This window comes from Cupriavidus sp., assembly GCF_057315035.1.
Window position 1 is genome coordinate 57253 of the sequence record NZ_DBHKYV010000001.1, and the last position, 114293, is coordinate 171545.

At 64.3% G+C, this 114293-nt stretch carries 109 protein-coding genes, 1 tRNA gene and 1 other RNA gene (2 of these 111 only partly in view); 58 read left to right on the forward strand and 53 right to left on the reverse strand.

The features are described 5' to 3' along the window. Both ACO550_RS00255 and ACO550_RS00260 read right to left on the reverse strand, forming a co-directional pair. A protein-coding gene (locus ACO550_RS00255) for a hypothetical protein (RefSeq protein ID WP_315596942.1) crosses the window boundary here: on the reverse strand, positions 1-1552 show its 5' portion. Its footprint begins 74 nt before the window's first position; the window shows 1552 of its 1626 coding nt (coding positions 1-1552); the start codon lies at positions 1550-1552; its stop codon lies off the left edge, out of view. 76 nt (positions 1553-1628) lie between these two features. Continuing rightward, positions 1629-2528, reverse strand: coding sequence for a LysR family transcriptional regulator (locus ACO550_RS00260; RefSeq protein ID WP_315596941.1), 900 nt, complete (start codon positions 2526-2528; stop codon positions 1629-1631). 212 nt (positions 2529-2740) lie between these two features. Here ACO550_RS00260 and ACO550_RS00265 point away from each other — a divergent pair, with 212 nt between their 5' ends. Then, a complete protein-coding gene (locus ACO550_RS00265; RefSeq protein ID WP_315596940.1) occupies positions 2741-3181 on the forward strand; it encodes a PACE efflux transporter in 441 nt (146 codons plus the stop codon). Between the two features lie 32 nt (positions 3182-3213). Beyond that, positions 3214-4773 (forward strand): D-alanyl-D-alanine carboxypeptidase, encoded by a 1560-nt coding sequence (locus ACO550_RS00270; protein WP_315596939.1) that lies wholly within the window; start codon positions 3214-3216, stop codon positions 4771-4773. A 67-nt stretch (positions 4774-4840) separates the two neighbouring features. On the opposite strand, the gene ACO550_RS00275 is transcribed toward ACO550_RS00270, so the two are convergent. The 7 genes from ACO550_RS00275 to ACO550_RS00305 all read right to left on the reverse strand — a co-directional run bounded on the left by ACO550_RS00275 (position 4841) and on the right by ACO550_RS00305 (position 12567). Beyond that, positions 4841-5833: an L-threonylcarbamoyladenylate synthase gene (locus ACO550_RS00275; RefSeq protein ID WP_315596938.1), complete on the reverse strand. Its 993-nt coding sequence runs from the start codon at positions 5831-5833 to the stop codon at positions 4841-4843. A 14-nt stretch (positions 5834-5847) separates the two neighbouring features. Then, the gene (locus ACO550_RS00280) at positions 5848-7092 is read right to left on the reverse strand and encodes a 5-(carboxyamino)imidazole ribonucleotide synthase (RefSeq protein ID WP_315596937.1); all 1245 of its coding nucleotides are present in this window, start codon (positions 7090-7092) and stop codon (positions 5848-5850) included. 29 nt (positions 7093-7121) lie between these two features. Further along, positions 7122-7619 carry a 5-(carboxyamino)imidazole ribonucleotide mutase gene (gene purE / locus ACO550_RS00285; RefSeq protein ID WP_315596936.1) on the reverse strand — a complete coding sequence of 166 codons (498 nt, stop codon included), beginning with the start codon at positions 7617-7619 and terminating at the stop codon, positions 7122-7124. Positions 7620-7637: 18 nt separating this feature from the next. Next, positions 7638-8546 (reverse strand): phosphoribosylaminoimidazolesuccinocarboxamide synthase, encoded by a 909-nt coding sequence (locus ACO550_RS00290; RefSeq protein ID WP_315596935.1) that lies wholly within the window; start codon positions 8544-8546, stop codon positions 7638-7640. A gap of 110 nt (positions 8547-8656) precedes the next feature. After that, on the reverse strand, positions 8657-9721 hold the full coding sequence (fba, locus tag ACO550_RS00295) for a class II fructose-bisphosphate aldolase (protein WP_130390988.1): 1065 nt from the start codon (positions 9719-9721) through the stop codon (positions 8657-8659). Between the two features lie 117 nt (positions 9722-9838). Beyond that, positions 9839-11278, reverse strand: a complete 1440-nt coding sequence (gene pyk / locus ACO550_RS00300) for a pyruvate kinase (protein WP_315596934.1) — start codon at positions 11276-11278, stop codon at positions 9839-9841. A 92-nt stretch (positions 11279-11370) separates the two neighbouring features. Continuing rightward, a complete protein-coding gene (locus ACO550_RS00305) occupies positions 11371-12567 on the reverse strand; it encodes a phosphoglycerate kinase (RefSeq protein WP_315596933.1) in 1197 nt (398 codons plus the stop codon). A gap of 374 nt (positions 12568-12941) precedes the next feature. Between ACO550_RS00305 and ACO550_RS00310 the strand changes: the two genes are divergently transcribed. Then, on the forward strand, positions 12942-14048 hold the full coding sequence (locus tag ACO550_RS00310; protein WP_315596932.1) for a helix-turn-helix transcriptional regulator: 1107 nt from the start codon (positions 12942-12944) through the stop codon (positions 14046-14048). Positions 14049-14195: 147 nt separating this feature from the next. Next, entirely contained in the window at positions 14196-15365 is a 1170-nt protein-coding gene (locus ACO550_RS00315; protein WP_315596931.1) for a helix-turn-helix transcriptional regulator, read from the forward strand. On the opposite strand, the gene ACO550_RS00320 is transcribed toward ACO550_RS00315, so the two are convergent. The 5 genes from ACO550_RS00320 to ACO550_RS00340 form a co-directional block, all read right to left on the reverse strand. Next, on the reverse strand, positions 15362-15685 hold the full coding sequence (locus tag ACO550_RS00320; protein ID WP_315596930.1) for an AzlD domain-containing protein: 324 nt from the start codon (positions 15683-15685) through the stop codon (positions 15362-15364). The two genes, ACO550_RS00315 and ACO550_RS00320, sit on opposite strands and share 4 nt — an antisense overlap. Continuing rightward, on the reverse strand, positions 15682-16482 hold the full coding sequence (locus ACO550_RS00325) for an AzlC family ABC transporter permease (RefSeq protein WP_315596929.1): 801 nt from the start codon (positions 16480-16482) through the stop codon (positions 15682-15684). The genes ACO550_RS00320 and ACO550_RS00325 overlap by 4 nt, the downstream gene beginning before the upstream one ends. Before the next feature lie 167 nt (positions 16483-16649). Beyond that, a complete protein-coding gene (locus ACO550_RS00330) occupies positions 16650-17990 on the reverse strand; it encodes an MFS transporter (RefSeq protein WP_315596928.1) in 1341 nt (446 codons plus the stop codon). 51 nt (positions 17991-18041) lie between these two features. Then, a complete protein-coding gene (locus ACO550_RS00335) occupies positions 18042-19481 on the reverse strand; it encodes an amidase (RefSeq protein ID WP_315596927.1) in 1440 nt (479 codons plus the stop codon). Between the two features lie 318 nt (positions 19482-19799). Then, the gene (locus ACO550_RS00340; protein WP_315596950.1) at positions 19800-22727 is read right to left on the reverse strand and encodes an SNF2-related protein; all 2928 of its coding nucleotides are present in this window, start codon (positions 22725-22727) and stop codon (positions 19800-19802) included. A 146-nt stretch (positions 22728-22873) separates the two neighbouring features. Here ACO550_RS00340 and ACO550_RS00345 point away from each other — a divergent pair, with 146 nt between their 5' ends. The 6 genes from ACO550_RS00345 to ACO550_RS00370 all read left to right on the forward strand — a co-directional run bounded on the left by ACO550_RS00345 (position 22874) and on the right by ACO550_RS00370 (position 27249). Further along, entirely contained in the window at positions 22874-23794 is a 921-nt protein-coding gene (locus ACO550_RS00345) for a branched-chain amino acid transaminase (protein ID WP_315596926.1), read from the forward strand. Between the two features lie 52 nt (positions 23795-23846). Then, positions 23847-24041, forward strand: coding sequence for a zinc-finger domain-containing protein (locus tag ACO550_RS00350; protein ID WP_029051276.1), 195 nt, complete (start codon positions 23847-23849; stop codon positions 24039-24041). A 116-nt stretch (positions 24042-24157) separates the two neighbouring features. After that, positions 24158-25180, forward strand: coding sequence for a lipopolysaccharide heptosyltransferase II (gene waaF, locus ACO550_RS00355; protein WP_315596925.1), 1023 nt, complete (start codon positions 24158-24160; stop codon positions 25178-25180). 10 nt (positions 25181-25190) lie between these two features. Further along, on the forward strand, positions 25191-25631 hold the full coding sequence (locus ACO550_RS00360) for a YybH family protein (protein ID WP_315596924.1): 441 nt from the start codon (positions 25191-25193) through the stop codon (positions 25629-25631). A gap of 17 nt (positions 25632-25648) precedes the next feature. Continuing rightward, positions 25649-26665, forward strand: a complete 1017-nt coding sequence (locus tag ACO550_RS00365) for a hydrolase (RefSeq protein WP_315596949.1) — start codon at positions 25649-25651, stop codon at positions 26663-26665. Positions 26666-26679: 14 nt separating this feature from the next. Beyond that, positions 26680-27249, forward strand: coding sequence for a DUF2946 family protein (locus tag ACO550_RS00370; RefSeq protein WP_315596923.1), 570 nt, complete (start codon positions 26680-26682; stop codon positions 27247-27249). A 46-nt stretch (positions 27250-27295) separates the two neighbouring features. On the opposite strand, the gene ACO550_RS00375 is transcribed toward ACO550_RS00370, so the two are convergent. Then, complete coding sequence (locus ACO550_RS00375) at positions 27296-29008, reverse strand: beta-barrel assembly-enhancing protease (protein WP_315596922.1); 1713 nt, start codon at positions 29006-29008, stop codon at positions 27296-27298. Between the two features lie 182 nt (positions 29009-29190). Between ACO550_RS00375 and moaC the strand changes: the two genes are divergently transcribed. Together moaC and ACO550_RS00385 are read left to right on the forward strand one after the other, a co-directional pair. After that, complete coding sequence (gene moaC, locus ACO550_RS00380) at positions 29191-29670, forward strand: cyclic pyranopterin monophosphate synthase MoaC (RefSeq protein ID WP_315596921.1); 480 nt, start codon at positions 29191-29193, stop codon at positions 29668-29670. A gap of 250 nt (positions 29671-29920) precedes the next feature. Beyond that, positions 29921-30520 carry a TetR family transcriptional regulator gene (locus ACO550_RS00385; RefSeq protein ID WP_315596920.1) on the forward strand — a complete coding sequence of 200 codons (600 nt, stop codon included), beginning with the start codon at positions 29921-29923 and terminating at the stop codon, positions 30518-30520. Between the two features lie 203 nt (positions 30521-30723). Here ACO550_RS00385 and ACO550_RS00390 read toward each other — a convergent pair whose 3' ends face one another. Next, positions 30724-31614, reverse strand: a complete 891-nt coding sequence (locus tag ACO550_RS00390; protein WP_315596919.1) for an SDR family oxidoreductase — start codon at positions 31612-31614, stop codon at positions 30724-30726. Between the two features lie 787 nt (positions 31615-32401). On the opposite strand from ACO550_RS00390, the gene ACO550_RS00395 reads away from it, so the two are divergent. Both ACO550_RS00395 and ACO550_RS00400 read left to right on the forward strand, forming a co-directional pair. Next, the gene (locus tag ACO550_RS00395) at positions 32402-32848 is read left to right on the forward strand and encodes a hypothetical protein (protein WP_315596918.1); all 447 of its coding nucleotides are present in this window, start codon (positions 32402-32404) and stop codon (positions 32846-32848) included. Then, the gene (locus ACO550_RS00400) at positions 32845-33369 is read left to right on the forward strand and encodes a hypothetical protein (protein ID WP_315596917.1); all 525 of its coding nucleotides are present in this window, start codon (positions 32845-32847) and stop codon (positions 33367-33369) included. The genes ACO550_RS00395 and ACO550_RS00400 overlap by 4 nt, the downstream gene beginning before the upstream one ends. Before the next feature lie 36 nt (positions 33370-33405). Here the strand turns inward: ACO550_RS00400 and ACO550_RS00405 are convergent, their stop codons facing one another. The 9 genes from ACO550_RS00405 to recA all read right to left on the reverse strand — a co-directional run bounded on the left by ACO550_RS00405 (position 33406) and on the right by recA (position 42834). Next, positions 33406-35220 carry a PglL family O-oligosaccharyltransferase gene (locus tag ACO550_RS00405; protein ID WP_315596916.1) on the reverse strand — a complete coding sequence of 605 codons (1815 nt, stop codon included), beginning with the start codon at positions 35218-35220 and terminating at the stop codon, positions 33406-33408. Between the two features lie 138 nt (positions 35221-35358). Next, positions 35359-35811, reverse strand: a complete 453-nt coding sequence (locus ACO550_RS00410; protein ID WP_485994159.1) for a pilin — start codon at positions 35809-35811, stop codon at positions 35359-35361. Positions 35812-36188: 377 nt separating this feature from the next. Further along, positions 36189-36728: a pilin gene (locus ACO550_RS00415; RefSeq protein WP_315596914.1), complete on the reverse strand. Its 540-nt coding sequence runs from the start codon at positions 36726-36728 to the stop codon at positions 36189-36191. Positions 36729-36990: 262 nt separating this feature from the next. Then, complete coding sequence (locus ACO550_RS00420; RefSeq protein WP_315596913.1) at positions 36991-37686, reverse strand: TerC family protein; 696 nt, start codon at positions 37684-37686, stop codon at positions 36991-36993. Positions 37687-38000: 314 nt separating this feature from the next. After that, positions 38001-38882 carry a succinate--CoA ligase subunit alpha gene (gene sucD, locus ACO550_RS00425; RefSeq protein WP_315596912.1) on the reverse strand — a complete coding sequence of 294 codons (882 nt, stop codon included), beginning with the start codon at positions 38880-38882 and terminating at the stop codon, positions 38001-38003. 58 nt (positions 38883-38940) lie between these two features. Further along, complete coding sequence (sucC, locus tag ACO550_RS00430; RefSeq protein WP_315596911.1) at positions 38941-40107, reverse strand: ADP-forming succinate--CoA ligase subunit beta; 1167 nt, start codon at positions 40105-40107, stop codon at positions 38941-38943. A gap of 89 nt (positions 40108-40196) precedes the next feature. Further along, the gene (locus ACO550_RS00435) at positions 40197-40868 is read right to left on the reverse strand and encodes a DUF2889 domain-containing protein (protein WP_315596910.1); all 672 of its coding nucleotides are present in this window, start codon (positions 40866-40868) and stop codon (positions 40197-40199) included. A 355-nt stretch (positions 40869-41223) separates the two neighbouring features. Then, complete coding sequence (gene recX / locus ACO550_RS00440) at positions 41224-41694, reverse strand: recombination regulator RecX (RefSeq protein WP_485993920.1); 471 nt, start codon at positions 41692-41694, stop codon at positions 41224-41226. A gap of 78 nt (positions 41695-41772) precedes the next feature. Beyond that, complete coding sequence (recA, locus tag ACO550_RS00445) at positions 41773-42834, reverse strand: recombinase RecA (RefSeq protein ID WP_315596803.1); 1062 nt, start codon at positions 42832-42834, stop codon at positions 41773-41775. 236 nt (positions 42835-43070) lie between these two features. On the opposite strand from recA, the gene ACO550_RS00450 reads away from it, so the two are divergent. The 5 genes from ACO550_RS00450 to ACO550_RS00470 all read left to right on the forward strand — a co-directional run bounded on the left by ACO550_RS00450 (position 43071) and on the right by ACO550_RS00470 (position 48025). Further along, complete coding sequence (locus ACO550_RS00450; RefSeq protein ID WP_315596802.1) at positions 43071-43760, forward strand: response regulator; 690 nt, start codon at positions 43071-43073, stop codon at positions 43758-43760. 12 nt (positions 43761-43772) lie between these two features. Next, a complete protein-coding gene (locus tag ACO550_RS00455; protein ID WP_315596801.1) occupies positions 43773-45347 on the forward strand; it encodes a sensor histidine kinase in 1575 nt (524 codons plus the stop codon). Beyond that, positions 45344-45694, forward strand: coding sequence for a sodium/substrate symporter small subunit (locus ACO550_RS00460; protein ID WP_315596800.1), 351 nt, complete (start codon positions 45344-45346; stop codon positions 45692-45694). Before ACO550_RS00455 ends, ACO550_RS00460 begins: the two co-directional genes overlap by 4 nt. A gap of 345 nt (positions 45695-46039) precedes the next feature. Then, positions 46040-47737, forward strand: coding sequence for an MFS transporter (locus ACO550_RS00465; RefSeq protein ID WP_315596799.1), 1698 nt, complete (start codon positions 46040-46042; stop codon positions 47735-47737). A 211-nt stretch (positions 47738-47948) separates the two neighbouring features. Next, positions 47949-48025, forward strand: a tRNA-Met gene (locus tag ACO550_RS00470). Positions 48026-48148: 123 nt separating this feature from the next. On the opposite strand, the gene panP is transcribed toward ACO550_RS00470, so the two are convergent. From panP to ACO550_RS00485, 3 genes are all read right to left on the reverse strand, one after another. Then, complete coding sequence (gene panP / locus ACO550_RS00475; protein WP_485993923.1) at positions 48149-49843, reverse strand: pyridoxal-dependent aspartate 1-decarboxylase PanP; 1695 nt, start codon at positions 49841-49843, stop codon at positions 48149-48151. Between the two features lie 85 nt (positions 49844-49928). Beyond that, complete coding sequence (locus ACO550_RS00480; protein ID WP_315596797.1) at positions 49929-51362, reverse strand: D-aminoacylase; 1434 nt, start codon at positions 51360-51362, stop codon at positions 49929-49931. Positions 51363-51376: 14 nt separating this feature from the next. Continuing rightward, positions 51377-52378, reverse strand: coding sequence for a tripartite tricarboxylate transporter substrate-binding protein (locus ACO550_RS00485; RefSeq protein ID WP_315596796.1), 1002 nt, complete (start codon positions 52376-52378; stop codon positions 51377-51379). Between the two features lie 115 nt (positions 52379-52493). On the opposite strand from ACO550_RS00485, the gene ACO550_RS00490 reads away from it, so the two are divergent. Beyond that, positions 52494-53423, forward strand: a complete 930-nt coding sequence (locus tag ACO550_RS00490; protein WP_315596795.1) for a LysR substrate-binding domain-containing protein — start codon at positions 52494-52496, stop codon at positions 53421-53423. Here ACO550_RS00490 and ACO550_RS00495 read toward each other — a convergent pair. Further along, positions 53408-54028 (reverse strand): response regulator, encoded by a 621-nt coding sequence (locus ACO550_RS00495; RefSeq protein ID WP_315596794.1) that lies wholly within the window; start codon positions 54026-54028, stop codon positions 53408-53410. The genes ACO550_RS00490 and ACO550_RS00495 overlap by 16 nt on opposite strands. On the opposite strand from ACO550_RS00495, the gene ACO550_RS00500 reads away from it, so the two are divergent. Both ACO550_RS00500 and ACO550_RS00505 read left to right on the forward strand, forming a co-directional pair. After that, on the forward strand, positions 54027-54254 hold the full coding sequence (locus ACO550_RS00500; RefSeq protein WP_315596793.1) for a hypothetical protein: 228 nt from the start codon (positions 54027-54029) through the stop codon (positions 54252-54254). The genes ACO550_RS00495 and ACO550_RS00500 overlap by 2 nt on opposite strands. 94 nt (positions 54255-54348) lie before the next feature. Then, positions 54349-54795 (forward strand): universal stress protein, encoded by a 447-nt coding sequence (locus ACO550_RS00505; RefSeq protein ID WP_315596792.1) that lies wholly within the window; start codon positions 54349-54351, stop codon positions 54793-54795. A 62-nt stretch (positions 54796-54857) separates the two neighbouring features. Here the strand turns inward: ACO550_RS00505 and ACO550_RS00510 are convergent, their stop codons facing one another. Next, positions 54858-55907, reverse strand: coding sequence for a serine/threonine protein kinase (locus ACO550_RS00510; protein WP_315596791.1), 1050 nt, complete (start codon positions 55905-55907; stop codon positions 54858-54860). Between the two features lie 11 nt (positions 55908-55918). Beyond that, a complete protein-coding gene (locus tag ACO550_RS00515) occupies positions 55919-57532 on the reverse strand; it encodes a DEAD/DEAH box helicase (RefSeq protein WP_315596790.1) in 1614 nt (537 codons plus the stop codon). Between the two features lie 237 nt (positions 57533-57769). Between ACO550_RS00515 and ACO550_RS00520 the strand changes: the two genes are divergently transcribed. From ACO550_RS00520 to ACO550_RS00590, 15 genes are all read left to right on the forward strand, one after another. Further along, complete coding sequence (locus tag ACO550_RS00520; protein ID WP_315596806.1) at positions 57770-59458, forward strand: ClcB-like voltage-gated chloride channel protein; 1689 nt, start codon at positions 57770-57772, stop codon at positions 59456-59458. Between the two features lie 191 nt (positions 59459-59649). Beyond that, positions 59650-60045 carry a hypothetical protein gene (locus tag ACO550_RS00525; RefSeq protein WP_315596789.1) on the forward strand — a complete coding sequence of 132 codons (396 nt, stop codon included), beginning with the start codon at positions 59650-59652 and terminating at the stop codon, positions 60043-60045. A gap of 87 nt (positions 60046-60132) precedes the next feature. After that, positions 60133-61485 (forward strand): tRNA (N6-isopentenyl adenosine(37)-C2)-methylthiotransferase MiaB, encoded by a 1353-nt coding sequence (miaB, locus tag ACO550_RS00530; RefSeq protein WP_315596788.1) that lies wholly within the window; start codon positions 60133-60135, stop codon positions 61483-61485. Positions 61486-61491: 6 nt separating this feature from the next. Next, complete coding sequence (locus ACO550_RS00535; protein ID WP_315596787.1) at positions 61492-62487, forward strand: PhoH family protein; 996 nt, start codon at positions 61492-61494, stop codon at positions 62485-62487. Positions 62488-62489: 2 nt separating this feature from the next. Next, entirely contained in the window at positions 62490-63242 is a 753-nt protein-coding gene (ybeY, locus tag ACO550_RS00540; RefSeq protein WP_315596786.1) for an rRNA maturation RNase YbeY, read from the forward strand. 136 nt (positions 63243-63378) lie between these two features. Further along, positions 63379-64266, forward strand: coding sequence for a CorC family transporter (locus ACO550_RS00545; protein WP_315596785.1), 888 nt, complete (start codon positions 63379-63381; stop codon positions 64264-64266). Further along, on the forward strand, positions 64263-65903 hold the full coding sequence (gene lnt / locus ACO550_RS00550; RefSeq protein ID WP_315596784.1) for an apolipoprotein N-acyltransferase: 1641 nt from the start codon (positions 64263-64265) through the stop codon (positions 65901-65903). The genes ACO550_RS00545 and lnt overlap by 4 nt, the downstream gene beginning before the upstream one ends. Before the next feature lie 466 nt (positions 65904-66369). Continuing rightward, entirely contained in the window at positions 66370-67323 is a 954-nt protein-coding gene (glyQ, locus tag ACO550_RS00555; protein ID WP_315596783.1) for a glycine--tRNA ligase subunit alpha, read from the forward strand. Positions 67324-67331: 8 nt separating this feature from the next. Beyond that, positions 67332-67937 carry a hypothetical protein gene (locus ACO550_RS00560; RefSeq protein ID WP_485993929.1) on the forward strand — a complete coding sequence of 202 codons (606 nt, stop codon included), beginning with the start codon at positions 67332-67334 and terminating at the stop codon, positions 67935-67937. 30 nt (positions 67938-67967) lie between these two features. Beyond that, positions 67968-70091 (forward strand): glycine--tRNA ligase subunit beta, encoded by a 2124-nt coding sequence (gene glyS / locus ACO550_RS00565; protein WP_315596781.1) that lies wholly within the window; start codon positions 67968-67970, stop codon positions 70089-70091. 38 nt (positions 70092-70129) lie between these two features. Beyond that, entirely contained in the window at positions 70130-70723 is a 594-nt protein-coding gene (gene gmhB / locus ACO550_RS00570; RefSeq protein WP_315596780.1) for a D-glycero-beta-D-manno-heptose 1,7-bisphosphate 7-phosphatase, read from the forward strand. Between the two features lie 16 nt (positions 70724-70739). After that, positions 70740-71501 (forward strand): 1-acyl-sn-glycerol-3-phosphate acyltransferase, encoded by a 762-nt coding sequence (locus ACO550_RS00575; RefSeq protein ID WP_315596779.1) that lies wholly within the window; start codon positions 70740-70742, stop codon positions 71499-71501. Beyond that, the gene (locus ACO550_RS00580) at positions 71498-72382 is read left to right on the forward strand and encodes a YgjP-like metallopeptidase domain-containing protein (RefSeq protein WP_315596778.1); all 885 of its coding nucleotides are present in this window, start codon (positions 71498-71500) and stop codon (positions 72380-72382) included. The genes ACO550_RS00575 and ACO550_RS00580 overlap by 4 nt, the downstream gene beginning before the upstream one ends. A 102-nt stretch (positions 72383-72484) precedes the next feature. Continuing rightward, on the forward strand, positions 72485-72892 hold the full coding sequence (gloA, locus tag ACO550_RS00585) for a lactoylglutathione lyase (protein WP_315596777.1): 408 nt from the start codon (positions 72485-72487) through the stop codon (positions 72890-72892). A gap of 11 nt (positions 72893-72903) precedes the next feature. Further along, positions 72904-73809 (forward strand): DMT family transporter, encoded by a 906-nt coding sequence (locus tag ACO550_RS00590; protein WP_315596776.1) that lies wholly within the window; start codon positions 72904-72906, stop codon positions 73807-73809. Between the two features lie 59 nt (positions 73810-73868). Here ACO550_RS00590 and trpS read toward each other — a convergent pair whose 3' ends face one another. The 5 genes from trpS to ACO550_RS00615 are packed head-to-tail and all read right to left on the reverse strand — an operon-like array spanning position 73869 to position 80875. Then, a complete protein-coding gene (gene trpS / locus ACO550_RS00595; protein ID WP_315596775.1) occupies positions 73869-74897 on the reverse strand; it encodes a tryptophan--tRNA ligase in 1029 nt (342 codons plus the stop codon). A gap of 40 nt (positions 74898-74937) precedes the next feature. Further along, complete coding sequence (rsmA, locus tag ACO550_RS00600; RefSeq protein WP_315596774.1) at positions 74938-75780, reverse strand: 16S rRNA (adenine(1518)-N(6)/adenine(1519)-N(6))-dimethyltransferase RsmA; 843 nt, start codon at positions 75778-75780, stop codon at positions 74938-74940. A gap of 3 nt (positions 75781-75783) precedes the next feature. Next, entirely contained in the window at positions 75784-76869 is a 1086-nt protein-coding gene (gene pdxA, locus ACO550_RS00605) for a 4-hydroxythreonine-4-phosphate dehydrogenase PdxA (RefSeq protein ID WP_315596773.1), read from the reverse strand. Between the two features lie 16 nt (positions 76870-76885). After that, positions 76886-78385 carry a peptidylprolyl isomerase gene (locus tag ACO550_RS00610; protein ID WP_315596772.1) on the reverse strand — a complete coding sequence of 500 codons (1500 nt, stop codon included), beginning with the start codon at positions 78383-78385 and terminating at the stop codon, positions 76886-76888. A gap of 9 nt (positions 78386-78394) precedes the next feature. Further along, the gene (locus ACO550_RS00615) at positions 78395-80875 is read right to left on the reverse strand and encodes an LPS-assembly protein LptD (RefSeq protein WP_315596771.1); all 2481 of its coding nucleotides are present in this window, start codon (positions 80873-80875) and stop codon (positions 78395-78397) included. A 183-nt stretch (positions 80876-81058) separates the two neighbouring features. Between ACO550_RS00615 and ACO550_RS00620 the strand changes: the two genes are divergently transcribed. From ACO550_RS00620 to ACO550_RS00700, 17 genes are all read left to right on the forward strand, one after another. Then, complete coding sequence (locus ACO550_RS00620) at positions 81059-82117, forward strand: aminoglycoside phosphotransferase family protein (RefSeq protein ID WP_315596770.1); 1059 nt, start codon at positions 81059-81061, stop codon at positions 82115-82117. A 92-nt stretch (positions 82118-82209) separates the two neighbouring features. After that, complete coding sequence (locus ACO550_RS00625) at positions 82210-82899, forward strand: AzlC family ABC transporter permease (protein ID WP_315596805.1); 690 nt, start codon at positions 82210-82212, stop codon at positions 82897-82899. Next, positions 82896-83219, forward strand: a complete 324-nt coding sequence (locus ACO550_RS00630; RefSeq protein ID WP_315596769.1) for an AzlD domain-containing protein — start codon at positions 82896-82898, stop codon at positions 83217-83219. Before ACO550_RS00625 ends, ACO550_RS00630 begins: the two co-directional genes overlap by 4 nt. Further along, positions 83216-83923 carry an N-acetylmuramate alpha-1-phosphate uridylyltransferase MurU gene (gene murU, locus ACO550_RS00635; protein ID WP_315596768.1) on the forward strand — a complete coding sequence of 236 codons (708 nt, stop codon included), beginning with the start codon at positions 83216-83218 and terminating at the stop codon, positions 83921-83923. The genes ACO550_RS00630 and murU overlap by 4 nt, the downstream gene beginning before the upstream one ends. Before the next feature lie 115 nt (positions 83924-84038). Next, positions 84039-85439, forward strand: coding sequence for an aminopeptidase P N-terminal domain-containing protein (locus ACO550_RS00640; protein WP_315596767.1), 1401 nt, complete (start codon positions 84039-84041; stop codon positions 85437-85439). Next, positions 85436-85912 (forward strand): hypothetical protein, encoded by a 477-nt coding sequence (locus ACO550_RS00645; protein WP_315596766.1) that lies wholly within the window; start codon positions 85436-85438, stop codon positions 85910-85912. Before ACO550_RS00640 ends, ACO550_RS00645 begins: the two co-directional genes overlap by 4 nt. Next, a complete protein-coding gene (locus tag ACO550_RS00650) occupies positions 85890-87155 on the forward strand; it encodes a UbiH/UbiF/VisC/COQ6 family ubiquinone biosynthesis hydroxylase (protein ID WP_315596765.1) in 1266 nt (421 codons plus the stop codon). The genes ACO550_RS00645 and ACO550_RS00650 overlap by 23 nt, the downstream gene beginning before the upstream one ends. 343 nt (positions 87156-87498) lie before the next feature. Next, entirely contained in the window at positions 87499-88569 is a 1071-nt protein-coding gene (gene dusB, locus ACO550_RS00655) for a tRNA dihydrouridine synthase DusB (protein WP_315596804.1), read from the forward strand. Further along, positions 88566-88799: a Fis family transcriptional regulator gene (locus tag ACO550_RS00660; RefSeq protein ID WP_019447044.1), complete on the forward strand. Its 234-nt coding sequence runs from the start codon at positions 88566-88568 to the stop codon at positions 88797-88799. The genes dusB and ACO550_RS00660 overlap by 4 nt, the downstream gene beginning before the upstream one ends. 16 nt (positions 88800-88815) lie before the next feature. Continuing rightward, complete coding sequence (gene purH, locus ACO550_RS00665) at positions 88816-90390, forward strand: bifunctional phosphoribosylaminoimidazolecarboxamide formyltransferase/IMP cyclohydrolase (RefSeq protein ID WP_315596764.1); 1575 nt, start codon at positions 88816-88818, stop codon at positions 90388-90390. Between the two features lie 89 nt (positions 90391-90479). Continuing rightward, on the forward strand, positions 90480-91025 hold the full coding sequence (gene ruvC / locus ACO550_RS00670; protein ID WP_315596763.1) for a crossover junction endodeoxyribonuclease RuvC: 546 nt from the start codon (positions 90480-90482) through the stop codon (positions 91023-91025). A gap of 17 nt (positions 91026-91042) precedes the next feature. After that, the gene (locus ACO550_RS00675) at positions 91043-92197 is read left to right on the forward strand and encodes a glycerophosphodiester phosphodiesterase family protein (protein ID WP_315596762.1); all 1155 of its coding nucleotides are present in this window, start codon (positions 91043-91045) and stop codon (positions 92195-92197) included. Between the two features lie 65 nt (positions 92198-92262). After that, the gene (gene ruvA, locus ACO550_RS00680; RefSeq protein WP_315596761.1) at positions 92263-92844 is read left to right on the forward strand and encodes a Holliday junction branch migration protein RuvA; all 582 of its coding nucleotides are present in this window, start codon (positions 92263-92265) and stop codon (positions 92842-92844) included. A gap of 61 nt (positions 92845-92905) precedes the next feature. After that, positions 92906-93970 (forward strand): Holliday junction branch migration DNA helicase RuvB, encoded by a 1065-nt coding sequence (gene ruvB / locus ACO550_RS00685; RefSeq protein ID WP_315596760.1) that lies wholly within the window; start codon positions 92906-92908, stop codon positions 93968-93970. Between the two features lie 216 nt (positions 93971-94186). Next, positions 94187-94786, forward strand: coding sequence for a hypothetical protein (locus tag ACO550_RS00690; protein WP_315596759.1), 600 nt, complete (start codon positions 94187-94189; stop codon positions 94784-94786). Positions 94787-94873: 87 nt separating this feature from the next. Beyond that, complete coding sequence (locus tag ACO550_RS00695) at positions 94874-95458, forward strand: BPSL1445 family SYLF domain-containing lipoprotein (protein WP_315596758.1); 585 nt, start codon at positions 94874-94876, stop codon at positions 95456-95458. Positions 95459-95589: 131 nt separating this feature from the next. After that, on the forward strand, positions 95590-96324 hold the full coding sequence (locus ACO550_RS00700; protein ID WP_315596757.1) for a queuosine precursor transporter: 735 nt from the start codon (positions 95590-95592) through the stop codon (positions 96322-96324). Between the two features lie 33 nt (positions 96325-96357). Here ACO550_RS00700 and ACO550_RS00705 read toward each other — a convergent pair whose 3' ends face one another. The 4 genes from ACO550_RS00705 to tyrS are packed head-to-tail and all read right to left on the reverse strand — an operon-like array spanning position 96358 to position 99455. Next, positions 96358-97032, reverse strand: coding sequence for a histidine phosphatase family protein (locus tag ACO550_RS00705; protein WP_315596756.1), 675 nt, complete (start codon positions 97030-97032; stop codon positions 96358-96360). Positions 97033-97064: 32 nt separating this feature from the next. After that, a complete protein-coding gene (locus tag ACO550_RS00710; protein WP_315596755.1) occupies positions 97065-97712 on the reverse strand; it encodes a YbhB/YbcL family Raf kinase inhibitor-like protein in 648 nt (215 codons plus the stop codon). Between the two features lie 19 nt (positions 97713-97731). Beyond that, on the reverse strand, positions 97732-98202 hold the full coding sequence (gene dtd / locus ACO550_RS00715) for a D-aminoacyl-tRNA deacylase (protein WP_315596754.1): 471 nt from the start codon (positions 98200-98202) through the stop codon (positions 97732-97734). A gap of 11 nt (positions 98203-98213) precedes the next feature. Further along, positions 98214-99455, reverse strand: a complete 1242-nt coding sequence (tyrS, locus tag ACO550_RS00720) for a tyrosine--tRNA ligase (RefSeq protein ID WP_315596753.1) — start codon at positions 99453-99455, stop codon at positions 98214-98216. Positions 99456-99699: 244 nt separating this feature from the next. Here tyrS and ACO550_RS00725 point away from each other — a divergent pair, with 244 nt between their 5' ends. Then, the gene (locus tag ACO550_RS00725; RefSeq protein WP_485993941.1) at positions 99700-101094 is read left to right on the forward strand and encodes a peptidoglycan DD-metalloendopeptidase family protein; all 1395 of its coding nucleotides are present in this window, start codon (positions 99700-99702) and stop codon (positions 101092-101094) included. Positions 101095-101098: 4 nt separating this feature from the next. Further along, positions 101099-102238 carry an anhydro-N-acetylmuramic acid kinase gene (locus ACO550_RS00730; RefSeq protein ID WP_315594341.1) on the forward strand — a complete coding sequence of 380 codons (1140 nt, stop codon included), beginning with the start codon at positions 101099-101101 and terminating at the stop codon, positions 102236-102238. 85 nt (positions 102239-102323) lie between these two features. Here the strand turns inward: ACO550_RS00730 and erpA are convergent, their stop codons facing one another. From erpA to rplM, 5 genes are all read right to left on the reverse strand, one after another. Then, positions 102324-102692, reverse strand: a complete 369-nt coding sequence (gene erpA, locus ACO550_RS00735; protein ID WP_315594340.1) for an iron-sulfur cluster insertion protein ErpA — start codon at positions 102690-102692, stop codon at positions 102324-102326. A gap of 103 nt (positions 102693-102795) precedes the next feature. Beyond that, a complete protein-coding gene (locus ACO550_RS00740; protein ID WP_315594339.1) occupies positions 102796-103341 on the reverse strand; it encodes a polymer-forming cytoskeletal protein in 546 nt (181 codons plus the stop codon). A gap of 23 nt (positions 103342-103364) precedes the next feature. Continuing rightward, positions 103365-104123 carry a DUF6776 family protein gene (locus ACO550_RS00745; RefSeq protein ID WP_315594338.1) on the reverse strand — a complete coding sequence of 253 codons (759 nt, stop codon included), beginning with the start codon at positions 104121-104123 and terminating at the stop codon, positions 103365-103367. A gap of 232 nt (positions 104124-104355) precedes the next feature. Beyond that, positions 104356-104748 (reverse strand): 30S ribosomal protein S9, encoded by a 393-nt coding sequence (gene rpsI, locus ACO550_RS00750; protein ID WP_315594337.1) that lies wholly within the window; start codon positions 104746-104748, stop codon positions 104356-104358. 11 nt (positions 104749-104759) lie between these two features. After that, a complete protein-coding gene (rplM, locus tag ACO550_RS00755) occupies positions 104760-105188 on the reverse strand; it encodes a 50S ribosomal protein L13 (RefSeq protein WP_238261078.1) in 429 nt (142 codons plus the stop codon). Between the two features lie 769 nt (positions 105189-105957). On the opposite strand from rplM, the gene ACO550_RS00760 reads away from it, so the two are divergent. Continuing rightward, the gene (locus tag ACO550_RS00760) at positions 105958-106380 is read left to right on the forward strand and encodes an OsmC family protein (protein WP_315594336.1); all 423 of its coding nucleotides are present in this window, start codon (positions 105958-105960) and stop codon (positions 106378-106380) included. Positions 106381-106442: 62 nt separating this feature from the next. On the opposite strand, the gene rnpB is transcribed toward ACO550_RS00760, so the two are convergent. From rnpB to ACO550_RS00785, 5 genes are all read right to left on the reverse strand, one after another. Next, positions 106443-106785, reverse strand: an RNA gene (gene rnpB / locus ACO550_RS00765) — RNase P RNA component class A. Positions 106786-106819: 34 nt separating this feature from the next. Beyond that, complete coding sequence (locus ACO550_RS00770; RefSeq protein ID WP_315594335.1) at positions 106820-107596, reverse strand: DUF3025 domain-containing protein; 777 nt, start codon at positions 107594-107596, stop codon at positions 106820-106822. Between the two features lie 5 nt (positions 107597-107601). Next, positions 107602-108636 (reverse strand): dihydroorotase, encoded by a 1035-nt coding sequence (gene pyrC / locus ACO550_RS00775; RefSeq protein ID WP_315594334.1) that lies wholly within the window; start codon positions 108634-108636, stop codon positions 107602-107604. Between the two features lie 16 nt (positions 108637-108652). Then, on the reverse strand, positions 108653-109957 hold the full coding sequence (locus tag ACO550_RS00780) for a glycerate kinase (protein ID WP_315594333.1): 1305 nt from the start codon (positions 109955-109957) through the stop codon (positions 108653-108655). Between the two features lies 1 nt (position 109958). Continuing rightward, complete coding sequence (locus ACO550_RS00785; RefSeq protein WP_315594332.1) at positions 109959-111032, reverse strand: tartrate dehydrogenase; 1074 nt, start codon at positions 111030-111032, stop codon at positions 109959-109961. Between the two features lie 120 nt (positions 111033-111152). Here ACO550_RS00785 and ACO550_RS00790 point away from each other — a divergent pair, with 120 nt between their 5' ends. Next, positions 111153-111983: a class II glutamine amidotransferase gene (locus ACO550_RS00790; protein WP_315594331.1), complete on the forward strand. Its 831-nt coding sequence runs from the start codon at positions 111153-111155 to the stop codon at positions 111981-111983. A gap of 240 nt (positions 111984-112223) precedes the next feature. Here the strand turns inward: ACO550_RS00790 and ACO550_RS00795 are convergent, their stop codons facing one another. The 3 genes in view from ACO550_RS00795 to ACO550_RS00805 are tightly spaced (at most 11 nt apart) and all read right to left on the reverse strand, a layout consistent with a single transcriptional unit that may run on beyond the window. Next, positions 112224-112958: an ATP-binding cassette domain-containing protein gene (locus ACO550_RS00795; protein WP_315594330.1), complete on the reverse strand. Its 735-nt coding sequence runs from the start codon at positions 112956-112958 to the stop codon at positions 112224-112226. Beyond that, entirely contained in the window at positions 112955-113638 is a 684-nt protein-coding gene (gltK, locus tag ACO550_RS00800) for a glutamate/aspartate ABC transporter permease GltK (RefSeq protein ID WP_153946549.1), read from the reverse strand. The genes ACO550_RS00795 and gltK overlap by 4 nt, the downstream gene beginning before the upstream one ends. 11 nt (positions 113639-113649) lie before the next feature. After that, positions 113650-114293 carry the 3' portion of an amino acid ABC transporter permease gene (locus ACO550_RS00805; RefSeq protein ID WP_315594329.1) on the reverse strand. Its footprint extends 85 nt past the window's final position, so only the last 644 of its 729 coding nucleotides appear in the window; the start codon falls outside the window, past its right edge; its stop codon occupies positions 113650-113652.

Genomic DNA, 114293 nt, shown 5'->3' on the forward strand with positions numbered 1-114293 from the left:
AGGATGACCGGAGCTGGAAATACACCCGCGGGCTTGCGGTGTCATGGGCTGCGGAATAGATGCTTCCGATCAGCCCCCGCCGGTTGCGTGGCAGCGTTTGCCAGACGGATGGCGCAGGCTTGTTGCAGGCGCGGATGCTGGAGATCCTGCTGCTCATGCCCAAACCGTTCAGCTTCGCCACGCCCGTGCTGCCCTTGAGAATCACGCAACTTCCCTTGAAGTCCTCATGTTCGCAAACCTGGTAGCGCTGGTCTTCTGCGGCGGAGATGGCGCGCACCAGATCGTTGACCGACGCATGTAAGCGTGGTGCCGAGACGCTCGATGCAAAGCAGGCCAGTGGGGCGGGATTCCGTGGTTCTCCATACAGGCAGATATTGGATGCCGAGCCGGGCAATGCCGGATACACCGGCATGACGGTAACATTCGACCACCAGCTCGAGTCGTTCCCGCCAAATACCGCGGCGGTGGTGTATCCGTAGTCGCGCAGCGTGTAGCGCGTACCTGTCACGGGGATGGCCGCAGGCGCACGTCCCCATGCTGTCGCAACCTCGCCATCGTCAAAACGTGAGTTGACCCAGGTGAAGCGACTTCCTCCCGCCCCGATCTGGACACTGAACCGGTTCGCGCCCTTGAGCCGGCTACAGTTGATCGCCAGGACATCGAGGCGTCGTGTGCCCGGCACGATGTTGCAGTCCAATGGCAGTTCCATGGCCGCGTAGTAATTGGTCTGTCGTGTAGTCTTCCATGGCACGTAACGCCGTACCTTTGCGCCACTGAGAGGATCTATCACCTGCGCGGGCCGGCTGTCCGCCGACACCGCAAAGGTGTCGCACCAACCCTCCCCGGCCTTGCCACCGGCGACATCGCGCGACACACGTTCGGCCGAACCGATACACACGAAGCATGCCGAGGTTGCCGAGAACGAAGGGGTCAGATGGCGCGTACGATCGCGCCCGGTCCCGGAAATTACCAGCGTGGCCGTGTTGCCTCGCGAATCGGCGTCGACGAAGTCGCTGTTGTGAGCCTCCGCAAGCAGCTCGATGGCATCGGTTGCCGGATTGCGGCGGTAGGAAAATGCCGCCTGCACATGGGTGTTCGGCACACCGCGATGCGCAAGCCACTCTTGCTGATGCCGCGTCTGCGCGGCCATGACGGCGAGCTGCGGCAACACGGACCGATAGCGCTTGTCACTGAGCGATGCGTCGACACCATAGAACTTCCCGTCCGCGCGGATCCGGAAGACATGGACGACTGCCCGTGGATTGGCCACAAGGAAGTACAACGCCCGTTCGTGCGCGAAGGTTTCCGATGCCGTGACGGACACGAAGCCCGTACTGGCGCTTACGCATGTCTGGCCATTGACGTGCGCGACGACATCGTCGTCGGTACCCGGCGCGGGAATGCCGCGTGCAAACACTTCGGCGGGCGACAGTCTGTCGCTGGTCAGGTACACATACGCCGGCGGTGCCGCATGCGCCGACGCGCATGCGGCCAGTATCAACGCGCCATTCAGTATCCACAAAGGCGAACCACAAGACGATTCCCGCATCATGATCTCCGGACGTTGCCCTGTCCTGAGTTGTAGTGATGCGATCGGTTGTTGTCTCTCGTATCCTGTTGAAAGCGCGCTATCGTTGTGGCGGCACTGGCAACGGCTGCCTGCTGACCTGTTCACGCAGCCAGGTGGCCGCCTTGCCCAGCGGCCGCTGCTTGTGCCAGACCAGTTCCATCGCCACGGGCCAGTCATGGTCCTGGAAAGCAAGCTGCGGCGACACCAGGCCCGTCGCGGCCGGTGAATTCGCCGCTACGTGCCATGGCACGAAGGCCCAGCCCAATTTGCGCTTGACCAGTTCAACGATCACCCATTGGCTCTCGACCCACCACACCTCTGCAGCCACGCGTAGCCGTTTCTTTTCTTCGCTATCGCTACGGGTAGCCACCATCAACTGTCGATAGCGCTTGAGTTCCTCGAAATCGACGCGCGGCTGCGCTGCCAACGGGTGATCTGGAGCGCAGATGATCGGCATCGGCACCCAGCCCAATGCGTGAAAGCCCAGTTCCGGCGGCAGTACTTCCTGGCGCCACATGATGCCGAGGTCCGCGCACTGGCTCAGCACCAGGCGGCTCACATCCTCCATCAACGGAAACAGCAATTCCAGTTCGACCGATGGAAAGCGCTGCGAGAACTCGACCAGCAGCTCGCCGAGCGTCTCCTCGGGGTAGAGCTCATCGACCGCCAACGTCAGGCGCGACTCGACCCCTTCGCCGAGACTCTTGGCCACGCCGCGAAAATGTTCGCAACGCTCCAGGATCACGCGCGCTTCCACCAACAGCCGTTCACCGGCAGGTGTCAGCACCGGATACCGTGCACTGCGGTCGAACAAAGCGTTGCCCAGATCGATTTCAAGATTGGCCACCGCAGTGCTGACCACCGATTGCGCCTTGCCAAGCTGGCGTGCGGCGGCGGAAAACGACCCGGTCTCGGCGGCGGCGGCAAAGGCTTGCAGTTGGTCGATGGAAAGGCTCATGGCTGGGATCCCGCGTTGGAGTTGCTTGAGGTTCAGTTGTGACCTGGCTCGACTTGATGCGCTGGCCATCTCCCCCGCCCTCTCCCGCGCGCGGGAGAGAAAGCACGTGGTGATCGAGCGCGCTCATCCATCTGTTTTCACGATGGTATCTAACTTGCCCCCAGCTGTCTCGCCGATAGAATGCAGCCTATCGTCAGTTATGGAGTATTCCCATGCGCACCACCGGAGACCGGATCCGTCACACCGTAGGCTTCGAGCTGATCGGGCTGATGGCGTTCGCGCCGCTGGCAAGTCTGGTATTTGGCTATGAACTGCACCAGATGGGCATCGTCGGTGCGGTGGCCTCGCTGATCGCGGCGACCTGGAACTACGTCTACAACATCCTGTTCGACCGTGCGATGTTGCGTTTTACCGGCCAGCTCAGGAAATCCACCATGGTTCGCGTGTTGCACGCGATCCTGTTCGAAGGTGGCCTGCTGATCGTGTTCCTGCCATCGGTGGCGTGGTACCTGAATATCAGCCTGCTCGATGCCTTCATCATGGACATCGCCGTGGCCGGCTTCTACATGGTCTATGCGTTCTTCTACAACTGGGCCTATGACCTGATCTTCCCGATCCCGAACGCGAAATTGAGGCCTGAAACGCCTGCATGACGTCATCCGGCGAGCATGGGCCATGCGTTAACATGCTCGCCATGCCTATTCGCCCCCTGCACCAACACCGCCGCCTGTCCGCCGCCCTCGTGGCGGCCACGCTGCTCGTCCTAGGCCCGTCAGTAGCACAGGCCAAGCCCGTCAAGAATCTCAAGGCCACCAAGGCGGCCAGCGTGCAGCGCGTGAATGCCGCGCCGGCAGACCCGGCGGCGGCGCGCTCCGGACTGCCCGCGACCGTCACGGCCGCGCTGCGCCACGCCCATGTGCCGCTGTCCGCCGCGAGCTTCTATGTGGTCAAGGTCGGTGCGCCGCAGGCCCGCGTCAGCTGGAATGCGGAAACGCCGATGAACCCGGCCTCGACGATGAAAGTCGTGACCACGTTCGCCGGACTGCAGATGCTTGGTCCCCAGTTTCGCTGGCAGACGTCGCTTTATAGCGACAGCCAGCCCGGCCCCGATGGCGTGATCAACGGCAACGTCTATCTGCGCGGCCGCGGCGATCCGAAGCTCGTACCAGAGGAAATGGCCAAACTGGTGGCCACGGCGCGCTCGACCGGCGCCACCACCATCAATGGCGATGTGGTGCTGGACCGCAGTTTCTTTGCCGATGGACTGAACAGCAACTACACGATCGACGGCGAATCGCAGCGCGCCTATAACGTCAATCCCGATGCGTTGCTTTACGCGTTCAAGACCCTGTCGTTCACGATTACGCCGGATGCCGGTAACCGTAGCGTCGACGTAACCGTAACGCCGGCGCTGGCGCAGTTGCGCGTGGAAAATCGCCTCACGCTGGCCAATGGCCGATGTGGCGACTGGCGCACGGGGGCCACACCCAACATCACGCCGCAGCCTGACGGCACCATCGTCGCGTCGTTCGATGGCAGTTATTCGTCCGACTGTGGCGAGCACATCGTCAATCTGGCGACGCTGTCGCACAGCGACTTTATCTGGGGCGGCTTTGTCGCCGAATGGCAAACCGCCGGAGGCCGCTTCATGCGCCCGCCGGGCTTGCGCAGCGGCCCGGTACCACGTGGCGCATTCCTGCTGGCGCGCCACTATGGCCAGCCGCTGGCCGATATCGTGCGCGATATCAACAAGTTCTCGAACAATGTCATGGCGCGTCAGCTGTTCCTGACAATCGGCGCCGAGATCGATCGCGCCGGCCCGGCCAGCACCGACAAATCGGCGCGCGTGATCAAGCGCTGGCTGAGCCGCCAGGGACTCGACATGCCGGGACTGGTGCTGGAAAACGGCTCGGGACTGTCACGCGATGAGCGGATCAGCGCCTACGATATGGCCCGCCTGTTGCAACAGGCATTGGCCAGCGACGTCGGCCCGGTGCTGCTCGATTCCCTGCCGATCCTTGGCGTCGACGGCACGCTGCGCAACCGCCTGACGCGCGCCAATGCTGCCGGGAATGCCTATCTGAAGACGGGTACGCTGGCCGACGTACGTGCGCTGGCCGGCTATGTCGATGCGCTCAATGGCGAGCGCTATGTGGTGGTGGCCTATATCAACCACCCGAACGCATCGGGCGCGCAGGAAGCGCATGACGCGTTGATGCAATGGGTGTACAAGGGCGCGCCTTGACCGAGTATGGTCTCCCCTCTCCCGCCCGGCGGGAGAGGGGCCGGGGGAGAGGGCTAGCGCGTCAAGCTCAGCTATCCTCGAACGCGGCCGCCGCGCGGCCGAGCCGATCGCGCACGCCGTCCCACTCATGCGTTTCCGGCACCGGCGCGAACACCAGCCGCTGATAGCCTTCCTTATCCAGCCGACGCAGCAAGCCATACAGGGCCTGCGCATAGGCATCGGGCGTGGCCGGTGCCTCAACGAACTCGCAGCGCGGATCCGTACTGGCCGCGGCCTTGCCGACAAAAGCCAGGCGACCGCCAGCCGGCAAGCCATGCAGCAACTTCGGCAGCGCATCGGCCTGAGCCAGTGTCAGCGTGGTACGCGGCGCATAGTGAGCCTTGAGCGTGCCCGATGCGCGAGGCGCCGTGGCATCGGGCGCCAACGGCGTGACGCCAAGCACATCAGCCATCATCGCCGCAGTGATCGCACCCGGTCGCAACAGCACCGGTCCAACGCTGTCCAGGCGCGAGAGGTCAATGATCGACGACTCGATGCCCACGTCCACGGCGTCGCCTTCCAGTACGTAAACCGCGCCACCAAACTCGTCACGAACATGTTCGGCCGTGGTCGGGCTGACCTGGCCGAACTTGTTCGCGGATGGCGCGGCGATGCCGCCCCGGCCACGCTTGAAGCGCGCCAGCAGCGCCTGGGCCACCGGATGCGACGGGCAGCGCAAGCCAATGCTGTCCTGTCCACCGGCAACGGCGGCGGGAATATGCGCGGCACGCTTCAGGATGATGGTCAACGGGCCGGGCCAGAATGCGTCGATCAGCTTGCGCGCGGCCTCGGGGACGTCGTCGGTCCAGTAGCCGACATCGGCACCGTCCACCACGTGCACGATCACCGGATGGTTCGACGGGCGGCCCTTGGCGGCGAAGATGCGCGCCACGGCTTCGATATTCTCTGCGTCCGCGCCAAGGCCATAGACGGTCTCGGTTGGAAAGGCCACGAGCTGGCCGTCTTCCAGCAGGCGGACCGCCTCGTCCAGCTCGGCGGCCGTGGGCATGCGTGATGACATTGCAGCGGTTCCGATCAGAGCGCGATATGCAGCGCCTTCGCGGCAACATCGAACGCGTTGGCAGCGCTTTCGGCATGCTCGCCAACGCAGTTCACGTGGCCCATCTTACGCGACGGGCGCGCATCGCTCTTGCCATACAGATGCAGCTTGGCACCGGGCTGGGCCATCACCTCGTCCCAGGCAGGGGTGCGCTCCAGGCCAAACTCGAACCAGCAATCGCCCAGCAGGTTCAACATCTTGCCGGCCGAATGCTGGCGCGTGCTACCCAGCGGCAGGCGTGCCATGGCACGCACCTGTTGCTCGAACTGGCTGGTCTCGCAGGCATCCATCGTGATGTGGCCCGAGTTGTGCGGACGCGGCGCCATCTCGTTGGCAACCAGCGTGCCATCGATCAGTACGAAGAACTCGATGCACAGCACGCCCACGTAGCCCATTTCAGAGGTGATCGTGGCTGCGGCGGAACGGGCACGCGTGGCGATGTCGTCGGATACGCTCGTCGACGGCATGGTGGTCGAAAACAGGATGCCGTCGCGGTGCACATTCTCGGCCAGCGGCCACGTGGCCGTGGTGCCATCGGCGGCACGCGCGGCCAGCACCGACACTTCATAGGCCAGCGGCAACATCTGCTCGAGCACGCAAGGCACATGCTGCATGGCCTTCCATGCGGCACGCACGTCTTCACGCGTCTTCACGCGGGCCTGGCCCTTGCCGTCATAGCCCATGCGTGCGGTCTTCAGGATGCCGGGCAGCACGTTGTCCGGCACGTTGTCGACGTCGGCATCGTGCTGGATCACCCAGTGCGGAGCCGGCGGCACGCCGGTGCGTTCGGCACAGGCAGCAAAGAACTTCTTCTCGCCGATCCGGTTCTGCGCAATCGACACGCAATAACCACGCGGTGCCACGAACACCCCAGCCTGCTCGAGCCGGTCCAGCGAGATCGACGGTACGTTCTCGAACTCGGTACTCACCGCCTCGCAGAGGTTCGACAGTTCTGCCAGCGCCGCCTCGTCGGTATAGGACGCGCAGATATGGCGATCGGCCACGTTGCCGGCCGGGCTGTCCTGGTCCGGATCGAGCACGCAGACACGATAGCCCATCGACTGCGCCGCGTGCGTGAACATGCGGCCGAGCTGGCCGCCGCCAAGCATGCCGAGCCATGCACCGGGCAGGATCGGGGAGCTGGGGCTGTCCACGCCGAATTCGGCGCGCGACTCGGGCGTATGCGCCTCGCGCAAGTAGGGATGGATATCGGTCGGCATGGTCAGGCTTCAGTAAAACGGTGCGGTATTTATACAGGCAGCGTCATCGCGCGCGCGGCATCGGTCTGCTTGGCGCGGAATGCTTCCAGCGCGCTGGCCAGCGCGTCATCGGTGGTGGCCAGCGTGGCGATCGCGTGCAAGGCGGCATTGGCGGCGCCGGCTTCGCCGATCGCAAACGTGGCAACCGGCACGCCCTTGGGCATTTGCACGATCGACAGCAACGAATCCTCGCCGCGCAGGTATTTCGACGGCACCGGCACGCCGAACACCGGCACGATGGTCTTGGCGGCGATCATGCCCGGCAGATGCGCGGCACCGCCGGCACCGGCGATGATCGCGCGGATGCCACGGCCGCGGGCCGTCTCGGCATAGCGGAACATGTCGTCGGCCATGCGGTGCGCCGAAACCACCTGCGCCTCGAACGGTACGTTGAAATCCTTGAGCATGGCCACGGCGTGCTGCATGACGTCCCAGTCGGAACTGCTGCCCATCACCACGCCCACCACCGGCTTTGCTGCGTTACTCATGTTCTTGATCCTTCCGCCTTACAGCAGCTGCTCGCCGGTCAGGCGCGTCAGTGCTTCCTTGTACTTGTCGGCGGTCTTCTGCACGACGTCCTCGGGCAGCTTCGGCGCCGGCGCGGTCTTCGGCCACGGCTTGCCGTCGATGCGCACGGCTTCGAGCCAGTCGCGCACGAACTGCTTGTCGAACGACGGCGGGTTGGTGCCCACCTGGTACGAATCGGCCGGCCAGAAGCGCGACGAATCGGCGGTCAGCACTTCGTCCATCAGCGTCAGCGTACCGTCCTCGTCAAGGCCGAATTCGAACTTGGTATCGGCAATGATGATGCCGCGCGTGGCAGCGTAGTCGGCGGCTTCCTTGTACAGGCGGATCGAGATCTCGCGCATCTTGCCAGCCAGTTCGGCACCAATGCGCTGCTCCACTTCCTCGAACGAGATGTTCTCGTCGTGCTCGCCCATCTCGGCCTTGGCCGCCGGCGTGAAGATCGGCTCGGGCAGCTTCTGCGCGTTCTGCAGGCCAGCCGGCAGCGCGATACCGCACACCTTGCCGGTCGCCTGGTAATCCTTCCAGCCACTACCCGCCAGATAGCCACGTACCACCGCTTCCACCAGGATCGGCTTCAGGCGCTTGACCACCACGGCGCGGCCCTTGACCTGCGCCACTTCATCCGGTGCCACCACGCTTTCGGCGGTCACGTCGGTCTCGTGGTTCGGCACGATGTGCGCGAGCTTCCTGAACCAGAAATTGGCCATCTGGTTCAGCACGCGGCCCTTGGCCGGAATCGGCTCGCCCAGGATCACGTCGAACGCCGACAGGCGATCGGTCGTCACGATCAGCAGCTTGTCGTCGCCGACGGCGTAGTTGTCGCGGACCTTGCCCTTGCCGAGCAGCGGCAGGGACTGGATGGAGGATTCGTAGAGGGCGTCAGACATGGTGTGAAAGCGGCAGCGGCTGAAAACAAGCGGGGCTTCGTGCGCGATGCGAAGCCCCATGAAGTACGAACGCCCCGTGCGCAAACCTGCGGACGGGGCGGCATTGCAATTTACTGCACGACCTGGGCGAGCTTGCCGGCCTTGTACTGGCCTGCGATATCGACCAGCGACACGGACTTGATCTTGCTGGCCTGGCCTTCGCAACCGAATGCGATGTAGCGGGCCTTGCAAACCTGCTTGGCGGCTTCGCGAGCCGGCTTCAGGTATTCACGCGGGTCGAACTTGCTCGGGTTCTCGGCAAAGAAGCGGCGGATCGCACCGGTCATGGCCAGACGGATATCGGTATCGATATTGATCTTGCGCACGCCGAACTTGATGGCTTCCTGGATTTCCTCGACGGGCACGCCGTACGTTTCCTTCATGTCGCCACCGAACTTGCGGATCTCTTCCAGCAGTTCCTGCGGCACCGACGACGAACCGTGCATCACCAGGTGCGTGTTCGGGATGCGCGCGTGGATTTCCTTGATGCGGCTGATCGCCAGGATATCGCCGGTCGGCTTGCGCGTGAACTTGTAAGCGCCGTGCGACGTGCCAATGGCGATGGCCAGTGCGTCGAGCTGGGTGGCCTTGACGAAGTCGGCGGCCTGCTCCGGATCGGTCAGCAGCATCGAGTGGTCGAGTACGCCTTCGGCGCCGATGCCGTCTTCCTCGCCCGCTTCACCGGTTTCCAGCGAGCCCAGGCAGCCCAGTTCGCCTTCCACGGTCACGCCCACCGCGTGTGCCAGTTGCACCACCTTGCGGGTCACGTCGACGTTGTAGTCGTATTCGGCCGGCGTCTTGCCGTCTTCGCGCAGCGAACCGTCCATCATCACCGACGAGAAGCCCAGGTCGATGGCGCCCTGGCAGATTGCCGGCGACTGGCCATGATCCTGGTGCATCACCACCGGGATATGCGGATAGGCTTCCACCGCGGCTTCGATCAGGTGGCGCAGGAAATGCTCACCGGCATATTTGCGGGCGCCGGCGGAGGCTTGCATGATCACCGGGGCATTGACCTCGTCGGCGGCCTGCATGATGGCCTGCACCTGCTCGAGGTTGTTCACGTTGAAGGCCGGCAGGCCGTAGCTGTTCTCGGCGGCATGGTCCAGCAGCTGGCGCATGGATACGAGTGGCATGTCTAACTCCTGAATGTAAAAAGCTGGGGTATCTCTGAATTCTTGTCGATGCTGCGCCGGGCAGGTTCGCGCATCCGTGGCGCGCCGTCCGTGCAGCGCCCCACATGGGAAGTCGTCTTACTTGCTGCCCACCCTCACAATCTTGAGGGTGTTGGTGCCGCCGGGCTGGCCCATCGGCTCGCCAATCGTCAGCACGATGAAATCGCCATGCTGCACCGCACCTTGCGCCAGCAACAGCTCCTCGGCCTGTTCCAGCGCCACGTCGCGGTCGGTGCTCGACTGCAATGGCAGCGGCACCACGTTGCGGTAGAGCTGCATCTTGCGCTGCGATGCCAGGTTCGGCGTCATCGCATAGATCGGCACATGAATACGGTGACGGCTCATCCACAATGCCGTGGCGCCCGAATCGGTCAGCGCGGCAATGGCCTTCACGCCTAGATGATAGGCGGTGAACAACGCACCCATGGCGATCGACTGGTCGATGCGCGAAAACGTCTGGTTCAGGAAGTCGGTGTCGAGCTGGACCACCTCGGACTTCTCGGCTTCGAGGCAGATCGCGGCCATGGCCTCCACGGTTTCCACCGGGTACCGGCCGGCGGCGGTCTCGGCCGACGTCATCACCGCGTCGGTGCCGTCCAGCACGGCATTGGCCACGTCGGACACCTCGGCGCGCGTAGGCACCGGGTTGACGATCATGCTTTCCATCATCTGGGTGGCGGTGATCGTCAGCTTGTTCGCTTCACGGGCCAGCCTGATCATGCGCTTCTGCAGCGCCGGCACGGCTGCGTTGCCCACTTCGACGGCCAGGTCGCCGCGGGCCACCATGATGCCGTCCGATGCCTGCAGGATCTCTTCGAGCACACCGGGACGGATGGCTTCGGCGCGCTCGATCTTGGCGATCATGCGTGCCTTGTGGTTGTGCGGCTGGCCGGCCACGTTGGCCAGCTGGCGCGCCATTTCCATATCGGTGGCGTTTTTCGGGAAGCTCACGGCCACATAGTCCGCGCCCAGCGCCATGGCGGTCTTGATGTCCTCCATGTCCTTGGCGGTCAGCGCCGGTGCCGACAGGCCACCGCCCTGGCGGTTGATACCCTTGTTGTTCGACAGCTCACCACCAATGCGTACCGTGGTGAAGATCTCGTTGCCGATCACGCGGTCCACCACCAGCACGATCAGGCCGTCGTTGAGCAACAGCACGTCGCCCGGGCCCACGTCGCGCGGCAGGTCCTTGTAGTCCAGCCCCGCGCGTTCCTGGTTGCCGGTCTGGCAGGTGGAATCGAGCACGAACGGATCACCGGGCTTCAGCGTGATCTTGCCGTTCTCGAACTTGCCCACGCGGATCTTGGGACCCTGCAGGTCGGCCATGATGGCCACCTCGCGGCCACATGCGGCAGCCGCTTCGCGCACCATGGCGGCGCGGTCGATATGGTCCTGCGCGGTGCCGTGCGAGAAATTCAGGCGCACCACGTCGACACCGGCCCCGATCATGCGGGTCAGCACTTCCAGCGTGCTGGAGGCAGGGCCAATGGTGGCAACGATCTTGGTGGAACGGGTCATGCGGGCGATTTCCTGTTTCGGGGGCATCAGGGACGACTCTGGTTACGGGCCGGCCGGGACACGCCACCGGCCCGATACTGCATCAGCATCAATCAGCCAGCGGCACGCTGCTCCAGCACCTCGAACGCCGGCAGCTTCTTGCCTTCCAGGAATTCCAGGAACGCGCCGCCACCGGTCGAGATATAGCCGATGCGATCGGCAATACCGTACTTGGCAATCGCGGCCAGCGTGTCGCCGCCGCCAGCAATCGAGAAGCCGTTCGATGCGGCGATTGCCTCGGCCAGCACCTTGGTGCCATTGCCGAACTGGTCGAATTCGAACACGCCAACCGGGCCATTCCAGACAATGGTGCCGGCGGACTTGAGCTGCTCGGCCAGCAACGCGGCCGTCTTCGGTCCGATGTCGAGGATCATGTCGTCGTCGGCTACGTCCTTGACGTCCTTGACCGTGGCGGCCGCGGTGGCGCTGAATTCCTTGGCGCACACCACATCGACCGGGATCGGCACCGAGGCGCCGCGCGCGGCCATCATGTCGATGATGGCCTTGGCATCGCCAGCGAGGTCTGCTTCAGCCAGCGACTTGCCGATCTTCAGGCCGGCAGCCAGCATGAACGTGTTGGCAATGCCACCGCCCACGATCAGGTTGTCCACCTTGTCGGCCAGCGACTTCAGGATGGTCAGCTTGGTGGAAACCTTCGAACCGGCCACGATGGCCACCAGCGGGCGGGCCGGCTGGCCCAGCGCGCGGCCCAGCGCATCGATTTCGGCGGCCAGCAGCGGGCCGGCGCAAGCGACCGGCGCAAACTTTGCAATGCCGTGGGTGGTGGCTTCGGCGCGGTGCGCCGTGCCGAAGGCGTCGTTCACATACACGTCGCAGAGCTTGGCCATCTTCTGGGCCAGCTCGTCGCTGTTCTTCTTCTCGCCCTTGTTGACGCGGCAGTTTTCCAGCAGCACCACCTGGCCAGGCACCACGTCGACACCGTCGACCCAGTTCTGTACCAGTTGCACCGGCTTGCCAAGCAGTTCCGACAGGCGCGTGGCGATCGGGGCCAGCGAGTCTTCCGGCTTGAATTCACCTTCGGTCGGACGACCCAGATGCGACGTCACCATCACTGCGGCGCCGGCTTCGAGGCAGGCCTGGATGGCCGGCACCGAGGCACGGATGCGCGTGTCTTCGGTGATATTGCCTGCGTCGTCTTGTGGCACGTTCAGGTCGGCACGGATAAACACACGTTTGCCGGAGATTTTGCCTTGGGAAATGAGATCGGTAAGACGCAGGACAGAGGTCATGGCGATAAGAGCGGGGACCGGGACGGCACAAACCGCCCGCGGAAGTCGGGAAAACCGCCATTTTACCTGATCGCCGCTACGGATTATCGCCTTCCCGCCCCCACCAGCCCAATGCATCACACCATGATTAAATAATACCCCCACTAAAGAGGGGGATAGGCGCCGAACGCACGCTTTCCGGCTTCAGGTAATGTATCCCCCAATGTACCAAACGTATGCATTGTCAGACACTTGAACAATTTCTAATAGTTTTGGTACATGATTGCGAATTCCGACGGAGATCGGAAATACAACTCAGAACCATTCTCGCGGCCAGGGGCTGACCCGGCACCACGGGAAGGATTGCAGTTCGGTGAATGCAAGGGGGTAGTCAGATGGAACAAGCGACCATCCACGGCGCCATCCGTGGGCTATACGAAGGCATCCTCGATCCCGGCGCCTGGCAGCAGAGCCTGCGCTCGCTGACGCAGCTCGCGAACTCCGCGCATGCGTCGATGATGGTCTGGGACACGGTCAGCGACCAGGTCACCGTCAACGAGATCGTGAATCCGGTCGAGGAACTGTTCGCCGCCTATGAGAACGATTTCCAGGCCATCGATCCGGCCAAGGCCTTCGCGCCGCGCCTGGTACCGGGCGCCTGGTATATCGATGCGCGCGACCTGGGCCCGCAGGCCATGGCGCGCCATCCGTTCTACTGCGACTTCTTCAACAAGTTCGCGCTGCGCTCCTATGTGGCCTGCCTGGTCGAAAGACAGCCCCACTACGAGGTCTATTTCTCGATGCAGCGCGGGCTGTCGCAGGACGCGTTTTCCACCGAGGATACGGACAAGCTCGCCTGGATCATTCCCCACATGCGCAGTGCGATCGCCATGCGTGACCGTACCCTGGCGCTGTCGACCATGGCCTCGCTGTCGGCCCGGCTGATCGAACGGCTGTCCTTCGCCGTGGCCGTCTACACGCCTGAGCGGCGCATGTTGCTGGCGAATACGGCCGGCGAGCGCTGGGCCCGGCGGCTCGACCCGTCCGGCAAGACTTCGGACTGGCAGTTGTCGCGCCACTTCACCGACATGCTGCAGGCCGCCTGCGACCCCGCAAACCCGCTTGGCGCGCAGGCGGCACGGGCCATCGACAACCGTGGCAACCAGGCCGAAATCCTGGTCCTGCCATTGCCCGCCACGCATGCGTTTGCCTCGCAATGGCAAAAGCCTGCCGCAATGGTGGTGGTGCATGAAGCCGGCGCGCCATCGGTCCTGCTCGATACGGTCCTGCGCAACCTGTACGGCCTGACGCCAGCCGAAACGCGGCTGGCCTCACGCATGGCCACCGGCGAAGGCTTGCCCGAGGCCGCGCGCCAGATGCGCATCCGCCACGAAACCGCTCGTACCCAGCTCAAATCGATCTTCCTCAAGACCGGCTGCACCAGCCAGCCGCAACTGTCGCACCTGCTGACAAGACTGGCCGCCACGCTGGACGGCGGCTAACGGCCGCGCCCCGGTCACTGCATTTCCCTTCGCAAAGCCTGCCCGCCCCGCAACCCATCACCACACGCAGGCAAGCGGCACGCGTCGGCTAACCCGGCACGTGTGTACGCCACTACAAAGAAAACAAGAAAGCAAGAAAGGAAGCACATGAACGAAGGTGAGATGCACGAGACCATCCGTGGTCTCTACCAGGGCGTGCTCGAACCGCATGCGTGGCAGCGCAGCCTCCATGCGCTATGCGACCTCAGCGGCAGCATCCAGGCCTCGCTGCTGGTGCTGGATACCAGCCAGCAAACCGTGCATGTGCGACACATGGTCAATCGCGCGTCCGACAACCTGGCCTTTCGGCCACCGCCCTACCGCATACACGGTGGCTTGCCATTTGCCGCGGGCCTGCCGGTGGGCGGCTGGCATATCGACCAGCGCAATACGGTGAACGTTGCAGCCGTCAATCTGGCGTTCCGCGGCGATTCGTTCGACGACGTGGCGCTGACTTCCGTGATGGCCTGCCTGGTCGACCGAAGCGCGTCGCACGAGACTTACCTGGCGCTCCAGCGCCAGGCCAGCGACGAAAACTATTCGGAAGACGACGCGCGTGCACTGGACTGGGCCATTCCGCATTTGCGCGAAGCCATGGTCCTGCGCGAACGGACCCATGCCGTGGCCACCCATGGCCATGTCTCGGCCGACCTGTTGAACCGGCTGCCATTTGGCGTGATCGTGTTCGCCCAGTCGGGCAGGCCGTTGCTGGCCAACACGGCCGGTGCACTGTGGGTATCGAGGCTGCTGCCATCCCCTGCCAACGAGGCTGCCGGAAGCACATCGGGCAACGCTAACGGCCATGGCAACGGCAATGGCTGGCGCCTGTCACGCCCGTTTGTCGACCTGATGCGATCGCTGTGCGATCCCGGCACGCTGCAGCCGGCACAGGCCATCCTGGCCATCGGCGCCGATGGCCGCGCGGCGCAGATCGTGGCAGTGACCCTGACGCCCGCGCTATACCTGTCATCGGAATGGGAAGGCCAGCCCGTGCTGGTGGCCATCCACGAGAACCGTGGTCAACCACGTGCGGTGCCGGCCGTGCTGCGCGACCTGTATGGCCTGACCCCGGCGGAAAACCGGCTGGCCCTGCTGCTGACGACCGGCATCGGCCTGCCCGATGCCTGCATCCAGCTTGGCATCAAGCGCGAAACCAGCCGTTCGCAGCTCAAGTCGATCTTCACCAAGACCAACACCAGCACCCAGGCGCAACTGTCGCATCTGCTGACGCGCCTCGGCAGCGTGCTGGCCGAGCCCGCCTCGTACCGCGAGAACTAGCCCAGCAGCCGCAGCGCGGTGTAGACCGCCATGCCCGCCACGATCATGCCGACCATGCGCTTGGTCAGCACATAGCAGACGGTGGCGGCAATCCCGGCCATCAGCTTGTCGTTGCCGGGCGAGATCGCGAGATGTCCTTCGAATGTCAGCAGGTCCGGCAGGATGATCGCCGCCAGCGCCGCGGCCGGCGCATAGCGCAAGGCGCGCTGGATGCGGTCCGGCACGGTCACGCGCTCGCCCGCCATCAGGAACAGTGCACGCGAGAGCACCGTGACAACGGTCATACCGAGAATGGCGATCCACGTCTCGAGTTGAGTCATGCCTGGTCTCCGGTACGCGGCTGGCCTGACTTGCGTGTGCGAATGCCGCGTAACGTGGCGCGCGCGGCCATTTCGTCGCTGGCCATGCCGGCGGCAATCGCGGCCACCACGGCCAGCACCAGTGCCAGCCGGTAAGGCAGGTCGAAGCACAGCAGCGCCACCACCGCCGACACCACCACGGCCATCAGCGTCGAGCGCGAGTTGATCGTGGACACCATCACCGGAATCAGCGCCAGCGTACCCGCCAGCGCCAGGCCCCAGCTATCGGGGAACATGCTGGCCAGCAGGATGCCGATGAGCGACGAAACCTGCCATGTTGCGCAATTGATCAGTGCCATGCCCCAGAAATAGCCTTCCTTGCCCGGCGCATAGCCCGGTTCGGCATAGCGCTGCATGAAGTAGACGAAATGGAGATCGCCATTGAAGAAGCCCAGCAGCGTGCGCCGTGCCGCCGGCAGATAACTGAAATGCGGCTGCAGCGCGGCACTGAAGATCAGGAAGCGCAGGTTGACCACGGCAGCCGTAAGCCAGACGGTCCAGATCGGCATGCCCGCCGCAAACAACGGCAGCACGGCCAGCTGGGCGGAGCCCGCGTAGACCAGCAGCGACATGCCGATGGCCTGTGGCACGGTCAGCGCCGATTTGCTCATGGCCACCCCGGTGACCAGGCCCCACGAGAAGATCGCAGGCAGGGAGGGCGCAAAGTATCGCGCGCCGTCAAGAAAGGCGTTGCGTTCCACCTCGGCAAAACGATGCCAGAGGCGCAACCACACCGGAGACGACTGTCGGGGTGTCATGGCGAAATGAGATGAGACGGTACGGCAGGCCGTCTTGCGCGGCATGGCCGTCAGGAAGGACTATCGGCCACGCAACGCGTGGCCGACAGCGGAGCAGCCATTATAGGCCCGGTATCGCCGCTGGTAAGCAGTAGCTTAAAAGTGATCCGGGCAGTGTTGTTTTGATATCAAACCGGCTTGCCCGCGGCTGGCACCAGCGTGGCGTGGGTTTCGGCGGACTGCATCGCCGGGTCGCGATCGTGGCTGTGGTCGTGGTCATCGCCACCGGCCTGCCCGAGGTCGATACCCGAGGTTTCGGGCAGCAGTGCGGCTGACACCATGACCAGCGCATAGCCCACCCCGGCGGCAATCGCGATGGCCAGCGGCAGCGAGGTGCGCCCGCTGTTGAGCCAGCCCACTGCCATCGGAAAGAACGAACCGATCACCCGGCCCAGGTTGTACGACACGCCGTAGCCGGTGGCGCGGATGGCGCTCGGGTAGGACTCGGAGATCGTGGCGCCAATGCCCGAGAACACACCCTGCATCAGAATGCCCAGCGGGAAACCCAGGAACAGCATCGAGGTGTTCGAAACCGGAATCACCATATAGATCATCGCCATCACGAACGCACCGGCCGCGAACGCGATATAGGTCAGGCGGCGGCCCCAGCGGTCGGTGGCATAGGCGCCCGCCACATAGCCAACCAGCGATCCCAGGATCGTGACGGCCAGGTAAGAGCTGGTGCCGAAGACCGACAGCCCACGCTCGGTCTTCAGGAACGTCGGCAACCACGTGGCGATGGCGTAGTACGCGCCGAGCATGCCGCCGGACAGCAGGCTGCACAGCAAGGTCTTGCGCAACAGCGGCTTGCGGAACACGCGCGCCAGGTCGGCGCCGGCCGATGCGCCAACGCGTTCGGCGCGGCTTTTCAGGAACACCTCGGGCTCTTGCAGGTTGCGGCGCAGGTAGACCACCACCAGCGCGGGCAGGATGCCCAGGAAGAAGCAGACGCGCCACGCCACTTCGGGCTCGAACAGGTTGAATGTGATCGCGTAGGCAATGGCCGCGCCACCCCAGCCAAATGAATAGCTGCTGGCCGTAAAACCCGAGTACTTGCCGCGATGTGCGGGGTTACGGATCAGCTCGGTCACCAGCACCATGCACAGCGACGATTCCCCGCCAAAGCCCAGGCCCTGCAGCATGCGGAACACCATCAGCTGTTCGGGCGAATTGGCAATGCCGCACAGGAAACACGACACCGCGAAGACCAGGATCGTCCAGCGCAGCACCCGCACCCGGCCATAGCGGTCGGCCAGCAGTCCGGCGCCGATGGCGCCTACCAGCGAAGACACCAGCGTCCACGTGACGATGGCACCCGCCATCGACTTGCTCATGCCCCACTGCGCCAGCAACGTCGAAATCAGGAACGAATAGATCATGAAGTCGAACACATCGACCGCATGCCCCAGGAACGCGCCATAAAAGCCCTTGCGCTCCGTACGTGACAACTCCCTGAACCAGTCCAGCATGATCACCCTCCCCTTGTTGCGCGTTTTAGATATGTGTCGGATGTGCGCCGGCTAGCGCAGGCCGGCCGGTGGTCGGAACCGATGGCCCGCGTCTTCCAGCAACTGGGCAAAGCGCAGCGACGTGAGATCGCCGAAGCGGCGTGCCACGATCTGCACACCCACAGGCAGGCCATCGGCCGCGGGACCGATCGGCGTCACCGTCGATGGCAGCCCGCAGAGCCCCGAGTGCCCGGCCCAGAACAACTGCGATGTCAGTGGCCACGCACGGCCGTTGACCGTGATCGTGCGCTGCCAGGGTTCGCCAGCTTCGTCGAGCGGGAAGGCCGTGGTGGACGCCGCCGGACACAGCAACACGTCGTAGTCGCCAAAGAAGCGACTCCAGGCGCGCGCGAAATCCTCGCGTGCCTGCTGCATCAGCAGCCAGTGCCGATGTGTGAGCGTGGCGCCGGTGAACTGCAGCGATGCATAGTCGTTGTCGCCAGCGTCAACCTGGCCGGCGCGAGCCAGCGCATCGGCAAACGCGGCGTCATCCATATGCAGCGAGGTGGTGGCGCGCAGCAGCAGCACATAGATGCGCCACAGCGCGGCGGCATCGAAATCGGGGCGGACGTTCCAGCTGACCGGCACGTGCTGCGCTTCAAGCCAGTGTCCAAGCTTCTCGATGGCGCCGCTGACATTGGCGTCGGTCTCGGCAAGCGGATGCGTCGGCAGCACCGCCACGCGAAAATCGGCCAGCCGTGCGTGATCGCATGCTGGCAGGTCGAGTTGCCATGCGGGCGCCTCGGCGGCATCGGCGCCGGCAATCGCGCGCAGCACCAGTTCCAGGTCGCGCGCGCTGCGCGCCACGGGGCCGGCAACATTGATGTCCTGGTCCCCGAATCCGGCCCGCGCATTGCCGTGCCCTCGCAACGGCACGATGCCATGGCTGCTTTTGTGCGAAAACACGCCGCAGTAGTGCGCCGGATTGCGCAAGGACGAACCAATGTCCGAGCCGATATCGAAGAAGCTCATGCCGGCGCAAACAGCTGCGGCGCTGCCGCCCGACGAGCCTCCCGGCGTGCGCGTGAGATCGTGCGGATTGCGCGTGGTGCCATAGACCGCGTTGTAGCTCTGCCAGTCGCGCAGGCCCAGCGGCACATTGGTCTTGCCAAGCAGGATCGCGCCGTGCGCACGCAGGCGTTCCACCACCACCGCGTCAGCCGCCGCACGGTGGTCGGCGCGCGCGGGCGCGCCGCAGGTGGTGGGCCACCCCGCCACATCGAACGATTCCTTGATCGAAAACGGAATGCCATCGAGCGGCCCGCGTGTGCGCCCGGCCTGGCGACGCGCATCGCTTTGTGCGGCAGCCTCGCGCGCGGCCTCGAAGTCCGCCAGCACGATGGCATTGACCTTGCCGTTGTGCGCCATCCAGGCAGCCTGACACGCCTGCACCAGTTCCAGCGCCGTGGTCTCTCCGCGCGCCAACCGCGCGGCGGCAACGTGGGCGGGCATCTGGCAAACATCCGGCCAGTCCGGGACGTCCAAAACGTCCGGCTTCGGGTCAGGCAGCGTCACGGGGGCTCCGATATTGTCGGTGTCGTCGGTATACTATATTCAGATTTACGCGAATCACAAGGCAGTATTTGTGCCAGCCGAGGATGCACCGCAGCAAGGATTTAATGGGGTTGTAGCGGGAGACTCGAAAGAGTTGGCACCAGAATCGGGCGATTCTTGGTATACCGTTTGGTGCAGGCGCGGTGGATTTTGACAGCTCTGCCCTCTCCCCCGGCCCCTCTCCCGCAGTGCGGGCGAGGGGAGAAAACATGCAACTTACCGGCGCAGCAGGCCGACGAGTTCGTCGATGTCGGGTAGCACGGCGTCGCGTCCTGCGGCCTCGTCGTCAGTGGCCTCCAGCACGCCTTCGGCCAAGGCTCGCTTGCCGTGGTGCAGGTCGACAATGCGCTCCTCGATCGTGCCCGCCGCGATCAGCCGGTATACCGTGACGGGCCGTTGCTGGCCAATGCGGTGCGCGCGGCCCATTGCCTGGTCTTCGGCGGCCGGGTTCCACCAAGGGTCGGCAATCACTACGTAGTCGGCGGCGGTCAGGTTCAGGCCGAAGCCGCCTGCCTTGAGGCTGATCAGGAACGCATCGCCGTCGCCAGCCTGGAACGCGGCCACCCGGCGCGTACGTTCGCCGGCAGGCGTGGCGCCATCGAGGTACTGGTAAGCCAGGCCGGCATCGTCCAGCGACTGACGCAGCAGTTGCAGGAAGTCGACGAACTGGCTGAATACCAGGGTCTTGTGGCCATTCGCCGCCAGCGTAGCCAACAGTTCGGCAAACGCGCGCACCTTGGCGCCAGGCTGGTCCATCTCGGGGGTCACCAGCCGCGGATCGCAGGCGGCCCGGCGCATTCGCATCAATTGCGCCAGCACGTGGATGCGCACCTCGGGCTCGGGCAGTGTGGCGCGCGCCTTCTTGTCCTTCTTCGGCCGCAGCAGTGCGCGTTCGGCCTCAGACAGCGCCTGGCGGCGCAGCGCTTCGTAGTGCGCGGCCTCGGTCGGATCCTGCGCGACCCGGATCACGAGCTCGGTGCGCGGCGGCAGTTCGTCGAGCACCTGCGCCTTGGTACGACGCAGCACGAATGGGGCAATCATGCGCCGCAGGCGCAGGCGCGGATCGCGCGCGCCATTGCGCTCGATCGGATTCGCAAAATGTTCATTGAAGCGTGCCAGCGAACCAAGTAGCCCGGGATTGCAGAAGCGCATCACGGCCCAGAGCTCGGCCAGGCGGTTTTCCACCGGCGTACCCGACAGCGCGATGCGGCAATCGCCCGCCAACGCGAACATGGCCTGCGCGCGCCGCGACGCCGGATTCTTGAACGACTGGGCCTCGTCCGCCACCACCGTATGCCAGTGGCGCTCACAGAACAGCTTGCGCGCCTGCTGCAGGAGGTTATACGAAACAATCACCAGGTCGTACGCCGCCGCCTGCCCGACGATGGCCGCGCGATCGCCTTCGGCATAGACGTGGATGCGCAGTGACGGCGCAAATCGTTGCGCCTCGGCAGCCCAGTTGCCGCACACCGACGTGGGGGCCACTACCAGCGCCGGACCATCGGCGGCACGGGCCAGCAGCACGGCCAGTGCCTGCAGGGTCTTGCCCAGTCCCATGTCGTCGGCCAGGCACGCACCAAACCCGGCCGCGGCCAGTGACATCATCCAGCGATAGCCTTCCGCCTGGTACGGGCGCAGCTCGGTAGCCAGCGTGGCCGGCACCGGCACATCGGTCGCGCGCGCAGCACGCAACCGCTGCACGCGCGTACGGAAATGCGCATCGGGGTCGATATTGGCGCCAGCCAGTACATCATCGAGCCACGGCGTGGCAACCAGCGGCACACGGATGCCATCGCGCACCCCATCCCCCACACCGGCCAGATCGCGCAAGCGGTCGCGCAACTGGCGCGTCAGCGCGACATAGACGCCATGCTCCATCGGGATAAAGCGACCCGCGTGGCCGTGGGCCCACGCCACCAGTTTTTCAAGCGACAGCACCAGGCCCTCGGCCACCTGAAGCTCGCCCACCAGCTTGAACCATTCGCTGCCGGTCTCCACGCTGACCGCCAGTTGCGGCAGGTCGGCCGGCAACACCCGAAGCTCACGGCCGCGCGGCCATTCGAGATCGATCACGCCAGACAGTCCCGGCAGGGTCTCGACCACGGTCAGCGCGTCCTCGGGATCGTCGAGCGTCCAGCTGTGCTCGCCGCTGGCCGGCGCCTGCCTGACCAGTTCCGGCAGCGCCTCGAAGACCTCGGCCACGTGTCCCTGCTCCGCTTCGAGATCGCGATGCGTGACCAGCGTAGTGCCGCCAATGGTCGCCATCAACTGCGCGCGCCCATGCGCAGGTGCCAGGCGCGGCCCCGCCGCACCCAGCGGCGTCACCACCAGCCGCAGGCTGATGCCGCGCCCCACCGGCGCCACTTCGGCGCGCAGCCGCGATTCGGGATCGCGCTCGCGCGCTTCGCCCGAGCTGTCAGCGTGGATCTGGAAATGCCCGGCCAATGCGCGCAGCGTGCTGTCGAGCCGTGCCTGCGCGTTGGCGGGCACGGCCAGGCCGCCCGCAATCAGTTTGGCGGCCGACTGCTGGGCTTCGGTAAAGCGGATCACCCGCAACCGGCGCGTACCGTCCTGCAGAACAGTGATCTGGCGCAAGGCTTCGGCTTCCTGCTTCGCGGCGGCGGGCAGGAAGTCTTCCATGGCAAGCGCTTCGCGCAGCGGCGGCACGATGCGCAATACGTAGCGGTCGCCCTCGCGCATGGCCTCCAGCGCGGGAGCCGCTTCCTGCACTTCAAGCGGAATAGTCGGGGCATGCGCCAGTACCACGGCCGGATGACCTACCAGCGCCATTACCGCGGCCGAGCGGTCCAGCACGTGGCGGCGGTTGCGCGAGCCATCGCGCCGGATCGCCCGCGCAACCCGAGCATCCCACGGTGGGAGGGTATCGTCGTCGGCCAAGCGGGCCAGCGGCAGCGGGCGCGGCCGGGTCCAGCCGCGCGGGCCATGGGTCTGCTCCAGCGGCTCGATCGTGCCCACCGCGCCATCGGCGTCCAGCGTCAGCGCCCAGAGCAGCCGGCGGCGGGCGCCGGAACCGCCCGCATCCGCCTCGCCACCTGCCAGTGCCTCCAGCGCGCCCAGTGCATCCTGCCAGCGGGTGTCATCGGCGGATTCGGCGGGTTCATCGCACAGGTCGGGTACAGGGATCGGTTCGGTCTGGGCCACGCTCGCGGAAGAGTCGATGAGGAATGGTGCGATTGTAGAACGGGCGTAAGCCGCACCGCGTTGGCACACAAGGCCCTGCGGCTTACAATGGCGCCTTTACGACTTCGTTGGTGCACAGGGAGACAACCATGTCGATGGCGGATCGCGACGGCAAGATCTGGATGGATGGCAAGCTCATTGAGTGGCGCGATGCCAAGATTCACGTGCTGACGCACACCCTGCACTACGGCATGGGCGTATTCGAAGGCGTGCGCGCCTACAAGACCCCGGAAGGCACCGCGATTTTCCGCCTGAAAGAGCACACGCGCCGGCTGTTCAATTCGGCCAAGATCTTCCAGATGGCCATGCCGTTCGATGAAGCCACGCTGGAAGCCGCGCAACGCGAAGTGGTGCGCGCCAATAAGCTGGAATCGTGCTACATCCGCCCGCTGGTCTGGATCGGCTCGGAAAAGCTCGGCGTCTCGGCCAAGGGCAACACGATCCATGTGGCCATTGCCGCGTGGCCGTGGGGCGCCTACCTGGGCGAGGAAGGCCTGGAGCGCGGCATCCGCGTGAAGACCTCGTCGTTCACGCGCCATCACGTCAATGTCTCGCTGGTGCGCGCCAAGGCCAGCGGCTACTACATCAACTCGATCCTGGCCAACCAGGAAGCCACCGGCCTGGGCTATGACGAGGCGCTGCTGCTCGATACCGACGGCTACGTGAGCGAAGGCTCGGGCGAAAACGTGTTCATCGTGCGCAATGGCGTGATCTACACGCCGGACCTGGCCTCGTGCCTGGACGGCATCACGCGCGACGCCACGCTGACGATTGCGCGCGACCTCGGCATCGAGGTGCGCGAAAAGCGCATCACGCGCGACGAGATGTACTGTGCCGACGAAGCATTCTTTACCGGCACGGCCGCCGAAGTGACGCCGATCCGGGAACTGGACGACCGCGTGATTGGCGAAGGCCGCCGCGGACCGGTGACCAAGCGCATCCAGGACGCGTTCTTCGCGGCCGTGGGTGGCACCGACGAGAAGTACAAGAAGTGGCTGACGCTGGTCTGATCCCGCGAACGCCCGCCAGCAATCTCATCCCTGCAAGAAAAAACGTAACACCATGACGCAAACCGCAACCGTCGTCGAAATCGGCGCAGAAGACATTCCGCTGCATTGCCCCACCGGCAACACGCCGGCCTGGAACTACCATCCCCGCGTCTTCCTGGACGTGGTGGATACCGGCGAAGTGAAATGCCCGTACTGCGGCACCGTGTACAAGCTCAAGCCGGGCACCGTGCTGAAGGGCCACCACTGAGCCGCGCGGGCCACATCACATCCTGCCGCTTCGACATGACGCCCCGGGCCGCCCAGCGCCCCGGGGCGTTGACATGCCCGGGCAACGCAAAATAGGGCCACGCAATACCCACTTTCATGAGAAAAGCCCTCGTTATCGCCCCCAACTGGATTGGCGACGCCCTGATGGCGCAGCCACTCTTCGCGCTGCTCAAGGCACGCCATCCGCGCCTGGTCATCGATGCCCTGGCACCCAAATGGGTTGCCCCGGTACTCGCGCGCATGCCCGAGATCAGCAAGGTGTTCCCGAGCGATCTCGCGCACGGCAAGCTGCAGCTGAGCGCGCGGCTGATGTTCGCGCAGCAGCTCAAGCATGAGGGCTACGACGTGGCCTATGTGCTGCCGAACTCGCTGAAATCGTCGCTGATCCCGTTCCTGGCCGGTATCCCGCTGCGCATCGGCTATCGCGGCGAAGCGCGCTTCGGCATGCTCAATATCCGCCACGCCAATCCGCCGCGCGACAATCGCCCGCCGATGGTGGAGCACTACGCGCGGCTGGCGCTCAAGCCCGGCGCCCGCCTGCCCGAGTCGATTCCCGATCCGCAGCTCAAGGTAGATCCGGTGCGCATGGCCGCCACGGCACAGCGGTTCGATATCGCCCCTGGCGCGCGCGTGATCGCGTTCTGCCCCGGTGCCGAATTTGGCCCGGCCAAGCGCTGGCCCGCCGCGCACTTCGCGGCACTGGCGCAGATGCTGCGCCGCTCGTATCCGTACGCGCAGATCGTGACGCTGGGTTCAGGCAAGGATGCGGAGATTGCCGCCGAGATCGTCAAGGACGCGCCGTTCGTGCGCAACCTGTGCGGCCAGACCTCGCTGGACGATGCCGTGGACCTGCTGGCGCTGTCCGAGGCCGCGGTCTGCAACGATTCCGGCCTGATGCACGTAACCGCCGCCCTGAACCGGCCCCAGGTGGCCGTCTACGGATCGAGCGACCCGCGCCACACCCCCCCGCTGTCACAGGCAGCGAGTATCATGTGGCTTCAACTCGAGTGCAGCCCTTGCTTCAAGCGCGAGTGCCCGCTCGGCCACCTGCGCTGCCTGAAGGAGATCGAACCCGAAATGGTGTTCGTCGAGTTGCGCAAACTCCTGCACCGTCCCTGATCACACCAACATGCCTCGTTTCGCCCGCCTGTTCGATTCCGCCGAAGACATCGTCGATGCCTTCCGTGAAGCCATGAAGTTGCGCGATGCCGATGGTGCGTTGCGCCTTTGGCTGGACGAAGATTCGGTCACCTGTGTGATGCCCGATGGCCAGCGCCTGATCGGCCATGAAAGCCTGCGCCAGGCCTTCGCCCGGCTGCTGGAAGAGCAGCCGGTGCTGATCGATGCCATCGAGACCAGCAGCCACGCCTCGCTCGGGGTGTCGATCTTCGACGTCACCGAGGCACTTCGCTTTGGCGAGGGCCGCGTGGAAGCCGACCTGTTCGTGCACACCACCTATGTGTTGATGCAGAACCACGAAGGCTGGCGCCTGGCCCATATCCACTGCAGCCCGGCCAATGCGGTGCAGGTGGCGGCCGTGGCCGCCGCACCCGGGCAGGCCCTGCACTGAAGGCTGCGCGCGTGTCCATGCTGTTCGGCGATACGTTCCACACGCCGTGGTGGCTGCGCGGCGGCCATGCCCAGACCATCCTGCCGGCGCGCTTCACACGCCATCAGCGCATTACGTTCCGGCGCGAACGCTGGGATACCCCTGACGGCGACTTCATCGACCTCGACTGGACCACGCACGCGGCCGCGCCCGGCACGCCGCTGGTGGTGATGTTCCATGGGCTCGAAGGCGATTCCGCCAGCCACTATGCGCAGACCCTGATGGTGGCGCTGCGCGCGCGCGGCTGGCAAGGCGTGGTCCCGCATTTCCGTGGTTGCTCGGGCGAGTTGAACCGCGCGCCGCGCTTCTATCATTCGGGCGATTCGGCCGAGATTCGCTGGGTGCTGCAGCGCCTGCGCGACCACGTGCATCGCGTTGAACCGGACCGGCCGATGCTGGCCGTCGGCATCTCGCTGGGCGGCAATGCACTGCTGCGCTACCTCGGCGAGGACGGCCACGCCGCCGGCTTCCTGGCCGCGGCCGCGTCCGTCTCGGCCCCGCTCGATCTCGCGGCGGGCGGGGCGGCACTGTCGAGCGGGTTCAACATGGTCTACACGCGCATGTTCCTGCAGACGCTCAAGCGCAAGTCGCTGTCCAAGCTCGACCAGTTTCCGGGCCTGTTCGATCGCGACACCATGCTGGCCAGCCGCGACCTGTATGCCTTCGACAATGTCGTCACGGCCCCGCTGCATGGCTTTCGCGATACCGACGACTACTGGGCACGCGCCTCCAGCAAGCCGATACTTGGCGAGATCCGCATTCCAACGCTGGTGCTGAATGCCCGCAACGATCCATTCCTGCCCGCCCGCCACCTGCCAGGGCTCGCCGATGTCAGCGACCACGTGCTGCTCGAGCAGCCGGCGCACGGCGGCCATGTGGGATTCATGACGCCACGCGGCGGCCTGCTGGGGCAACTGCCACTGCTGCCGGCGGCGGGCCATATCGAATGGCTGCCCGGGCGCATACTTGGCTTCTTCGACAGCGTCGGCAGATAAAGGAGACAGACACCATGGACGAGGTAGTCAAGCAAGCCATGTCCCGCTGGCCGAACGTGCCGAACTGCTTCGGCTGGCTGGCGCTGGACCGGCGCGGCCAATGGCGCATGCGCAATGAGTTTGCGCAACAGCACGGCCTGTCAGGCGACCCGATCCGCCACGAGGCACTGGTCGGTTTTATCGAACGCAACTACACGCACGACGGGCGTGGTGCCTGGTATTTCCAGAACGGGCCGCAGCGCGTGTTTGTTTCGCTGATGTATGCGCCGTGGATCGCGCGCCTGCACAACGGCGTGTTCACGACCTCGTCCGGACAGCCGTTCACCCCAGCATCATGCTTTGCCGATGAGCACGGCAACGTGCTGCTGGCCGGTGCCGTGGATGGTGTGCAAGGCGAGCAGGCCGCACTGCTGCACGACCATGATCTCGATACGTTCAGCGTAGCCTGCGACTGGCATGGCGACGCGTGTGGCGCCGTGCTTGGCGTGTTCCACTTCAACGGGCGCAATATCGATATCGAGCCGATCGTCGAGGCCGAGGTGCCGAAGCGCTTCGGCTTCGTGCGCACACCGGTGGCCGAGTAGGCCCCTGCCCTCTTCCGCACGCGGGCCAGGGGAGCAAGCCAACGCCTCAGTTCGGCATGCCCTTGTTGTCCTGCCGGTCTTCCTTGTACTGCAGCTGCAACTGGTGCAGCCGCGCGTCGACTTCCGACAGCGTATAGAAATCGCCATCACCGGCCTTGCGCGCGATCTGCAATTGTTCGATGGCCGCCTGGTACGACCCGTCCATTGCATATTTCTCGGCCAGCGCCTGGTGTTGCTGCAGGCGTTTGCCCTGCGCCGCATAAGCGCGCGCCAGCAATTCCCACCATTCGGAGCGGCCTGGCTCCTCACGCGTGCGCGAACGCAGGAACGACACCGCGTCAGGTAGCCGGTTCGCAGCCACCAGCGTATCGGCATAGGCCAGGGCCGCCGCATGCGACAGCGGGAACGCCTTCAGCGTGGCCGCTGCCTGGGTCTGTGCATCCTGCATCCGGCCTTCGCTGCGCGCGAGCTCGATCGCCATCACGTCGAGCATCGGCGTGCCCGAGGTTGCTCCGGGGATCGTGCCGTAGAGCCGCCGTGCCTCGGACAATGCCTTCTCGGCATCGGCAAATCGGCCGAGTTTCTGGTTGGCGAATGCCATGCCGTAGTAGATCGCGGGCAACCGCACCGGCGACGCATTGGCAAGCTGGGCCTGGAACGACGACAGCGCATTGCGCAGGTCATTGGGCGACGGTTCCTGCAGCACACGGGCGCGCACGCGTGCGAACTCGTAGTCGGGCGTATTGCCAACCTTGCGCGCGGCCACGTGGCGCACGCGATCCTGCATGTCGGCGATACGCTCCGACGTCAACGGGTGCGTACGTACATAGGCGGGCACCGAGTTGTCCGAGATCCCCATCACGCGTTGCAGGCGCTGGAAGAAGTCGGGCATGCCCTGTGGGTCGAAACCGGCCGCGGTCATGATCTGGAAACCCACGCGGTCGGCCTCGCGTTCAGCGCCGCGCGAAAACGACAACTGGTTGGCGATTGCCGCGCCCTGCCCGCCCATCGCCAGCGCGGCGGCCGCATCGCCGCTCTTGGTGGCAGCCAGGCCGGCCAGCACCATCGACGCCAGCGCGATCCACATCGACTGGTCCTGGCTGGTGATGCCCCGCGCAATATGCCGCTGCATCACGTGGCCAATTTCGTGGCCCAGCACCGAGGCCAGTTCGGATTCGGTGTCCGATTGCACCAGCAGGCCCGTATGCACGCCGATATAGCCGCCTGGCATCGCGAACGCGTTGATCGACCGGTCCCGCACGCCAAACAGTTCAAACCCCGTGGCAAACGTGCCTGAGCCGTTGGACCCTGCAATGTTCTGGCGACGGGCAGCCTGCACGAGCCGATAGCCAAGCGCGTTCAGGTAGTCGTTCAGCAACGCATCGGATACATAGTCCGGATCGCGCCGGATGCTGCGCATGATGCGGTCGCCCAGGCGCTTTTCCATATCGGGCGACAGCGCTGCCGTGGACGGATCGCCAAGGTCAGGCAACTGGATGCCGGCGCTTTCGACCACCGTGTTACCGCTGCGCAAGCCGAAGTCGGACTTCTGTCCGGCCCGCACGCTGCGGTTCAGGTTGTCGTAGACCTGGTCACTGACATCGCCAGTCAGTCCGGGGGTGGACAGCACCGCCGAAGTCTGCGTCTGCGTCTGGGCCGGTGCCGGCCTGGCCGGTGACCCTGCCTGCGGCCACACCGGCGCAGCCATCGTCATGACGAGCACGGCCGCCAGCACGCGCGTCAGATGTGACGCACGCATGACAGGCTCGGCAGAGTCGGTAGCGCGGGAGCTCGACCGGTCGGGCAGGCGGCGAGGCCATGATGTCTTGGGCATGTTGCTATGATAGCGGCCTCCGGATGGCGTTCCCATCGGGCAAGCCCCAGCGTGGCTTGCCGCCATCGTCTGCCCGCCTGGCGGGCCCGTTACCTTCTCTTGCGCCCATGAGCCAGCTCACCCATTTCGATACCGCCGGACAGGCCCATATGGTCGACGTCGGCAACAAGGCCAGCACCCATCGCGTTGCCATAGCCACCGGCACCATCACCATGGAGCCGGCAACCTTTGCGCTGGTACGCGACGGCAATGCCAAGAAAGGCGACGTACTCGGCATCGCGCGCGTGGCCGCCATCATGGCCACCAAGCGCACCTCGGACCTGATTCCGCTGTGCCACCCAATCGGCCTGACCAAGGTGGCGGTGGATTTTGCGCTCGACGAACCGAGTTCGACGATTGCCTGCGTGGTGCGCACCGAAACCCACGGCCAGACCGGCGTGGAAATGGAGGCGCTGACCGGCGTGCAAGTCGCCCTGTTGACCATCTATGACATGTGCAAGGCCGTGGACCGGGGCATGGTGATGGGCAATGTGAAGTTGCTGGAGAAGCATGGCGGGAAGTCGGGGGATTGGGTGGCTAACCCTTAATTCACAAGGGTTTCCAGACAATCACTGTTGGGCGCACTGTGCAGCCCCTGCTGGACTGGTAGCCGGCATCGTCGAACACGTCGGCACCCTTGCCATGCACCAACGCATGACCACTTTTACTTGTTCTGGGTCAGTTAGGTTGTGCTGCACAGGCCATGTCGCGGCTTGTCTGTCGCTCCATCTGGTGTCAATCGCATTTACGCGGTAACCTCCTTTGCGGTATCAAAAAGTAAAATAGCGGCAGATCGGCATGAACGCAAAATCTGTAAAAAAATTACCAAAGATGATGAGGCGTGAGCAGTTGATTTCAACTGCTCTCGAAATTATTCGTGAAGAGGGGACCGATGTTCTTACATTGGGCTACTTGGCTGAACGTGCAGGCGTCAGCAAGCCAGTAGCCTACGGACACTTTGGCACACGGTCTGGGTTACTTATTGCCTTATACCTCTCTATCGACCAAGCACAACTGACAGTATTTCTCGAATCACTTGCCAAGACTCCCAAGACAATAGAGGGAGTAGCGCACACATTGAGTTGCGCTTACGTTGAATGCTATCGATCATTTGGCCAAGAATGGCAATCTCTCTCTGCTGCCCTGAAGGCAGACGATGAGATGCAATCTTTTCTGCAAGAACAGCTCGACAACCATGTAAAGCTTATTTGCGAAACCTTGCGCCCATTTACGCGAATTCCGCAAAAAAAATTAAAAATACGTTGCCTGGGGATCGTTGGAGCGGCGGAAATGCTGGCCCGTGGAATGCTCCGTAACCAGTTTTCCGACTTAGAGGCAGCAACATCCCTTTGCTCTCTTATCGTTGCTTGGGTGATTGAAGCCCCCTCGAAAAGCTGAGCTAGTCGGGAGTAGAGAATTCCATGAAACGGAGTCTCTACGTGAAGAAATCGAAATTCAGTGAAAGCCAGATCGTCGGAATCTTGAAAGAGGTCGAACTGGGCGCCGATCTTGACTTGCTTTGCGCTTATGAGGGGGGCTTCTAAACTCGTGAAAGAAGCCGCCCCCTCAGATTTCAGTTAATACAATACATCGTGGACAGTTTAAAATAACTCGCGATTGAGGTGAATATATTCCCTCAATGACATCGGTTCACGTCCTAGCAGTTCCTTGGCTGTATTGGTTAGTGGTGCATTGTCCCACCCCTTCTGCTCATGTTGAAAGTAGGTAACCAAAGTGTCTCCGAACGGCCCCATCAACTCGTGGAGCTTATCAGGAGTATCGATCCACTTTACTTCCGCTCCAACTTCATCGCTCAACATTCTTGCGACATCATTAAACCGATACTTGTGGGCGCCGGTAATTACGTAATTCTGACCAGCATGTTGAGTGGGACCTTCGACAAGAATTTTGGCAAATATTTCAGCAACGTCTTGTTCAGCCAACCAAGACCTTGGCGCATCTGCATAAAATGGCATCCTCCGGTGTAGCTTTACATCTTCGGCAACCATCAAGGCCAGATTAAATCCAATCCAACTTACTACATTGACGTAGGTTACTGGAAGGCCGCTCGCGTCCAAGATGGGTTTAGCAACATAACTCAGTGCGCTACCTCCACGTGTTGCTAGCCACTCCTTAGTCATCTTGCTGATGCAGAAATCGGGATTAATTGCGATAAGGCGCACCAACAGTTCCAAGGAGGGGGTACTCCTCGCGGCAGCAACAATGGTCGGGGTGACAACTGTTTCATCAGTAAGGAAGTCAGGGACGTTAACCATCACCCGGTGCACTCCTTGGAATGCAGCCTTCAAACTGTCGACATCGTGCCAATCAGCTTGGACAACCTCGCATTGGGGGTATTGTTCCCTGAGCTTCGCAAGCCCCTCCGCTCTACTGCTGGTCAATCTCAATGAAATTTCTGCATTTTCGGATAAAAGCTTTGCGGCAATGCCAGCGATGTTTCCCGTCGCTCCTAGTATCAATACCTTTTTCACTTGTCCGTCCTCATGAAGTTACCAATCGTAACTTACTAAGAGTAGCATGTCTCCATGAAACTAACAAAGGTTGTTGCGCGTTGCGTAACGCCTCTTCAGACACTTCTGTGGACCGGTAGTACGCTGTCGCGCACGTTCAGCAAGGAGGCCATGCGATGGACACGTGGAAGTCCATGTCGGACACGCGTCTGGACAGCGGTTTGCCTGCCCGGAATGTGGGCGCGAACTGGGCGTCTAGCACGCCGACCGACGGTGGGCTTGCATCAGGACCTTGGAAGCCTGCAAGACTGGACTTTGCATGCCACCTTCGAGATCGAGGCTTGCGACGTACCATGCAGGGAGGTTTCTCGACACACTGAGGACCTTCCGACCATAAAGAACATCCTCCGGACTAAGCCTGCTCGCCACTTTGTTGTCCTTTACACCGCAGCCCACGACAGGGCATGGGACAAACGAAAAACGGATCGTGCACCCGCTGACATTGAAAAAAGGCGATGGCGGGCGCGGGAAAGTGGGGCCATGCTGGAACAGGATTGGGTGGCGCCGTAAGCTCCCGCAAACGTTCCTGCGTTTCGGATCGTCGCGCGCCGGTGGCGGCACCTGTACTTCACCTATGCCCCGGTTGTCCTGCCCGTAATAAAGGTAACGTCACATTTCCGATTCGCGCACGGCACCCCTGCCTGAGGCAAATTCGTATTCAATACGACGTAACAATGGCAACAACCGGTTGGGTAAGCGCGGCCGGGGGTTCAAGCGTTGGAACAGGCAGTAACTCGGGGTGAACATCATGAACGGGCGCAAGCTCTGCCAGATTGCTCTGGCGCTGGCCGCCGTGACGGCGGCGGGGTACAGCACAACCGTGCTGGCCCATGGGTATTACCACACCCGCGCACGTGTGGGCGTGGGCGTCTATGTGGGCCCGGGCTGGGGTCCCGGTTGGGGCCCTGGCTGGGGACCCGGCTGGTATCCGTATGGACCGTACTATGCGCCCGGCTACTATCCGGCACCTGCCGTGGTAGCCGTACCGCCGCCGGATCCGCCGCAGTACATCGAACAGGGCAGCGACGGCAATCCGGCCGCGACGGACGGGTCTTCGCCCAATGCATGGTGGTACCACTGCGCACAGCCGGAGGGCTACTACCCCTACATCAAGGAATGCCCCGGTGGCTGGCAGCGTGAACAGCCCCGCGCACCGTCGTCGTCCGTACCGGCCACGCCTGGAGTGACATCATGAGATTGCGTTCGCTGTTCCTGCTGATGGCGGCCTCGCTGGGCCTGGGCGCCTGCGCCGTAATGCCGTCGGGGCCGAGCGTGATGGCGCTGCCGGGCACCGGCAAGACCTTCGACCAGTTCCGTGGCGACGACTACAACTGCCGGCAGTTTGCGTTTGCGCAGGTTGGCGGCACGACGCCGCAACAGAACGCCAACGCGGCCGCGGTGGGTAGCGCGGCGGTCGGCACGGCGCTTGGTGCCGCGGCGGGTGCCGCGTTCGACGGCGGCGCGGGTGCGGCGGTCGGGGCCGGTGTCGGCCTGCTTACCGGCGCGGCGGTCGGCGCCGGCAATTCGTATAACGCGGGCTATGGCTCGCAACGCCAGTACGATGCCGCCTACGTCCAGTGCATGTACGCAAGCGGCAACCGTGTGCCCGTCTACGGCCAGATGATGGCATCGCCGGCACCGGCACGCGCAGCCGTGCCGCCGGCCAACTATCAGCCCTACTACCCGCCGCCTCCGCCGCCCGGCTACATGCGCTGACGAGCAGGACCGGTCTGTCACCGGTTCATGCAGCGATCACTCGCCAGTCGCGGCGCCTTCGTGGCCGCGGCCGGCGCGCATGCGGGCCCAGGCGCAGAATTCCCGCGGCCGGCGGTCAGCCGCCACGGCTTCGCAATCGCGCGCCAGCGCGTTGAACTGCGCTGGTTCGTCACCCTGGAAGTAGTAACGCAGGCGCTCCATCCATAGCTGCGCACGGGCCTGCTCGCCAGTCAGCGCGAGCAGCCAGGCACTGCGGCGGATCAGCGTCGGCGTGGGCAGCAAATGCAGCGCCGAAATATGTGCGGGCAGCAGCCCGGCGGCATTGTCAGGCGTGATTGCCGTGCGTTCGGTCACTTCGGAAGCCGCGTGCAGGCGGAACCAGAGTCGTGGCATCGGCAGGCTGTCGCGATGCTCGTCGCTGGCATATTCGCGCGCCTCGACACGCCGGTAGTCTTGCCACATGGTGGCCAGCAAGAACGCCGCCACGGCGACGGACACCAGGACGCCAAGCCTGACCACAGCACGCGGCCAGACCCTGCCGAACCCGGCCGGTTCGAGCAAGCCCAGCAGGAAGCAGAACGGCAGGAAGAAATACAGGTAGTGCAGCGGGTACTCGAGCATCGAGTGCGCACCCAGCATCGCCAGCCATGCCAGCGCCGGCATCGTCATGGCCCGCTCCTCCGCCGTTGCATGCCAGACCCGGGTGCGAACCACGCGCCAGAACCATGCAACCAGCACCAGCCCCACGCCCACTGTTCCCACTGCACCGGTCTTGGCCATCAGGTCGAGCACGGCATTGTGGGCATGCAGGGACATCTCCGCCACCACACGGACTTGCGACATTTCCTGGAACTGGGCCCAGCCAAATTCGCCGTAGCCCACGCCGAACAGCGGGTGCGCGCGGAACATGGCCAGCGCCTGGGCCCACAATGCGCCGCGTGGCGCCATCGGGCTGGCGGCCTGCAGCTGTGCAACGGTGTCGAACAGTCGCCAGTCGAATGCCCTGCCTGCGAACCGGATACCGGGCTGGAGCAGCAAGATCCCCGCGACCAGAATCACCGCCGCGGCAATCAGGCCTGGTGCCCGATGCATCGGGCTTGCCCCTCGCGGCGTGCCACGTGCCATGGCCGCCGCGATCAATGCGTAGATCGCGGCCAGCGCGATATAGACCAGCCCGGTTCTGGAACCCGACAACACGATGCCGCTTTCCAGCAGCAAGGTTGCGCCAAGCCAGCTCGGAAATTGCAACCAGCTACGTGTTGCCAGCCATACCGCCGCTACCAGTGCCAGCCCGTTGATGGTGGCCTGGTGGTTGGGCTGGTTCAGGTTGCCCCACAGCCGACGGTTGGTATCGTAAAAATACTCCGATACCAGCCCGAACATCTGGTCCTCCATGTGAAAGACCTGGACCCACTGCGCCAGCGTACCGAGCAGACCCGCCACCAGGAAGGCAATGGCAAGCGTATCGACGATGCTGGCGCGGCGCTCGACGGAACTCGACTGCGCGCTGTGCCATGCAGCGAGCATTACCGCCGCGCCGAGCATCAGCACGAGCTGTGTCGTCAACCGCGTGCCGGTGATATCGCTCATGCCCGTGGCGGCCTGCAGCACCGTAACCAGCAGCAGCCACGCCGGCAGCCCTATCACCCACGGCAATGCCTTCTTCGCGCGCACGCCTGCCGCACGGTCCTGTCCGAAAGACAGCACGGCGACAAGCATCACGCCAAGTATCGCGGCAGTCCATTCGCCATAGAAGGTAGCCAATGGCAGCGTGTGTTTCGAGACCAGCAACGGAATGGTGAAAGCGGCGACGAGCATCGTCGCCGGAAGCGTGGCTTTCTGTGCCGGCATGCGGACAATTCTGGGGGCAAAACGCCAATGATAGCTTGGCGGGCGGTCAATGAATCCGCGTATGCCAGAAATCGACCGCCAGGCAGGTTCACATCATGCCTTGTTGTCACCGCCCCCACCGGCGCCACCCCCACTGTCTTAGTCCTCGTCAGCACTGCACGACTGCGGCACGTAGCGATCCAGTGCGGTTGATGAGCAATTCCATTTAATGGGGCCCTTGTCGATATGCCTCATGGTTACCGTAACAATCTTGCCCTCAAGCCCCTTGGAAATACCCTTCGGCCGGAAGCTTGCAATCATCGCGCAGGATGGCGACGGATCCGGATCCTTTCCTCCGGTCGACGCGGCAGCGACGACAATCTCCACTTTCTCCACATACCTGCCCGAGATGTCTACTGCCATCGGAATGCCACCGACCGACTGTCCCGTGTTGAGCGGGCACTCGCCCTTCTCCGAATAATATTCAGCCAGCGGCGCCTTTTGCCCGGTAGTAAGGCTCAGCGCTTCCGTGAACTGCGCCCGCGCCACGTAATCCTGGTATTGCGGGATGGCAATTGCCGCCAATACGCCAACGATTGCCACCACGATCATCAGCTCGATCAACGTGAAGCCACCACGCCGCAACCGGGTGTAGCTGGTGCCCTTCGTCAATGTGGTCGATGTCGTCCATTTCGCGTCTCTAGTGCATCCAGTGCATCTCGCGTTTCGCATGTTTGTGTCCCCTGATGAATCGAATGAAGTTGTAGTGCACTGCATTGCCGGATGGCGTTTCGGGCCATCGGCTCGGCGGAAATCTTCACGGGGTCACGGCAAGTCAGTTTTGATGTAACGCAATACGCCAAGAAATGTCGCAATTGAAAACGGATGCAATGCAATTGGTGCAAGACGCTTGCCCACAGATATTTCCGAGAAACGAACCGGACGGCGCAACACATGCGATTCGTTTCTCGTGGTGACTTGCTACGTGATTACTTGTCGCCCTCCGTCACCAGTTGCACGCAGGACTTCGGCAGGAATTTCTTGTCCGCCGAGGACTGGCACAGCCATGTCACCGAGCCCTTGTCGGCATTGCCCATCGTCAGCTTGATGTACTTGCCGACCAGTCCCTTGGCAATGCCGTCATCCTTGAAGTTGGCGGTAATGGTGCAGCCGCCTGCTTCGGTTGCGGTACCGCCAACCTGGACACTCTTGATGTAGCTGCCGGCGATCGATGCCGCCGCGGGAATGCCGTCGGTCGGCCCGCTCGCATTGTCCGGACAGACGCCCGTATGCGAGAACGATTCGGTGACCGATGCCTTCTGCCCCGCCGCCAGGTTGATACCTTCCGATAGCTGCGAACGTGCCACGTAGTCCTGGTATTGCGGGATGGCGATGCCTGCCAGGATGCCGATGATGGCCACCACGATCATCAGTTCGATCAGCGTGAAACCACGTTCGGCCTTGCTGAAGGCATGAGGATGGGTAGAACCCTGCGAAGCACTGCCGATGGCTTTGAGTCTGCGTTGCATATTGACCCCTTTCAATGATGTGTTGAATGGAAAGTTGCGTGCCGCACCGCGCTTGAGGAATGCGTGCGGTGCGGCACGGGGTCATGATCGGCAGTACGTGGGAGGTGCTCCAATGACCTCGGACAAGTCCGAACCGGTAGTCGGAAAAGTTAAAAAATCCGCAGGAGTCCGTGGCGTAAACGCCGCGCTCCGGTGTTGCAAAAACAAAACGGGCGACCCGCAGTGGGTCGCCCGTTTCAGGCTCGCGATATCAGCGTCGTGCTCAGGCGGTCTGTGCGCTGCGTCGTTGCAGCAGCTTGCCGAGTAGCACCACCAGCACCGCACCAGCGATGCCGAACACCAGATGGGCGTGCGGCACGTTCACCTGGAACCATGCGGCATCCACCGGATCGCTGACCAGCATTTCTCCGGCCAGGTAGCCCAGCAGCGCGGCGCCCAGCACGATGATGATCGGGAAACGTTCCATGACCTTGAGCAGCAGCGTGCTGCCGAACACGATCAGCGGAATCGACAGGCCCAGGCCAATGATCAGCAGCATCAGCTGGCTGCCTTCGGGACCCTTCTGCGCGGCGGCGGCCACGGCCACCACGTTGTCCAGCGACATGACCAGGTCGGCGATCAGGATCGTGCGGATGGCCGCCCAGATGTTGTCCTTCGCGTCGTGTCCGTCTTCGCCGTCGTCGCCGGTCAGCAGTTGCACGCCGATGTAGACCAGCAGGACCGCGCCCACGATCTTCAGGTACGGCAGGCTCAGCAGCTTGACTGCGGCCACGGTCAGTACCACCCGCATGATGATGGCGGCGGCGCTGCCCCAGAAAATGGCCTTCTTCTGCTGGGCAGGGGGCAGGTTGCGCGATGCGAGCGCGATCACCACGGCGTTATCGCCCGACAGGACGATATTGGTCAGGATGATCGATCCCAGCGCAAGCCAGAACGAGCTGCTGGACAACAATTCCACGGCAAGACTCCTCGTATTACAAAGTTATGTTCCGTGCCCACAAGCAATGACAACTGCGGACTTTCGGATGTCTGAACTTCCAGACATGAAGATTTATCGTACGAACCTTTCGATTCGATTTCAACCCGGCGTCAAACGGCTCGGGACTTACCCTAGCATCTTCGTCCCGCCAGAACGACATTGCCCCCGCGTCTGAGGCGGGGGCAATGTTTCGTGGCCAACGCACCGTCATGTGAACGATGCGCGCCACCGGTAAAGCTACCTGCCGCATGGACCACACAGGCCCCATGCGGCACGGCTTCCGCCTTGATGGCTTACAGCTTTGCCTTCAGCAGGCGCGCCATTTCCGACGGGTTCTTGGTAACCGTGATACCGCAGGCTTCCATGATTTCCAGCTTGGCCTGGGCCGTATCGGCACCACCCGAGATCAGCGCGCCAGCATGGCCCATGCGCTTGCCCGGAGGCGCGGTCACGCCGGCGATGAAGCCAACCACCGGCTTCTTCATGTTTTCCTTGATCCAGTAAGCCGCATTGGCTTCGTCCGGACCACCGATTTCACCGATCATGACCACGGCGTCCGTATCCGGATCGTCGTTGAACATCTTCATCACGTCGATGTGCTTCAGACCGTTGATCGGGTCGCCACCGATACCGACGGCCGACGACTGGCCCAGGCCCAGCGCGGTCAGCTGGCCCACGGCTTCGTACGTCAGCGTGCCCGAGCGCGACACCACGCCGATGCGGCCCTTGCGGTGGATGTGACCCGGCATGATGCCGATCTTGATTTCGTCAGGCGTGATCAGGCCCGGGCAGTTCGGTCCCAGCAGCAGCGTCTTCTTGTTCTGCTTGCGCATCTTGTCCTTGACTTCCATCATGTCGCGGACGGGAATGCCTTCGGTAATGCAGACCACCAGGTCCAGGTCGGCGTCAACGGCTTCCCAGATTGCGGCAGCGGCGCCGGCGGGCGGCACGTAGATCACCGACACGGTGGCGCCGGTCTGTTCCTTGGCATCCTTGACGCTGGCGTAGATAGGAATGCCTTCGAAATCTTCACCGGCCTTCTTCGGGTTCACGCCGGCAACGAACGCGTTCTTGCCGTTGGCATAGTCGCGGCAGCCACGGGTGTGGAACTGGCCGGTCTTGCCGGTGATGCCCTGGGTGATGACCTTGGTGTCCTTATTGATCAGAATGCTCATTTGCTAGTCCTTTTTGTCGTCCCGCCGGGCTGTGGCCCAGGCGGCAACGAGGTTGTCCTTACTTGCCAGCGGCAGCGGCTACGACCTTCTGGGCAGCTTCTTCCATGGTGTCGGCCGAGATGATCGGCAGACCGGATTCAGCCAGCATCTTCTTGCCCAGGTCTTCGTTCGTGCCCTTCATGCGGACGACCAGCGGCACGCCCAGTTGCACGGCCTTCGAAGCCGAGATCACGCCTTCGGCGATCACGTCGCAGCGCATGATGCCGCCGAAGATGTTGACCAGGATGGCTTCAACGTTCGGGTTGCTCAGCATCAGCTTGAACGCCTCGGTCACCTTCTCGGTGGTGGCACCGCCGCCCACGTCCAGGAAGTTGGCCGGCTCGCCGCCGAACAGCTTGATCGTGTCCATCGTGGCCATGGCCAGGCCGGCACCGTTCACCAGGCAGCCGATGTTGCCGTCCAGCGAGATGTAGGCCAGGTCGAACTTCGAGGCTTCGATTTCGTTGGCGTCTTCTTCGTCCAGGTCACGGTACGCAACGATTTCCGGGTGACGGAACAGTGCGTTCGAGTCGAAGTTGAACTTGGCGTCCAGCGCGATGACCTTGCCGTCGCCGGTCAGGATCAGCGGGTTGATTTCGGCCAGCGAAGCGTCGGTTTCCCAGAACGCCTTGTACAGGCCTTGCAGTGCCTGGCGCGCTTGCGGCACGCTGGCGTCGGGCACGCCGATCTTGCGGGCGATGTCGTCGGCGTCCGAATCCTTCAGGCCTTCGGCCGGATCGACCAGCAGCGTGTGAATCTTTTCCGGGGAATGGGCAGCGACTTCCTCGATGTCCATGCCGCCTTCGCTCGAGGCCATCAGGGCCACCTTCTGCGACACGCGGTCAACCACCAGCGAAACGTACAGTTCCTTCTTGATGTCGGCGCCTTCCTCGATCAGCAGGCGATTGACCTTCTTGCCTTCCGGACCGGTCTGGTGCGTCACCAGGGTCATGCCCAGGATGTTGCTGGCGTAGGTCTTGACCTCGTCGATGCTCTTGGCCACCTTCACGCCGCCGCCCTTGCCGCGGCCACCTGCGTGGATCTGTGCCTTGACAACCCACACCGGGCCGCCGAGCTGCTCAGCGGCCTTCAGAGCCTCTTCGAGCGAGAAAGCCGGGATGCCGCGCGGAACCGGCACATTGTATTTGCGCAGGATTTCCTTGCCTTGATACTCATGGATATTCATGCGTGTTTCCTTTCGGGTAGGCGTAAAGGGATGGGAAAAATAGTTGGAGACGAAGGGCTTGCGCCTGTTTCCTGAGCCGACCGTGACGGTCAGCCCGACGTACCGTTGGGCCGGTGGGCCAGGGTGTCTTCGCCACCTGATGCCGGGGCATCGGCGCGTGACGCGGTCTGGGGGGACGACGCCGCAGCGCCGGCTTTCGGTTTCGGCTGGTGACCATACCAGCGCGGGTAAAACTGGCGAACCACCTCGCCCTCGAAATGGAGCGCATGGCAGCCATGGAGTTGCATCGGTGGTTCGGGATTCGTATCTTCAAGGCCATCGCGGATCTTGAACACATCGCCCGCGAAGGCCTGGATGGCGGTGGTCGGCAAGACGCCGGCCAGTTCGGTGAGATGGGTGCAGCCGTCGATACTGCCCAGGCGCTCGCGCACCGCCTTGCGGAACCCCTTCATCAGGTTCAGGCCGATCAACTGACGGTAGGCCGGGCCAATCGTGTCGCAATGAGTCGGATATGGCACCCAGTCGGAACAGGCTTCGGCGTCCACGATGTTCAATCGCAGGTCGATCGTCACGCGCAACCACAAGTCGTGCAACGGCTGGCCTTCAGGCCTGACCCGATTGCCCGCCAGCGCGATGTCGCGTGGCTTGGTATCGGTCAGGCGTGCCTCGATGTCCCACAGGCCGTCATCCCGCAAATACGCCTCGGCCGTGATGGCACGGCGGTGACGCAAGGCTCGGGTGACAGGCGGGGAAAGCGGCATGACAGCAGGGGCTGAAGCGGCAGGCTCTTGTGGCGAAAAATCGGGGGCAACCGGGCAAAAACCGGCTAAACATCGCGGCAGACGGCCCGGCACCAGCCGGACGGCCGCCTTGGCCGGGAGAACTCGTGGAGTTTAACATGCCGCGCCGCTTTGACCGGGAACATCCTGCGCACCCGCTTGTATGGCACCGATTGTTGCGGCGGCAAACCCGGCAAACCCGCGCCACACAACGGATCCCGGCCGATGAGGAGCGTGGCCGCTGCGTTGCACCAGTGGTACGACAACTGCCTTGACGCGCGCTTGAATACCCCTTATGCGTACGCAGGTATGCAGATGGCTACCCGCCCTGCTCTCCTTACTCGCCCAACTCTTCTTGCGCGTCTTCTTCAGCGCCGCGGATGATCTTGCCGATCACCGCGCGCGAGAAACCGCGCGCCATCATGAAACGGATCTGCTTTGCACGTGCCTCGGGTGAATCGGGTGGCACGCCGAAGCGTTTGCGCCAGACCTCGGCCGCACGCTCCACCTCGCTGTCGCGCAGGCGTTCCTGCAGATCGCGCAACTGATCGTTGCCCAGCTGGTGGGTCTTGGCTTCCTGCATCACGCGCGCGGCGCCGTACCGGCTGGCGCGGCGATGCACGAGGCTGTCGACGAAACGGTCGTTGGACAGCCAGTTTTCGCGCTCCAATGCATCGAGCAAGGCCTCCACCTCTTCCGCCGATTCGGCATGCGGAGCCAGCTTGCGGGACAGTTCGGCACGGCTGTGCTCGCGACGGGACAGGTAGCCCACTGCGCGGGCTTTCAAGGAGAGGGGTGGGCGGGGCATCCGGGAGTTCTGCCAGCTTCAAAACAAAAAAGCCGCCGCACAACCATGCGACGGCCTTCCTTTACAACAACGTCAACCTCAGCCGTCGATCTCGGCCGGTGCGCCAACCGCGGCATTGGTCGGGGCCACGCCGAGTGCTGCACGGACCTTGTTCTCGATCTCCGCCGCAATATCGGGGTTCTCGCGCAGGTATTCGCGCGCATTGTCCTTGCCCTGGCCGATCTTGTCGCCGTTGTAGCTGTACCACGCGCCCGACTTCTCGACGATCTTGGCGTCCACGCCGAGATCGATGATCTCGCCCTGGCGCGAGATGCCCTGGCCATAGAGGATGTCGAAGAATGCCTCGCGGAACGGCGGCGACACCTTGTTCTTGACCACCTTGACCTTGGTCTCGTTACCGATCACATCATCGCCCTTCTTGATCGAGCCGATGCGGCGGATATCGAGACGCACCGACGCGTAGAACTTCAGCGCGTTACCGCCCGTGGTGGTTTCCGGCGAACCGAACATCACGCCGATCTTCATGCGGATCTGGTTGATGAAGATCACCAGGCAATTGGTACGCTTGATGGTGCCGGTCAGCTTGCGCAGCGCCTGGCTCATCAGGCGGGCCTGCAGGCCCGGCAGCGAATCGCCCATCTCGCCTTCGATTTCGGCCTTCGGTACCAGCGCGGCCACCGAGTCGATCACGATCAGGTCGATCGAGCCCGAGCGCACCAGTGCGTCGGTGATTTCCAGCGCCTGTTCACCGGTATCCGGCTGCGAAATCAGCAGGTTGCCGACGTCCACGCCCAGCTTGCCCGCGTATTGCACATCGAGGGCGTGTTCCGCGTCGATAAACGCGCAGGTGCCGCCCAGCTTCTGCATCTCGGCCACCACCTGCAGCGTCAGCGTGGTCTTGCCCGACGATTCCGGGCCGTAGATCTCGACCACGCGGCCGCGCGGCAGGCCGCCGACACCCAGCGCGATATCCAGGCCCAGCGAGCCCGTGGACACCACCTGGATATCCTGTTCGATTTCCCCATCGCCCAGACGCATGATCGAGCCCTTGCCAAACTGCTTCTCGATCTGGGAGAGCGCGGCGGCAAGCGCCTTCTGCTTCTCAGCGCTCACGCCGGCGCCGGCCTTCTTGTCGTCCATGGTCGTCCTTCAGTCAATGGTGTATAAATAGGCCGCATGCGGCGCGGCGCCTGATTTTCAAGCCTTTTCCGGGATCTTCCCCAGGGCTGGGGCGCCTGGCCCGGCACTGCGCAGCACCCTTCCGGGGCAGCTTGCGCGGAATGTCGGGTACTGTATAAAAAAACAGTATGCTTGGCAAGCCCCACCGGTTCCGCAGCCGGCGGCAGGCGATGCCGGCCCCCTGGGTGGAGACAATCATGCGGATTCTGATCGCCGAAGATGACGATGTGCTGGCAGACGGCCTCACACGATCGCTACGCCATTCCGGCTATGCGGTGGATCACGTTGCCAATGGCCTGGAAGCCGATTCCGCGCTCTCCACGCAAACCTTCGACTTGCTGATTCTAGACCTCGGCTTGCCGCGCATGCCCGGGCTCGAAGTGCTCAAGCGGCTGCGCGCACGCGGCGCCATGCTGCCGGTACTGATCCTGACCGCGGCCGACGGCGTGGACGAGCGCGTCAAGGGCCTGGACCTTGGCGCCGACGACTACATGGCCAAGCCATTCGCGTTGACCGAGCTTGAAGCGCGGGTACGGGCGCTGGTGCGGCGCGGCGCCGGTGGCGGTGCCACCCTGATGCGCCATGGCCCATTGGCGTTCGACCAGGTCGGGCGCATCGCCTATCTCAACGAGCAGATGCTGGACCTTTCGGCACGCGAGGTCGGCCTGCTGGAAATCCTGCTCACGCGCAGCGGCCGGCTGGTATCGAAGGAGCAACTGGTCGACCACCTGTGCGAATGGGGCGAGGAAGTCAGCAATAACGCGATCGAGGTCTACGTGCATCGGCTGCGCAAGAAGATCGAGGTTGGCGGCATTCGCATTGCCACCGTGCGCGGCCTGGGCTACTGCCTCGAGAAATTCCAGCCGGCCGTGGCTGCGCATGGCTGACGACGAGCACCCATGAGCCTGCTGCGCCTGCCATGGCGACGCCAATCCGCCGCAGGCGCCCCCCGCCCGCCCGACGCCGCCCGCCCCACGCTGGCGGATGCCGCGGCCGAGGACGCCGCGCTGGCCGATGCATTGCCGCACCTCGAGGAGACTTCGGCCCATCCGGCACCGCGCTCGCTGTTCGGTGAGATCCTCGACTGGATGCTGGCCCCGCTGCTGCTGCTGTGGCCGATGAGCATCGCCGTCACCTACCTGGTGGCCAAGTCGATTGCCAACGGCCCGTTCGACCGCTCGCTGGAAGCCAGCGCCATCGTGCTGTCGCAGCAGGTGCGCGAAGTCAATGGACGCGTGACGCTGCAACTGCCGCTGTCGGCGCGCGAGATCCTGCGCGCCGACGAAACCGACAACATCTACTACCAGGTGGTGGGCCGGCGCGGCGAGTATGTGGCCGGCGACCATGACCTGCCGCTGCCGTCCGAGGATGAGGAGGGCCACGCGGGACTGGTCTCGCTGCGCGACGATCGGGTGGCCGGCAACGATGTGCGCGTGGCCTATACCTATGTCGACCTGAAGAATGTCGGTGGTCCGCAGCCGGTGCTGGTACAGGTGGCCGAAACGCTCGACAAGCGCGCGCGGCTGGCCAATGAAATCATCAAGGGCGTGATCCTGCCGCAGTTCGTGATCCTGCCGCTGGCCGTGGTGCTGGTATGGTTCGGACTTACGCGCGGACTCGCACCGCTCACCGCGATCCAGCAACGCATTCGCGCGCGCAACCCCGGCGACACGAGTCCGATCGACGAGCGCGCCGCACCGCAGGAAATCACGCCGCTGGTGGCGTCGTTCAACGACCTGCTCGCGCAGCTCGACCAATCGGTACAGACGCAGAAGCGCTTTATCGCCGATGCCGCGCACCAGATGAAGACCCCGCTGGCGGGCCTGCGCATGCAGGCCGAACTGGCCCAGCGCGAACAGTCGCCCGAGGAATTGCGCCGTTCGCTGGCACAGATTGCCGGCAGTTCCGAGCGCACCGCGCACCTGGTGACGCAGTTGCTTTCACTGGCACGCATGGAGAACCTGGCCGGCGTGGGTGGCATGGCGCCGCTGGACCTGGCCACGCTGGCGCGCGACGTGGTCAAGGACTGGCTGCCGCAAGCGTGGGCGCGTTCGATCGACCTGGGCCTGGAGGCCGACGACCATCCCGTGATGATCACGGGCAATCGCTTGATGCTGACCGAGATGCTCAACAACCTGCTCGACAATGCCATCCGCTACACCCCTGCCGGAGGCAATGCCACGGTACGCGTGACACGCGATGCGTTCGAGCCGTTCGCCTACCTGGATGTGGAAGACACCGGGCCAGGCATTGCACCGGCCGATCGCGAACGCGTGATGGAACGCTTCTTTCGCGTGCTCGGCACCAATACCGAAGGCAGCGGCCTGGGGCTGGCCATCGTGCGCGAGATCGTGCAGCAGCATGGCGGCGAAGTGACCATTGCCGACAACGTCTACCAGGCGTCGCCACGACTGGCCGGCACGCGCTTTCGCATTACCCTGCGCCGGACCGAACCCGAAGAGACGCCGGCATGAGAAAGGCGCCACGCGACCGGATGACGCCGCAGGAGCGGCGCGCCTGGCACCACAACATGCGCTGGATCGGCGCGCTGCTGGCGGCGTGGTTCATGGTCACGTTCGTCGTGAGCTGGTTTGCGCGCGACCTCCAGTTCGATTTCCTGGGCTGGCCATTCTCGTTCTGGATGGCAGCGCAGGGTTCACTGATCCTCTACGTGCTGATGGCCGCGCTGTACGCGTGGCGCATGAACCGGGCCGACGACGAGGCGCATGCGCTCGAACAGGCCGAGGCCGGAGCCGACGCACACCCGGCCCCGCCCGCGCACCCTGACAACGGCACCGTCCCCGGCAAGGGTTCGCTGTAAGGATTCGCTGTAAGGCATCGCGAAGGATCCCTTGTAAGGGTTTCCTCGCACCCCGTCCGGAATGCTGCAGAGCAAGAGCGGCATGCAGCGCATTGCCATGCGCCCTGCAGGAAAAAGTGCATCGCAATGCAGCATGACCGGGGGTCGATGCAGGGTCACCCTGCTCAGCGTATACCCCGACGAATTCTGCACAATTTACGCCAAATCTGTCAGAACTCAGTAAGTTTCGCCTCCCACAATCGTTGCAGCCTTGGTGAATGGGCCGGCATGCGCACACGCGCGGACCTTCTCCGGGGATCGTTTTTTCGACGGAAGACGCATAGACGGCAACGGAGGAGACAACAAATGGCAAACGCGCATAACGCGGGAGCCGTGCCTGGTCGCACGGCTCACAATGCGCCGATGACGAAGGAAGAGAGAAAGGTCATTCTGGCCTCTTCCCTAGGCACGGTGTTCGAGTGGTACGACTTTTACCTGTACGGTTCGCTGGCGGCGGTCATCGCCAAGCAGTTCTTCGCGGGTCTGGACCCGACCTCGGCATTCATCTTCGCACTGCTGGCATTCGCGGCAGGCTTCATCGTGCGCCCGTTCGGCGCACTGGTGTTCGGCCGCCTCGGCGACATGATCGGCCGCAAGTACACCTTCCTGGTGACCATCCTGATCATGGGCCTGTCGACGTTCATCGTTGGCCTGCTGCCCGGCTATGCCACCATCGGCTGGGCGGCCCCGATCATCCTGATCCTGCTGCGCATGCTGCAGGGCCTGGCACTGGGCGGCGAGTACGGTGGCGCCGCCACCTATGTGGCCGAGCACGCGCCGCACGGCAAGCGCGGTGCGTACACGGCATGGATCCAGACCACGGCCACGCTGGGACTGTTCCTGTCGCTGATCGTGATCCTGCTGGTGCGCGAAGCCACGGGCCCGAACTTCGACGTCTGGGGCTGGCGCATTCCGTTCCTGGTCTCGATCCTGCTGCTGGCCATGTCGGTGTACATCCGCCTGTCGATGAGCGAGTCGCCGGCCTTCCAGAAGATGAAGGCCGAAGGCAAGACCTCGAAGGCACCGCTGACCGAGGCATTCGGCCAATGGCGCAACCTGAAGATCGTGATCCTGGCGCTGGTGGGCCTGACCGCCGGCCAGGCCGTGGTCTGGTACACGGGTCAGTTCTACTCGCTGTTCTTCCTCACGCAGGTGCTCAAGGTAGATGCCAAGACCGCCAACCTGCTGATTGCCGGCGCACTGGTGATCGGCACGCCGTTCTTCATCTTCTTCGGTTCGCTGTCGGACAAGATCGGCCGCAAGTGGATCATCATGCTGGGCTGCGCGCTGGCCGTGCTGACCTACTTCCCGCTGTTCAAGGCGCTCACGCACTACGCCAACCCGGCACTGGAACGCGCCCAGCAATCGGCCCAGATCGTGGTCACGGCAGATCCGAAGACCTGCTCGTTCCAGGGTAGCCCGATTGCCCGCGAGATCGATTTCCGCAGCTCGTGCGACATCGTCAAGCGTACGCTGGCCCAGGCATCGGCCAGCTATGAAGTGGTGCAGGCCCCGGCCGGCACCGTGGCTTCGGTCAAGATCGGCGACAAGGAAATCAAGGCGTTCGACGCCGGCGTGGCCGGCGGGGTCTTCGACGACGCCAGCAAGAAGCAGATCGCCGAATTCAAGAAGGCGGTCAGCACCGAGATGTCGTCGCACGGTTACCCGACCAAGGCCGACCTGGCCCAGATGAACACGATCATGGTGCTGGTGATCCTGGTCATCCTGGTGATCTACGTGACGATGGTGTACGGGCCAATCGCGGCCATGCTGGTGGAAATGTTCCCGACCCGCATCCGCTACTCGTCGATGTCGCTGCCCTACCATATCGGTAACGGCTGGTTCGGTGGCCTGCTGCCAACGATCTCGTTCGCACTGGTGGCGCAGAACGGCAACATCTACTATGGCCTCTGGTACCCGATCATCATCGCCGCCATGACCTTCGTGCTGGGCGCGCTGTTCATACGCGAGACCAAGGACGTGGACATCTACGCCAACGACTGAGGCAAGGCAACGCTTCAACGCATCAACGAAAAATCACCGGAGGGATACGACCGGTAACCCTCGCTCAGGATGGCTGGCCCACCAGGCCAGCCGCTCCTTCCAGGCAGACCTTCGGGTCTGCCATTTTTTTGGGCAAGCGACAAAGCTTGAAGAAAGTTGTCATGAGGGTGTTGACAGGCCGCAAACCACAGGTATAATTTCGGTCTGCGTTGGCGAATTAGCTCAGTTGGTTAGAGCGACGGAATCATAATCCGCAGGTCCGGGGTTCGAGTCCCTGATTCGCCACCATCTATTTGAAAAGCCGCAATCTCGCAAGGGATTGCGGCTTTTTACTTTGGTGCCTGGTGCTTTGGTGCCTTCTTGCTTGAAGCGCTTCGGGAGCGCGCCTCGTAGCGAGGCGCAGGCCCAATCCTATTCGCCGATCGATGCCACCAACGCCATCAGCGGCGCCAGCATCGGGCTCCGCGCCGCAAGCGCGCGCTGCTCTTCAAGAATGTCCCGCAGGATCTCGTGCGTCGTGTCGGGGTTGGCCAGCACTACCCTGAACACCGCGATGGCCCGGCCATCCCATTGCGAGGATGTCAGTTGGGTACGCGACACAAACGAGCGCCCCGCATCGCGTTGCATCTCCTGGATGCTGATTGTCAGTGCATCGAGCGCTTCAAGGATTGGCTCGCGCTGCCCGGCGGAGGCCGATGCCAGCGCGGCACGAACCGGCTCCGGAATGTAGCGATAGGTCAGGATGCACAGCTGCGGCCGGCTATCGAGCTCGAAATCGGGTTGTTGTTCGATCAGCGACGCAAAGTACTTCGCATTGTCGATGCCGGTATCGATCAGCGTGGCCAGCCCCTTGCGCCCCAGCAGATGCAGGTTCGCATAGAGCATCACGGCGGCCGCGCCGCGCGAGCCTTCGAGCGTGTGCCGCCCCAGATCGACCGAGCCCTTGCGCACGATGTAGTTCGCATGCTGGATGATGTCCTGCGTCCATGCCGGATCACGGAACAGCACCATGCCCGCACCCATCGGCACGTAGAACTGCTTGTGGGCATCGATGACGACCGAGTCGGCGCGCTCGATGCCGGCAAAGCGGCCGCGCTCGCGCTCCGACAACAGCGTTGCCCCACCCCACGCCGCATCGACGTGAAAATGGCAGCCCACCTCCTGCGCGACATCGGCAATCTCATCGAGCGGATCGACCGCGCCGGTTTCCGTGGTACCCGCGATCCCGACAATCGCCATCGGCCGGATATTGCGTTGGCGCAGATCCTGAAGCGTCTCACGCAGCCGGTCTACGCGCATGCGCCCATCCTGGTCGACAGCCACCGGAATCAGGTTGTCGCGGCCGATGCCGAGCAGATCGGCAGCCTTGCGCAGCGAATAGTGGCCACGCTCGGACACGACGATGGCCAGCCCATCGTAGCCATAGTGCCGCAGCGCCGCCACCAGGCCCGCGCTGTTGATACCGGCAAATCCATCGCGCGCGCGCAACACGTGATTCCGGCTGGCCCACAGCGCCGTCAGATTGGCCGTAGTGCCGCCCGAGCAGAACGCACCGAGCGAATGCTCGGCGCTGTGCAACCATTGCGCATAGAAGTCATGCTCCCGCCCGAACACCAAGCGGTGCAGCATGCCGATGACCTGACGCTCGAGCCCCGTCAGCGCACCCGAGGTTTCCAGCTTGACCACGTTCTGGTTCAGCGCCGCCACGATCTTGGCCAGCGACGGCATGAACGATGGCAGCGATGACGTCATATGACCAACAAAGGTCGGCGACGCCACGGGCATGACATGACGGAAGACATCGTGCAGCAGATGATCGGCATGAAGCTTTGGCGCGGTCGGATTCTCCGGCAACTCCACCGAGGTGAACGCCGCCTCGCGCGTCACACATGCACCGACCGGATCGAAATCCTCGCCCGCGAAGAAATCGGCGGGGTGATAGGCAATGCGCTGCTCCAGATCCTCGAACGCGCCACGATCCGCATCGAACCAATGCAACGGGCAGTCGTCGCCCGCGCCTGATTCAGGGGAAGACCCCTCGCGAGAGTTGTCTGATGTCTTCGGCTTCGTCCTCGACTGCGACTTCGTTTGCGCCTTCATTTGCATTGCCCGGTCCAGTGCGGTGCCGCCGCTGATGCGGCACCGATTGGCTGGGATTATGCCGGATAAGGCGAGGAAGTTGAGAACGGCCTCAACGCACGCCGCGCCGCAGGCTGCGCCCCGGCCTTGCGCCGCTTGCCGCACCGTGCTCCCACACCACCTGCCCATTCACGAACACGTGGGCTATGCCTGCCGATGGCCGTTGCGGATCAAGATAGGTCGCGATGTCCTTGACGGTGTGCGGATCGAACACCGTCACATCGGCGGCATTCCCTTCGCGCAGTTCGCCACGCCCGGTCAGGCCGAACGCATGCGCGGTCATGCCAGTCATCTTGTGGACGGTTTCCTCGAGCGACAGCAAGCCGAGATCACGGCTGTAGTGGCCAAGCAAACGCGTGAACGTGCCCCACAGGCGCGGATGCGGATAGTCGTCGGACGGAATGCCATCGGAGCCGATCATGGTGTCCGGGTAACTGAGCACCCGTTGCACATCGCCTTCGTCCATGAAGAAATACATGCCCATGCCCGGCATGACGCGATCGAGTGCCTCGCCACGCGAGCATTGCCATTCCAGCGCCAGGTCGGACAGTTTGCGGCCAGCGCTGCCGGGCTCCGAACGCGAATACGTGATCAGGATCTCGTCGCTGATGGCCAGGCGCTCCTTGCGCAGCAGCGATGACGATGCGGTGTATGGATAGCAGTCGAGACAGATCTTCTGCATGCGGCCCAGCTCGCCAATACGCGCCAGCGTTTCATGCGTACGGCCGAAATTCGGCTTGCCGATGACCTTGTGATGCGAAATCACAAGCTTGACTTCAAGCGCGCGCGCGATGTGGGCCGACTCCTCGATGGCCTCGATCACGCCATCGCCCTCGGTGCGCATATGCGTGGCATAGACACCACCGAACTGCTTGAGGTCGCGACCCACGCCGATGATCTCGTCGGCCGGCGCCGAAGCCGCGGGCGGATAGAACGTGCCAGTCGACATGCCGATCGCGCCCTGCTCCAGCGCGGCATTGGCTGCCGCACGCATGGCCGCGATTTCGGTGGCGGTTGCCGCGCGATCGAGATCGGCCTGATGCACCGCGCGCAATGCGGTATGCCCGACCAGCGACGCGACATTGAGCGCCGCCGGCGCGGTATCGAGCGCATCGAGATACTGGCCAAACGCCGCGAAGCGCCATTGCGGCTCGACAGTGCGCAGCGGCAATGGCGGATCGCCACCGGTCTGCTTGTACGGTGCCAGGCTGATGCCGCAGTTGCCGTTCACCACGGTGGTTACACCCTGGGAGATCTTGGGCACCATGCCGGGCGTTTCCAGTACCGCGCGGTCATCGTGCGCATGGCTGTCGATAAAGCCGGGCGCCACCACCAGCCCACTGGCATCGATCTCGCGCAGCGCACGTTGCCCGGTTGCATCGCCGATAAACGCGATCCTGTCGCCTTGCAGTGCCACGTCCGCACGGTAGCGTGCGGCGCCAGTGCCGTCGATCACGTCGCCGCCGCGCAATATCACATCGAACATTGTTCTTCTCCTGGTCAGTCGAGCTTGATATCGGCCTTGCGAATCACGTCACCCCATCTGCGACTCTCCTTGCCGATCATCTGGGCAAACGCTTCGGGCGATCCGCCTACCACCACCGAGCCGTTCTGCTCGGCATCCTTGCGGGTGGCGGGTAGTTGCAGATATGCATTGATCTCGCGGTTCAGGCGCTCCACCACGGCCTTCGGCGTACCGGTCGGCGCCACGATGCCACCCCATGCGTTCACCTCGAAACCGGGCAGGCCAGACTCTTCCATGGTCGGCACATTCGGCAACACCGGCAGCCGCGCCTTGCTGGTCACGGCAATCGCACGAAGCTTGTTGCCCCGTACCGCGGCGATGATCGACGGAACATTGTCGAACATGAAGTCGATCTGTCCGCCGATCACGTCGATCTGCGCCTGCGGCGCGCCGCGATATGGAATGTGGCGGAACTCGATATGCGCCTGGTCCTTGAGCATCTCGCCGCTCAGGTGGCTGGTGGTGCCATTGCCGCCCGAGCCCATCGTGAGCTTGCCCGGATTCTTGCGCGCGTAGTCGATCAGTTCCTTGAGGTTATGCACCGGCAGGCTGGTGCTCACGGCGAGGATGTTCGGAACCGTGGTGGTGGCGCACACCGGCACAAGGTCCTTGTCAGCGTCGTATCCGGGCTTGGCCAGCAGGCTGCGGTTGATGGCCATCGTCACGATATTGCCGAAACCGATCGTGTACCCGTCCGGGCGACTACGGGTCAATGCCTGCATGGCGATACTACCGGCAGCACCGGGACGGTTGTCGATCACCACCGAAGTACCGAGCTTGTCGCCCAGGTACTGCGCGAGCTTGCGGCTCGACTGGTCCGGCGTGCTGCCGGCGGCGGCCGGCACCACCAGCGTGATCGGCTTGCCGGCCGGCCATTCGGCGGCCTGGGCGCCGCTGGCGGCACCCGCCATGGCAAGCAGTGCTGAAACCGTACCGGTTTTAATAATTTCAATGGCTCGAAGCATCTTGGGCGTCATGGTCGGCAACCTCGCGGCATGCGTGCAAAGTCTATGGGAACGCGCTATGGTGCGCCCAGGCGCGCGCCGCTGTATATCGAGAAATCGGCAAGCGGTCATTCCTTTTTTCAATGACATGAAACACCCAGCCAGACGCCATATCCCTTCGGTGGTGAACCTGAACACGTTCGAGACGATTGCCCGGCGCGGCAGCGTGACCGCGGCAGCCGACGAGCTCGGCTTGAGCCAGGGTGCCGTCAGCAAGCAGTTGCTCGACCTCGAGAGCTTCCTGGGCACGCCGCTGTTCGAACGTACCAATGCACGCCTTGTCCTGAGCGATGAAGGCGCCGGCTATCTGGCGCGCATCCGCCCGCTGCTAGACCAGCTGGAAGCGGCGACGGTTGCCGCCTCGGGCGCGGCTCGGCGAATGCACGAGGTACGGTTCTCGGTGCCCAACACGTTCGGCCTGCTGTGGGTCATGCCACGCCTGTGCGGCTTCGCCGCGGCACACCCGGAGATTCGCATCCACGTCGCCAACCATATCGGCGCGATCTCCCTGCGCGATGCCGGCCTTGATGCCGCCATTGTCTTTGCCGAAGACGGGCTCGACGATGAAAGCGCGGATCTGCTGCACAGCGTCAGCAGCCTGCCCGTGGCTTCGCGTGAGCTGGTGCATGGGCGCCTGCCGCTCCCGGCCCGGCGCATCGCCGCATTACCGCTGCTGTACCACACCACGGCGCCGAGTGCCTGGGCCAGCTACCTGCGCGATCTCGATGCCGATATCGAACTGCCGCTCGCTGCCGGCACCCAGTACAACCTCGTGACGTTCGCACTGAAGGCCGCCGAAGCCGGGCTCGGCGCTGCGCTGGTACCGGACTATGCGTGCGCGGACAGCCTGCGCGATGGGCGCGTGATCCAGCTCAACCGCGCATCCGTGCCGTCGCGACGGGGGTACTATCTGGTACGCCGTGCCGATCGCGCCGATGTGCCCGCGGTGCGCGTCTTGAGGGAGTGGTTGCTCGACCGTCGGGCCGCCAAGGGCGACGCCGCTCAACAGGCGAGCTGATGCAGCTTGGCGAACTCGGCCAGTTCGATGACCGAGCCGAAGCCAAGCTTGGCCATGATGCTGGTCTTGTGCGAGCTGACGGTCTTGTTGCTGATGCCGAGCACATGCGAGATCGCCTTGTTCGAATGCCCTACCGCCAGGAAGCGCAACACGGTGAGCTCACGCCGGCTCAGCAGGCTGGCGGGATCCGCCGGATTGGCGGCGGCGCGGCGAATGGTCGGCAGCGAGGCCAGCGGAAACGCGGCATAGCCACCCATCAACGCACGCACTGCATTGGCCAGCCCGTCCAGGCCCGCACCCTTGTCGATGTAGCCGTGGGCGCCGCCCAGCAACGCACGCTCCGCCGCCTGCCGCATCGCCGACTGCACCAGCACCCGCGTGCCCGGCCACGTGGATACGATTTCCTCCAGCACGGCATCGCCCGGCAGATCCGACAACTGCAGGTCCAGCAAGACCAGGTCCGCCGCCCGCTCGCGCAATGCATGCAAGGCTGCGACGCCGGTATCGGCAAAGCGCACTTCGCCGATGCCGGCCTGGTTGGTCAGTATCTGGCCAGCGGCGTGGCGGATGGCGGGATGCGTATCGATGATGAGTGCTGTGGGCATGGCGATTCTCCTTGTGAACAGCCCGCAGCATAGGTTTTCCGCCACGCCGCCGGATACGGAATGGTCCTGTTTTGAAAACGGAAAACTCTTGGCATTCATGGGGAAATTTCAGATGTTGTGGAGTTATGGCCAGCAACGCGGGCGCCCGCAACGATCCCGCTTTGTAGGTGCACGAAAGTCGATTGATGACAATCGTGAAATCCTTATAAATTTCACAGGGATTTGATCTAGCTTACGGTGTGAGCGCCCCTTGCGTGCCATGATGACCACATGGCGCCACCCCCGCGCGCCTGCAGTTTTTCGACCCAGGAGATTGCGTCATGCCCCATATCGTTCTTGCCACCGACGGCTCCCCGTTCAGCGATGCCGCCGCGCGCTTCCTTGCCAATGGCAAACTGCTGCAACCCGGTTTCACGGTGCACGTGATTCACGTATCGCCCGACGTCACGGGACAGGTACGCGCATTTGTCAGCAAGGAAACGATCGAAGCCTGGCACAACGAGGCCAGCGAGAAGGCCACCACATCGGTTTGCGCGATCCTCGAAGCGGCGAACATTCCGTTCGAGCGCCACGCGCTGCACGGCTACCCGCCGGAGAAGATCCTTGGCTATGCGAAGTCGGTCAGCGCCGACGCCATCGTCATGGGCACCCATGGACGCGGGTCGTTCTTCGATGCAGTGATTGGTTCGGTAGCGGGCCGGGTACTGGCCCAGGCCGATTGCCCCGTGGTGATGGTCAAGGCGGGCAAGGACGGACAACCGGCGTGAGTGTCCTGACCGTCCTGATCAAACCGATGCCGCTGTAGCGCCGGGCGTTCGACGATGGACGCTCAGGTCGCCCAGAGCGGCGGTTCGTCCATCAGCGCGATCTGTTCGCGCAGTTCGAGAATGCGGTCCTGCCAGTAGCGCGCAGTGCCGAACCACGGAAATGCCGCCGGGAACGCGGGATCGCGCCAGCGGCTGGCCAGCCATGCGCTGTAGTGCAGCAGGCGCAGCGTGCGCAGCGCTTCGACGAGCCACAGTTCACGCGTATCGAACTCGGCAAAATCCTCGTAGCCGGCCACGATGTCGGCCAACTGGTCCTGCATTGCCGCACGGTCGCCTTCGAGCAGCATCCACAGGTCCTGTACCGCGGGGCCCATGCGGCTGTCGTCGAAATCCACGAAATGCGGGCCGGGCGTGCCACGACCGCGCGCATCCGCCTCATCGATCCATAGCACGTTGCCGCGATGGCAGTCGCCATGCAGGCGCAGCACACGTACATCGCCAGCGCGTTCGTAGCAGCGCCGCACGGCATCGAGCGCCAGATCCACCGCCGCACGCCATGGCGCGAGCAGGTCGGCGGGAATGCAGTCGTGTTCGATCAGGTAGTCGCGCGGCGCCACGCCGAAGGTCTCCGGATCGAGCGTCGGACGCGCCAGATACGGTGCCGCAGCGCCGGCCGCATGGATTCGGCCGATGAACCGGCCCAGCCACGTGCGCGTGTCGGCCTGGTCCAGCGCAGGTTCGCGGCCACCGCAGCGCGCAAACACCGCAAAGCGGAAACCTGCGTGCGTCAGCAGCGTACCGGCCGGTTGCCCGTCGACACTGGCAGTCAGTGCCGGGACCGCCGGAATTTCAGCATCGGCCAGTTGCTGGACGAAGGCGTGCTCTTCGAGAATGGCCGCGTCACTCCAGCGGCCCGGCCGATAGAACTTGGCAATAACCGGCGCGGCATCCTCGATGCCGACCTGCCAGACACGATTCTCGTAACTGTTCAGCGCCAGCAGACGACCATCCGGATAAAACCCCGCTGCCTCGAGTGCATCGAGAATGCACTCGGGCGTCAGTCCCGCATAGGGAACTTCGGCGTGCGACGGAGCGTTATCGGACGAGGTCATCTGCTTCCCGTTCAGGGTGCGGGCTTGCGATTACCGCCCAGCAGCGCGGCCTGCGGCGCCGGACGACGATTACGTGCCGGCGGTGCGCCAGCAGTGTCCTGTGCCGGACGCGCTTGCTGCGGGCGGGCCTGCTGCGGACGCTGGCCGGCCGGCTTGGCGTTTGCGGCACCACTGCCATTGGCATTGCGGGCCACGTTGCCGTTGCGCGCGGCATTACCGGCATTGCTACCGTTGCCACCACCATTGCGGCCTTCGGCGCGCGCCGGCTGGCCGGCTTGCGCCGGGCGTTGCTGACGCGGGGCGTCCTGACGCTGGCCTTGCGCCGCACGCGGCTGGCGGCGCTCGCCACCGTTGCCGCCATTGCCATTGCCTGCGCCGTTGCCGCCGGCGCGGGGCTGGGCGCCACGACCCTGGCCACCGCCATTGCCGCCGCGTTGCTGACGGCCCTTCTGGATCGGCTCGGCCGCGATACTTGGGTCCACCTCAAACCCTGGCAGCACCACCTGTTCGAGCTGGCGCTTGATCAGGCGTTCGATATCGCGCAGCAGACCGTGTTCGTCGACGCACACCAGCGAGATCGCTTCGCCTTCGGCACCGGCGCGACCGGTACGGCCGATGCGGTGCACGTAGTCTTCGGGCACGTTCGGCAGATCGAAGTTCACCACATGTGGCAGTTGATCGATATCGATGCCGCGCGCGGCGATATCGGTTGCCACCAGCAGGCGCAGCGTGCCGGCCTTGAACTCGGTCAGCGCGCGCGTGCGCGCTGACTGGCTCTTGTTGCCGTGAATCGCCAACGCGGACAGCCCGTCCTTGGTCAACTGTTCCGCCAGGCGGTTGGCGCCATGCTTGGTTCGCGTGAACACCAGCACCTGGTGCCAGTCGTGCTGGCGTACCAGATGAGCCAGCAGTTCGCGCTTGCGGTCGCGGTCCACCGGGAACACGCGTTGCGCCACGGTCTCGGCCGTGGTGTTACGGCGTGCCACCTCGATCGAGGCCGGGTTGTTCAGCAGACGATCCGCGAGCGCGCGGATATCGTCCGAGAACGTGGCCGAGAACAGCAGGTTCTGGCGCTTGGCCGGCAGGATGTTCAGGATCTTGCGGATATCGTGGATGAAGCCCATGTCGAGCATGCGGTCGGCTTCATCGAGCACCAGCAGTTCAATCTGCGACAGGTCGACGGTGCGCTGCGACACGTGGTCGAGCAGACGGCCGGGCGTGGCCACCACGATGTCCACACCGCGCTTGAGCGCATCGATCTGCGGGTTGATCCCAACGCCGCCGAACATCACCATCGAGCGCAGCTTCAGGTACTTGCCGTAGTTGCGCACGCTTTCCTCGACCTGGGCGGCCAGCTCGCGTGTGGGCGTCAGTACCAGCGCGCGCACTTGCGGGCGGGTGCCGCGCGCCGCGGGGTTACGCGCCGCGGCATCGGACAGCAACTGCAGCATCGGCAGCGTGAAGCCAGCCGTCTTGCCGGTGCCGGTCTGGGCCCCGGCGAGGAGATCGCCACCTTTGAGAATTGCGGGAATGGCTTGCGCCTGGATCGGGGTCGGCGTGGTGTAGCCCTGTTCGGCCACGGCACGCACCAGCTTGTCGGACAAGCCGAGTTCGGAAAAAGACATGAATTGACGCTTCGGCCGCCCGTCGCGCAACGGATGTGCGCCAATCGTGGGGCGGCTCGGGTAGAAAACCGTACCTGAGGGTCAGGGCCGGCGGGATGGGTCGATTGCCCCCGCTCCCGGGCTGGAAAGGTCCGTAGTGTACCAGTCTGTGGAAACCGCCGTACCGATGTCGGCGAACAGGTGGCGCTGCGCTATCATGGCGGCCACCCTGCCCCTGCCGCCCCCTTCGCCATCGCCATGCGGTTCCGTTTTCTCGAAGACCAGGAAGTCACGCTCTTTGCGGCCATCCCCGTCGGGATCCTCGCCGGCATTGTGACCACATTGTTCAAGGACGCGCTCGAAGCCAGCGGCGTGGTGATGTTCGGCAAGGATACCGACATCGTGCTGATCTTTGCCGGGCTGGCGGTCGTGTGGCGCGTGCTGATACCAGCCGTTGGCGGCGCGCTCGCCGGCGCGCTGCTGGTGGCGGCCCAGCGCTATGCACGAACCGAGACGCTGCCCAGCGAATACATGGAAGCGGTGGCGCGCGGCACCGGCCGCCTGCCAATCAAGATCACTCTGCTGCGTGCGCTGTCGTCGTTCTGCTCGATTGTCTCGGGCAGTTCGGTGGGCAAGGAAGGCGCCATGATCCAGCTGGCAGCCCTGGCCGGTTCGGTCTTCCCCTCGTCGCGTGCCGACCAGGCCACCGGCGACAGCAATATGCGCCGCATGCTGACCGCGTGCGGCGCCGCGGCCGGCCTGGCAACGGCCTATCACACGCCATTGTCGGCGGCGGTCTTTGTTGCCGAAGTGGTGTTCGGCGCACTGGCGGTCCAACGACTGATGCCGCTGTTCCTGGCCTCGGTGGCCGGCACCATGGTGAGCCAGTGGCGCGGCGGCCTGGAGCCGCTTTATACCGGCCTGCACATCGGACCGGAACTGCTGCAGCAACCTCACCTGATGCTGGCCGCCGCGGGCATCGGCGTGATTGCCGGCGTGTCGGGAGCACTGTTCATGCGCGCCAACACGATGGCCCGCAATGTCTTCCAGCACGTACCCGGCGGACCCGTGGCACGCCTGGCGCTGGGCGGACTGCTGGTGGGACTGCTGGCGATTGTGGTACCCGAGGTGGTCGGTAACGGGTACTACACGATCCAGACCATCCTGCGCGACGAACCGCTGTCGGTCGCGGTGTGGGGCGTACTGCTGGCCAAGCTCGCGGCCACGGTGATCAGCATGGGCTCCGGCGCCGTGGGCGGGGTGTTCACGCCGTCGATGTTCGTGGGTGCGGCGCTGGGCCAGTTGCTGGCGCTGATGATTCCAGGCGGCACCAGCACGCCGCTGCTGCCGCTGGTTGGCATGTCGGCATTCCTGGCAGCCACCAGCCAGGCGCCGCTGATGTCGATCCTGATGGTATTCGAGATGACGCTGGCACCCGCGCTGCTGCTACCGCTGATGATTGGCGCGGTGGCCGCGTACTACACGGCGTCGCGCTGCCAGACCCTGTCGCTCTACAGCGTGGTGGTGGAACGCGCCCAGGCATCGGCCGCCGCCGAACGCGCGCGCGGCCTGCATCTGGATGGCCTGTGCGACCCCACCGATACCGTGATCGACCCCACCGCCACGGTCACGCAGGCCGCCGACAAGTTTGCCGAAACCGGCACGCGCTACCTGTATCTGGTCGATGCCAGCGGTGCGCTGGTTGGCGCGATCTCGATCCATGCCATCCAGCGCGCGCAGCGCGAGGCGCCCGACGCCACGCTGACGTCGCTGGGCGACCTCGCCTTCCCTTCCCTGACACCGGACTCGCGGCTGCGCGATGCACTGGCCATCTTCTCCGAACACGGCATCAACCGGATTCCGCTGGTACGCGACACCGCAAGCCGCGAATTGCTCGGTACCGTGTCCAAGCAGCGCGTGCTCCAGGAAGCCTCCTGCCTGTTCTGAAACCGAGCTGATGCCGAGGTGTTCGGTGTACTGATCACGCCACATCGATACCCCCCGAGGCCCACCGCTCCCCCCGCCAAGCGAGTAGAATCGCGGGTTACCCTGCCTGCGCGATGCCGGCTGTTGCGTGAAGGCGTCCGGCGCCGGCGGTATTCCAAGAACGATCGGTGTAATTTTTGTCGGGAGCCTTCATGTCCAAGCTGTTTTCGCGACGGTTGCACGCCGCGTGCGCCGCAGTTTTGCTGTCCGTCCTTCCCGCTGTATCCGCGCTCGCGCAGACCACGCAGGACACGAGCCAGTCGATTCCCGGTGCGCCGGTACGCGTGATTCCGGCGGACGCCCCGATGGCGCGCATGGAACTGGCGCGGCCGGCGGCCACCGACCCGCTGCAGGCAAAGCTCGACGGCAAGATCGTCGGCGTGGCGCCGGGCCTGCGGATCTTCAGCACCGAAACGCTGCTGCTGAGTCCGGCCAGCCTGGCAGGCCAGAAGCTCAATGTGCGCTACAGGCTTGACCTCTATGGCCAGCTGCTCACGGCGTGGGTACTGACCGATGCGGAAGCCAAGGCATGGAAGGCCGCGCACTGACGCGACATTGGCGCGACATGAGCGCCATTTTTTGAATCAACCTGTTGTGCCCTTGATGCCCCCAGGTAAACCACTGAGACCGGCACCATGAAGAAGGTATTTGTCAAAACGTACGGCTGCCAGATGAACGAGTACGACTCGGACAAGATGGTGGACGTACTGAACGCCACGCAGGGCATGGAGCCCACGGACAACGTCGAGGATGCCGACGTGATCCTGTTCAACACCTGCTCGATCCGTGAAAAGGCCCAGGAGAAAGTGTTTTCCGAACTGGGCCGCATGAAGGCCCTGAAGGCCGCCCGGCCGGACCTCGTGATCGGCGTGGGTGGCTGCGTGGCCAGCCAGGAAGGCGCGTCGATCGTGTCGCGCGCGCCGTATGTCGACGTCGTGTTTGGTCCGCAGACACTGCACCGCCTGCCCGACCTGATCCAGCGGCGCCAGCAGACCGGCCTGTCGCAGGTCGACATCTCGTTCCCCGAGATCGAGAAGTTCGATCACCTGCCGCCGGCGCGCGTGGACGGCCCGAGCGCGTTCGTGTCGATCATGGAAGGCTGCTCGAAATACTGCAGCTACTGCGTGGTGCCCTACACGCGCGGCGAGGAAGTGTCGCGCCCGTTCGAGGATGTGCTGGCCGAAGTTGCCGGCCTGGCCGACCAGGGCGTGCGCGAGGTGACGCTGCTGGGCCAGAACGTGAATGCCTATCGCGGCGCGATGGGCGGCACGAGCGAGATCGCCGACTTTGCGCTGCTGATCGAGTACGTGGCCGAGATCCCCGGCATCGAGCGTATCCGCTACACCACGAGCCATCCGAAGGAATTCACGTCGCGCCTGGTCGAGCTGTACGAACGCTGCGACAAGCTCGTCAACCATCTGCACCTGCCCGTGCAGCATGCATCGGACCGCGTGCTGATGGCGATGAAGCGCGGCTACAGCGTGCTCGAGTACAAGAGCATCATCCGGCGTCTGCGGGCGATCCGCCCCGACATGTCGATGTCGTCGGACTTCATCATCGGATTCCCCGGCGAGACCGATGCCGACTTCGACAAGCTGATGGCAATGGTCAACGAGATTGGCTACGACACCTCGTTCTCGTTCATCTTCAGCCCGCGCCCCGGTACGCCGGCCGCGAACCTGCACGACGATACGCCGCACGAAGTGAAGCTGCGCCGCCTGCAATTGCTGCAGGCCACGATCGAGGAGAACGTGGTCCGCATCAGCCAGAACATGCTCGGCACGGTGCAGCGCATCCTGGTGGAAGGCCCGGCCCGCAAGGACCCGACCGAGCTGCATGGCCGCACCGAGAACAACCGGGTGGTCAACTTCGCGCTGCCGGGTGTACCCCAGGCACAGCGCGACCGCATGATCGGCCAGATGGTCGACGTGAACATCACGCAGGCGTTCCCGCATTCGTTGCGCGGCGAAGTCGTCGTGCGTCAATAAGGCACTATGAAGATCCCCACTGCCGAATTCGTCGCCCCAAGAGACGACAATACGCGCCTGCAGAACCTGTGCGGGCCGCTCGATGAAAACCTGCGCCAGATCGAACAGGCGCTCGACGTCACGATCCAGCGCCGCGGCCACCGCATGACCGTGCGCGGCGATCGCGCGCAAGACGCCGCGCTGGCGCTGGAGCGCTTCTATAACGACTCGCGCGTGGCGCTGTCGATCGACGATGTGCAACTGGGCCTGGTTGAATCGCGCCAGATTGCCGCGCATGGTGCCTACCTGCCCGGCAATGACGACGATGCGCCGGCCGGCGTGGGAGATGAGTCGCCGGTGCTGCATACGCGGCGCGCGGGCCTGCAGGGCCGCACGGCCACCCAGCGCGAATACCTGCGCAACATCCTGTCGCATGACCTGACGCTCGGTATCGGGCCGGCCGGTACCGGCAAGACCTATCTGGCGGTAGCGTGCGCGGTCGATGCGCTGGAGCGCGATACGGTCAAGCGCATCGTGCTGACGCGCCCGGCCGTGGAAGCCGGCGAGCGGCTGGGCTTCCTGCCCGGCGACCTGGCGCAGAAAGTGGATCCGTATCTGCGCCCGCTGTATGACGCGCTGTACGACCTGCTCGGCTTTGACCGTACGCAGAAGATGTTCGAGCGCCAGATGATCGAGATTGCCCCGCTGGCCTATATGCGCGGCCGCACGCTCAATCACGCGTTCATCATCCTCGACGAAGCCCAGAACACCACGCCGGAGCAGATGAAGATGTTCCTGACGCGGATCGGCTTCGGCTCCCGGGCCGTGATCACTGGCGACACCACGCAGATCGACCTGCCACGCGGCCAGAAGAGTGGCCTGGTGGAAGCGCAGCATGTGCTGCGCGATGTGCGCGGCGTGGCGTTCACGCGCTTTTCCAGCATCGACGTGGTGCGCCATCCGCTGGTGGCGCGCATCGTCGATGCCTATGACGAATATCACGCCCAGCACAAGGACGGCTGATCTTGACCAAGAAATCCCCCAAAAACAAAACGTCCGACGCCACCCGCGTGGTGCTGTTCGATGCCGACGGCCGCGCGCGCAAGGCATCTGCCCATGCGCTGCGCATCCAGCTGGCCGATGGCCGCAGCCTGACGCTCGACCTGTCGCAGGCCAATGACGGCGTGGTGGCCCTGCTCGCCGAGCATACCGACCCCCTGCAGCAGGCTGGCCTGCTGGTACGCCCCGACAACAGCGATGCACTGTCGGTGGCCGTGACGGCTACCCCGATCGTCACCACGACCGGCACCCCGGCCACACCGCCCGAGGTCGAGCTCGACATCCAGTTTGGCGACGGCACCGCGAAACGCGCCGGGCTGCCGAGCCGCAAGCTGATCGGCAAGTGGGTCAAATCGGCGCTGTACGCCGATGCCGAGCTGACCGTGCGCTTCGTCGACGAGGCGGAAGGCCGCACCTTGAACCGCTCGTATCGGGGCAAGGACTATGCAACCAATGTACTGACGTTTGCCTACGCTGAAAACGCCGATGATCCGGTGAGCGGTGACATCGTGCTGTGCTGCCCGGTTGTGGAAGCCGAAGCAAAATCGCAGAAGAAGCCGCTGGAAGCCCACTACGCGCACCTGATCGTGCATGGCGTGCTGCACGCGCAAGGCTACGAACACGAGGACGACGCCGAAGCCGAGGAAATGGAAGCCATTGAAACCGAGACGCTGCAGGCGCTGGGTTTCGAGGATCCGTACAAGCCGATCCGCGAGTGAACCTCTGCGAATGAGGCTCCCCTCTCCATGCAATGGGAGAGGGGAGCCTCAAACAGCACCCGGACGCCCACTGTCACGGGGCGGCAAGCCTTTTAGTGTATGCTTCAGACGATCTCCACCACGCGCTAGCCGCGACATGAACGACCCCTATCCCAGTTCGAAGCCTGCCAACCACAAGCAGTCGGATCGGCCCCGATCCCTACTCGAACGCCTTTCAGATTTCATTTCTCCCGAGCCGGATACCCGTGCGGAACTGCTGGAAGTGCTGCAGGACGCGCACGAGCGCAACCTGATCGATGCCGATTCGCTCTCGATGATCGAGGGTGTCTTCCAGGTATCGGAGCTCACCGCGCGCGACATCATGGTGCCGCGGGCCCAGATGGACGCCGTCAATATCGCCGATGCGCCGGAGGCCTTCATTCCGTATATGCAGCAGACCGCGCATTCGCGCTTTCCTGTGTATGAAGGCAATCGCGACAACGTCATCGGGATCCTGCTGGCCAAGGATCTGCTGCGCTACTACACCGACGAGAATTTCGACCTGCGCGAGACACTGCGCCCGGCCGTTTTCATTCCGGAGTCGAAGCGACTGAATATCCTGCTGCGCGAATTCCGTATCAACCGCAATCACATTGCGATCGTGGTGGACGAGTACGGCGGCGTGGCCGGCCTGGTCACGATCGAAGACGTGCTCGAACAGATCGTGGGCGACATCGAGGACGAGTTTGATCTCGATGAAGATCAGGACAAGATCCTGCCGACCGCGGACGGCGCATGGCGCGTGCGCGGACTGACCGAGATCGAACAGTTCAACGAGAGCTTCGGCACGGCATTTCCCGATGACGATGTCGATACCGTGGGTGGCCTGCTGACCAATCACGTCGGGCATGTCCCACATCGCGGCGAAATCATCACACTGCCGCCGATCCGCTTCGAAGTGCTGCGGGCCGACGCCCGCCAGGTGCATCTGCTGCAGGTGCGCCGCGAGGCTCCGGCCGACACCAACGGCGTGGCCGAGGCATGAAGCGCTTCGGCGCGCCCGACGCCGTGGGCACCGACCGCGCCGATCCGACGATCGGCGGCGCGTCCTCCGCGCCTTCCGCACCGACCGGCGCACTGCGCGCCGCGGCATCCCGTGGCACCCTGTTCCGCCTGCTGATCGCCGCCGCGCTGGGCGTGGCGCACACGCAGGCATTCGCCCCGCATGACTGGTGGTGGCTGCAGATCCTGTCGCTGTCCGGGCTGGTGGCATTGGTCGCCGACGCACCCCGGCCACGCGCCGCCGCCGCGACTGCCTATGCATTCGGGCTGGGCTGGTTCCTGTCCGGCATCTGGTGGCTCTATATCAGCATGCATGTCTACGGCGAGATGCCGGCCTGGATGGCCGCGCTGGCCGTGGTGCTGTTTGCCGGCTACCTGTCGATCTGGCCGGCGATGGCCGCTGCCACCTGGCAATGGCTGACACGGCGTGGCCGCGACGGCGTGCTGGCCGCGCTCGCTTTCGGCGCCATCTGGGCATTGTCGGAATGGCTGCGCGGCGTGGTATTTACGGGTTTCCCTTGGCTCGGCAGTGGTTATCCACATACAGATGGACCGCTGGCCGGCTATGCGCCGTTGTTTGGGGTCTATGGCATTGCATTCCTGGCCGCATCCGCGTCGGCACTGCTGGTGGCCGGCGTGCGCGGCTGGCTGCGGCGCATCGAGCCCGGTGCGGCACGCGTGGCCGCCTGGTCCGGCGGCCTGGTGGTTGCGACGCTGGGCGGCGGCCTGGGATTGGCGCAGATTGCCTATACGACGCCAATCGGCCAGCCCATCGGCGTGCGCCTGCTACAAGGCAACGTCGCGCAGGACATCAAGTTCGAACCGGCGGGCATCCAGCGCTCGCTAGAGTTGTACCGTGACCTGATCACCGCGGCACCGGCCGACCTCGTGGTGACGCCCGAGACCGCGTTCCCCGTCATTCTCCAGGAACTGCCGGTCGATATCGCCAAGGCGGTGCGCACCTATATGGAGAAGACCGGTACCACGGTCGTCTTTGGTGCGGCTGGCGCCGACTCCCCGGTGGACTTCACCAACAGCGTGTTCGCCATCGGTCCCGAGCAGGACCAGCTCTACCGGTACAACAAGCACCATCTGGTGCCGTTCGGAGAATTCATCCCGTTCGGCTTCCACTGGTTCGTCAACATGATGAAAATGCCGCTCGGCGATTTCCGTCGCGGCACGCTGGACCAGCCAGCCGTGCCGGTACGCGGCATCCATGTGGCGCCCAATATCTGCTACGAGGATCTGTTCGGAGAGGAAATCGCGACCACGCTACGCCAGCAGGCCACGCCCGCCAACATCCTGGCCAATGTCACCAACCTCGCGTGGTTCGGCGACACCATTGCGCTCGACCAGCATCTGCAGATCTCGCGCATGCGCGCGCTGGAAATGCGTCGGCCCATGCTGCGCGCCACGAATACGGGCATGACGGCCGTGGTCGGGCCGGACGGAAGCGTCCAGGCGAGGTTGCCGACGTTTGAAGTGGGCACGCTGACAGCGGCCGTGCAGGGCATGCAAGGCCTGACCCCATATATCCGCTGGGGCAACGTGCCGGTTCTGGCCGGCGCGGTGCTGGTGCTGCTGCTGGCATTGCGCGCGCGCGGCGCGCGCAAGCCTTAGCCGACCAGCGAGGTTGCCATCGACAGGGCCGCGGCGGCCACCATCACGGCGAGGGCGACGATATAAGGTTTGCGAGATAGCAGCGACATGAACAATCCCCAAAAGTTGTTATCGACATCGTTGGACGGCATTGCAGCCCACCCTGCCAGGTAGCTGCGCTTCGACCCCGTGAAGCATTGCGGTCCGCCTGCAGCCATCTGGTTTTTGATGCGGTGGCTGCGTGCTTCCACTGTATACAAAAACGGTATCGGCACCTATCGGACGGATCTGAATCCCATGTCGGGATTTACCCGACCCGTTGCGTTGGGCCGACACCCTTCCCCATGCATAATCCATGCCCTACGGCATCGTTTTCCTGTCTGTTCCCGGCTGAGTGCAGCCAAAAACCCGATAGAATTCAAGGTTTGGCAAACCGCGCGCGAGACGTTTCGCGCACTTGCCTGCCAGCTTCCTTTTTCGTCCTCCTATGCTGACCTTCCAACAAATGATTCTGACCCTGCAGGCCTACTGGGACCGGCAGGGTTGCGCGTTACTGCAACCGATCGATCTGGAGGTCGGCGCCGGCACGTCGCACGTGCACACCTTCCTGCGCGCGCTTGGCCCCGAGCCATGGCGCGCCGCCTATGTGCAGCCGTCGCGCCGGCCCAAGGATGGCCGCTACGGCGAGAATCCGAACCGCCTGCAGCATTACTACCAGTACCAGGTGGTGCTGAAGCCCGCGCCCGAGAACATCCTGGAGCTGTACCTGGGCTCGCTCGAGGCGCTGGGCCTGGATCTCAAGCAGAACGACATCCGCTTTGTCGAGGACGACTGGGAAAACCCGACGCTCGGCGCCTGGGGCCTGGGCTGGGAAGTCTGGCTCAACGGCATGGAGGTGACGCAGTTCACGTACTTCCAGCAGGTAGGCGGCATCGACTGCAAGCCGATCACGGGCGAGATCACCTACGGTATCGAACGCCTGGCGATGTACCTGCAGAAGGTGGAAAACATCTACGACCTGGTCTGGACCGAGTGGGAAGAGAACGGCGTCACGCGCCGCCTGACCTACGGTGACGTCTATCACCAGAACGAGGTCGAGCAGTCCACCTACAACTTCGAGCACAGCAATGCCGAAATCCTGTTCCGCCATTTCGCCGAGCACGAGGGCGAAGCCAAACGGCTGATGGGCGATACCGGCGAGAAGAACGAGGACGGCACCCCGAAGACCACCGACACACGCCTGGCGCTGCCGGCTTACGAACAGGTGCTCAAGGCCGCCCATACGTTCAACCTGCTCGACGCGCGCGGCGCCATCTCGGTCACCGAGCGCGCAGCCTATATCGGCCGCATCCGCAACCTGTCCCGCCAGGTGGCACAGGCTTACTACGATTCGCGCGAAGCGCTGGGCTTCCCGATGTGCAACAACGGGGCGCGCGCATGATGGCCCGCATGCGCGGCGCCTTAGCGCTCGCCGCGTTTGCCGTACCGCTCGCATCGCCCGCCGGTCTGGCGCTGGCCGCGGCCCGCACGACGGCGACGCCATCGCCACAGGCGCTCTACCTGCCGGCCGACCTGACCAATATCTGCGAAGCCGATAGCCAGGCGCTGCAGCAGGCGATCACGCGCCATTGGCGTCCGTCGCTGACGTCGATCGACCAGTGGACGCAACTGGTGCGCTCGTTCTCGTGCGACCTGTCGGGTTCGCGCGATCTCGGCTGGCATCGCGTGCCGCTGCGCGCGTATGAAAGCGCGATCCGCTACCCGCTGCAGTGGGTCGAGTGGGAAGAGCGCAACGGACGCTCGCGCCGTACGGTACGTAACTATTACTCCGCTGCGCAGTTGCCGGCAAAGATCGATTTCTGGGTCGGCGGACGCATCGACGAACTCCGCTACGACCGGCGCGCGAACCGCATCGACGCACGTTTTCCAGCCGCGGGTACGCGCGGCGCTTCCGGCGTGGCCGTGCAATGCGCCTACACCACGCTGCAATTCCGCCAGCAGAACGGCCTGTGGCTGCTGTCTGGCGTGGAACCCAATCTCGCGCCGCGCTGCTGACGCGCGCGCCCATACCTGTTGGATAGATTCATGTCGCAACCCATGACCGATTCGCTGCTGATCGAACTGTTCACCGAAGAACTGCCGCCGAAGGCGCTGGCCCGCCTGGGCGAGTCGTTCGCACAGGGCCTGTTCGACGGCCTCGGCGCGCGCGATCTGCTCGAAGCCGGCGCCAGTGTGACGCCGTTTGCCACGCCCCGCCGCCTGGCCGCGCTGGTGACCGGCGTACGCCGCACCGCCCCGGACCGCGAGCAGCGCGAGAAGGTACTGCCGCTGACCGTGGCACTCGACGCAAATGGCGCGCCGACCGCGCCGCTGGCCAAGAAGCTGGCCGCCCTGGCCAAGTCCGTGGGCGTGGCCGAGATCGACTGGCAAACGCTGGAGCGCGCCTCGGACGGCAAGGCCGAGGCTTTCTTCTACCGCTACACCGCCAAGGGCGCCACGCTGGCCGACGGCCTGCAGGCGGCGCTCGACGACACGCTGGGCAAGCTGCCGATCCCGAAGGTCATGAGCTACCAGCGACCTGACGGCACCACGGTGCACTTCGTGCGCCCGGCCCATAGCCTGATCGCGCTGTACGGTGCGGAAATCGTGCCGGTATCGGTGCTCGGACTGGCTGCCAGCAACGTCACGCAAGGCCACCGCTTCCTGTCCCACGGCCCGATCGAGATCGCGCACGCCGCCGAGTACGCCGGCCAGCTCGAAACGCGCGGCCGTGTGATCGCAAGCTACGCCGACCGCCGCGCACGCATCCGTACGGACCTGCTCAAGGAAGCCGGCACCGACCAGGTTGTCATGCCCGACTCGCTGCTGGACGAGGTCAACTCGCTGGTGGAATGGCCCGTGGTCTACCCGTGCCACTTCGAGGAAGCGTTCCTGGCCGTGCCGCAGGAATGCCTGATCCTGACGATGCAGACCAACCAGAAGTACTTCGCACTGACCGATGCCGACGGCCACCTGCGCAACCGCTTCCTGATCGTCTCGAACCTGGCCACCGAAACGCCGCAATCGATCATCTCGGGCAACGAGCGCGTGGTGCGTCCGCGCCTGGCCGACGCGAAGTTCTTCTTTGACCAGGATCGCAAGAAAACGCTGGCCTCGCGCGTGCCGCAACTCGGCAACGTGGTCTACCACAACAAGATCGGCACGCAGCTGGACCGCGTGCAGCGCCTGCAGCAGATCGCCGGCCATATCGCCGATGCGATGAACGCCGCCGGCGCGCCGGTCGACAAGGCTGCCGCGATGCGCGGTGCCGAACTGGCCAAGGCCGACCTGCTGACCGACATGGTGGGCGAGTTCCCCGAGCTGCAAGGCACCATGGGCACCTACTACGCACGCCATGACGACGAAGCCGAAGACGTGGCGCTGGCTTGCTCCGAACACTATCGTCCGCGCTTTGCCGGCGACGCGCTGCCCGCCAACAACGTGAGCACCGCCGTGGCGCTGGCCGACAAGCTCGAGACGCTGGTAGGCATCTGGGGCATCGGCCTGCAGCCCACCGGCGAAAAGGACCCGTTCGCGCTGCGCCGCCACGCGCTTGGCGTGCTGCGCATGCTGATCGAGAAGCCGCTGGCGCTGTCGGTCGACGCACTGCTGGCGCTGACCGAACAGGCGTTCGCCGGTGTGGCGGCCGTCAAGCCGTCGCGCGCAGCCATTGCAGACTTCCTGTACGACCGCGTGCGCGGCTACCTGAAGGACAAGGGCTACACCACCAATGAGGTGGAAGCCGTGGTCAGCCTGCGTCCGCAGTCGCTGCACGACATCCTGGCCCGCATGGAAGCCGTGCGCACGTTTGCCGCGCTGCCCGAGGCCGAGGCCCTGGCCGCCGCCAACAAGCGCATCACCAACATCCTGAAGAAGACCGACGAAGCAATTGGCAGCGTCGATACCGCGCTGTTCCAGGAAGGCGCGGAAGGCGCGCTGCACGAGGCCATCGAACGCGTGCGCCCCGGTGTCGAAGCCGCATTTGCCGGCGGCGATTTCACCGCCGCGCTGCGCGACCTGGCCCAGTTGCGTGACGCCGTGGACCGCTTCTTCAACGACGTGATGGTGATGGCCGAGGACGCGAAACTGCGTGCCAACCGCCTGGCGCTGCTGGCCACGCTGCATGGCCTGGCCAATCGCGTGGCAGACATTTCGAAGCTGGCAGCCTAAGCTGTCCCAAGGGTCACCACGCCGTATCGGAGCACGCCATGCCACAGTCCCAGCCCAAGTTCGTCATCCTCGACCGCGACGGGGTCGTCAACCTCGACAGCGATCAGTTCATCAAGACCCCCGATGAATGGGTGCCGATCAAGGGCAGCCTCGAAGCGATCGCCATGCTGAACCAGGCTGGCTATCGCGTCGTGATCGCCAGCAACCAGTCCGGTATCGGCCGCGGCCTGTTCGAGATGAGCGCACTCAACGCGATGCACGAGAAGATGTACAAGGGGCTGGCCAATCTGGGCGGCCGCGTGGAGGCCGTGTTCTTCTGCCCGCATACGGCCGCCGACAATTGCGATTGCCGCAAGCCGAAATCGGGGCTGTACGAGCAGATCGGCGAGCGTTTTGGCGTGGAACTGCGCAATGTGCCCACCGTGGGCGATTCGTTGCGCGACCTCGAAGCCGGCGTTGCCGTGGGATGCGTGCCGCACCTGGTGCGCACCGGCAAGGGCCTGCGTACCCTCGACAAGGGTGGCCTGCCCGCCGGCACGCGCGTCCACGATGACCTGGCCGCGTTCGCGCGCTGGCAGATTGCACAGGGCGCGCACAAGCCCGTCCCCCATGCGGCACCGTCCGCTTCATGATTTCCGGTCCTGATCGATGACGTTTATCCGTTCCCTGCTGTTCGCGCTGTACCTCCTGGTCCTGACACCGCCCTATGCGTGCGCGTGTTTTATCGTCTTCCCGTTCATGAACGCGGAGAACCGCTTCCGCTTCGTGCGTGGCTGGCCGCGCCTGGTGATCGGGGCCGCACGCCTGATCTGCGGCATTCACTATCGCATCGACGGCATGGACAAGATGCTGGCCATGCTCGACAAGCCCGTGGTTCTGCTGTCGAAGCACCAGTCGGCCTGGGAAACCGTGGCCTACGTGGCGCTGATGCCCAAGCCGCTGTGCTTCGTGTTCAAGCGTGAGCTGCTGTTCGTGCCGTTCTTCGGCTGGGCGCTCGGCATGCTCAAGATGGTCCACATCAACCGCAAGGATGGCACGCGCGCGTTTGCGTCGGCGGCACGGCAGGGGCGCGAGCGTCTTAACGAAGGCGCATGGATCATCATGTTCCCCGAAGGCACGCGCACGCCGTCGGGCAAGCCGAATCCGCGCTACAAGAGTGGCGGCGCACGGCTGGCGGTGGAGACCGGCGCATGGGTCTTCCCGATGGCGGTCAATTCGGGCCGCGTCTGGCCGCGCAACTCGTTCATGAAGTATCCGGGCATGATCACGATCTCGATTGGCGACGCCATCCCGTCGGCCAACAAGACCGCCGATGTCCTGAATCAGGAAGTGGAAACGTGGATCGAGGCAGAGATGCGCCGCATCGATCCGGAAAGCTACCGACACGCAGGGAACCAGGCCACCGCATGAAGCTGTTGCGCCCCACTGCCGACCCCGGCGCGCAGCTCGAGCTGCCGCTGGCTGAAGCCTCGCCTTCCGGGCCGGCCCGGCAGGACCTGCTTGCGCCCTCGGCCGATCCGTCCGGCACGCCCACCGCGGTGGTACCGGACAGCTGGCCGCCCGCACTGCCGAACGGGCGCACGCTGCAATTGGGAGAGCGCACGCTCCATTACGCGCTCAAGCGTTCATCGCGCCGCACCATTGGCTTTACGGTCGACGACCGCGGCCTGTCGATCACCGCGCCGCGCTGGGTCACGCTGGCCGATGTCGAGGCCGCCATCCTCGAGAAGCAGCGCTGGATCTTTGCCAAGCTTGGTGAATGGCGTCACCGCGAAGCGCGCCGCGTGTTGCCCAATGTGCAATGGCGCGATGGCGCCGAACTACCCTTCCTTGGACGGCCGATCACGCTGCAACTGGAATCGCCGGCAGGTGCGCTGCTGTTCAACGCCGATACCCGCGTGTTGCACCTGGCCATGCCCGCGCATGCCGACGAACAGCAGATCAAGGACCGCGTGCAGGGATGGTTGCAGCACCAGGCACGCCGGCTGCTGGCAGAGCGGCTCGAGATCTATGCCGACAAGCTCGGCGTGCGCCATACCGGTTTTGCGCTGACTTCCGCCGCCACGCGCTGGGGCAGTTGCACGGCCGACGGCAAGATCCGCCTGAACTGGCGCCTGATGCATTTCCCGTTATCGATGATCGACTACGTGGCCGCCCACGAACTGGCACACCTCAAGGAAATGAACCACGGCCCGCGTTTCTGGGAAACCGTGGAGTCGATCTTCCCGGAATTCCGCGACGCCCGCGCACAGTTGCGCGCGCATCCGCCCGAGCTGCTGCCGACGTTCTGACGCATCTGGTGTCCCATGGCTCTGGCGACGCTGGCGACGCGTTCCTGCCAGCGGGACTAAAATAGCGGGCTCTGCAGTCACAACAAACCGAAAGGGCCCCATATGCGACTCCTCCACACCATGCTGCGCGTTGGCGACTACCAGCGCTCGATCGATTTCTATACGCGCGTGCTGGGCATGCAACTGCTGCGTGAAAGCGACAACCCCGAGTACAAGTACCGCCTGGCATTCGTAGGCTACGGCCCCGAGACCGAGACGGCCGTCATCGAACTGACCTACAACTACGGCGTGGACCAGTACGACCTGGGCACCGCCTACGGCCATATCGCACTGGAAGTACCCAATGCCGCCGAGGCCTGCGAGCGCATCCGCACGGCGGGTGGCAAGGTCTCGCGCGAGGCCGGCCCGGTCAAGGGCGGCACCACGGTCATCGCCTTTGTCGAGGACCCGGATGGCTACAAGATCGAACTGATCGAGCGTCACTCGACGCGCGACGCCGCGCGTCCGTAAGCGGCGCGGCAATGAGCACACAAACAATAACAAGGCGCCCGCTGGACAGCACGGCCATCAGCCTGATGGTCCTGCTGTGCGCCGCCTGGGGACTCCAGCAGGTAGTGATCAAGGTGACCGCGCCACTGATGGGCGCGGTGCTGCAGGCCGGCATCCGTTCCGCCATTGCCGCATTGCTGGTATTCGGTTTTGCGGCGTGGCGCGGAACACCGCTGTTCGAACGCGACGGCACGTTGCGCGCGGGCCTGGTCGCCGGCCTGCTGTTCGGTGCCGAGTTCTTCTGCATCTTCGTTGGGCTAGGTCACACCACCGCTTCACGCATGGCCGTGTTTCTCTACACGGCGCCAATCTTCACGGCACTGGGCCTGCACCTGTTCGTGCCCGGCGAGCATCTGCATCGCGGCCAGTGGATTGGCGTGGTACTGGCGTTCCTGGGCATGGTGCTCGCATTCGCGGACGGCATCGTCTCGTCGTCGGCACACGCCAGCACGCTGCTCGGCGATGCCCTGGGCGTAGTGGCGGGAGCGCTGTGGGCGGCAACCACGATCGTGGTGCGCGGCAGCAAGTTGTCCCACGCACCGGCCAGCAAGACTCTGCTCTATCAACTGGGCGTGTCCGCAGTGCTGCTGCTGGTGATGGCGCTACTGGCCGGCCAGGCCCATCGGGTGGAAATCAGTGGCTTTGTGGTCGCCAGCCTGTTCTACCAGTCGGTGCTGATCGCGTTTGCAAGCTACCTGATCTGGTTCTGGCTGCTGCGCCAGTACCTGGCGTCGCGGCTATCGGTGTTCTCATTCCTGACGCCGCTGTTTGGCGTAGCCTTCGGCGTGCTGCTGATGCACGACCAGGTCGGCGCGAGATTCGCCGTGGCAGCAGTGCTGGTACTGCTGGGAATCGTGCTGGTGAACCGGAAGGTATAGGGGGTGTTTTGCTCCCCTCTCCCACAGGTGGGAGAGGGGAGAAAGACTTCAACCCATCATTACTTCGGGAACGAGAACATGCCCAGCGCGCTGCGTACTTCGTCCAGCGTCTGCTGGGTCAGTTCACGCGCTTCGGCGGTACCCTTCTTCAGGACCTCGAACACATAGCCCGGATCCTGCGCCAGTTGCTCGCGGCGTTCGCGGATCGGGCGCAGCAATTCCTGCAGCACACCTTCCACGCGGCGCTTGAGCACCATGTCGCCAAGTCCGCCGCGCTGGTAGTGTTCCTTCAGCGCCTGCACTTCCTCGACGTTCGGATCGAACGCATCGAGGTACGTGAATACGACGTTGCCCTCGACCTGGCCCGGATCCGAAACCTTGAGGTGGTTCGGGTCGGTGTACATGCTGTGCACGGCCGCACGGATCTGGTCCGGCGATGCGCCCAGCGGAATCGCATTGCCCTGCGACTTGCTCATCTTGGCCTTGCCATCGACGCCCGGCAACCGGCCATGCTTGGGGATCAGCGCCGCAGCTTCGGGCAGCACATCGCGGCCCACCTGATGGTTGATGCGGCGCACGATCTCGTTGGTCTGTTCGATCAGCGGCGCCTGGTCCTCGCCCACCGGCACCAGCACGGCCTTGAAGGCAGTGATGTCGGCCGCCTGCGAAGCCGGATAGCACAGGAAGCCAGCCGGGATATCGCGCCCGAAGCCGCGTGCCTGGATTTCTTCCTTGATCGTCGGGTTGCGCTCGAGTCGCGATACCGTGACGAAATTCAGGTACATCAGCGTCAGCTCGGCCAGCGCCGGCAGATGCGACTGCACCGTGATCGTGGTCTTGGCGGGATCGATGCCCACCGCCATGTAGTCGAGCGCGACTTCCAGCACGTTGCGGCGCACCTTGTCCGGGTCGTGCGCGTTATCGGTCATGGCCTGCGTGTCTGCCAGCAGCACGTACTGCTTGTGCGTTTCCTGCAGGGCAACGCGGCTCTTCAACGAGCCGACATAGTGGCCCAGATGAAGCGGGCCGGTGGGACGGTCGCCGGTCAGGATGACGGGACGCGGATCGGTCTTGGTCTGTTCTGTCATGAGCGTCGCTTAGACTTCAGGGTATTCAGTAAATCGGGAATCAGGCCACGCCGCGCGCGGGCGGCACGGTGCAGTTGCCGACCAGGCGGGCCAGTTCGACATACTCGGCCACCGGCACTTCCTCGGCACGGCGGCCGAGGTCGAAACCAAGCGCGTCGAAATCTACCTGGTCGCGCAGGAAAGACAGCGTATTGCGCAGTACCTTGCGACGCTGCGAGAACGCCGCGGCAACCACGTCGCCAAGCACGCGGGCATCGCACGCCGGATATGGCGAACGCAGCGAGCCATCCTCGGCGCGCGGCCACGGAATCATGCGCACCACGGCCGAATCGACCTTGGGCGGCGGATTGAAGGAGGCAGGCGGTACGTCGAGCACATGCTCCATGTGGTACCGCACCTGCAGCATGATCGACAGGCGACCAAACGCCTTGCTGCCCGGCTCGGCCACCATGCGCTCCACCACTTCCTTCTGCAGCATGAAGTGCTGGTCGCGTACGTGGTCGGCAAAATCCATCAGGTGGAACAGCAGCGGGCTCGAGATGTTGTACGGCAGGTTGCCGACGATCCGCAGCGCGCGGCCGGCTTGCTGCAGGCTGCCGAAATCGAACGCCAGTGCATCGCCGGCATGCACCATGAGCCGGTCGCCATAGCGGCGGCGCAGACGCTCCACGAGGTCGCGGTCGAGTTCCACCACCTGCATGTCGGGCAGGCGTTCGAGCAGCGGGTCGGTCAGCGCGCCAAGGCCCGGACCGATCTCGACGACGATATCGCCTGGTTGCGGATCGATCGCACTGACGATGCCGTGGATGATGCCGTCATCGACCAGGAAGTTCTGACCGAACCGTTTGCGGGCCACATGGCCCTGGTGCACGTTTGAACGCATATGTCAGTGCCGGCCGCTTGTGGGCGCGCCGTTGTCGTGGCGCCCGCTGGCGTGGCCGGCCATGGTAATGGCACACCGGATGGCTTCGATCATGCTGCCGTGCTCGGCCCGGCCAGTACCGGCCAGGTCGAGCGCGGTGCCATGGTCCACCGATGTGCGGATAAAGGGCAAGCCCAGCGTGACATTGACGCCGTGGCCAAAAGTACCGTACTTGAGCGGCGCCAGACCCTGGTCATGGTACATCGCCAGTACGCAGTCGGCATCGCGCAGATGGCGCGGCTGGAACAGCGTATCGGCGGGATACGGGCCGCGCGCATCGATATCGGCATCGCACGCCTGGGCCAGCGCGGGCACGATCACGTCGATTTCCTCGCGCCCCATGTGGCCGGATTCCCCCGCATGCGGGTTGAGTCCGGTCACCAGGATACGCGGACGCGCAATGCCGAAATGGCGGCGCAGGTCGTGATCGACGATCCGCAGCGTTTCCAGCAGCATCGCAATCGTCAGCGCATCGGGCACCGCGCGCAGCGGCAGGTGCGTGGTAGCCAGCGCCACGCGCAGCATGGCGTTGTCATGCGCGGGTTGCGGTCCGGCCAGCATCATCACCACGCGCGGCACCGCGGCACGCTCGGCCAGGTATTCGGTATGGCCCGTGAACGGCACGCCGGCATCGTTGATCGTGCTTTTCTGCACCGGCGCGGTGATCATGGCCGCGTAGCGTCCGTCGCGCAGGCCGTCGATGGCCGCATCGAGCAGTGCCAGCACATAGTGTCCGTTGCGCGCATCGAGATGGCCGGCTTCGCACGCCACGCCCAGCGCGATGTCTTCCACCACCACATCGCCATCGGCGATACGGCGCTGCCAGGCATGCGCCACGCCCAGCGCCGCGGCACGCTGCGCGAGCAGGCGCGCATCGCCAATCACATGGAAGCGGTATCCCCCGCCATTGGCCTTGCCTTCGCCACCGTGGTTACCAGCGTGATTGCCGACGAGCTGCAGCAACGCCCCGATCGTGATGTCGGGACCGATGCCGGCGGGCTCGCCGGTGGTAATGGCAAGCGCAATGGGTGCGGGTGAAGGGTCGGGCATGGCAGGGGCCAGCGCATCAGCGCTGACGGTTGATCCGGTATTCGACGTATGCCGCGCTGCGCAACTGGCGTACCCAGTCATCATAGGCGGCGCGCAGCTTCTGCTCACGCACTTCCTGGCGCGCAAAGTCGCGCTGCTTCTCGCTCGACACCTCGGTTTCGCGACGATTCTCCACCTGGATCAGATGCACGCCGAACTGCGTGACCACCGGCTCCGAGATCTCGCCCGGACGCAGGCGGCTCATGGCCTGCTCGAATTCAGGTACCAGTTCGCCCGGCGAGATCCAGCCAAGTTCGCCACCCTGCTGCGCCGATCCGTCCTGCGAGTAGCGGCGTGCCGCATCGGCGAAATCGCCACCGTGCGTGACCCGGTCACGGATCGTGGCCATCTGGCGCTTGGCCTCGGCCTCGGGCATGTTCGGACCGGTACGGATCAGGATATGGCGCACCTGGGTCTGCGTGATGCGGTCGCTGGTTGCCGGCTGGGCCGCGGCGGCCGTACGCTTGGCGGCCAGCTTGAGCACGTGGAAGCCATTGGCCGACTCCACCACTTCGGGGACCACCTTGCCAGGCTGCAGGTCGACCACGGCATTGGCGAACAGCGCCGGCAGGCGGCCGATCTCGCGGAAGCCCATCGAGCCACCCTGCGAGGCCTCGGGGCCTTCGGAACTGGACTTCGCCAGTTCGGCAAAGTCAGCCCCACCCTGCGCCTGCTTGAGCAGGCCCTCGGCCTTGGCCTTGAGCTGCGCCTTCTGGGCGTCGGATGCGTTTTCCGGCACACGCACCAGGATCTGCTGCACGTTGTACTCGGCAGGGCCGGTCGCGGCGGGCTGGCCACCGCGCGCGGCCAGGAAATTGTCGATCTCGCCGTCGTAGACCTGTACCTTCGAATCCACCTCGCGTTCGCGCAGGCGAATCACCTGCACCTGCTTGCGCAGTTCGTCACGGTACTTGGTCCAGGTCATGCCGCTGGCTTCCACGCGGGTGCGCAGTTCCGTCGCCGACATCTTGTTCTGCTGCGCCACCGACTCGATCGCGCGGTCCACTTCCTGGTCCGTCACCTTGATGCCGGCATCCTGTGCGGCCTGGGTCTGGACACGATCCATCACCAGGCGTTCGAGCACCTCGCCAAGCAGGTCCGGACGCTCCGGAACCGGGCGGTTGGCCGCGCGCATCTGGCCTTCGATCTCATCGGCACGATCGAGCAGTTCGCGGCGCGTGATCACGCTGTTGTTGACGATGGCAACCACCTCGTCCACCAGTTGCGAACGCTTCTGCGCCGGCTGGGGCACGCCCATCTGCGGCTGGCTGGGCGCAACCGTGCTGCCCTGGCTGGATGTTGCCGCGCCGCCCTGGCTGGACTGCGGCATGAAGATGCCCTGGGTGCTACGGCTACCGGTGCCCGGAGCGCGCAATTGCGCGGCGGCCGGTGCGGCCAGTGTCACGAGGACTGCCGAGAGCAGCAGCTGTTGCCATGGATTCAGGCGGGACAATACGGAGAAAGCTTGACGTTTCATCTTGGTCCGTCATTCATAGTGATCGTACGGGGACGTGGGCACCGGGCGCGCGGTCACAGGCTCGTAACCGGGCACGTTCAGGCGCAGCATGTCCAGCGGATTGGAACCGACTTTCGACAATCCGCGGAATTCCACCTGCAGGAAGATCCGGCCGGTATAGCCGTTGGTGGTATTGCGGAAACGCTGGTACACGAAGCGTCCCACCCAGCAATCGGCCGCATATTCGAAGCCGGCCAGCGCATCCACGAGCTGGTTGGCCGATTTGTCGAACGCCACGCGGCCGATACCGTAGGTGCGCTGCGTGATCGGCCATTGGCCCGACACTTCGAACTGGTCGATCGCGGTATTGTCGGTCACCGAGGTCGGCCGGCGGTAACGGTAGCCCAGATTGAGCAGCTTGCGCGACTCGGGCCGCCATGCGAAGGCCACGTTCGAGTAGTTGACCTTGTTCTGGTCGGGGTTCCACTGGATCCCGGCATCGAGATAGTAGCCGCGGAACATCTGGATCGTGGTGGCGGCCAGCAGGTCCGAATAGGTCGCCTTGGTGTCCTGCAGCGTACCGTTGATCTGCACGCGCTGGCCCGTAAAGTCGATCCGCTGGGCAATCGTGCCGCGGAATCGCTCTACCCCGGTTTCCGATTCGATCAGGCGCGTGGTCAGGCCCGCGGTCAGCTTGTTGTTGTCGGCGATCCGGTCATTACCGCTGAACGGGTTCTCCGCGAAGATCTGGCCGTAGCTGAAGTCAGACTGCACGGTGTCGAACAGCGGGAACGCGCTCTGGTCGCGGAACGGCGTATAGACGTAGAACAGGCGCGGTTCCAGCGTCTGCGTGTAGTTCACGCCAAACAGCTTGCTGATGCCCGGCGCATCGCGCTCGAAGGTCATGCCCGAATCCAGGCTGACCGTCGGAATCGCGCGGCTCAGCGTGTTCGAGGCGCCCGTCGTATTGGTGCCCGCGTCCATGTTGTACTGCGCCGCGTTGAAGATCACCTTGGGCGTCACATACCAGCCCGGCCGGATGATCGGGTAGCTGATGGTCGGCTGGAAATAGGCGCGGCTGCCCTCTGGCAACTGCGCGCCAGTGGAGTTCAGCAACGGGATCTTGAACCGCGTGTAGTCGGTATCTACGGCAATGTCGAAGCCGCCAAAGTCATAGCGCGTGTATTTGGCATTGATCTGCGGCTCACGTTCGTACGACGGGTCGCTCGGGCGCAACGTCTGGAATTTCTGCACGCGCGCCATGAACGTGAAGTCCTGCCAGTTGTAGATGATGCCGCCTTCCTGCGTGTACTGGCGCAGCGTGGACTGCGAGACGGTACGGGTCAGGTCGTCGGGGTACTGGTCGTCCGATACCTTGTTGACGTTCGCGTACGCCACCATGCCCGGCATGATGGTCTGGCTGTGCTGGATCGAGTAGGCCCAGCGGTTGCGGTCCGCCTTCTGGTCATCGGGCAGGAATTCCGCACGGATCCGCCCGCTGTAGCCCGCGCCGATATACCGGTAGTCACCGCCCAGCTGCACGCCGCGCGCCGACAGGATACGCGGGTAGATGGTCAGGTCGCGGTTAGGTGCCAGGTTGAAGTAGTACGGGACCACGAGGTCCAGGCCCGACTTCGAACCATAGCCGATCAACGGCGGCAGCACCCCGCTGCGGCGCTCGCTGTTGAGCGGGAACGAGAACGCCGGCGCACCCGCCACGGGTACGCCAAAGAAGTGCAGCACGCCACCGTAGGCCACGCCAACTTCACGGTCGCTGTCGAGGTCGAGCTTGCGCGAACTGAAGTACCAGTCCGCGTTGTCGGGCGAGCAGGTCGTGTAGGTGGCTTTCTTGAGCGTGCTGCGGTCGGGATCGATAAAGTCGATCCGTTCGGCGCTGCCCGCTCCACCGGTCTGCTGGAAATAGTAGTCCGGCGACAGCATGTAGCCTTCGTTGGCCTGCACGCGCATGCGCGCCTCGGGGCCCACGGCCAGCGTGCCGCCCTTCGACAGCCGCACATTGCCGGTGGCATGGGCCTCGTCGGTGTCCTGGTCATAGGTCAGCTTGTCGCCCTTGACCACGCCGCCATCACGGCGCAGCTCGGCATTGCCTTCCAGTTCGACGCCCTTCTCGTTGTAGCCGGTCATCCGGTCGCCCGAGACATAGGCTGGCGCGTTCGGGTTGGCCGGTGCCGACACCGGCGCCGCGCCAAGTGCGCTGTTACTGCCGCTGGCAGGCCGGCGCTCCGGCTCGGTCAGGCGCGGCACCAGCTCGCCCGCCTCGGGCGGCGGTGGCGGCGGCTCGGCCGCCTGCGTGACGGCCGGCTCCGCCACGTCGATGTTCGGGATCGAGGACGCCGCGCCATACTGGGCGTGCGCGCTGACCGAAAGGCCGGCCATGGCCAGCACAAGCGGCCGCAAGGCGCTGGCAGGCACGCGGGCGCGCCGGGGCTTGCCCAGGAGCGCAGGCGGTCGGGTGGCCGGATGATGCGGTGATCGTTGTTGTTCGGTCATGCAAACGGTTATCGGTCGGCTCGGCGGCGGGCGCGGCGCGCGGGACCCTGAATAGTGGGTCCCCGCTTCCCCTCAGCCCAATGCCGGAGCGGGCTGCGAGGCGACACAGGCCCCTCCCGGGGGCCACCCGGCGCCCGGGTCTGGTCGGGTATTATACGGGGCATCGTATTCTCCCTTTCCGGCATGGCAGCACTTATTCACGACCCGGGCCACGACCCGCGCATCGAACAACTGAAATCCTGGGTTGCCGAACTCGGCACAGCATGGTCGATCGACCCGTCGTCCTGCGCACCCGCATCGGCCGATGCCAGCTTCCGTCGCTACTTCCGCGTGCGCACGGGCCACCCCGCGCATCCGACCGCCATCGTTATGGATGCGCCGCCGGCGCACGAGGACTGCCGGCCGTTCATCCACGTGGCCAAGCTGTTCGGCGATGCCGGTGTGACGGTGCCGACAGTGCTGGCGCAGGACCTGGCACAAGGTTTCCTGCTGCTGGCCGACCTGGGCAACCAGACCTACCTGTCGCGCCTGGACGACGCGTCGTCCCGCCACCTCTATGGCGACGCCGCCGCCGCGCTGGTGCAGATCCAGCTGGCCACGCGTCCCGGCGAGTTGCCGGCCTACGACCGCGCCCTGCTGCAACGCGAGCTGGACCTGTTCCCGCAGTGGTATGTGGCCAAGCACCTTGGCGTCACGCTCGACGACCGCCAGCAGGCCGACCTGCGCGAGGTCTTCGACGCGATCCTGGCCAATAACCTGGCCCAGCCGCAGGTCTACGTGCACCGCGACTATCATTCGCGCAACCTGATGGTCCTGCCGGAAGGCGCCACTGTGGGGGCAAACCCCGGCATCCTGGACTTCCAGGACGCCGTGATCGGCCCGATCACGTACGACGCGGTGTCGCTGTGGCGCGACGCCTATATCGAGTGGGAAGAAGAGCAGCAGCTCGACTGGCTGATCCGTTACTGGGAACGCGCCCGCCAGGCCGGCCTGCCGGTTGTCGCCGATTTTGGCGACTTCTACCGCGATTTCGAATGGATGGGCCTGCAGCGTCACCTGAAGGTGCTGGGCATCTTTGCCCGCCTGTATCACCGCGATGGCAAGGACGGCTATCTGGCCAACCTGCCGCTGGTGCTCAAGTACACGCGCAATGTGGCCGGCCGTTACTCCGAACTGCGTAAGCTGGTACGGCTGCTGGACGCGCTCGAAGGCACCGAGCGGCCCACCGGCCTGACGTTCTGACCGTGTCGCAGCCATCCGAAACATCGCTCCAGCCTGAGCCCACCATCACGCGACGCGGCGAATGGTGGGCCGGGGTACGCGCGCTGGCGCCGATGCTGCTGGGCGTGGTGCCGTTCGGACTGATCTATGGCGTGCTGGCCGTCAATGCCGGCATGCCGGCCTGGCTGGCATGCGCGATGAGCGCGATCGTCTTTGGTGGCGCCTCGCAGATGATCCTGACCCAGCTGTGGTCCGCCGGCACGCCGGCGCTGGTCATCGCGTTCACGGTGGCCATGGTCAATTTGCGCCACGCGCTGTACTCGGCAACCATTGCCCCGTCGCTGGCACCGCTGCCGCGGCGCTGGAAGGCCTTGGTCGCCTACCTGCTGACCGATGAAGCGTTTGCCGCCATGACACGCCGGCTCGGCGACACCGGCCCGCGTGCGCGCTACCGCCACTGGTTCTATTTCGGGGCCGGGTTCTCACTGTGGTCCAGTTGGCAACTGTCGACGCTGGCCGGCGTGCTGGTGGGCGCGCAGGTGCCGCGCGACTGGCCGCTCGATTTTTTCCTGCCACTGACGTTTATCGCGATCATCGTGCCCAACCTGAAGCATCGCGCACAGGTGGCAGCCGCACTGGTGGCCACGGTACTGGCCGTAGCCTGCTACGCGATGCCGCACAAGCTCGGCATCATGGTGGCGGCGCTGGGCGGCATCGCCGCGGGCATGCTGCTGCTCGACCGCAACCGGCGTAGCGGCCAATCGGCCTCGCCCCCGGCGGACGGCAAGGAGCACGCAACATGAGCTCGCTGACCCTGTTGTGGGTATTTCTTGGCGCGGGCCTGGCCACCTACCTGATCCGCCTGTCCTTTATCGCGGTGGAAGGCCGTGTGTACCTGCCCGCGTGGTTTCGCACCGCCTTGCAGTTCGTACCGGCCGCCATGCTGTCCGCGCTGATCGCGCCGGACCTGCTGATGCATGATGGCGCGCTGTACCTGAGCCCTTACAACACGCGGCTGATCGCCGGCCTGGTGGCCATCGTGATCGCCGCGCGCACGCGCAGCGTGGGCTGGACCATTGCCGGCGGGATGGCCACGCTGATCGCCCTGGAGACCCTGATTTGAAAGCGATGATCTTTGCCGCCGGGCGCGGCGACCGCATGCGCCCGCTGACCGACACCACGCCGAAGCCACTTCTGGCCGTGGGCGGCAAGCCGCTGATCGTCTGGAAGATCGAGGCGCTGGCGCGAGCCGGCATTGCCGATATTGTGATCAACCATGCGTGGCTCGGCGAACAGCTTGAGGCAACGCTCGGCGACGGCAGGCAATTTGGCGTACGGATTCACTGGTCGGCCGAAGGCACGGCACTGGAAACCGCTGGTGGCATCGCCCACGCGCTGCCATTGCTGACCGCGGGCGATGGCGACGGCATTTTCCTGGCCGTGTCGGGCGATATCTTCTGTGATTTCGACTTCCGCAGCTTGCTGCCGCGGGCCCGGGCCATGCGCGATGCCGCCCGTCCGCAGATGCACCTCGTGATGGTGCCAAACCCGCCGTTCCATCCACACGGCGACTTCGTGCTTGGCGACGACGGCCTGCTGCAACTGCCGCGGGAAACTGGCGGGCAAGCGCTGACATTCGGCAATATCGGCCTGTATGACTCGCGCCTGTTCCGCGATATCGGCCAGGGGCAGAAGGTGGCGATGTCGCCGTACTACCGCACCGCCATTGCGCAAGGCACAGCCACCGGCGAACGCTTCGACGGCCGCTGGGAGAACGTCGGCACGCCCGAACAGCTCGCGGCGCTGGACCGCGCCTTGCGGACCTGAGCCGCAACTGAACCACACCAGGCGGCATGGCGTGCGGCTTTCCCGGCGCACGCCATGCCCGCATCTCACGCCGACGGGTTTAGAATCGGCACATTCCCCTCACCGGTTTCACTCCATGTCCGCACCCGATTCCGCCCTCCTTGGCGCGTGCCGCGACCGCCGTGCCCGTGTGCTGCAACACCTGCGCGCCAACGGCGGCGGCGTGGCCATCGTGCCGACCGCGCCAGAAGCCATGCGCAACCGCGACAGCGACTATCCGTACCGGCACGACAGCTATTTCTACTACCTGACCGGTTTCACCGAGCCCGAAGCCGTACTGGTGCTGGTAGCCGGTGCGCCGGGCGAAGGCAACGACCGCAGCATCCTGTTCTGCCGCCCCAAGCACGAGGAACGCGAAATCTGGGACGGCTTCCGCTTCGGCCCCGAAGGCGCGCGCGCGACGTTCGGTTTCGACGAGGCGCACTCGGTCGAGGACATCGACCGCCTGCTGCCGCCGCTGCTGGCGAATCGCGCGCAACTGGCCTATCCGCTGGCAGCCACCACCGACATCGACGTGAATGTGCGCCGCTGGCTCGATGCGGTGCGCATGCAGGGTCGTGCCGGCGTTTCCGCGCCAGCGGTGGCCGTCGACGTGCGTACGCTGCTCGACGAAATGCGGCTGTTCAAGGATGCCGGCGAACTGGTCACGATGCGCCGCGCCGCCGAGATTTCGGCGCAGGCCCATGTGCGAGCCATGCGCACGTCGCGCGCCGGGCTGCGCGAATTCCATCTCGAAGCGGAACTGCTCTACGAATTCCGCCGCCATGGCGCGCAGAGCGTGGCCTACAACTCGATCGTGGCCACCGGCCCCAATGCCTGCGTGCTGCACTATCGCGCCGGCCCGGCCGAATTGCGTGACGGCGACCTGTGCCTGATCGATGCGGGCTGCGAGCTGGACGGTTACGCGTCGGACATCACGCGCACGTTTCCGGTTTCGGGCCGCTTCACGCCCGCGCAGCGCGAACTGTATGACCTGGTGGTGGCTGCGCAGGACGCCGCAATTGCCGAAACGCGTGCGGGCGTGCCGTACAACGTACCGCATGACGCGGCGGTAAAGGTCCTGGCGCAAGGCATGCTCGACACGGGCCTGCTCGACCGCAACAAGGAAGGCACGCTAGACGACGTGCTGGCCAGCGGCAGCTATCGCCGCTTCTACATGCACCGCACCGGCCACTGGCTTGGCATGGATGTGCACGACGTGGGCGAATACCGCGTGCCCGGCCCGCTGCCGGCCGGCCAGGAAGGCGAACGCGCGTGGCGTCCGCTGGAAGCCGGCATGGTGCTGACCATCGAACCGGGCATCTATGTGCGCCCGGCCGAAGACGTGCCCGAACGCTACTGGCATATCGGCATCCGCATCGAGGATGACGCCGTGGTGACGGCGGGCGAATGTGAACTGATCACGCGCGGCGTGCCTGTGAAGGCCGACGAGATCGAGGCGCTGATGCGTGACAACGAAAGAGGATCGCCGCGATGAAGGCATTGTTGAGCAAGCTGTTTGGCGTAGGTACCCCGAAGCACCGCAGCACGGTGCATCCGGTGGACCCGAGCCAGCCGTTCGTGGTGAACCTGTATGACGACCACCTGGTCGTGCATCGCCCCGACGGCCAGCGCGAGGAACTGGCATGGGATGCGCTGGAACGCGTCGTGGTACGCGTATCGGACCGCGCCCCGTGGTCCGGCACACCGTGGCTGATCCTGGCTGGCGACGCCGAGAGCCAGCAGGGTTGCGTGGTGCCGATGACCGCCGCCAACCATGATGCGCTGGTGGAGCGTCTGCGGCAGTTGCCAGGTTTTCACCAGCACAAGCTGGACAACGCCATGCGCGATGCCGCAGCCGGCAAGTCCCGCACCGACGCCAACCTGTGGAAGCGCGGCCACGCCGCCGCGGCTGCCGAGGCAGCGCCGCAGGCAGAGGAAACCAGCCATGATCGAGCCGGCCAGCCTTGAAGCGGCCGGCGAGCCGCGCGATATCGCCATCGTCGGGGGTGGCCCGGTAGGCCTGGCACTGGCCGCGCAACTGCTGCGCACCACGCCGTGGCGCATCACGCTGATCGACGCGGCCACGCCGGCCCGCGCGGCACGCGATCCGCGCGCCATTGCGCTGTCGCATGGCAGCCGCCAGCTGCTTGAGCAGATTGGCGCGTGGCCCGTGCCGGCACAGGCGATCGAGCATATCCATGTGTCGCAACGTGGCCGGTTTGGCCACGTGAAACTGCATCACGACGACTACGGCGTACCGGCCCTGGGCTACGTGGTCAGGTATGGCGACCTGTGCCAGACCCTGGAGCGTGCGTTGGCCCGTGCTGCCGACGCGGCGCCGGGGCGTCTCGAACGTGCATTCGAGACACGCATCGACAGCATCGAGCAGGACAAGCGCGACGGGCGCAGCGACCAAATCCGCAACGACGGCGCGGCGGTGCGGCTTACCGGTACCTCGCACTCGGACCATGACGGGCTGCCGGTCAGTCATGCCGCGCGGATCGCCATCCAGGCGGAAGGTGGATTGTTCCACCAGCAGGTCCAGCGCCTGGCGCGCGGTACCGAGTCCACGCGGCGGCGCGACTACCAGCAAACCGCGATCATCGGCCATGTGACCTGCACGCAACCGCAACCCGGCTGGGCCTGGGAACGGTTTACCGAAGAAGGCCCCTTGGCATTGCTGCCGCACGAGGAACATGGTGTGACGGGCTATGCGCTGGTCTGGTGCTGTTCGCCCGAACAGGCGCAACGGCGGCTGGCGCTGCCCGAGAGTGATTTCGCCGAAGAGCTGGGTCAGGCATTCGGGAGCCGCATGGGCCGCTTTGCATTGGTGGGCAAGCGCCATGCATTTCCGTTGGGCCTCAATGCGGCGCCGGTCACCGTCAATGGTCGGATCGCCGCCGTGGGCAATGCTGCACAGACCTTGCATCCGGTAGCGGGCCAGGGCCTGAACCTGGGCCTGCGCGATGCCTTTGCGCTGGCCGATTCGCTGCGTGCCGGCTGTACGCCACAAGCCTTGCAGGCATTTGCAGGCCGCCACCGCCTGGACCGCGCCATGACGATCGGCATCACCGACCTGCTGCCGCGCGTGTTTGGCGTGGGTGGGCCGCTGGCGGCACACGCACGCGGCGCATCGCTGGCAGCACTGGCTTGCGTGGCTCCGCTGAAGCATGCGATAGCCCGCCAGATGATGTTTGGCGCACGTGGGTAGTGCAGGGTCGTTATCGCTGTCCACCAGGATGAGGCTGTCGGTTGTTTAACGGCCCACGCCGCCAACGACGCCCAAGCGGATGTAAGTAGCGAGGTCTTGGCTCTCTCTCCCCTCATGGGGAGAGAGTGGGAGAGAGGGGTGGTTTAGCTAGGTACCACATCAAGCAAAGCCGTCGGTGTGCTATCGGTGTTGTCCAGCACCTCCCAATATTTGCTCATTTATTGAGCAACCTTGATCATTTGGCGGTAAAATCCCGGCCTCGCTCATGATCCCGCAGTCGCCGTTCGTTGTATCGGCGGGGATTGCTTTCGTTTTTCGCCTTCTTATACAGCGCATCGCCACCGTGCAGATCGGTCCGCATTTACTTCGCAACAATCTCTTTGTCGCCCCGATGGCCGGGGTGACAGACCGCCCGTTCCGGCAGCTTTGCAAGCAGCTGGGCGCGGGGTATGCCGTGTCCGAGATGGTCGCGTCGAATGCCCAGTTGTGGAAAAGCGAGAAGACCATGCGCCGCGCCAATCACACCGGCGAGGTGGAGCCGATCTCGGTGCAGATCGCCGGGGCGGAGCCGTCGATGATGGCCGAGGCGGCACGCTACAACGTGGACCGTGGCGCGCAGATCATCGACATCAACATGGGTTGCCCGGCCAAGAAGGTCTGCAATGTAGCCGCCGGTTCGGCGCTGTTGCAGAACGAGCCGCTGGTGGTGCGCATCGTCGAGGCCGTGGTGGGTGCCGTGGGCGACCGCGTGCCGGTCACGCTGAAGATCCGCACTGGCTGGGACCGCGAACACAAGAACGCGCTGCGTGTGGCGCACATGGCCGAGGATGCCGGCATCAGCATGCTGACGATCCATGGCCGTACGCGCGCCGACCTGTACCACGGCGAGGCCGAGTACGAGACCATTGCCGCGGTCAAGGCCGCCCTGCGCATTCCCGTGGTGGCCAACGGCGACATCACGTCGCCGCAAAAGGCCCGGGAGGTACTGGCCGCGACCGGCGCCGATGCGATCATGATCGGTCGCGCCGCGCAGGGCCGCCCGTGGCTGTTCCGCGAGATCGAGCATTTCCTGAAGACTGGCGAATTGCTGCCGTCGCCGGAAGTGGCCGAGATCCGCGCGATCATGAACCACCACCTGGCGGACCACTACGAGTTCTATGGCGAGTTCACCGGCGTGCGCACCGCGCGCAAGCATATTGCCTGGTACACGCGCGGGCTCAATGGCGCGAACCTGTTCCGCCACCGCATGAACACGCTGGAATCCACCGACGCGCAGCTTGAAGCGGTCAATGCATTCTTCGACGAACAGGCAGCCATTTCAGACCGCCTGGTCTATGTCGACGACAATGCAGCAGCGTCGGACGAACAAGAAAACATCAACAACAACAAGAAACGGGAACCGCTTGCCGCATGAGCCGCAATGCTATCGACCAATGTATCCGGGACAGCCTGGATACCTACTTTCGCGACCTCGATGGCGAAGAGCCGTCGAACATGTACAACATGGTGCTGGAGGCCGTTGAACGGCCGCTGCTGGAAGCCGTGATGGTGCGCGCCGAGCGCAACCAGTCGCTGGCGGCCGCGTATCTCGGCATCAACCGCAATACCCTTCGCAAGAAGCTGCAGCAACACGGATTACTTTAAAGCGTTTCCCCCAGCCATGATCAAGCAAGCCCTACTCTCTGTTTCCGACAAGACCGGCATCGTCGATTTCGCGCGCGAGCTGAACGCGCTCGGCGTCACGCTGCTTTCCACTGGCGGCACCGCCAAACTGCTGGCCGACGCCGGCCTGCCCGTCACGGAAGTGGCCGACTACACCGGCTTTCCGGAAATGCTCGACGGCCGCGTCAAGACGCTGCACCCGAAGGTGCACGGCGGCATCCTGGCACGCCGTGACCTGCCCGAACACATGGCCGCGCTGGCCGAGCACGACATCCCGACGATCGACCTGCTGGTGGTGAACCTGTACCCGTTCCAGCAGACCGTGGCAAAGGACGACTGCACGCTGCCCGACGCCATCGAGAACATCGATATCGGCGGCCCGACCATGCTGCGCTCGGCGGCCAAGAACCACCGCGACGTGACCGTCATCGTCGACCCGGCCGACTATGCCGTGGTGCTCGACGAGATGCGTGGCAACGGCAACAACGTCGGCTACGACACGAATTTCCGCCTGGCGACCAAGGTGTTCGCGCATACCGCCCAGTACGATGGCGCGATCACCAACTACCTGACCAGCCTTGGCTCGGACAAGTCGCACCTGGCACGCAGCAGCTACCCGCAGACGCTGAACCTGGCCTTCGAAAAGGTGCAGGAAATGCGCTACGGCGAAAACCCGCACCAGTCGGCTGCGTTCTATCGCGACCTCAAGTCCGTGGACGGCGCGCTGGCCAACTACGTGCAGCTGCAGGGCAAGGAGCTGTCGTACAACAACATTGCCGACGCCGACGCCGCGTGGGAATGCGTGAAGTCGTTCGAAGCCACGGCCGCCGCGGCCTGCGTGATCATCAAGCACGCCAACCCGTGTGGCGTGGCCGTTGGCGTGAATGCGCTCGAAGCCTACGAGAAGGCCTTCAAGACCGATTCGACCTCGGCCTTCGGTGGCATCATCGCCTTCAACGTGGAAGTGGACGAAGCCGCTGCACAGGCGGTGGCCAAGCAGTTCGTGGAAGTGCTGATTGCCCCGTCGTTCAGCACCGCCGCGCGCAATGTGTTTGCCGCCAAGCAGAACGTGCGCCTGCTGGAAATCCCGCTGGGCAAGGGCGTGAACCAGTATGACCTGAAGCGCGTGGGCGGCGGCCTGCTGGTGCAAGGTCCCGACGCACGCAACGTGCAGCCGTCGGAACTGCGCGTGGTGACGCGCCGTCATCCGACTCCGAAGGAAATGGACGACCTGATGTTTGCGTGGCGCGTGGCCAAGTTCGTCAAGTCGAACGCCATCGTGTTCTGCGGCAACGGCATGACGCTGGGCGTGGGCGCGGGCCAGATGAGCCGCGTGGATTCGGCCCGTATCGCCAGCATCAAGGCACAGAACGCCGGCCTGACGCTGACGGGTTCGGCCGTGGCATCGGACGCCTTCTTCCCGTTCCGCGATGGCCTGGACGTAGTGGTCGACGCTGGCGCCACCGTGGTGATCCAGCCGGGCGGTTCGATGCGCGATGACGAAGTCATTGCAGCCGCCGACGAACGCGGCATTGCGATGGTGCTGACCGGCACGCGTCATTTCCGTCATTGAACCAATGACCTCGGGGGTTGAAATGCTGGCCCTCTCCCCCAGCCCCTCTCCCGCTGCGCGGGAGAGGGGAGCAAAACACTTCCCCCTCCATGCGCATTCTCGGCATTGATCCCGGTCTGCGGACCACCGGCTTTGGCGTGCTGGAGAAGCACGGCAACAAGCTCGCCTACGTAGCATCGGGCACGATCCGCAGCAATGGTGATGAAAGCCTGCCTTTGCGGCTGAAGACGCTGTATGACGGGATTGCCGAAGTGGCGCGCACCTATGCGCCCGACTGCGCGGCCATCGAGAAGGTCTTCGTCAACGTCAATCCCCAATCGACGCTGATGCTGGGCCAGGCGCGTGGCGCGGCGATCTGCGGGCTGGTTGGACAAGGCCTGCCGGTGTTCGAATACACCGCACTGCAACTGAAGGTAGCCGTGGTCGGCTATGGCCGTGCCAACAAGGAGCAGGTGCAGGAGATGGTGATGCGCCTGCTGTCGCTGTCCGGGCGACCGAGCAGCGATGCCGCCGATGCTCTGGGCGTGGCAATCTGCCATGCCAATGGCGGCGATACGCTGGGCACGCTGGCCGGCATGGCGCCGGAACTCGCACGCAAAGGGCTGCGCGTCAGGCGCGGCCGCCTGATCGGCTGACCACTTTCCGCTCCCAGATGCCCCTCGCCTCACGCCTGTCGCTCGCATTCGCCACGGCCGCACTGATCGCCGGCTGCGCAACGCCCCCACGGGCTCCCGTGGCCACGGCCACGCCCAAGGTAGCCCCGCCGCCCGCAGCGCCTGCGCCAAAAGCGCTGGTGATCGGACATCGCGGCGCCAGTGCCTTGCGGCCCGAGCACACACTCGCCTCATACCAGAAGGCCATCGACGACGGCGCGGACATCATCGAACCCGACCTGGTATCGACCAAGGATGGCGTCCTGGTGGCGCGCCACGAGAACGACATCACCGGCACCACCAACGTGGCCGAACTGCCGCAGTTTGCGGACCGCAAGCGCATCAAGGTCATCGACGGCGAACGGATCGATGGCTGGTTCACCGAGGACTTCACGCTGGCCGAACTCAAGTCGATGCGCGCGCGTGAACGGATTCCGAAGCTGCGGCCGTATAACGCCAAGCTCGACGACCAGTTCGAGATCCCGACCTTCGATGAAATCCTGAAGCTTGCGCAACAGGCCGCAGGCAAGCGCGGCAGCCCGGTCGGCATCTATCCGGAACTGAAGCACCCCAGCTATTTCCGCGGTATCGGCCTGCCGCTCGAGGAAAAACTCGCGGCGGCATTGCAAGGCAGCTACTACGCGAAGAGCGCCCCGATCTTCGTGCAATCGTTCGAAGTGGCACCGCTGCGTACCATGAAGCGGCTGCTGGGCACTGCGATGCCGAACGTGAAGATCGTGCAGTTGATTGGCAGTGCGCGTGGCCGCCCGGCAGACTGGCGCCTGGCCGGCGACAGCCGCACCTATGCGTCGATGCTGACCTCGCCGGGCCTGCGTGAAGTGGCCACCTATGCCAACGGCATCGGCCCCGAGAAAAGCCTGGTGATCCCGCGCGACGCACAGGGCGGACTGGCTTCGCCTACCGCATTGGTGAGCAATGCCCATGCCGCGGGGCTCGTGGTGCATCCCTACACATTCCGCCCCGAGAACAGTTTCCTGCCAAAGACCCTGCGCGCGCCCGGCGACGATGCCACGCGTAATCCTGCTGGCATGGTGCACGAGGTGCAGGCGTTTATCGCCGCCGGCATCGACGGCTTCTTCACCGACGATCCGGCACTCGGCCGTCGCGCCGTGGACACACCGGCGGCCCAATAGCTCCGGCGGTGTGCGCTGGCCGCGCTACACTGGCGGCCAGTTTTCGGATCCCCATTGCACACACCATGATCGGACGCATCGCCGGCACCCTGCTTGAAAAAAACCCACCGCATCTGCTGGTCGACTGCCACGGCGTCGGCTACGAGATCGATGTGCCAATGAGCACGTTCTACAACCTGCCCGCCGTGGGTCATCCCGTGACGCTGCTCACGCAGCAGATCATTCGCGAGGATGCGAACCTGCTGTTCGGCTTTGGCACCGCCGTCGAGCGCAATACGTTCCGCGAGCTGATCAAGATCACCGGCATCGGCGCGCGCATGGCGCTGGCCGTGCTGTCCGGGCTGTCCGTGCCCGAACTGGCGCAGGCCGTCACCATGCAGGAATCTGGCCGGCTGACAAAGATTCCCGGCATCGGCAAGAAGACCGCCGAGCGGTTGTTGCTGGAACTGAAGGGCAAGCTTGGCGCCGACCTCGGCCATGCGCCGGGCGCCACGCCGGTATCGGACAGCGCCATCGATATTCTCAACGCACTGCTGGCGCTGGGCTATTCCGAAAAGGAAGCCGCGCTGGCCATCAAGCAGGTACCGGCAGGCACTGGCGTCTCCGAGGGCATCAAGCTGGCACTCAAGTCGCTGTCCAAGGGTTGAAGATGCTGGCGGAGCGCGTTGGCCGGCAGCGTAGAATGGCGGCTTACTGCTTTTGAATGCCATGATCGAAACCGACAAGCTGACTGGTGACCGCAGCGAACGCGTGATCTCCGCCACGCCCGCCTCCACCCACGAGGAAGCCTTCGAGCGCGCGCTGCGTCCGAAGCTGCTCGACGAATACGTCGGGCAGGAGAAGGTGCGCGGCCAGCTCGACATCTTCATGCACGCGGCACGCAAGCGCCGCGAGGCACTGGACCACGTACTGCTGTTCGGCCCGCCGGGCCTGGGCAAGACCACGCTGGCCCACATCATCGCGCGCGAAATGGGCGTGAACCTGCGCCAGACCTCGGGGCCGGTGCTGGAGCGGCCCGGCGACCTGGCCGCGCTGCTGACCAACCTCGAAGCGAACGACGTCCTGTTTATCGACGAAATCCATCGCCTGTCGCCGGTGGTGGAAGAAATCCTGTATCCGGCGCTCGAGGACTACCAGATCGACATCATGATCGGCGAAGGTCCGGCCGCGCGCTCGGTCAAGCTGGACCTGCAGCCGTTCACGCTGGTGGGTGCCACCACGCGTGCCGGCATGCTGACCAATCCGCTGCGCGACCGCTTCGGCATCGTGGCGCGGCTGGAGTTCTATACGCCAGACGAACTGGCACGCATCGTGGCGCGCTCCGCGCATCTGCTCAATGCCACGATCGATCCGGCCGGCGCGCTGGAAATTGCCAAGCGTGCGCGTGGCACGCCGCGAATCGCCAACCGTTTGCTGCGTCGCGTGCGCGACTTCGCCGAGGTCAAGAGCGACGGCACGATCACCCGCGATCTGGCAGACGCCGCACTGGCAATGCTCGATGTGGACAGCGTCGGCTTCGACCTGATGGACCGCAAGCTGCTGGAAGCGGTGCTGCACAAGTTCGATGGCGGACCGGTGGGCGTGGACAACCTCGCGGCGGCAATTGGCGAAGCCCGCGACACGATCGAAGACGTGCTCGAACCGTACCTGATCCAGCAGGGATACCTGCAGCGCACACCACGCGGCCGCGTGGCCACGGGCGCCGCATACCGGCATTTCGGCCTGGCCTCGCCCCAGGGCGAGCGCGACGGCGACATGCTCGACGCGCCCTGAGTCTGCCCTGAGTCTGCCCTGAGGTCTGCCCTGGGCGCCCCCCGGCGCCAGTCCTGACGGGCAGTGGCAGGCGTTCGGCCTGCGCGCGAAAGCCAATTAAACGTTTTCGCGCACCATCGCAAATTTTTTCGAAGTGGATTGCTCGCCTATGGTCAGTTGTCCACAATGACTGCATCCTTTTTTACAAACGCGCTTCTCGCGCCCATAAGGACAGTCATGAAACTCCGAGCCAGCCACACCCTTTCCGTGCTTTCCGCTGCAGCTTGCCTGGCCGTCACGCTGGCGCCGGCCCATGCGCAGAAGCCGTCCGCCACGCCCGCGCCGATCGGCGTGGCCGAGGAAGCCGTGGTCAGCGGCAAGGTGGTCGACGTGGATCCGGATTCCAAGGCCGTGGTGGTGCAAGGCCCACGCGGTAACCTGGTCGAGCTCGTGGCCGGCGACGAAGCCAAGAACATGGGCAATGTGAAGAAGGGCGACATCGTCACGCTTACGCGCGGCGCGGCCGTGGTGGCCGGACTGGAACCGGTGGGCAGCAAGGACACCGCGCTGATGGAACAGGTCGAGCGCGTCTCGCATGCGGCTGAAGGCGGCAAGCCCGGCGTGATGCGCGAGATCACCACCACGATTACGGCCCAGATCACCAATGTGGACGTGACCAAGCGCACGATCACGTTCCGTGGCCCGCGCGAAACGCTGCGCACGGTCAAGATCCAGGATCCGAACATCGACCTCGCCAGTATCAAGAAGGGCCAGATGGCCAAGATCGTCGTGAAGGAAGTCGTGGCCATTACGGTCAGGGCGCCGAACGCAGGCTGAAAACGCCGGCTGAATACGAGCTGGTCGATAGGTGCCAGCCATCGATTGCCTCTATCGCATTATCTTTGCCAACCAGGAGAACAAGAAATGGATCGACGTCAGTTTGTTACCCGCGTGACCGGATCGGGCCTGCTGGTGGCAACGGCCTTCGCGGCCGGTTGCACGACCACGGGCACCGGTGCCTCGACCGATGCCGCCGCGAAACGCCAGGAGATCGACGCTGGCGCAGATGGCGCACTGAACCGGCTGTATGGGTCGGTCACCGGTGCGCGTGAACTGGGCAATCGCGCCCAGGGCATTCTCGTATTCCCCCGCGTACTGTCCGGCGGACTCGTGGTGGGCGGCGAGTATGGCGACGGGGCCCTGCGCAGCAAGGGCGCCACGCAAGGCTACTACCGCACGATCTCGGGATCGTTCGGGCTGACGGCCGGCGGCCAGTCGCGTTCGATCATCATCATGTTCATGACACCCGAGGCGTACACCAAGTTCGTGCAGGCCAAGGGCTGGACCGTGGGTGCCGATGCCAGCGTGGCACTGGCCAAGGTCGGCGCCAATGGCACGATCGATACGGTCACCGGGCAGCAACCGGTCATTGCATTCGTGCAGACCAACGCGGGCCTGATGTTCGATGTCTCACTGAACGGCCAGAAGATCAGCAAGCTCGACCTTTAGAGACGGATCTGACGGATCCGGATCTGGCGGACCTGACGCCCGGCACCCTGCCGGGCGTTGTTCATTGCCCACCACGCATCGCGGGCGCCACTGGCATAATCGCGCAAATCCCGCGCCCCCGGATGCCATCCATGCATGAACCGCTTGCCGCCCCTGCCTCCGCCGCACATACCGGGCGCGTCTACCGTTACTACGACCTTGTCATGGTGTCGTTTGTCACGGTGCTGTTGTGTTCCAACCTGATCGGCGCGGCCAAGGCGGCGCAGGTCACGCTGCCCGTGATCGGCCCCGTCACATTTGGCGCCGGGGTGCTGTTCTTCCCGATCTCATACATCTTTGGCGACGTACTGACCGAGGTCTATGGCTATGGCCGCGACCGTCGCGTGGTATGGGCCGGTTTTGCCGCGCTGGCGTTTGCCACGTTCATGTCCTTCGTGGTGCTGCGCATGCCGGTGGCGCCATTCATGATCGACTACCAGAAAAGCCTCGAAGACGTGTTTGGCAACACCTGGCGCATCGCGCTGGGATCCCTGATCGCGTTCTGCTGCGGCAGCTTTACCAACAGCTATGTGCTGGCCAAGATGAAACTGTGGTCGGGCGGGCGCTGGTTGTGGACGCGTACGATCGGGTCGACGCTGGCCGGCGAACTCGTCGATTCGTCGCTGTTCTATGTGATTGCGTTCTACGGCATCTGGCCGCTGGAAAAGGTCATCCAGGTAGCCATCGCGCAGTATGTGCTGAAGACCGCCTGGGAAGTGGTGATGACGCCCGTGACCTACAAGGTCGTGGCCTTCCTGAAGCGCGCCGAGAACGAGGACTGGTACGACCGGAACACGAATTTCACGCCGTTCCGGCTCAAGGTCTGAGGTCCGCGCGGCGGCAGCGCGGCCCCTGCCCGCTTACGGGACGCGGCGATCCACCTCGTCCAGCGTCATGGCTTCCAGATGGCTGACGTCGGCCCATTGCAGCAGTGTCAGGTTGACGCTGTCGCAGCGCAGCCGGTTGACGCTGGCATTGAGCAACTCATGCTCGCGCGGCGCCTCGAGTGTCATGCCGGTGGCTTCTCGATACAGGCAGTCGAGCACGCCACCATGCGCGACCAGCGCGATGCGCTCGCCCGGGTGCCGGCGCGACAGCGAAAGCGCAATCTCCACCGCGCGCTCGTGGAATTCGCGCAGCGACTCGCCAGCCGGCGGCGCGTAGTCGGGCACGCGCGCCTGCCAGCGCGCAAAGTCCTCGGGACGCTTCTCGGCCACCTCGGCATAGGTCATGCCCTCGAGCTCGCCGTAGCAGCGCTCGCGCAGGCGCGGCTCGGGCCGCAGCGACAAACCCAATGCCTGTGCCAGCGGCTCGGCTGTTTGCACCGCGCGACCCAGATCGCTGGTGTACACCGCGTCGATCGGTTCGCCGGTCAGTGCCTCGGCCAGCGCGCGCGCCTGCGCGCGACCCACTTCATTGAGCGGGATGTCGATCTGGCCCTGCAGCCGCCGCTCGCGGTTCCAGGCGGTCTCGCCATGGCGGATCAGGATCAGGTGGGTGTAGGCCAGCGATTGCGGGCCGGTGCTTTGCAACATGCCGGTTCCTTGGGGCGACGGATTGGCGTCTCTTATTTCACAAGCCGGGGGTTCAGCGTGTAGGTGCAGGTGGTCTGGGCCTGGGCCAGCACATGACCCTCGATCGCACGGCGCACGTCGGCACCGGTGAACTTGCCCTCGACCGGCACGCGGTCGATATCGAGCGCATACACCGTGAACACGTAGTGATGGACGATGGCGTCGTTCCACGGCGGGCATGGACCGTCATAGCCGAAGTAATCGCCCTTCATGTCGGCGTCGTTGGCAAACCAGCCCGTGTAGTCATTGAGGCCATGGCGCAGGCCACCGGCCGTGGCCGTACCCACGAGCGCCTCGGGACCTGGCTTGCCGCGCGCGATCACGCCGTCGCTGTGCGTGCCGGCGGAAATCGTGTTCAGGCCGGGCGGGATGTCGATCAGCACCCAGTGGAAGAAATCCACACGAGGCAGCGATTCGGGCACCTCACGGCCTTCCTGGTTCACGTCGTCGCCGCGGCTGGGCACGTCAGGGTCGTGGCAGATCAATGCGAACGACCGCGTGCCGGCGGGCACGTCATCCCAATGCAGGTCAGGATTGCGGTTGGCCGACAGCGTGACATGGGTGGCCGCATCGGGCACGCAGAACGCGAATTCGCCGGGAACCGGCGCATTGTCGGCAAAAGCCTTGCTCCAGAGTTTCATATGGATCTCCTTGGATAGGTCAGGCGGTACCGGCCGGCGGCACGCGCAGCCAGAACGTCACAGGGCCATCGTTGGTCAGGCTGACCTGCATCATCGCGCCGAATTCGCCGGTTTGCACCGTCGGGTGCGCGGCGCGGGCGCGGGTCACGAAATGGTCGTAGAGGCGGCGGCCATCCTCGGGCGCGGCTGCCGGCGTAAAGCTGGGTCGCGTGCCGCTGTTGGTATCGGCGGCCAGCGTGAACTGGGAGACCACCAGCAGGCCGCCCGCCGTACCCTGGCCGTCAACGTTCTGCACGGACAGGTTCATCTTGCCGTCCGCATCGGAAAACACGCGGTATGACAGCAGCTTGGCCAGCAACCGCTCGGCCTGGGCCTCGGTATCGCCGCGCTCGGCGCAGACCAGCGCCAGCAGGCCGGCGCCAATCTCGCCGGTGGTACGGCCATCGACCGTCACGCATGCGCGCGAGACCCGCTGGATCAGGGCGATCATCGCGCGTCCACTCAGGCCAGTGTCACGCGCGCAAAGCGGCGCTTGCCAACCTGGACCACGTAGGTGCCGGCGGCTACCTTGGTGGACTTGTCGCTGACCACCTCGCCGTCGATCTTCACGCCGCCCTGCTCGATATTGCGCGTGGCCTCGGACGTCGACGGCGCCAGGTTGGCCTGCTTGAGCAGTTGCGCGATACCCAGCGGTGCGCCAGTCAGGCTGACGGCCGGGATATCGTCGGGAATGCCGCCCCGGGCGCGATGGTTGAACGCTTCGAGCGCGCTCTCCGCATCGGCCTGGCTGTGGAAGCGCGCCACGATTTCCTGCGCCAGCGCCACCTTGCAGTCGCGCGGATTGCGCCCCAGCGCGATCTCCTGCTTCATGAGCTCGATCTCGCTCATCGGGCGGAACGACAGCAGCGTGAAGTACTGCCACATCAGGTCGTCCGAGATGCTCATGAGCTTGCCGAACATGTCGTTCGGCGCCTCGGTCACACCGATGTAGTTGTTCTTGGACTTCGACATCTTCTCGACGCCGTCCAGACCCACCAGCAACGGCATGGTCAGGATGCACTGCGATTCCTGGCCGTATTCCTTCTGCAGCTCACGGCCCACCAGCAGGTTGAACTTCTGGTCGGTACCGCCCAGTTCCAGGTCCGACTTCAGCGCCACAGAGTCGTAACCCTGCATCAGCGGGTACAGGAACTCGTGGACCGAGATCGGGATCCCCGAGCGGAAGCGCTTGGTGAAGTCGTCGCGCTCCATCATCCGCGCCACGGTGTACTTGGCGGCCAGCTGGATCATGCCGCGCGCGCCGAGCGGATCGCACCATTCGCTGTTGTAGCGGATCTCGGTCTTCGCGGGATCCAGCACCAGGCTGGCCTGCTTGTAGTAGGTCTGGGCGTTGGCCTCGATCTGCTCGCGCGTCAGCGGCGGGCGCGTGGAATTGCGGCCCGAGGGGTCGCCGATCGTCGAGGTGAAATCGCCGATCAGGAAGATCACCTGGTGACCCAGATCCTGCAACTGGCGCAGCTTGTTCAGCACCACGGTATGACCGAGGTGAATGTCGGGTGCGGTGGGATCCAGGCCCAGCTTGATGCGCAGCGGCACGCCGGTGGCCTCGCTGCGGGCCAGCTTCTGCAGCCATTCGGATTCCACCAGGAGCTCGTCGCAGCCGCGCTTGGTGATCTCCAGTGCGCGCATCACCGACGGCGTAAGTGGATAATTGGCCGCGGCGGCCGGGGACACATCACTCATGGCGTAAGTCTTTGAAATCTATAAGAAAACTGCGACGGACGACCAGCGGTATTCTGGTATAATCCGCCCTTCGTGCCTGACGGGCTTCCGTCGGCCAACCGCTTGCTAGGCCAACCGCTTGTCGGGCAATGGCCATTCCAGGCGGTAACAGACAACGCCCGCACCGCACCTCGGGGGAGGAAGGCAGACGAGATATATCGTCGCGGCAGCGGCCTGGCAATACAGAAAGCTTGAATTCTACGTGATGTGGTCTAGTCTCCGCGAAGTTTTCGCGCGCGAGCTGGTGGTCCTTGTCGACCCTACGAATCCCCAGCATGCCCGCCGCCGCAAGCAGTTGACCGTCGCCGTTGGCGCGGTCTTCACGCTTGGCATGGCTGCTGCAATGGGCGTTGCCCCCCGCAACGCCTATGAGGATCCGCTCGCCCCGCGCGTGCAGCAGTCGCTGCGCATGCCCGATGTACGGGCCCAGCTCGAACAGCTGACCGAAACCGACGACGCCAGTGTGTACGTGCGTCAGGAACGCATGCAGCGGGGCGACACCATCGCCACGCTGTTGCGCCGGCTAGGGGTCGAGGACCCCGATGCACAGGCATTCATCCTCAAGAACACCACCGCGCGTGGCCTGTTCAACCTCAATCCGGGCCAGACCGTACAGGCGGAAGTCGACGAGAGCAACCTGCTGGTCTCGCTGCAGGCCAACCTGGGCGGCGATGCCTCGGCGTCGCGCGAACTCGTGATCGAACGCGTGGAGCCGGCAAAGGAAGGCGGCGACTACACGTACAAGGCGCGCATCGCCTCGGTCGACAACGACCTGCACTACGAGATGGCCTCGGGTGCCATCGACAGCGTCGGCTTTTTCAAGTCGATGGACACTGCCAACGTGCCGGACGAAGTGGTCAGCCAGATGATCTCGATCTTCTCCGGCGTGATCGATTTCCACCACGACATTGCCAAGGGCGACCGCTTCCGCATCGTCTATGAAGCCGGCTTCCGCGATGGTGCGTTCGTACGCAATGGCCGCGTGGTGGCAATCGAGCTGATCAACCGCAACACGCTGTACCAGGCACTCTGGTACGCGCCGAAGGACGGCGAGCCGGGTGGCTACTACACGTTCGATGGACGCAGCATGAAGCGTCCGTTCCTGCGTTCGCCGATCGAGTTCTCGCGCGTGTCGTCAGGCTTTGGCGGCCGCGATCATCCGCTCCATCACAAATGGGCGCAGCACAAGGGTGTCGACTTTGCCGCGCCACAGGGCACGAAGGTATTCGCATCCGGAGATGCCAAGGTCGACTTCGTCGGGCAGCAGAACGGTTACGGCAACATCATCGTGCTGCAGCATGCGGGCGGCTATTCGACCTACTATGCCCACCTGTCCGGCTTTGCCGGCATCCGTGAAGGGCAGCACGTGAACCAGGGCCAGGTCATTGGCTATGTCGGGTCCACGGGCTGGGCCACCGGGCCGCACCTGCACTACGAGTTCCGCCTCAACGACGTGCCACAGAATCCGCTCACGACGACGCTGATGGAAGCGCCGACGCTGACTGGCAAGTCGCGCACGGAATTCCTGACCTACACCAGCGCCATGCTGAGCCGCATCAACATGCTCCGCACCTACAACGTACTGACCGCCAGCAACTGATTCCATGTCCATCCCCCCGATGTCCAGCGACTGTTATATCGGCCTGATGTCGGGCACCAGCATGGATGGTGCGGATGGCGTGCTGGTGGATTTCTCGGGGCCGCAGCCGGTGGTTCACGCAGCGGCCCACACCCCTTTTCCCGATACCCTGCGTGACGCGTTTGGCGCGCTCCAGCAACCCGGCGACGATGAAATCCATCGCGAGGCCGTGGCGGCCAACGGCCTGGCGCGCGTCTATGCCGATTGCGTCGCCGAGCTGCTGCGCCTGGCCGGCACCGAGCCGGCCCACGTCACGGCAATTGGCGCGCATGGCCAGACCATCCGCCATCGACCCGGCCTTTACGACGGGATTGGCTATACGCGCCAGACCCAGCATCCCGCATTGCTGGCCGAGCTGACCGATATCGACGTGATTGCGGATTTCCGCAGCCGCGATATTGCCGCCGGCGGCCAGGGTGCGCCGCTGGTGCCTGCGGTACACGCCGCGCTGTTCGGCGCACGCGACGAGACCCGCGTGATCTGCAATATCGGCGGCATCTCCAATATCAGCATCGTGCCGGCTGCCCATACGGGCCGGCCAGTGACCGGCTTCGACTGCGGGCCCGGCAATGCGCTGCTTGACGACTGGATCCTGCGCCATCGCGGCCTGCCGTTCGATGACCGTGGCGCATGGGGCGCCAGCGGCCAGGTCGACGCGGTACTGCTGGCGCAACTGCTGGCTGAACCCTACTTTCGCGCGGCGCCTCCGAAGAGCACGGGTCGCGACCTGTTTCATCCGGGCTGGCTGCAGGGCGTGCTGGAAAGTTTTGTGCAACGACCAGCGGCGGCCGATGTCCAGGCCACATTGGCCGCCCTGACCGCTACCGCGATTGCGCGTGATGTACAGGCGCACGCGCCCAGTGCGCACAGGCTGATCGTCTGCGGTGGGGGTGCGCGCAATGACTACGTGATGGCAACGCTGGCGCAGTTGCTGCCCGGTATCACGGTGCAGACAACCGAGGATTTTGGCGTGCCGGTTTCACAGGTTGAAGCCATCGCATTTGCGTGGCTTGCGCGGCAATGCGTGCGGCGTGCACCGGGCAACGTGCCGACGGTTACCGGCGCGGCAGGCCCGCGTGTGCTCGGGGCGATTTACCCACGCTGAGCGTGGCATCACCGAAGGCCAAAAAAAAGCGCACCATCCGGTGCGCTTTTTCTTTTTGCGACGGAAACCGCCGCACGTGCCCGCTTCAGACCGAGAACGACGAGCCGCAACCGCAAGTGGTCGAGGCATTCGGGTTCTTGATCACGAACTGCGCGCCGTTGATGTCTTCCTTGTAGTCGATCTCGGCGCCCACCAGATACTGGTAGCTCATCGAGTCGATCAGCAGCGTGACACCATTCTTGACCAACGTGGTGTCGTCTTCGTTGACGTCTTCATCGAACGTGAAGCCATACTGGAAGCCGGAGCAACCGCCGCCCTGCACAAACACGCGCAGTTTCAGTTCGGCATTGCCCTCTTCCTCGATCAACTGCTTGACCTTGTCGGCCGCGCTGTCGGTAAAGACGAACGGTGCCGGCACGTCCTCGGTAACGGGTGCCTCTGCGACTGCGTTCATGGGGATTCTCCTGGTTAGATACGCCCGTATTCTAAGCGCTACGCTTAAATCGTGCCGAACCCCTTGGTTTTCAAGGGGATCTGGGCGCTTGCATCACTTCATTTCAGGCCGCCGCGCCTTGCGGAGCCTTGCTGTCATCGGAAGCCGCAGCAACCTCGACGATATCGGCAGCAGCAACGTTAACCGTTTCAGCCGTTTCAGCCGTTTCAACCGCTTCCTGGCTGGCGTCGACTACCGCTTCCACTCCCTGCTCGCCCGCGGGCTGGACATGGTTCGGCAACGCCCGGACTTCAGCCTGCACCAACGGCACCAGGCGGCCCTCGACGATCGCGCCCTGATGCATTTCCAGCGCGGTGTAGCGCACTTCACCATAGACCCGCGCATGCGGCTGGAGTTCGAGCAGTTCGGCGGCGTGAACCGGACCGGTTACCGTCCCGTTCAGGATCAGGTGCTCCACGCGCACCTCGCCTTCGACCACGCCCTTCTCGCTGATCACAAGCATGCTCGATTTGCCTTCGGCTGCAACCATGTTGCCGCGTACACGGCCGTCGAGACGCAAGCCCCCGGCAAATGTCACGTCGCCGTCAATCACAGCGTCCGCACCGATCAATGTATCGATCGACAAGCCTTTCTTCTTGGAAAACAGCATATTTGCACTCCTTTTCGCACGTTCTATGGCGTTGCCGACTGTGTCGCGTGCACCTGACCACCCCTGACGATACGCACCGATACACCACGCACCTCGGCATCCTGAGGAATCGCCAGATCGCCTTCGATACGTTGATAGTGCGTAAGCCGCACCGCTGGCAGGCGCGCATCACTTGCCTGTGGCAATGACAACGTTAACGGCTTGCCACCGCGAATCGCCGAAATTGTGAATTGCAATTCACCCTTGAATTCCGGCTGCTCGACAAACGCCCTTGATCCGCCCTGCATCACGAGCAAACGATAGTGCACCGCGTGCGGCTGCGCCTCGTCCATTCCTACCCGAAAGCTGCGCACATGGATTCCCGACGTGTCTCCCGTGGCGGGGAGCAACGATTCGAAGAACCCCAGGTCCTCTTTCAGTTGTGCCACATCGGTTTCAGCCGATTTCAGCTGTTGCGCCAGCCCGTCCTGCGCAGCGCGAGCCATCTGCAATTGCGCTTCGGCCGTATTGGCACTGATGCGCAGACCGTCGCGTTCAACCGACACCTCGGCGAGTTGCCGGCGCAATTGCGCGTTGTCGGCAAGCAGGTCTTCCGGCTGCGCCCCGGCGGCGTGGCGACCCGCGCCATAAGCCCAGATTGCCAAGGCGATACCGGCGACGGCCATCAACGTCGGCACCAGCGCTGCCGTCAGCCAGAGGCGCCACGGCCGATGCACGCGAACCACGGCTCGCGCCGAGCGCAAACCGCGGCGCGGTCGCAACGGGCGGTACTTCAACCCCATCGCGGCTTCCGCCCAGAATTGCCCTGCCCCATGTCGTTGACTCCCCCATTCCGCAGGCCCGTGATTGTATCGCCGGGTGATCATTACGCGAATGAAAAGTGTAAAAACTGGTAAAGCTGCACCGGGTTGGGGATAGCCGCGCCGGGCCGTGGGCAAAAAAAAACCGCACGACGAATCGTGCGGCTTTTTCGGATCTGCCAGGCCTGGCGAGCCAGGACCGGGCAAATGCGCTTTAGCGCTTCGAGAACTGCTTCCGGCGACGTGCCTTGTGCAGACCGACCTTCTTACGTTCGACTTCACGAGCGTCACGCGTAACGTAGCCAGCCTTCGACAGGGCCGACTTCAGCGTTGCATCGTAGTCGATCAGGGCGCGGGTGATGCCGTGACGGACAGCACCGGCCTGGCCGGTTTCGCCACCACCGGTCACGTTGACCTTGATGTCGAACGTTTCGGCGTTAGCGGTCAGTTCCAGCGGCTGGCGCACGATCATCAGCGAGGTTTCGCGAGCGAAATACTCTTTGATGGGCTTGCCATTGACGATGATGTCGCCCTTGCCAGACTTGATGAAGACACGTGCCACGGCGCTCTTGCGGCGGCCAGTACCGTAATTCCAATTACCGATCATGGATGGCCCCCTTAGATATCCAGCACCTTGGGCTGCTGTGCGCTATGCGGATGTTCGCCTTCGGCATAAACCTTCAGCTTCTTGATCATCGCGTAGCCCAGCGGACCCTTCGGCAGCATGCCCTTGACAGCCTTTTCCAGGGCACGGCCCGGGAAACGCTGTTGCATCTTGCCGAACGTCGTTTCGTAGATACCGCCCGGGTAGCCCGAGTGACGGTAGTACTTCTTGTCCTGTTCCTTGGTACCCGTCACGCGCAGCTTGGCTGCATTGACGATGATGATGAAATCACCAGTGTCGACGTGAGGAGTAAATTCTGGCTTGTGCTTGCCGCGCAGTCGGCGTGCCACTTCGCTGGCAACACGGCCGAGGACTTTGTCCGTCGCGTCAATCACGTACCAGTCGCGCTTTACCTCTGCAGGCTTGGCGGAAAAGGTCTTCATGATTTTTCCTGAGTATGAAAACTGCCCGATATGACGGTCGCCGTTTTAGCGTCCTGTCTGCGGCCGGCCCTTTGGACCTGGCCTTCCTGCTTGTATTTGCAGGCTCTCCCTGATTTTTTCCGGGGGCAATGGCCGGAAAAGTCGACGATTATAAGGGGAGACGCCGCCGCGGCACAAGCAAAGTTGCGCCTTTTCGTCAAGTCGACACAGGGGCGATCGGAAAAGCGCCGCCGGCATCACGAACGCAGCGAGACTGGCCCTTTGCGCAGTAATGCTGCCCCTTGCAATCCACGAAAAAAAACCCAAGTCGGTTTGGACTTGGGTTTGAATCCACCAAAGGAGGAGGGTGGAGGAGACACCGGGCGATCGACGGGGCCGGTCATGGCAGGCGGTGCGGTCAAGCGATGCGGTACGTTCCTGGCTTTCGCTTTCGCACTCTGGCGCGCTCTTCATGCGCCGTCGTTCGATGGAATGAATTATACATACAGCCCCTCAGGATGCAAGAAAATTTGCAGTACGAAATGCAATACCACGATATGAAATGAAAAACGGACCAGTTGGATGTCTTGTTTTTTATTTAAAATCAGATACTTAAACTAAAAAACAGGTTGCGCGATCAACCGGAAATTAGAGGAAGCCCTCAGATTTTTAGGGGAAATCCCGTACGCGAGAGGCTTTCCGAAGTTGCCCTATACTCGCGGAAAGCAAGATGCGTCAAAAGCGCGGACGTGAGCGGAAAAACACAATCTGGAACCGAGGAACGAAAAAAATGGAATGCAAAGTGACATGGGGTGGGCCTGAAGGCATGAGCTTCATCGCCCAGACCGGCAGCGGGCATCTGGTGGCAATGGATGGCGCCCCGGACGGCGGCGGCAACAACCTTGCGCCGCGGCCCATGGAGATGGTGCTGCTGGGCACGGGCGGCTGCACGGCCTATGACGTGGTGCTGATCCTCAAGCGTGGCCGCCAGGACGTGCGCGGCTGCTCGGTCAAGCTCGAAGCCGAGCGCGCCGACACCGATCCGAAGGTCTTCACGAAGATCAACTTCCACTTCACCGTGACGGGCCGCGGCCTCGACCCCGCCAAGGTCGAGCGCGCCATCGAGCTGTCGCACGAGAAGTACTGCTCGGCGTCGATCATGCTGGCCAAGACGGCCGAGATCACGCATACCACGGAAATCGTCGAAGGCTGAGTGCGGCCTGCAGCCGTACAAAGCAAAACGCCCGGACTTGCGCCGGGCGTTTTTCATAATCGAAGCAAAGCAGGCCGATAAGCCGGATTCTGTGCACCCCGCATGCCCTTGCAGGCACACGGTGCGTGACAACCATTCCTCTAGACCGGCCGTTACCGGACGGTTCAAGCTCCCTACCCGCAGACTCGGCGGGCCGCTTCATCGTCTGCCTATTTGGGATTGCTCCAGGTGGAGGTTACCGCGTTTCACCCTTCCCGCCAGCCGAAGCCAGCGGCAAGACTCGTCTCTGTGGCCCTATTCCGCACGTTGCCGTGGATGGCTGTTAGCCAACACCCTGCCCTGTGGAGTCCGGACTTTCCTCCCCTTGCCCCTTGCGAGACAAGCAGCGATTGTCTGGCCTGCTTTGCGGGCCGCAGTCTAACACCGATGCCGCCGGCGGTCAGCCTGCCGTGTGCATGCGGCGCCCGGAACGGAACACGCTGGTATCGTCATAGAAGGCCGGCGACTCATTTTCGGCGCACCAGCCCGGGATGCCCATGACCGGCAACGGCGCAAAGCTGCGTCCTCCGCTAAGTCCGCCCTGACCGGCCGCGCGGGCCAGCGAGTCGGCCAGCAACGCGTCCAGCCGATCGAGCGGCGTATCGGGTGAGGTGCGGATCCACCAGGCGTGCGCAGTGATCGAGCGGTATGGCTGCACCAGCTTTTCAAGCAGCGCATGGCCAAACGGCATCACGGCACAGGTCGGCCCCCAGGCCTCCCGCTGCATCACAAAAAGGTCGCGCCAGCCGAAACCGCGCAAGGCATCGGCAAGTGCAACGTCTTCGGAGACGAAGATTGCTGCGTTCTCGTCGAACAGTGTCGCGGCGTCGCGCAAGCCCCCGCGCACGCGTTGAATGCCATCGCGCACGATTGCCTCGGCCTGCAGCCGGTTCAACAAACGCTTGGTTTCGGGGAAGTGCAACCAGATCAGCGCGTTGAATGCGTCGTGATGGTTGTCGCGGGTCGGCACCTGGCCGGTGGCATGGATATGGGATTCGTAGGCAACGCCCTGGGGCAGCGCCGTTTGCGGCACGAAGCGCAGCGGCAGGTCCCGGGCATTGCGCAGTGCGCCAGCGCGCGCATTGAGCGCCTCGCGCATATCGTCGCCCCGGAAGATCGGGGCCGACGCGGCGAATGGCCGGAACCACGGCCGCGTCCAGTCTACATTCGACAGCAAGCGGCTCAGCTCGCCTTCCAGCGCAGCGTCTCGCCGGCGCGCAGCGGCACCAGCGTGGTATCGCCGTACGGCAGTTCGGCCGGCAGTTGCCAGTCTTCGCGCGTCAGCGTCAGCGTGCTGGTGTTGCGCGGCAGGCCATAGAACGCCGGGCCATGGAAGCTGGCGAAGCCTTCCAGCTTGTCCAGTGCCCCGGCCGTATCGAACGCTTCGGCATAGAGCTCCATCGCGTGCAGGGCCGTGTAGCAACCGGCGCAGCCACAGGCATGCTCCTTGAGACCGCGCGCATGCGGCGCACTGTCGGTGCCCAGGAAGAACCGCGCGCTGCCCGAGGTTGCCGCCTTGACCAGCGCCTCGCGGTGGGTCTCGCGCTTCAGGACCGGCAGGCAGTAGTAGTGCGGCCGAATGCCACCGGTGAAGATCGCATTGCGGTTGTAAAGCAGGTGATGCGCGGTAATCGTGGCAGCGGTCGGCCCCTCGGCCTCGGCCACGTACTGGGCCGCATCGCGCGTGGTGATGTGCTCGAACACCACCTTGAGCTCGGGAAAGTCGCGGCGCAGCGGCTTCATCACACGCTCGATAAAGACAGCCTCACGGTCGAAGATGTCGATATCGCCATCGGTGACTTCGCCGTGCACCAGCAGCGGCAGCCCCGCGCGCTGCATCGCCTCGAGCGTGGGGGCGCACCGGCGGATGTCAGTCACGCCGGCATCGCTGTTGGTGGTGGCACCGGCCGGATACAGCTTCACCGCATGCACGAAGCCGCTGGCCTTGGCCGCGACGATTTCCTCGGGCGGCAGGTTGTCGGTCAGGTACAGCGTCATCAGCGGCTCGAACGTCATGCCGGCCGGCAGTGCGGCCAGGATCCGGTCGCGATAGTCGCTGGCCTGGGCCACCGTGGTCACGGGCGGCTTCAGGTTGGGCATGATGATCGCTCGGGCGAACTGGCGCGCCGTATCGGGCAACACCGCCGACAGCGCCGCGCCGTCGCGCAGGTGCAGGTGCCAGTCGTCGGGGCGGGTGATGGTGATCTTCTGGGTCATGGGGACAATCAAAAAACTAGAGAATCAGGATGGCGCGGTAATCGTTGACGTTGGTGCGGGTGGGCCCGGTCATCACCAGGTCGCCCACGGCATCAAAAAAGCCCCAGGCATCGTGCGCGTCGAGCTGTCGACGCGCCGGCGTGCCCGCAGCTTCCGCGCGCGCCAGCGAATCCGGCGCCAGCAGCGCGCCGGCGTTGTCCTCGGAACCATCGATGCCGTCGGTATCGGCCGCAATCGCGTGGATATCGGCCGCGCCGTCAAGTTCGATCGCCAGCGAGAGCAGGAATTCCGAACAACGCCCACCGCGGGCCTGGGCCGCCCCGCCGCTCGGCAAAGTGACTGTGCATTCACCGCCCGAGATCAGCACCACGGGCGCGGAAAACGGGGCATTGTACTTGCGAATCTCGCGCACCAGTGCCGCGTAGACGCGCGCCACCTCCTGCGCCTCGCCGGTGACGGTATCGCCAAGCACCACCGGTTCGATCCCCTGGCGCCTGAACAGCGAGGCCGCCGCTTCGAGGCTGCCGTGGGCCGTGGCAATCATGCGGTTGTCCACGCGTTCGAACAGCGGGTCGCCAGGCTTGGGCGTTTCGCCGATCTCGCCGCGCGCACCACGTTCGAGGTGCGACTGCACGGTGGCCGGCACCGTGGCACCGAAGCGTTTCAGGATCGCCAGCGCATCGGCATAGGTACTGGGATCGGGCACGGTGGGACCCGACGCAATCGCGCTGGGGTCGTCGCCGGCCACGTCGGACACGATCAGCGTGGTCACCGGAGCGCGGCTGGCTTGTGCCAGGCGGCCGCCCTGGATACGCGAGATGTGCTTGCGCACGATGTTCATGTCCGTGATCGGGGCGCCGCAGCGCAACAGTTCACGTGTAGTGGCCTTGAGATCGGCCATCGGAATGCCTTCGGCCGGTAGCGACAGCAGGCTCGACCCGCCGCCCGACACCAGCACGATCAGCCGGTCATCGGGTCCCAGCGACTGCACCTGCGCCAGGATCCCGGCGGCGGCCTGTTCGCCGGCCTCGTCCGGTACCGGGTGGCCGGCCTCGATCACGCGGATATGTTCGGTCGGCAGGCCATGCGCGTAGCGCGTGACCACCAGGCCCTCGAGTTTGGCCTTGCCCTGGTAGGCGCGTTCGACGGCCAGCGCCATCGACGCCGCGGCCTTGCCAGCGCCCACCACCAGCGTGCGGCCGCCCGCATGCGGCGGCGGCAGGTGGCTGGCCACGATTTCGAGCGGATCGGCAGCTGCCACGGCGGCGCGGAAACTCTCCAGCAACAAGGTACGGGGGCATCCCTGGAATTTCGTGTTCATCTCACAGGGCCTCCGCAATGGCCCGGCCCAGATCGGCCGTGGAGGCTGTGCCGCCAATATCGCGCGTGAGCGGTGCATGACCCGGCCCCGCGGCCAGCACCTTCTCGATGGTCTGCAGCACGGCGGCGCCCGCCTCCGGATGGCCCAGGTGTTCCAGCATCATGGCACCGCACCAGATCTGGCCGATCGGGTTCGCAATGCCCTTGCCGGCGATATCGGGCGCCGAGCCGTGCACCGGCTCGAACAGGCTCGGATACACCTTCTCCGGGTTGATATTGCCCGATGGCGCCACACCGATGGTGCCCGTGCAGGCCGGCCCCAGGTCGGACAGGATGTCGCCGAACAGGTTGCTGGCCACGACCACGTCGAACCAGTCCGGATGCTGCACGAAGTGCGCGGTCAGGATGTCGATATGGTATTTGTCGACCTTCAGGCCCGGATAGTTGGCCGCCATGGCTTCGACGCGCTCGTCCCAGTACGGCATCGTGATCGAGATGCCGTTGGACTTGGTAGCCGACGTCAGGTGCTTTTTCGGGCGCTTTTGTGCCAGTTCGAACGCAAATTTGAGGATCCGGTCCACCCCGTGGCGGCTCATCACGGTTTCCTGGACCACGATCTCGCGCTCGGTATTCGGATACATGCGTCCGCCGATGCTCGAATACTCGCCTTCGGTGTTCTCGCGCACCACGTAGAAATCGATGTCGCCGGGCTTGCGGTCGGCCAGCGGACTCTTGATACCCGGCATCAGCCGCACCGGGCGCAGGTTCACGTACTGGTCGAAAGAGCGGCGGAACTGCAGCAGCGAGCCCCACAGCGACACGTGGTCGGCAATCTTGGCCGGCCAGCCTACCGCACCAAAATAGATCGCGTCGTACTTCACGAGCGTGTCGAACCAGTCGTCCGGCAGCATCTTGCCGTGGCGCTCGTAGTATTCGTAGCTCGAGAAGTCAAAGTGGTCCCACTGGAAGTCGATGCCGAAGCGCCGGGCGGCGGCGTCCATGACACGGATGCCCTCGGGCATCACTTCCGTTCCGATTCCGTCTCCGGGAATCACAGCGATCTTGTATTGGCTCATGGCTGGGAAGGGCGAGTGGTAGGGGCGCGCAGCCACCCTGCTTGGCAGCATCGGGCACGCGCAGGATAATGACCGCATTCTATTGCAAAGCGGCAGCCCCCTGCCGCACGGTGCCCTGCCATGTGCCAGCTTCTAGGCATGAATTGCGCCACGCCGACCGACGTGACGTTTTCCTTTACCGGCTTTGCCGCGCGCGGCGGCGTGACTGACCATCACGCCGACGGATTTGGCGTAGCGTTCTTCGAGGACAAGGCCTGCCGGCTGTTTATCGACAACCAGTCGGCCGGCACCTCGCCGGTGGCGGACCTGATCAAGCGCTATCCGATCAAGTCGAAGAACGTGATTTCCCATATCCGCAAGGCCACGCAAGGCACGGTGCAGCTTGAAAACTGCCATCCGTTCATGCGTGAACTCTGGGGCCGGCACTGGATCTTTGCCCATAACGGCGACCTGCACGGCTTTGCGCCGTTCCTGTCGGGCGTGTACCAGCCAGTGGGCGACACCGACAGCGAACTGGCGTTCTGCACGCTGATGCAGGGCCTGCGCAAGCGCTTTCCGGGCTCGCAGCCGCCGCTCAATGAACTGGGCCACGCGCTGGCCGACATCACGCGCGACATCACGTTGCACGGTGTGTTCAATTTCCTGCTGTGCAATGGCCAGGCGCTATTTGCACACTGCTCCACGCGGCTGTATTACATCGTGCGGCAGTGGCCGTTTTCAAAGGCGCACCTGATCGATGCCGACCTGTCGATCGATTTCGCGCAGGTCACCACGCCCGACGACCGGGTGGCCGTGATCGCCACCGCGCCGCTGACCGACAACGAGACGTGGACCCAGTTTGCCCCGGGTGAGTTGATCATGTTTGAAAACGGCAAGCCCAGCATGACGTGGACCGTGCCAATTCCGCCCGAGGTTCAGGCGAAGAATGCAGCCAATACGGCGTGTACTTGAGGGGTGCTCCCCTCTCCCGCTGCGCGGGAGAGGGGCCGGGGGAGAGGGCAGGCGCGTCAAAAGCTATCGCGCTGGAGCAAACCGACGGCTTTGCTCGATGTGGTACCTAGCTGTACCACCCCTCTCTCCCACTCTCTCCCCATGAGGGGAGAGAGTGCCGAGACCTCGCCACTTGCTTTCGCTTGGGCGTCGTTGGCGGCGTCGGCCGTCAAACAACCGACGGCTTCGACCAAGGTCTCATCAGTGATGCAGGATCTTTGACAGGAACTGGCGGGCGCGTTCCGAGCGCGCCTCGATGTTGCCGAAGAACTCTTCCTTCGGGCAGTCTTCCACGATCTTGCCGGCGTCCATGAAGATCACGCGGTTGGCCACCTTGCGTGCGAAGCCCATTTCGTGGGTCACGCACATCATGGTCATGCCTTCGTTGGCGAGCTGCACCATCACGTCCAGCACTTCGTTGACCATTTCCGGATCAAGCGCCGAAGTCGGTTCGTCGAACAGCATGCAGATCGGATCCATCGACAGCGCACGGGCAATTGCCACGCGCTGCTGCTGACCGCCCGACAGCTGGCCCGGATACTTGTCCGCCTGGCTCTTCAGGCCCACGCGCTCCAGGTACTTCAGGCCCTTGGCCATGGCCTCTTCCTTCGAGCGGCCCAGCACCTTCATCTGCGCGATGGTCAGGTTCTCGGTGATCGACAGGTGCGGGAACAGTTCGAAGTTCTGGAACACCATGCCCACGCGCGAGCGCAGCTTGGGGAGGTTGGTCTTCGGATTGCCCACCGACGTGCCATCCACGAGGATGTCGCCCTTCTGGAACGGCTCCAGCGCATTGACCGTCTTGATCAGCGTGGACTTGCCCGAGCCCGACGGGCCGCACACCACCACCACTTCACCCTTGGCCACCTTGGTGGTGCAGTCCGTCAGCACCTGGAAGGCGCCGTACCACTTGGAAACGTTATTAATCTCGATCATACGGCCACCTTTTTCTGATAACGCTTGACCAGCAGCGAAGCGGAGAAACAAATGATGAAGTACACCAGGCCGGCAAACAGCAGCATCTCCACGATGCGGCCATCACGTTCGCCAATGCCGTAGGCCTGGCCGAAGAAGTCCGCCAGCGCGCTCACATAGACCAGCGACGTATCCTGGAACAGGATGATGCCCTGCGTCAGCAGCAGCGGCACCATGTTGCGGAACGCCTGCGGCAGCACCACGAGGCGCATGGTCTGGCCATAGGTCATGCCCAGTGCCTGCGCGGCGAACATCTGCCCGCGCGACACGCTCTGGATACCGGCGCGGATGATTTCCGAGTAGTACGCGGCCTCGAACAGCGAGAACGCGATCAGCGCGGAGGTCATGCGCAGGTCCGATGCCGCGTTCAGGTTGAACACCTTCTGCAGCAGCTGCGGAATGATCAGGAAGAACCACAACAGCACCATCACCAGCGGAATGGACCGGAAGAGCGTCACATACCCCTGCGCGAACCAGTTCAGCGGCTTGCTCGAGGACAGGCGCATCATCGCCAGGATGGTGCCCCAGACGATGCCGACGATCACCGCGGTCACGGTGATCTTGAGCGACACCATCATGCCTTCGCCCAGCACATGCAGCGTCGACGCGTTGATCGAGCTGAAATCGAATTCGTATGCCATGTTCCAGCTCCTTACTTGCCGCCGATGAAGCCGGGCACACGGGTACGGCGTTCCACCCAGCGCATCAGGAACATCACCGTGAAATTGATGAGGGCATACAGCACCGTGACCGCGATGAACGATTCATACGGGCGCGCGGTGTAGTCCACCAGCTGGCGGCCCTGTGCGGCCAGTTCCAGCAGGCCGATCGTCGAGGCCACGGCCGAGTTCTTGAAGATATTCAGGAATTCGGACGTGATCGGCGGCACGATGACGCGGAACGCCATCGGCAGCAGCACGTGGCGATAGGTCTGCGCCAGCGTGAAGCCCATGGCCAGGCCGGCGTTCTTCTGGCCGCGCGGCAGCGAGTTGATACCCGAGCGCACCTGTTCGCAAACCCGGGCGGCCGTGAAGGTGCCCAGGCAGATCATGGCGGCCAGGAACTGCTGGGTGAACGGGTTCATCTGCTTGATCGCCTCGCCGCCGGGCAACAGCTCGGGGCCGACGAAGTACCAGATGAACAGCTGCACCAGCAGCGGAATGTTCCGGAAGATCTCGACATAGGTGGCCGCGAACCCCGACAGCCACTTGTTCGGCACGGTGCGCAGCACGCCCAGTACCGAGCCGATTGCAAGGGCAATGATCCACGACGACAGGCCCAGCGCGATCGTCACCT

Excerpts from the sequence above, each read along its gene's own strand:
- ACO550_RS00260 (WP_315596941.1), bottom strand. The coding sequence starts at position 2,528 with ATGAGCCTTTCCATCGACCAACTGCAAGCCTTTGCCGCCGCCGCCGAG.
- ACO550_RS00265 (WP_315596940.1), top strand. The coding sequence starts at position 2,741 with ATGCGCACCACCGGAGACCGGATCCGTCACACCGTAGGCTTCGAGCTG.
- ACO550_RS00270 (WP_315596939.1), top strand. The coding sequence starts at position 3,214 with ATGCTCGCCATGCCTATTCGCCCCCTGCACCAACACCGCCGCCTGTCC.
- ACO550_RS00275 (WP_315596938.1), bottom strand. The coding sequence starts at position 5,833 with ATGTCATCACGCATGCCCACGGCCGCCGAGCTGGACGAGGCGGTCCGC.
- ACO550_RS00280 (WP_315596937.1), bottom strand. The coding sequence starts at position 7,092 with ATGCCGACCGATATCCATCCCTACTTGCGCGAGGCGCATACGCCCGAG.
- purE (WP_315596936.1), bottom strand. The coding sequence starts at position 7,619 with ATGAGTAACGCAGCAAAGCCGGTGGTGGGCGTGGTGATGGGCAGCAGT.
- ACO550_RS00290 (WP_315596935.1), bottom strand. The coding sequence starts at position 8,546 with ATGTCTGACGCCCTCTACGAATCCTCCATCCAGTCCCTGCCGCTGCTC.
- fba (WP_130390988.1), bottom strand. The coding sequence starts at position 9,721 with ATGCCACTCGTATCCATGCGCCAGCTGCTGGACCATGCCGCCGAGAAC.
- pyk (WP_315596934.1), bottom strand. The coding sequence starts at position 11,278 with ATGACCCGTTCCACCAAGATCGTTGCCACCATTGGCCCTGCCTCCAGC.
- ACO550_RS00305 (WP_315596933.1), bottom strand. The coding sequence starts at position 12,567 with ATGACCTCTGTCCTGCGTCTTACCGATCTCATTTCCCAAGGCAAAATC.
- ACO550_RS00310 (WP_315596932.1), top strand. The coding sequence starts at position 12,942 with ATGGAACAAGCGACCATCCACGGCGCCATCCGTGGGCTATACGAAGGC.
- ACO550_RS00315 (WP_315596931.1), top strand. The coding sequence starts at position 14,196 with ATGAACGAAGGTGAGATGCACGAGACCATCCGTGGTCTCTACCAGGGC.
- ACO550_RS00320 (WP_315596930.1), bottom strand. The coding sequence starts at position 15,685 with ATGACTCAACTCGAGACGTGGATCGCCATTCTCGGTATGACCGTTGTC.
- ACO550_RS00325 (WP_315596929.1), bottom strand. The coding sequence starts at position 16,482 with ATGACACCCCGACAGTCGTCTCCGGTGTGGTTGCGCCTCTGGCATCGT.
- ACO550_RS00330 (WP_315596928.1), bottom strand. The coding sequence starts at position 17,990 with ATGCTGGACTGGTTCAGGGAGTTGTCACGTACGGAGCGCAAGGGCTTT.
- ACO550_RS00335 (WP_315596927.1), bottom strand. The coding sequence starts at position 19,481 with ATGCCCGCCCACGTTGCCGCCGCGCGGTTGGCGCGCGGAGAGACCACG.
- ACO550_RS00345 (WP_315596926.1), top strand. The coding sequence starts at position 22,874 with ATGTCGATGGCGGATCGCGACGGCAAGATCTGGATGGATGGCAAGCTC.
- ACO550_RS00350 (WP_029051276.1), top strand. The coding sequence starts at position 23,847 with ATGACGCAAACCGCAACCGTCGTCGAAATCGGCGCAGAAGACATTCCG.
- waaF (WP_315596925.1), top strand. The coding sequence starts at position 24,158 with ATGAGAAAAGCCCTCGTTATCGCCCCCAACTGGATTGGCGACGCCCTG.
- ACO550_RS00360 (WP_315596924.1), top strand. The coding sequence starts at position 25,191 with ATGCCTCGTTTCGCCCGCCTGTTCGATTCCGCCGAAGACATCGTCGAT.
- ACO550_RS00365 (WP_315596949.1), top strand. The coding sequence starts at position 25,649 with ATGCTGTTCGGCGATACGTTCCACACGCCGTGGTGGCTGCGCGGCGGC.
- ACO550_RS00370 (WP_315596923.1), top strand. The coding sequence starts at position 26,680 with ATGGACGAGGTAGTCAAGCAAGCCATGTCCCGCTGGCCGAACGTGCCG.
- ACO550_RS00375 (WP_315596922.1), bottom strand. The coding sequence starts at position 29,008 with ATGCGTGCGTCACATCTGACGCGCGTGCTGGCGGCCGTGCTCGTCATG.
- moaC (WP_315596921.1), top strand. The coding sequence starts at position 29,191 with ATGAGCCAGCTCACCCATTTCGATACCGCCGGACAGGCCCATATGGTC.
- ACO550_RS00385 (WP_315596920.1), top strand. The coding sequence starts at position 29,921 with ATGAACGCAAAATCTGTAAAAAAATTACCAAAGATGATGAGGCGTGAG.
- ACO550_RS00395 (WP_315596918.1), top strand. The coding sequence starts at position 32,402 with ATGAACGGGCGCAAGCTCTGCCAGATTGCTCTGGCGCTGGCCGCCGTG.
- ACO550_RS00400 (WP_315596917.1), top strand. The coding sequence starts at position 32,845 with ATGAGATTGCGTTCGCTGTTCCTGCTGATGGCGGCCTCGCTGGGCCTG.
- ACO550_RS00405 (WP_315596916.1), bottom strand. The coding sequence starts at position 35,220 with ATGCCGGCACAGAAAGCCACGCTTCCGGCGACGATGCTCGTCGCCGCT.
- ACO550_RS00410 (WP_485994159.1), bottom strand. The coding sequence starts at position 35,811 with ATGATCGTGGTGGCAATCGTTGGCGTATTGGCGGCAATTGCCATCCCG.
- ACO550_RS00415 (WP_315596914.1), bottom strand. The coding sequence starts at position 36,728 with ATGCAACGCAGACTCAAAGCCATCGGCAGTGCTTCGCAGGGTTCTACC.
- sucD (WP_315596912.1), bottom strand. The coding sequence starts at position 38,882 with ATGAGCATTCTGATCAATAAGGACACCAAGGTCATCACCCAGGGCATC.
- sucC (WP_315596911.1), bottom strand. The coding sequence starts at position 40,107 with ATGAATATCCATGAGTATCAAGGCAAGGAAATCCTGCGCAAATACAAT.
- ACO550_RS00435 (WP_315596910.1), bottom strand. The coding sequence starts at position 40,868 with ATGCCGCTTTCCCCGCCTGTCACCCGAGCCTTGCGTCACCGCCGTGCC.
- recX (WP_485993920.1), bottom strand. The coding sequence starts at position 41,694 with ATGCCCCGCCCACCCCTCTCCTTGAAAGCCCGCGCAGTGGGCTACCTG.
- recA (WP_315596803.1), bottom strand. The coding sequence starts at position 42,834 with ATGGACGACAAGAAGGCCGGCGCCGGCGTGAGCGCTGAGAAGCAGAAG.
- ACO550_RS00450 (WP_315596802.1), top strand. The coding sequence starts at position 43,071 with ATGCGGATTCTGATCGCCGAAGATGACGATGTGCTGGCAGACGGCCTC.
- ACO550_RS00455 (WP_315596801.1), top strand. The coding sequence starts at position 43,773 with ATGAGCCTGCTGCGCCTGCCATGGCGACGCCAATCCGCCGCAGGCGCC.
- ACO550_RS00460 (WP_315596800.1), top strand. The coding sequence starts at position 45,344 with ATGAGAAAGGCGCCACGCGACCGGATGACGCCGCAGGAGCGGCGCGCC.
- ACO550_RS00465 (WP_315596799.1), top strand. The coding sequence starts at position 46,040 with ATGGCAAACGCGCATAACGCGGGAGCCGTGCCTGGTCGCACGGCTCAC.
- panP (WP_485993923.1), bottom strand. The coding sequence starts at position 49,843 with ATGCAAATGAAGGCGCAAACGAAGTCGCAGTCGAGGACGAAGCCGAAG.
- ACO550_RS00480 (WP_315596797.1), bottom strand. The coding sequence starts at position 51,362 with ATGTTCGATGTGATATTGCGCGGCGGCGACGTGATCGACGGCACTGGC.
- ACO550_RS00485 (WP_315596796.1), bottom strand. The coding sequence starts at position 52,378 with ATGACGCCCAAGATGCTTCGAGCCATTGAAATTATTAAAACCGGTACG.
- ACO550_RS00490 (WP_315596795.1), top strand. The coding sequence starts at position 52,494 with ATGAAACACCCAGCCAGACGCCATATCCCTTCGGTGGTGAACCTGAAC.
- ACO550_RS00500 (WP_315596793.1), top strand. The coding sequence starts at position 54,027 with ATGGCGATTCTCCTTGTGAACAGCCCGCAGCATAGGTTTTCCGCCACG.
- ACO550_RS00495 (WP_315596794.1), bottom strand. The coding sequence starts at position 54,028 with ATGCCCACAGCACTCATCATCGATACGCATCCCGCCATCCGCCACGCC.
- ACO550_RS00505 (WP_315596792.1), top strand. The coding sequence starts at position 54,349 with ATGCCCCATATCGTTCTTGCCACCGACGGCTCCCCGTTCAGCGATGCC.
- ACO550_RS00510 (WP_315596791.1), bottom strand. The coding sequence starts at position 55,907 with ATGACCTCGTCCGATAACGCTCCGTCGCACGCCGAAGTTCCCTATGCG.
- ACO550_RS00515 (WP_315596790.1), bottom strand. The coding sequence starts at position 57,532 with ATGTCTTTTTCCGAACTCGGCTTGTCCGACAAGCTGGTGCGTGCCGTG.
- ACO550_RS00520 (WP_315596806.1), top strand. The coding sequence starts at position 57,770 with ATGCGGTTCCGTTTTCTCGAAGACCAGGAAGTCACGCTCTTTGCGGCC.
- ACO550_RS00525 (WP_315596789.1), top strand. The coding sequence starts at position 59,650 with ATGTCCAAGCTGTTTTCGCGACGGTTGCACGCCGCGTGCGCCGCAGTT.
- miaB (WP_315596788.1), top strand. The coding sequence starts at position 60,133 with ATGAAGAAGGTATTTGTCAAAACGTACGGCTGCCAGATGAACGAGTAC.
- ACO550_RS00535 (WP_315596787.1), top strand. The coding sequence starts at position 61,492 with ATGAAGATCCCCACTGCCGAATTCGTCGCCCCAAGAGACGACAATACG.
- ACO550_RS00545 (WP_315596785.1), top strand. The coding sequence starts at position 63,379 with ATGAACGACCCCTATCCCAGTTCGAAGCCTGCCAACCACAAGCAGTCG.
- lnt (WP_315596784.1), top strand. The coding sequence starts at position 64,263 with ATGAAGCGCTTCGGCGCGCCCGACGCCGTGGGCACCGACCGCGCCGAT.
- glyQ (WP_315596783.1), top strand. The coding sequence starts at position 66,370 with ATGCTGACCTTCCAACAAATGATTCTGACCCTGCAGGCCTACTGGGAC.
- ACO550_RS00560 (WP_485993929.1), top strand. The coding sequence starts at position 67,332 with ATGCGCGGCGCCTTAGCGCTCGCCGCGTTTGCCGTACCGCTCGCATCG.
- glyS (WP_315596781.1), top strand. The coding sequence starts at position 67,968 with ATGTCGCAACCCATGACCGATTCGCTGCTGATCGAACTGTTCACCGAA.
- gmhB (WP_315596780.1), top strand. The coding sequence starts at position 70,130 with ATGCCACAGTCCCAGCCCAAGTTCGTCATCCTCGACCGCGACGGGGTC.
- ACO550_RS00575 (WP_315596779.1), top strand. The coding sequence starts at position 70,740 with ATGACGTTTATCCGTTCCCTGCTGTTCGCGCTGTACCTCCTGGTCCTG.
- ACO550_RS00580 (WP_315596778.1), top strand. The coding sequence starts at position 71,498 with ATGAAGCTGTTGCGCCCCACTGCCGACCCCGGCGCGCAGCTCGAGCTG.
- gloA (WP_315596777.1), top strand. The coding sequence starts at position 72,485 with ATGCGACTCCTCCACACCATGCTGCGCGTTGGCGACTACCAGCGCTCG.
- ACO550_RS00590 (WP_315596776.1), top strand. The coding sequence starts at position 72,904 with ATGAGCACACAAACAATAACAAGGCGCCCGCTGGACAGCACGGCCATC.
- trpS (WP_315596775.1), bottom strand. The coding sequence starts at position 74,897 with ATGACAGAACAGACCAAGACCGATCCGCGTCCCGTCATCCTGACCGGC.
- rsmA (WP_315596774.1), bottom strand. The coding sequence starts at position 75,780 with ATGCGTTCAAACGTGCACCAGGGCCATGTGGCCCGCAAACGGTTCGGT.
- pdxA (WP_315596773.1), bottom strand. The coding sequence starts at position 76,869 with ATGCCCGACCCTTCACCCGCACCCATTGCGCTTGCCATTACCACCGGC.
- ACO550_RS00610 (WP_315596772.1), bottom strand. The coding sequence starts at position 78,385 with ATGAAACGTCAAGCTTTCTCCGTATTGTCCCGCCTGAATCCATGGCAA.
- ACO550_RS00615 (WP_315596771.1), bottom strand. The coding sequence starts at position 80,875 with ATGACCGAACAACAACGATCACCGCATCATCCGGCCACCCGACCGCCT.
- ACO550_RS00620 (WP_315596770.1), top strand. The coding sequence starts at position 81,059 with ATGGCAGCACTTATTCACGACCCGGGCCACGACCCGCGCATCGAACAA.
- ACO550_RS00625 (WP_315596805.1), top strand. The coding sequence starts at position 82,210 with ATGCTGCTGGGCGTGGTGCCGTTCGGACTGATCTATGGCGTGCTGGCC.
- ACO550_RS00630 (WP_315596769.1), top strand. The coding sequence starts at position 82,896 with ATGAGCTCGCTGACCCTGTTGTGGGTATTTCTTGGCGCGGGCCTGGCC.
- ACO550_RS00640 (WP_315596767.1), top strand. The coding sequence starts at position 84,039 with ATGTCCGCACCCGATTCCGCCCTCCTTGGCGCGTGCCGCGACCGCCGT.
- ACO550_RS00645 (WP_315596766.1), top strand. The coding sequence starts at position 85,436 with ATGAAGGCATTGTTGAGCAAGCTGTTTGGCGTAGGTACCCCGAAGCAC.
- ACO550_RS00650 (WP_315596765.1), top strand. The coding sequence starts at position 85,890 with ATGATCGAGCCGGCCAGCCTTGAAGCGGCCGGCGAGCCGCGCGATATC.
- ACO550_RS00660 (WP_019447044.1), top strand. The coding sequence starts at position 88,566 with ATGAGCCGCAATGCTATCGACCAATGTATCCGGGACAGCCTGGATACC.
- purH (WP_315596764.1), top strand. The coding sequence starts at position 88,816 with ATGATCAAGCAAGCCCTACTCTCTGTTTCCGACAAGACCGGCATCGTC.
- ruvC (WP_315596763.1), top strand. The coding sequence starts at position 90,480 with ATGCGCATTCTCGGCATTGATCCCGGTCTGCGGACCACCGGCTTTGGC.
- ACO550_RS00675 (WP_315596762.1), top strand. The coding sequence starts at position 91,043 with ATGCCCCTCGCCTCACGCCTGTCGCTCGCATTCGCCACGGCCGCACTG.
- ruvA (WP_315596761.1), top strand. The coding sequence starts at position 92,263 with ATGATCGGACGCATCGCCGGCACCCTGCTTGAAAAAAACCCACCGCAT.
- ruvB (WP_315596760.1), top strand. The coding sequence starts at position 92,906 with ATGATCGAAACCGACAAGCTGACTGGTGACCGCAGCGAACGCGTGATC.
- ACO550_RS00690 (WP_315596759.1), top strand. The coding sequence starts at position 94,187 with ATGAAACTCCGAGCCAGCCACACCCTTTCCGTGCTTTCCGCTGCAGCT.
- ACO550_RS00695 (WP_315596758.1), top strand. The coding sequence starts at position 94,874 with ATGGATCGACGTCAGTTTGTTACCCGCGTGACCGGATCGGGCCTGCTG.
- ACO550_RS00700 (WP_315596757.1), top strand. The coding sequence starts at position 95,590 with ATGCATGAACCGCTTGCCGCCCCTGCCTCCGCCGCACATACCGGGCGC.
- ACO550_RS00705 (WP_315596756.1), bottom strand. The coding sequence starts at position 97,032 with ATGTTGCAAAGCACCGGCCCGCAATCGCTGGCCTACACCCACCTGATC.
- ACO550_RS00710 (WP_315596755.1), bottom strand. The coding sequence starts at position 97,712 with ATGAAACTCTGGAGCAAGGCTTTTGCCGACAATGCGCCGGTTCCCGGC.
- dtd (WP_315596754.1), bottom strand. The coding sequence starts at position 98,202 with ATGATCGCCCTGATCCAGCGGGTCTCGCGCGCATGCGTGACGGTCGAT.
- tyrS (WP_315596753.1), bottom strand. The coding sequence starts at position 99,455 with ATGAGTGATGTGTCCCCGGCCGCCGCGGCCAATTATCCACTTACGCCG.
- ACO550_RS00725 (WP_485993941.1), top strand. The coding sequence starts at position 99,700 with ATGTGGTCTAGTCTCCGCGAAGTTTTCGCGCGCGAGCTGGTGGTCCTT.
- ACO550_RS00730 (WP_315594341.1), top strand. The coding sequence starts at position 101,099 with ATGTCCATCCCCCCGATGTCCAGCGACTGTTATATCGGCCTGATGTCG.
- erpA (WP_315594340.1), bottom strand. The coding sequence starts at position 102,692 with ATGAACGCAGTCGCAGAGGCACCCGTTACCGAGGACGTGCCGGCACCG.
- ACO550_RS00740 (WP_315594339.1), bottom strand. The coding sequence starts at position 103,341 with ATGCTGTTTTCCAAGAAGAAAGGCTTGTCGATCGATACATTGATCGGT.
- ACO550_RS00745 (WP_315594338.1), bottom strand. The coding sequence starts at position 104,123 with ATGGGGTTGAAGTACCGCCCGTTGCGACCGCGCCGCGGTTTGCGCTCG.
- rpsI (WP_315594337.1), bottom strand. The coding sequence starts at position 104,748 with ATGATCGGTAATTGGAATTACGGTACTGGCCGCCGCAAGAGCGCCGTG.
- rplM (WP_238261078.1), bottom strand. The coding sequence starts at position 105,188 with ATGAAGACCTTTTCCGCCAAGCCTGCAGAGGTAAAGCGCGACTGGTAC.
- ACO550_RS00760 (WP_315594336.1), top strand. The coding sequence starts at position 105,958 with ATGGAATGCAAAGTGACATGGGGTGGGCCTGAAGGCATGAGCTTCATC.
- pyrC (WP_315594334.1), bottom strand. The coding sequence starts at position 108,636 with ATGACCCAGAAGATCACCATCACCCGCCCCGACGACTGGCACCTGCAC.
- ACO550_RS00780 (WP_315594333.1), bottom strand. The coding sequence starts at position 109,957 with ATGAACACGAAATTCCAGGGATGCCCCCGTACCTTGTTGCTGGAGAGT.
- ACO550_RS00785 (WP_315594332.1), bottom strand. The coding sequence starts at position 111,032 with ATGAGCCAATACAAGATCGCTGTGATTCCCGGAGACGGAATCGGAACG.
- ACO550_RS00790 (WP_315594331.1), top strand. The coding sequence starts at position 111,153 with ATGTGCCAGCTTCTAGGCATGAATTGCGCCACGCCGACCGACGTGACG.
- ACO550_RS00795 (WP_315594330.1), bottom strand. The coding sequence starts at position 112,958 with ATGATCGAGATTAATAACGTTTCCAAGTGGTACGGCGCCTTCCAGGTG.
- gltK (WP_153946549.1), bottom strand. The coding sequence starts at position 113,638 with ATGGCATACGAATTCGATTTCAGCTCGATCAACGCGTCGACGCTGCAT.